The following is a 115343-nucleotide window of genomic DNA, read 5'->3' as shown; positions in this document are numbered from 1 at the left end:
CATAAAATGAAACGGTGTTTTGATATTGTGACTGGTATTGCAGACCGGGCTAGAAGACCAGCTGCACTTTTGACGCTTTGGATTTATCCAGGGCGTATTCCAGCGCTTCCACCAGACTTTCCTGCGGGAATTCTGCTGACAGCAATGGCATCGGATCGACGGTTCTATTCGCCAGCCATTCGACGGCGGTATTGAATTCTTCTGTGAAACGGAAACTGCCGACCCAGTTTATTTCTTTGGCAATCAGCGACATCAGCGGGAATTCATTCACTACCGGCCCCATGCCAACCTGCACCAGGGTGCCGCGTGCGCGGGTCACTTCCAGACAACGGCGGATGGAAGACGGATGGCCGGAGGCATCGAAGGAGACATCGAAAAAGCCTTTCTCTGCCTGATATTCGCTGAAATCACCTTGTGCAGCGTCCAGTGCTTTATTTGCGCCAACTGCCAGTGCCAGCGTACGGCAACGTTCGCTAGGGTCGGTCACTATGATTTGCGCCGCGCCTTTGGCTTTTGCTGCCAGCACGATTAAGCAGCCAATCGGACCTACGCCGGAAACAAACACGGTTTTACCATGAATATCGCCCGCCTGGTTTACGGCATGAATGGCGACGGCCAGCGGTTCTGCGAACACCATCAGGCGGTCACTGACCTGATTGTCGTAAGGAATGCACTGGTCGCTGTCGACGATTTTATACTGCGTGAACGCGCCGTTGATGTGCGGGAAATACATCGCGCTGCCGAAAAATTTCATGGTGGTGCACTGGTTTTCGTCACCGGACAGACAGTACTTGCAGGCTTTGCACGGCTTACTCGGGTTCAGCGCCACTTTCTGACCGGGCTGCAAACGCGGGTTATCCGATTTCTCCACCACACCGACCACTTCATGGCCAAGTACCATCGCCTCGCGCACTCTGAAATCACCGACAGCGCCGTGTTCGTAATAATGCAGATCCGAACCGCAGATGCCGCCGCGGGTGATTTTCACCAGCGTGCCCTGGCCGGTATAGCTGAGGGTCTGGTGGATCACCGAGACGTCTTTTTTCCCGGTCACGACGCAGGATTGTGTGGCAATAGTCATGGGATTCTCGCTCTTTAAAGGGCCTGATTGCACCCAGTAAAGAGGGTTTACCGGTCAGAAAATGTGATCGTCGTCACCTTGTGCCGTGTTACGAAAACCTGTTACCCATAACTTGAACGGACTCAACTTTTCCCGGCGGATTTATCACGATTTCGCGCCGGCATGCTGAGGATCAGATGAGTTATCACACCGCCCGCCAGACCCCAGAATGCCGAACCGACACCCAGCAGCGTGACACCGGAAGCCGTGATCAGAAACGTAATGATTGCCGCGTCGCGCTGACGCTCGTTTTCCAGCGCGCGGTACAGGCTGCCTGCAATGGTGCCGAGCAACGCCAGCCCGGCGATGGTGTGGATCAGCGCCTGTGGCAGGGCGGTAAAGACCATGCCGATGGAGCCGCCAAACACGCCCGCAATCAGATAGAAAACGCCAGCCGAGACGGCCGCCATATAGCGTTTTTTAGGATCGGGATGAATATCCTCGCCCATACAAATCGCGGCGGTAATGGCGGCGATACAGATGGTAAAACCGCCAAACGGCGCTAAAACTAACGCAGTCAGCGCCGTCCAGGAAATCAGGGGCGAAACAGGCAGATGATAGCCGTGCGCTTTCAGTGTGGCGATGCCCGGCGCATTCTGTGAGGCCATGGTCACCACAAAAAACGGAATGCCGATGCCGATAATTGAGGAAAGCGTGAAATGCGGCATCACAAACGCCGGTGCGGCGAAGGTCAGCGTCTGGCCGTGCAGCGCAATATCACCCTGTAATCCGGCGACGATCAGCCCGGCGGCCAGTGCGAGCACCACCGCATAGCGCGGCAGGGCGCGCTTTGCCAGCAGATACACCAGACACATGGTGCCTGCAAGGGCGAAATTGCTTTGCAGTGAGGTAAAGGCGTCCAGCCCGAAGCGCAGCAGAATGCCGCCGAGCATCGCCGCTGACAGCGCCTGCGGGATGTAATGCATCAGTCGGGCGAATAAGCCGGTCACGCCGCACAGCAGGATCAGCCCGGTGGCAAAGACAAATACGCCAATGGCTTCGTTAAGTGAGGTGCCGGGCAGGCTGGTGACCAGCAGCGCCGCGCCGGGTGTCGACCAGGCCGTCACCACCGGTGTGCGGTAATACAGTGATAGCCCGATGCTGGTGACCCCCATGCCCAGACCCAGCATACTCAGCCAGCCGCCAATTTGTCCCGCGCTGGCCCCTGCCGCTTCCGCTGCCTGAAAGATAATCGCTGCGGAGCTGGTATAACCGACTAAAACCGCAACAAATCCGGCGATTACCGCCGAAAATGTCAAATCCTGCGGACTGAAACGCGAGGCCATAGGTGAAATTCCTTCTGGTTACCGCTTGCTGGCGGTATGCTGTTGTGCGTTATAGCGTACATCGGATGCGCTCAAAATATCATTGTGCGTTATAGCGCACAACCATGATCGCTAAAAATGATTGCCAGAGGAGTCAGGATGCAGGAGCTCACCCGCCATATTGGCAGCCAGCTGAAAGCCGTTCGCAGCGAACGTGGCTGGAGCCTCAGCCAGACGGCAGAACACACCGGTGTCAGCAAGGCAATGCTGGGGCAAATTGAACGCGGCGAATCCAGCCCGACCGTTGCGACGCTATGGAAAATCGCCAGTGGCCTGAATGTTTCGTTCTCGGAGTTTCTTGAAACCCCGCCTGCGCAGTCGGCGGCATTGCACCGGCACGGTTTGCTGACCACGTTTAACAGCGACAGCTCAGGAATGCGCGTGGTGCCTTTGTTTCCGTTTGACACCACATTGCGTATGGACATGTTTGTTATCGATCTTGAACCGGGTGGATGCAGCGAATCCACGCCACACGAAGCCGGTGTGATTGAGCATGTCATTGTTATCGAAGGAGAACTGACACTGACGGTGGACGGTATGACGCGCCTGCTCAGTGCCGGTGAAGCTTTGCGTTTTGCCGCCGATTGCCCGCACGCTTACCGCAATGAAAGCGGTCATTCCGTACGTTTCCACGACCTGATACATTATCCGCAGTCACGTCCGTAACGTTTTCATTTCCTCAGGAGAATGTCCCGATGAGCCAGCCGCAAGATGTGGTGATCCGTCCGTTAACGCCCGCAGACCGTCAGGAGTGGGAAATGTTATGGCGCGATTACCTGGATTTTTATCAGTCGACGCTCGATCCGGCGCAGTTTGATCACACCTTCCGGCGGTTATCGCAGCCCGAGTATGCCAGTATGTTTGGCTATGTGGCGGAGTATGAGGGGAAACTGGTCGGTCTGGTGAACTGTATCAATCACGATCATGGCTGGCATATGCAGCAGGTGGTGTATTTGCAGGATTTATATGTCGATGACGGCGCGCGTAAACTGGGGATCGGGCAAAAACTGATTGAAGCGGTTTACGCCTACGCCGATGAAAACAATAAAGCTAACGTCTACTGGACGACCCAAACCTCGAATCATACTGCCCGCAAACTGTACGATCGTGTGGGGCGGCTGACTGATTTTATTAAATACCAGCGCTGACCGGCGCTGTCATTCTGCGCTTAACGCTTTTACCATCGTCAGATTGGTCGGCGCATAGCCCAGACTGCTGTATAACGCCTGCGCAGCACTGTTTTTATAAAACACATTCAGGCCGACAGATGTCAAACCCAGTCCGCGCACTTTTTCTTCCAGCTGTAAAAAGGCTGCGCGGGCATGGCCCTGACGGCGAAATTGCGGAAACACTGACACTTCATAAATAAAAGCGCTACGCTCGCCCTGACGCTCACTGACCGCAAACCAAATATACCCCGCAGTTTCCCCGTCGGCCTCTGTTCTTATTTCAAACAAATAATTATCCGGTGTGGCCAGGCCCTGCGGCAGCAAACGCGTTATTTCACCTTGTGATCGTGTCAGCGCATTTTCCTGCTGCCAGCGGCCTGAACTGACATTTTCTCTGGCGTAATCGCTGACCAGCCGATCAAAAAATTGCGGGTAAAAAGTATCACGCATAGCGGATAAAAAAGTCATCAGAATCACTCCTTCGGCGATTTTTTATACGGCGTAACGTAGCATTCGCTGATGGTGGTGGAATGACTTTCCATCTGCGTGATGATGTAGCCTTTATCCGTCAGCGCCACCGAGCTGTAGGGGGTTTCATTATTTTTATCTGCAATCACGTCTTCAAAAGACTGAATGATTTTGGCCTTCTCACTGGCGCGTGTCGGATCATCCATTCCGTCGACCCGGATCATCGCCTGTTTAAACTGGTTACTGAATCCTGTTTTCCCCGCCCGGCTTTCAATCACGGCCTTAATGTTCACCGTGACGTCATTACCGAGCAGAAATAACGTGTTGCTCTGGTAAACCAGCACATTCTTGCGCTTCGAGACGACAAAACCGTTCTCGATCACTTTCATTTTGCTGTTGTTGGCGTAAGTCACGTCATCGAGGCAAATGGTTTTATCCCCGACCTTGAACTGGCTGAACCGTGCTTTGATTTCTTTCGGCGTGGATGCCGCCTGCGAGCAGAGCGGCGCAAGCAGCAGAAGAGGTAAGAGCCATGACTTCATAGGAGTTTCCTGAACAGGTGCTGAATCAGCCGACATAACAGCAGTATAGGGAGACCGGCGCAGGATGCGAATGTTTATCTTTGGCGGACCTCATCCTTATTCATTGTTACAATGAATAAGGATGAGCCGGGTTGGAGGCGTAAAAATGCCGACTTTATATGTCGTTTTTGGATTTCAGAAGCAGAGAGGGAGGCTGTAGTGGGTTGTCGCCGATCTATTAGGCGGTTATGCGTTCATTCCAGGTATCTTTATAAATGATATTCCCGTTTACATACTTCCATGTAATGCTTTCATAGCGTAGTGGGATAGTTTCAAAATGTGTTCCAGTCTGGTTGCCTGGGTATAAATTTGGTGCAATGGATGTAACTTTTACATTTTCCAAAATGATATTGAAGTATTCGGCTTCAACGAACCACCAACAATGGGCGAACCATCTACTCCGGTTAGAAATAAATATGCTGGATTTGACATGAAATATCCTTATTTTTAATGTTTAGTTATCTTGCGGGTAATATTTATCGATTAGTTTACCAATAATCCATATGACAAATACCATAGCTGAAATGGCGAGCAATCTCTCCAGCCAGGTATCAAAATAAAATACAAAGAATAACGAAAACCAGACTGATGCACCACCAAGGATTGCGCCTATTTGACCTACTGCAGCGTTTGCAGCTTTCTTCATAAAACTGGGTTTCTTATCCACCTATCCACGGGCTCCAACTTTTGAATCTATAATTTTTAGGATCCTATCAAACGCGGGAGAGCCTTGTTGGTGTCGAACAGACAGGGCGTCAATAAAAGGTGACAGGGCAGGCTCGAACAGGAAATAAAGCAGATCATAATCTTTTAACCGCAAAGTAGCGTAGAGTTCAGGCACTTCCACGCTCAGCTTTTCTGATGCCCGAATGCAGCGTTCTTTCATTCCTCCGACTAATAATATGTTTCCAATGACCCCGCCTCTTACTTTCACAAAAAAGCTTGTTCCTTGAGCTATCGCGATAGCAACTTTCCCGGCAATAACTGTATTAGTTGCAGTTCTGCCGACAACTGAGAAAAAAGATCGGCTGTATGTTTTGTTTTTTTCGCTTTCTGAAACATATTTATTGAAATCGTTAAGTATAATCTGTATCGCGTCCGTAATCCGATCATGTTCCAGTATTCCACGTTTAATCGATTCTATTATTCTTATTGTTTCTGTTTCATGTGCGTGGTATGAATCTGTATCGAAAAAACCATACGCAAGATATCCCAGATCAACTGGCACGGAAAGTATTCCATGTACCAAACCAATAGCTGAATCAGGTGAAATAATTATGTCGGTAATGCGCTGTGCTATCTCTTCTGAATTATCCATAAGGCGCCCTTTGAAGTCCGTTTGTTTGGCGTTTTTTTAGAGGGTATATTGACTTAAGCCAAATGGCAATGGCTAAAAAACGTGCGAAAGTTTGGTGCGGAAAATATCTTCTTTAATCAGTTTCTGAAAATTAGCTGAATGTATAAGATGATGTACGCATTCTTTAGAATGAGGAAAATTGCCCGTATCCCAACAACTCCACTCGGGTTTATCATCTGAATGAGTTTTTAACGACACCTCCCTCTTTCTGCGCTATGTTTTTCTCCTTTGTTCTCTTTCTTTCAGGAGTTTGCTATGAGCCAGCCTTCGCTAATTTTGTATTCCGACGCCAATTTTTTCAGTCCTTACGTGATGTCGGCTTTTGTCGCGTTAACCGAAAAAGGCATTCCCTTTGAACTGGAAAAGGTGGATCTGGCTAATGCAGAAAACCTGAAAGAAAATTATTCGGCGATTTCCATCACCCGCCGCGTACCGACATTAACCAACGGCGCTTTTGTCTTATCCGAATCTTCTGCGATTGATGAATATGTCGAAGAGTTATTCCCGGCGCCGACGTTCCCGGCGATTTACCCGGCTGACCCTGAAAACCGCGCCAAGGCCCGTGAAGTACAGGCATGGCTGCGCAGTGATCTGATGCCCATTCGCGAAGAGCGCTCAACTGAAGTGGTGTTTGCCGGTGCGAAACGTCCGGCGCTCAGTACAAACGGACAGCAGGCGGCTGAAAAACTGTATGCCGCCGCCGCGTTTTTGTTGGGCGACAAAGAACATTTATTTGGCGAATGGTGTATTGCGGACGTGGATCTGGCGCTGATGATTAACCGTCTGCATCTGAACGGTGATCCGGTACCGGAAAAACTGGCCGCGTACGCAGATGCGCAATGGCAGCGGCCATCGGTTAAGGAATGGCTGGCGCTTTCAGCTTAACGTTTTTGTCAGAAAGAACCGCGTATGCGTTGAGGGCGCATCGTCCGGCGCACGGGAGTCAGGGATATAATCCTCCAGCGCCATTTGCATGCTATAGCCCATACGTTCATAGAAAGGCCGCGCCTGAAAACTGAACGTATCAACCAGCGAGTAACGGCAACCCCGTGCTTTGGCTTCTTCTTCTGCTTCTGTAATCAGCTGCGTGCCGACATCTTTGCCGCGCAGCGATTCATCGACCCATAGCATTTTTATGTACATCCAGTAACCGACGGTTTCCGCTACGATACCCGCCAGCTTCTTTCCATTTTCATCTTCCACAAAAATACCCAACTCGCGGAATGTCGGTTTCGGGATAAAGTTTCTGTTGAAATCCCGCAGTGCCGTTTTGATCTCCTCGAGATCGCTTTCGGTCGGGGCATGGCTGAGACGGGTCTTCATGACATTTTTCCTTTTATTGTTAACGTTTTGTCGTAGCGAGGCGAACTGCAAAAGCGATAAATACGGTGCCGGTAAGGCGATCCAGCGTTCTGACCACTGCCGGACGGCGCAACCAGCGCGACAGCGGGCGGGTGGCCGAAATCATCGTGACTGACCATAACGTCCCGATCACCGCATGCATGGCGGCGAGGCCGAAAATATATGGCCCGACAGGATAGCCGGTGGCGACGAACTGCGGCAGGAAGGAGACATAAAACACGCCGACTTTCGGGTTAAGCACATTGCCAAAAAGACCTTTAACGAACGGCGAGTTTCCGATACGCAAGGCTTTGTGGCGGCTTTCCGGCGCATCCATGTTCATTTCGCTGCGGGGTTTGAACAACATCTGCAGGCCCAGCCAAGCCAGATACGCGGCACCGATCCATTTCAAAACATTGAAGGCGATTTCAGAGGCAGCCAGCACGGCACCGAGACCGAGTGCCACCATTGCGCCCCAGACCAGACATCCTGTGCTGATGCCAAAAGCGGTAAACAGCGCCTTTTTACTGCCCTGACTGGCAGCAGTGCGCAACACCAGTGCGGTATCGAGACCGGGCGTAAGCGTTAAAATACCGGCGGCAAGCGCGTAAGAAAGCAGGGATTCGGTGAGGGTCATGGCTTTTCCTGATGAGCGAAAAACCCAGAATAGTGAAACGTGCGGCACAGATGCAATCACGAATTTAAATGAAATTCGGCATAAAAATACGGGCAAATAAAAAAGCCTGTGGAAGTCGGGCTTCCACAGGCTTTTCAGCGGGTTTTATGCAGGAGATTATTTATAGATTTCAGCGTCAGCGTGCAGTTTGTTGTTACCGGTCACGGAGATGATGCGGTAAGAAGAGGCACCGGCTTCCTGTGCTTGTTGAGAAAGTTTCGCTTCCAGGCCACTGATAGAGGTGGAGTTGGCGGCGGAAATTACACCGATTTTCTGCATGTCATTTGTTGGCTGATTAATCTGCTGAGCCGCGAAGCTGCCGAAAGAGATCAGGGAAAGGGTGGCAGCTACAGCAAAAATTTTGACGTTTTTCATGATGATTTATCCATTCAGGTTATGAGAGTGAAAGGTGGTTGCCTTTCGATGAATGTATAATAGGCGTGATCTTCAGGGATGAAAAACGGATTGATTTGAGTATCTCGTTCAAAAAATTTGGTCTACTTTTTACGCAATTTTACGTCCCCGTGCAGGCAACTGACGAAACCGCATTCGTGCTGACACTGTCTGAAAGTGCCTTAGATTTCTCTGCATTTCTTCCCTTCCTGCTGATTTTGGGCGGTTTTGTAGAATGGTGCTAGACTTTATCTGTAGTTCAAGAAGGAGGGCATGCGTGTAAAACACGCGTTCTGCTCGCAGGGCCTGAATCGTTCTGCTCTTGTTTGGCTAACTTGGCTGAACAATATTCACGGTAACGGAAATTTATTCGGAGGAGTCGAAAAATGGGAATTTTATCCTGGATTATCTTTGGTCTGATCGCAGGTATTCTGGCGAAGTGGATCATGCCAGGCAGAGATGGCGGCGGATTCATTCTGACTGTCGTTCTGGGTGTTGTCGGTGCTGTTGTAGGGGGTTATATCAGTACCTTCTTCGGCTTTGGTCGCGTGGACGGATTCAACTTCGGCAGCTTCGTTGTCGCGGTGATTGGTGCAATCGTTGTGCTGTTTATCTACCGTAAAGTCAGAAGTTAAAGATTTACTCTGATGCTGAAATGTTAAAAGCCGCGCAAGTCGCGGCTTTTTTGTGTCTGTTAATCCTGAAGCATAACCTGATAACTGGCTTCAGGCTCATGCAATCTCATGGAAAGAGTATCGGCAGGAGATCGGCTCTTATGCATGATTACCATAAATACGAGCCCGGCAGGAGTGGTTAAAAAGTACGCCACATGGTGCTGATGGAGAAACCGGAAGAGATCTACGGGTTTGCCGTTCCGATTGATTTACACAGGTTTCCGCTGGACTCTCAAAAGAACATCACCAAATTGAGTTTTGACTTCATTAGCGCTTAGTGACTTCCTTCGAATGATTCATTCGATTCATTCGAAATATTGTACGGCTGTTAATCCTAAACTGCCTAAGGTTTCATCAGTGAAGTTTCACTCCACCGGCGACGTCGGCAGCCGCACGATGTCCTGATTTTCATTGCCCATCCAGTAGACGCCTTCTTTCGCCCAGAACGGGCCTTCGATAAAGTCGAGAAGATCGGAATACTCTTCGTAAAACTGCTTACCGTCACGGTTATATACGCGCATGTAGCCGGAGTAATGACCGCCATCGCCCGGCATGGTCATACGCGGGATAAATTCAAAGGTTTTATACTCGCGCACCACGTACTGTTTATTCGGGCTCCACTGCTCCGAAACCAGCTTCCCCTGTTTCCACCACTGATGGCACCCGGCGATAACCGCCACCAGCACCGCCAGCATGATCCAGCGCTTACGCTGACGCATCAGGGCTTCCTGACTTTTGATTTTTGGCATTAACTTAACTCTGTAATTTTACGCGGACGTCCGCCTTTTTTGCCATTTTCCCGGCTGGCACTGGCTTTAACGGCGCTGCGCATGGCACCATTAATTGAGGCAACAATTTTCTGTAAATCGCTGGCATCAAAAAGAATTTTTGCAAGTAAACCTGGCAGATAGATATCCACATTACAGGCCGGAATACGCAGTGCTTTGCTGAAACCATCGACTTCTGCGGTGATCAGTTGTTCCTGCGTTGCGTGCTGAAGTTCCTCAATCAAATCAATGTTAATAAGATACCCGACGCCGTCGCCGTGCATGACCGTAAAGGCATGTTGTTCAGGACGATATTCCACCGAAACAGGGCGGGAAGGGCCATTAGCCGTTTGCTGCCCGCGTTTTAACGCCGCATCAAATCGTGTCATTGGTGCCATGGATCTTCTCCCATTAAGCCTTGAGCGTGACGATATTGGCTTCTAAGTAACGAAACAAAGCTTTGATCTCCGCGAACGTGGCGACACCATAAATTTCCATTGTGTCGTAGTTAAGTGAATGACGGTCGAAAGCCATCTTTATTGGTTGAACGGTGCGCCTTAAATGAACATGGCGCGGCAGGTGATCATGGCTGTAAACCATCATCAACCATGCTGAAAAGCGGAGAATTGTGGGCATGAGTTTATCCATAAACCTAGCAGTTAGGTTTATGGTGAACCAGGTAGCTGCAAATAGCGACTGTTTTCGTTAGACAGCAGTAATATCCGAGTTTTCACTTCCTGAACCGCTGCGCCTTAATCTCCGGATCCAGAAGGTAATCGAGGCACCACTGGCAGACTTTACCTACAACGTTGGAACGGGCGTCGAGCAGCAAATAATTTGATGCTGACACGCCGCTGATGAGGAGATTTTTGTTGAAAGAGTGTGATAAATGCTAGATGGTTTTGACCTGAGCGACGGTGAACTCTTTAATCTCCATAGTATGCGATGCGGATCTCCTTCATCACATTATTTACGACGTTGTTTGTCATCATAATTAATACGTCGAGACTGTTGTCCAACCCGTGAATCGATCCTTTGCCTGGAATAAAACCAGGGGCTGTACTTGTAGCCTGTGTGACAAGGTTCGTATCAGTCAGTGCATCAGAGGTAGCGCTTCTGCTATTGGCCATTTCTATAAAGGGCGTCGCATTACTATTTCCATCAAATGCGACCATTCTTCTCAGAGAAAGATCGACTCTTGATGCACCAGCCGAGTTTCCTGTGAGAGCGTTCGCTCCAAAAGTTAAATAGCACCGCACATCTGCAATAGCTTTCATGCTGTCTGGTATATTATAAAGAAAGGATATTTCTGTTCCTGCTTTTGTCGCAACTGTTTTATTTAAGTTTATAGTATTTGCATTGGATTTATCACTAAACATAATATCACCTGGTCTAAGGTATTTGTATTGATATTTCCAACCTTTAACTGTGTTATTTTGCAAATAAAAATAAGGAGGTTTGTCTGTATTAAACCTGAAATTGTTAATGTCATATTTAATAGTGTTTTCTGTTGCGTTGAGGTTGCCGAAATATAATTCGTATAGACAGTTTTTTGTCATTACGTTGTCAATGGTTGTGTTTTTTGAATAAATGCTGATTGCTTGATCACAATCAACTGCAATTATACCATTAATAAAGTTTGGTTTGGATTTATCATTAAATTCGGATAATGTGTAATATGTGGAAACCGCAGTGATAGCATTGCCAATATGGATGTTCTTAACGCTGCAATTCTTAGCGTTATTAAGTAGAATACCTTCAGATGACATTGTTCGACCTAAATCAGGTATGAATATGTCTGCAATTTCTATATTTTCAACTACATTTGTAGCAACCCCTGAACCATTAGCAGAACCAGGCGCCATTGGCTGAATTTGCTTAGCACATTTAATGGAGCAATCTGTAGAATTAGCTATGAATCCAATGGAGTAATAAGTTTTGTTTTGGTTAGGAGTAATGACATGTAAATTATAAGCATGGCATTCATAGTTCGAAGGCGTTTCTGGAGTGACGTCTGAACCAATTCCGATAAGCTGAGTCCATCCCTCCCCCCAGATATTATAAACAGAACAAAACTGACTATTTACCATATTTACACCATAGCCGCCATCAAGATTGGAACCGGTATATCGTGCAACAAGATATAAATCATGTACGGAACATTTCGACGATTGGACGAATTGTTGATTATCCCTTAAGAAGGCACCTAGGTTCGGGTTAACAAAAGATCTATCTGTAACGGATGCAAATGGGAATGTACCCGCGTTGTATGCAGTTATAGCTTTATCACGGTTGATTTCATTACTAGAACCAATAACGATACATCCGCGACCTTTTATCGCTAAGGTGGGGTTCTCCATGATGATGCGACAACTCGCTCCTGTACCAAAGAGCTCTGTATTACTGAATAAAAAAATAGGGTAAGTAAGCCGATATTCAACACCAGGGGTAGGTACAAATACTCTTCCTCCCCCCATCAGATGTGCTGCTGTAAGTGCACTTTGAAATGCTAAAGAATCGTCCGTAACACCATCGCCAACAGCTCCAAAAGCCATAACTGAAAGTGTCCCAACATTCGACTGATTAAGTGTGCTTAAAACACTTTCATCAAGCCCAAGATTAAATTCTACAGGATTTATTTCTGCTGTTAGAGCTGCGTCGATGTTCTTCGCGGTGTAACCCAGCATCTCTGTTTCATCATTGTTTTTAGGTATAAGGATTGCTTCAGTTATTGATCGAACAGCCGAGACTTGCTGTAGTGACACGTCTTTCTCCGAAACCCCATTTAGGAAATTTACTTCTGTAATGATGCCGGAAAAGTTGCAATACTCTTGCTGAGTTAGCCGTAGTTTCATTGAATTCACTCTCCTAAATGATGATCTTCAGACACCGATAGCGTCTTTACGTTTATTCAATTGATGCAATACATATCGAGCATCAGTCGAACCACACTCATTATGAGTAAAGGAATTCACTGGGCCTATTATTACCGGAGGTGCCAGAGACAGCACAATAAAGTCTCTCCTGGCTCAGAGAGGTGCTTGTCATCACAGCGGCGACTGTTATCTATAGTTTCGGCATAATTGCCATGATATCCAGAAATACAAAATTAAATCGCCACCAGCCCCCGAACTCCTTCCGCCTCCATTTCTGCCCCGCGACCGCGTTTCACAATGCTGCCGCGCGACATCACAAGATAGCTGTCGGCCAGAGCGGCAGCGAAATCATAGAATTGTTCAACCAGCAGGATCGCCATGTCACCCCGGGCTGCGAGCTGTTTGATCACTGCGCCGATTTCCTTGATCACCGATGGCTGAATGCCTTCTGTCGGTTCGTCGAGGATCAGCAGGCCCGGCTTACAGGCCAGCGCGCGGCCGATTGCCAGTTGCTGCTGCTGGCCGCCGGACAAATCCCCGCCACGGCGATGTTTCATTTCCAGCAGGATCGGGAACAGGTGATAGATTTCATCCGGCACCTGCTTTGCCGCACTGCCGGAGAAACGCGATAATCCCATCAGCAGATTTTCTTCCACCGTCAGGCGCGGAAAAATTTCGCGTCCCTGCGGGACGTAAGCGATCCCCGCCTGCACGCGCTGGTGCGGTTTGCGGTTATTGATCACCTGATCCTGCCAGCTGATGGTGCCGGACTTCGCCGGAATCAGTCCCATCAGGCACTTGAGCAGCGTAGTTTTCCCGACACCATTACGCCCGAGCAGGCAGGTGACCTCACCGATTTTTGCCTCGAAAGACAGGCCGCGCAAAATGTGGCTGCCGCCGTAAAACTGATTCAGTTCATTTACCTGCAACATAATGCGATTCCTCAGCGTCCTAAATACACGTCGATGACCTGCTCGTTGGCCTGCACTTCACGCAGCGAGCCTTCAGCCAGTACCTGGCCCTGATGCAGCACGGTGACGTGGTCAGCGATGGTTTCCACAAACCCCATATCGTGCTCGACTACCATCAGCGAATGTCTGCCCGCCAGTTGTTTGAACAACTCGGCGGTGTATTCGGTTTCGGCATCAGTCATGCCTGCCGCCGGCTCGTCGAGCAGCAACAGATGCGGCTCCTGTACCAGCAGCATGCCGATTTCCAGAAACTGTTTCTGGCCATGCGAAAGCAGGCCTGCTGGCCGGTGGCGTTCCGCTGCCAGGCGCAGCGTACCAAGCATTTCATCAATGCGGTCACGCTGTTCGCTGTTCATTTTGGCACGCAGACAGGCCCATACCGATTTATGGGTTTTCTGCGCGATTTCCAGATTTTCGAATACGGTCAGTGCTTCAAATACGGTCGGTTTCTGGAATTTCCGCCCGATGCCGGACTGCGCAATCTGCACCGGATCCAGCTTCGTCAGATCGGTACGCTGATCGTAAAAAACGCGGCCGCTTTGCGGTTTGGTTTTGCCGGTGATGACATCCATCAGCGTGGTTTTTCCCGCGCCGTTCGGGCCGATTACACAGCGTAATTCACCGACGCCGATGTTCAGCGACAAATTGGTCAGCGCCTTAAATCCGTCAAAACTGACGTTGATGTTTTCCAGTTGCAAAATCGGGTCAGTTTGTTCGCGATGCCGGTCCGCCAGCTGCGGCCGGGTAAACAGGTCTTCGGTCATGTTGAGCGGATCCATCAGGATTTCCTCTTGCGCAGCAGGCCAATCACACCTTGCGGCAGGAACAGCGTCACCAGAATAAACATGCCACCGAGCACAAATTGCCAGTATTCGGGAATGGCGACGGTGAACCAGCTTTTCGCGCCGTTGACGATGCCTGCGCCAATAATCGGGCCGATCAGCGTGCCGCGTCCGCCGAGGGCCACCCAGATAGCCGCTTCGATGGAGTTGGTCGGCGACATTTCACCCGGGTTGATAATTCCGACCTGCGGCACATACAGCGCACCCGCCAGGCCGCATAGCATGGCGGAAATTGTCCAGACGAACAGCTTGAAGCCTTTCGGATCGTAGCCGCAGAAAATCAACCGGTTTTCTGCGTCGCGCACCGCCGTCAGCACGCGGCCATATTTACTGCGCGCCAGCGCAAAGCCGAGCGCCAGACTGGCGACCAGCACCATAACCGTGGCTAAAAATAATCCCACGCGGGTACCGGTAGCGGTAACCGGAAAGCCGAGCAGGGTGGTGAAACCGGTGAAACCGTTATTGCCGCCGAAGCCGGTTTCATTGCGGAAAAACAGCAACATACCGGCGTAAGTCAGCGCCTGCGTCATGATCGAAAAATAGACACCTTTGATTTTTGAGCGGAAGGCGAAATAACCGAAAACAAACGCCAGCGCGCCGGGCACCAGTACGATCAGACACAACGCCCACGCAAAATGCTGGGTACCCGCCCAGAACCACGGCAGCTCCGTCCACGACAGAAACGACATAAAATCCGGCAGTCCGCTGCCTGCGGCCTGCCGCATTAAATACATGCCCATCGCATAACCGCCAAGGGCGAAAAATAACCCGTGGCCGAGCGACAGCAAACCGGCGTAACCCCAGACCAGATCGAGCGCGATCGCCACGATCGCGTAGCAGAGGATCTTGCCGATCAATGTCAGCGTATAGGTGGAGATCGCCAGCGGATTACTGGCGGGCAACAGCGCCAGAAACGGCATCACAATCAGACCGATAAGCACCAGCGTGCCCACCGAAATCGCAATCTTTGGCGCTTTTTGTACGCCGGTAATCGTCAGAGGCTGGCTCATCAGTCAATCACCCTGCCTTTGAAGGCGAAGAGTCCCTGAGGACGTTTCTGAATAAACAGGATAATCAGCGCGAGGATCAGGATTTTCCCCAATACCGCGCCGATCTCCGGCTCAAGAATTTTGTTCACGATGCCCAGCCCAAAAGCCGCCACCACGGTACCGGCCAGTTGTCCGACACCGCCAAGCACCACGACTAAGAAGGAGTCGATGATATAGCCCTGGCCGAGTTCCGGGCCGACATTGCTGAGCTGCGATAATGCCACGCCGCCTAAACCGGCAATGCCGGAACCAAGGCCGAACGCCAGCATATCGACGCGTCCGGTCGGTACGCCGCAGCAGGCTGCCATGGCGCGGTTTTGCGTCACGGCGCGTACGTTCATGCCCAGCCGGGTTTTATTGAGCAGCAACCAGGTCAGGCCGAGCACCAGCAATACGAAGATGATTACCGCGATGCGGTTGTACGGCAGCACCAGATTTGGCAGCAACTGAATGCCGCCGGAGAGCCAGCCGGGGTTCGCCACTTCGACGTTTTGCGCGCCAAACAGCATGCGCACGCCCTGGATGAGGATCAGGCTGATGCCCCAGGTTGCCAGCAAGGTTTCCAGAGGGCGTCCGTATAAATGGCGGATGACGGTGCGCTCCAGCGCCATGCCAATCCCGGCGGTAATGAAAAAGGCCACCGGCAGCGCGACCAGCGGATACAGCGCCAGCAGACCCGGCGCGTAGTGCTGAAACAGCGACTGCACCATATAGGTCGAATAGGAGCCGATCATTAACATTTCGCCGTGCGCCATGTTAATCACGCCCAGCAAACCGTAAGTGATCGCCAGACCGAGCGCAGCCAGCAGCAGAATCGAGCCGAGCGACAAACCGGTAAACGCCTGCCCGAGCAAATCGCCAATCATCAGGCGATGCTGCACCGCTTTCAGGCTGGCGAGCGCGGCGTTGCGCACCGTAGCGTCAGGCTCGGTTTTCGGATCCGTCAGGCTTTGCAGACGGCCTTGCGTGTCCGGATCGCCCGACGTGCCGAGCAGTTCAACGGCCTTCAGGCGCACCTGCGGACGGGTATCGGCCAGCTGTAAATTCGCCAGCGCGATGGAAAGGGCGTCGTGCACCGTGCTGTCCTTTTCCAGCTCAAGACGACGGGTCAGCAGCGACAACTGATCGGCCTGCGCTTCGCGTTGCAGAGATTTGGCGGCCTGCAACCGGACGGCGCTGTCTGTGCTCACCAGACGGTGTGCGGAAAGCGCATTGGCAATCAGGATACGCAGACGGTTATTCAGCCAGACTTTTTTGACTTCGCCCTGCGGCTTCACGTCACCTTCCAGCGGTGCCAGCTGATCACCCTTTTGCACAAACGCATGTTTCGCTTCGTCGGTGACGACGTTTTCCTGCTTCAGTGCTTCGAGCAGGGGCAGTCTTTCCGGCTGCGGATCGGCCGCCCATTGCTGTAATAACGTGGCCTGCTGGCTGCGGCTGGCGGCAGCAAAGTCATTCGCCGCCCCCGCCACGGCCAGAAGCGGAAGGCAACCAAGCAGGAAAATCAGTGGCCTGAAGTGAGATAAAAAATGCGTCATGATGTTTTCCTGTTGCCCGGAGTTCGTTGCTAAACCCTCTCCCCAGTCTCCCCCTTCGCAGGGGGAGGAGTGAAAAGCGCCGATCTGCTCCCTCCCCTGTGAAGGGGAGGGCTGGGATGGGGTATTAATGGCGACTCATGAATGATCAGTGAGTCGTTTTTACCGGAGTATCTGGCTTTTTATCGTTACCCGCGATGTACGGGCTCCACGGCTGGGCGCGGATAGGTTTGTCGGTCTGCCAGACCACGTTGAACTGACCGTTGGATTCGATTTCGCCGATCATTACCGGTTTGTGCAGGTGATGGTTGGTTTTATCCATGGTCAGCGTGAAGCCGGATGGTGCGGCGAAGGTCTGCCCGGCCATGGCGGCGCGGACTTTATCCACGTCCGTCGTACCGGCTTTTTCCACCGCCTGTGCCCACATATGGATACCGACATAAGTCGCTTCCATCGGGTCGTTGGTGACCGCATTATCGGCGTTTGGCAGTTTGTGGGCTTTAGCGTAGGCCTTCCATTCGGCCACGAATTTCTTGTTGGTCGGGTTATCGACGGACTCGAAGTAGTTCCACGCCGCGAGATCGCCCACCAGCGGTTTGGTGTCGATCCCACGCAGTTCTTCTTCACCCACAGAGAACGCCACTACCGGCACATCGGTCGCTTTCACACCCTGATTTGCCAGCTCTTTGTAGAACGGCACGTTGGAATCACCGTTGATAGTGGAAATCACGGCAGTTTTTCCGCCTGCGGAGAATTTCTTAATGTTGGAGACGATAGTCTGATAATCGCTGTAACCGAACGGCGTATAGACTTCTTCGATATCGCTGTCTTTCACGCCTTTGGAATGCAGGAAGGCGCGCAGAATTTTGTTAGTAGTTCGCGGATACACATAATCGGTGCCGAGCAGGAAGAAGCGTTTGGCCGCACCGCCGTCTTCACTCATCAGATATTCCACCGCCGGGATCGCCTGCTGGTTAGGCGCTGCACCGGTGTAGAACACGTTTGGCGACATTTCTTCGCCTTCGTATTGCACCGGATAGAACAGCAGGCCGTTCAGTTCTTCAAACACCGGCAGCACGGATTTACGCGACACCGAGGTCCAGCAGCCAAACACTACCGCGACTTTATCCTGCGTCAGCAACTGGCGGGCTTTTTCGGCGAACAATGGCCAGTTGGAAGCCGGATCGACGACCACCGGTTCCAGTTTTTTGCCCAGCACGCCGCCTTTGGCGTTGATGTCGTCAATGGTCATCAGCGCCACGTCTTTCAGCGGGGTTTCTGAAATCGCCATGGTGCCGGAAAGCGAGTGCATGATACCGACTTTGATGGTGTCGGCAGCCTGCGCGCTCCAGGCCAGGCCCATGCTGACTACGGTGGCGGAAAGAGCAAAGGCTTTAATAAAACGTCGACGTTGCATAGATGAATCCTCTGTAAAATGCTGTGATTTAAATACGTTAAGAGAACGCGGGTATGATGAAAGTCGAAACAACATTTAAAAAAGTCATGACGGGTTGCCCTCGTCACTCTCCGCCCGCGCCCGGTGCAACATATGCAAAGTAATTTTTCGCACCTCGGCTTTACTGACGGCAATGTGGTCGTGTAACTGGCGTTGTGCCTCCCCGGTTTTTTGTTGAATGATGGCGAGCAAAATGCCCGCATGCTCTTTATAGGTGGCGTTAACCCGCTCACCTTTGGTGAAATCCAGACGCCGGATGATGCGGATTTTCTCCGTCAGCTCGCGGTGGATACGCGCCATTTCGGCGTTACCGGCTGCAGCCACCAGCGTCATGTGAAACGCTTCGTCATAACGCGATACCACCTGGCCATCTGCCAGCTGAGGCTGATCAACCCAGAACGCTTTCAGTTCGGCCAGCTGCAAGGGCTGGGCGGCAGGCGGCAATGCGCACAGCCGTTTTACCGCTTCCAGTTCCAGCACGATGCGCAGGTCGTACAATTGCTCGAAAAAGTCGAAATCGAACGGGCGCACCTGCCAGCCGCTGCGGAAAAACACTTCGACGTAGCCTTCGTGCTCCAGCCAGAACAGCGCCTGACGTACCGGTGTGCGGCTGACGTCCATCCGGTCGGCAATGTCGTTTTCACTGAACCGGTCACCCGGCAGCAGGCGAAAACTGAAAATGTCGTCTTTCAGTTGCTGATAAATGCGTTCCGCCAGCCCTTCCGGACGGCTTTTACTGCGTGAAGATTTCGGGCCAGTCAGTTGCATAAAATATTCCCTTAGGTTTTTAAAACAGTGTTGAACGGCTTCAGACGGCGGTGTCCAGCCACAACAATGCATCACCTGGCCCGACCGGACGGCCTTGCTGGCAACTGATTTTCAGGACAGTGCCAGCGCAGGGGGCGTTCACTGACAGCTCCATTTTCATGGCCTCCACCACGATCAGCGGCTGGCCTTCTTCGACCTGCTGCCCCGGCTGCACCAGAATTTTCCAGACATTGCCGTTGAGGTCGGCGCTGACCAAATGCCCGTCCTGATCCGCATCGTCTTCCACTAACTGCACGGCGTTGGCAGCCGCTTCCACGGCGGCGCTTTCCGCTTCGTGCCAGTGCGCCACTTCGCGGGTAAAAGCTTCAGTTTGCCGGGTGCGAAAATCAGCAATATCGGCGGCGTTATCCGCAAGGAATTGCGTATATCGCGCAAAATCGAACTCCGTCTCTTCGATACGGATTTGTGCGCGCCCTTCACGGAAAGCTTCGCGCTGAACCTCCAGTTCGGCTTCAGTAACTTCGTAGAACCGCACCTGGTCGAAGAAGTGCAGCAGCCACGGCTCACCATTCCTGAACTGCTCATTTTTCAGGAACTTATTCCAGATCGGCAGCGTGCGGCCGACCAGCTGATAGCCGCCCGGCGAATCCATGCCATAAATGCACATGTACATGCCGCCGATGCCGACCGTGCCTTCGGCGGTGAAGGTCCGCGCCGGGTTGTATTTGGAACTGAGCAGGCGATGGCGCGGATCGACCGGCACCGCGCAGGGTGCGCCGAGATAGACATCACCCAGGCCGAGGATCAGATAGCTGGCGTCGAAAATGATGTTTTTCACCTCTTCACGGTTTGCCAGCCCGTTGGTGCGCTGGATGAAATCAACGTTATTGGGCAGCCACGGCGCATCGGCCCGCACGGTTTGCTGGTAGCGTTCGACCGCACCGAGCGTCGCTGAATCTTCAAACGCCATCGGCATATGCACGATGCGGGTCGGGATTTTCAGCTGGCTGACATCGGCCAGATTGTGTTCCAGCGTCAGTAAATGTTGCAGCAGCGCGGTCTGATGCAGCACACGGCTGTCATAACGGATTTGCAGCGAGCGCACGCCCGGCGACAGTTCTTCTATACCTTGCTGACCGGCGGCCCTGATGGCGTTCATCAGCAGATAAATGCGCATGCGCACCGCCAGATCCAGCACGTTATCGCCGTACTCAATCAGCACGTAGCTGTCACCTGCCTGACGGTATTCCACCGACGGGCGTTCCGCCGTCGCCGGTAAAGCCGCAAGAACCGTGGCGGAAGCGGTGTTGTCCGGCAGCAGGGATGGCACGGGCAGCGCTACCGCGTTGACCGGCATCAGTGAATCGAGCGTGGCTTGTTGTGCCTGTTCCAGCGCCTGCGCCTGCTCAAAACTGATCGGATGGAAACGGATTTTATCGCCCGGTTTTACCTGTCCGACTTTCCACAGTTCGGCTTTGGCGATGGTCACCGGGCAAACGAAACCGCCGAGGCTTGGCCCGTCGCGGGTCAGAATCACCGGAAAGTCGCCGGTAAAGTTGATCGCGCCAATGGCGTATTCACAGTCATGAACATTCGAGGGATGCAGACCGGCTTCGCCGCCGTCCTGTCGCGCCCATTGCGGTTTCGGACCGACCAGCCGCACACCGAGGCGGTTGGAGTTGTAATGCACCTGCCATTCGGCAGCAAAAAAGGCATCGATGGATTCTTTCGTGAAGAAATCCGGTGCGCCGTGTGGCCCGTAAAGCACCCCGATATTCCAGAGTTCACCGTAAGGCGGCACGATATTTTCCGCTGCTGCCTGCGGTAAACTGACCGGCGCAGGCGTAGTGCAGGCCGCGAGTGCCGGCTGCGAGACGGTCAGCATATCGGCGACGCGCAGCGTGCGGCCGGCGTGACCGCCAAACTGCCCGAGCGCAAAGGTTGAGCGGCTGCCGAGATACACCGGCACGTCGAAACCATTACGCACGGCAAGATAAGTGCGGCAACCCTGCGTGGCGCGGCCAAGCGTCAGCGTCTGACCGGCTTTCACCTCCACCGGCTGCCAGTAAGACACGGGTTCGCCGTCAAGCGTTGCCGGGCAACGTGCACCGGTCAGTGCGATAACGGTGTCGCAATGAAAACGCAGCACCGGCCCCTGCAACGTGAATTCCAGGCCAGCGGCATCCGGATGATTACCTACAATGCGGTTGGCGAGACGGAAGGCGAAATCATCCATCGGGCCGGAAGGCGGCACGCCGATATCCCAGTAACCGAGACGTCCCGGATAATCCTGCACGCTGCTGTAGGTGCCGGGGGCAATCACTTCGATGGCGTTTGGCGCGTAAGCAAAACTGTCGAGCATGCGTGTCCACATCTGACCTTCGCGGAATACCGGCGTGGCAACCACCTGTCGCAAATAATCGATATTGGTGGCGATACCGTGCAGGCGGGTGGCGGTCAGCGCGGCGGACATTTTCACCAGTGCATCCTGACGATCGGTGCCGTGAACAATCAGCTTGGCGATCATCGGGTCATAAAATGCTGACACTTCGCTGCCGGTAGAGACCCAGCCGTCGACACGCACATCGCCGGGGAAAAATACTTCAGTCAGCACGCCGGGACTTGGCTGGAAATTCTTCAGCGGATCTTCAGCGTAAATACGCACTTCCATGGACGCGCCCTGCGAGGCTTTTTCCATGGCAGACCAGTTCAGCGGGATACCGGCGGCAACATTCAGCATGCATTCGATCAAATCCAGACCGGTGACCATTTCGGTGACCGGATGTTCAACCTGTAAACGGGTATTCACTTCGAGAAAATAAAATTCGTCACGCGCGGCGTCATAGATAAATTCAACGGTACCGGCGCTGCGGTAACTGACCGATTCACCCAGCTGCACGGCGGCGAGATGTAACGCTTCGCGGCTGGCCTGCGGCAGATTCGGCGCAGGCGTTTCCTCCACGACTTTCTGATTGCGGCGCTGCAATGAACAGTCCCGTTCGCCGAGGGCCACCACGCGGCCTTTGCCGTCGCCAAAAATTTGCACTTCGACATGGCGGGCGCGATCGACAAAGCGTTCCAGAAACACACCGGCATCACGGAAAAACTGCTCGCCGAGACGTTTCACGCTGTCCCACGCGGCGCGTAATGCCTCTTCATCGTCGCAGCGCGTCAGGCCAATCCCCCCGCCGCCCGCGGTACTTTTCAGCATCACCGGATAGCCGATTTCAGCGGCAGCTTTCACCGCGTCATCAATGCTGTCGAGCAAACCGGTGCCCGGCGTCATCGGCACATTTGCGGCTCCGGCTAATTCGCGGGCGCGATGCTTGAGGCCAAACTCGCGGATTTGTCCGGCGGTCGGGCCGATAAAGGCAATCCCGGTGGCTTCGCAGGCATCGGCGAATTCTGCGCTTTCGGATAAAAAGCCGTATCCCGGATAAATTGCCTGCGCGCCGGTTTCTTTGGCGGCGGCCAGAATTTTGTCGATCATCAGGTAGCTATCACTGGCCTTTTCGCCGCCCAGCGCGATGGCGATATCCGCCTGTGTGACATGCGGTGCATTGCGGTCGGCATCGGAATAAACGGCCACGCTGGTAATGCCCAGACGTTTCAGCGTGCGGATCGCACGGCAGGCGATTTCGCCACGGTTAGCAATCAATACGATATTGAACATGTGCGTTCCTCAGCTTTTTACCGGTGATGAATTGAGGCTGTGGAGGTAACTTCTCCAGCCGCCAAACGCCGTGATATCCGTGGCTCCGCTGATCGCCCACGGTTCACAAATAAACCCTTTTACGATGCGGCCATCTGCCAGTTCGAGAGAGCCGATACCCAGCGGTGCCGGGATTTCAGCGACAAATTCACCAAAGCGCGCCAGCGGGATATCCCAGAGTTCGACGATGATGGTGCTGCCGCCTTCCGCCCGCACCAGCCCCGGTTTGGGCGGTGTGGTGTTGGCGAGGGCGTAGAGCTTGTAGGTAGCCGCGGTAGTGGTTTGTTCGACGCGCACCGCATGGCGGCTGGTGAGCTGGAAATTGAGTGGCATACCGGTCAGGTGAGCGCCGACTACGGCGACGCGCACGCAGGCAGCATTCACCGGCGTGGCAGTCATGAATTCTTCAGGTTTCATCGTAAGCCCGGTCGCACCGAGCGGCAGGCTCAGGCTGCGCTGCCACTGACGGCCAAAATTCGCCAGCGCATCATCGTGCCAGGCGGGAGCGATAAGGGTGATACCGGCGGGCAGGCCGTCCGCACGCAGACCGGCAGGTAGCGCCAGCGCTGACAAATCCGCCAGATTGGTGAAGTTGGTGTAAATGCCGAACTGCGAGTTGTAGAGCACCGGCTCCTGTACCAACTCTTCCTGTGTGCGGATGGTTGGCGATGTCGGCACGACCAGCGCGTCAAATCCTTCCAGCGCCAGATGAATTTTGCGCGCCAGTTCCGCCCGTAAATACTCGGCGCGCCAGGCGTCACAGGCGGTATAGTTCACGCCATTAGCCACTATCCCGCGCACGACCGGATCCATCGCTTCCGGACTTTCCTCAAATATTTCGCCAACCGCCACGGTACGTTCTGCCACCCACGCACCGTAATACAACTGTTCAGCCAGTTCGCGGAACGGCGTGAAATCAATGGGTTCCAGTGTCACCCCATGGTGGCGCAGGTGATCGAGGGCCTGGTTAAACGCCGCTTCTGCCTGTGTATCGCCAAAGAATTCCAGACGATCGGGCACGGCAATGCGCGGCTGTGCCGGTAAGGCCACCGGCGCGGTATGTGGATTTTTACGGGAATAGGCATCGGCGGCATCATATCCGCCAGCGGCGTGGGCAATGATTTGGGCATCGGCGACGGTCAGGGCGAAAATCGAGACGGTATCATTCAGGCGACAGGCCGGCACCACACCGGTATTCGACAGCCAGCCTTTGGTCGGTTTCAGCCCGACAATATTATTAAAGCCAGCCGGAACGCGTCCGGAGCCGGCGGTGTCGGTACCCAGCGAAAATGCCACCAGACCGCGGGCCAGCACCGACGCAGAACCGGAACTGGAACCACCACTGACGTACTCCGGATTGAATGTATTACGTACGGCGCCATACGGTGAGCGGGTGCCCACCAGACCGGTGGCAAACTGATCCAGATTGGTTTTACCGATCACCACCGCGCCTTTGGCTTTCAGGTTGGCGATAACGGTGGCATCCGCATCTGCGGTATAAGCAAACGCCGGACAGGCTGCCGTGGTCGGCCAGCCAGCGATATCCATATTGTCTTTGACGGCGAACGGCACGCCAAACAACGGCAGGGCGCTCAGGGAACCTTCAGCCTGTTCGCGCAGGGTTTCAAGACGGGTGATTTGTGCTTCAAGCTGCTCTGCCGTGGCGAGATAAATCCAGGCGGTGTCTGTTTCACTCAGGCTTGCCAAAACCAGGGAAAGCGTGGTGCGCAGGCTGTCCGGCGCGCTGCGATAATGTTGCTGCCATTCCCGTAAGGTAAAGCCGCGAAAGGGTGACGCAACGGTGTCTGAAACTGAGGCCATTTTCTGAATCCCATCTGGTATACAAGATTGAATTCATCTAAGCAAAGCCTGTGCCAAATCATTAGCTATTGATATTAATGGGTTTAGGGTTCGTTATATAACCGGGCTGTATATTTGTTGCACCATGGACGGAATGCAACTGAACAAAAATGGGGCGAAAATTTGCGCTTTGTGCAGCCACCGTTCCAGGTAATTGCATTATTATTTTCCCAATAATGCTCCTGAAGGACATATCTTTAAGAGGCTGTCTTTCTGCAAAACTTTTTTAGGAAACCCCTGCTTAATGCAACTTCGTCGTCTCTCTGAACGCCTGAAAAAACTGTTACTGGCACTGATTCTGGTGGTTATTACGCTTTTCGGGGTGCGTACTTATGACGCCTTACAGGGGCCGCCGCTTGAGCCATGGCATAAACTGGTGCCGGACGAGCTGAGCACCGAACAGCTTGATAAAAGCGACTGGCCTGCCTATTTACGTGCCGAGCAACAGGCTTTTGTTGAAGTGAAGCAGCAGGTGACGGATAAGCTGGACAGCGGGGACCGTATCCCGCTCAACCGCTATTATGACCGCAGCCCGATTTATCCGGAACGTTTTGCACAGGACTGGAACCGTTCTTATGAACTGATGCCCGACGGTAAGCCGGTCAGCGCTGTGGTGTTGTTACACGGCCTGACGGATTCCCCTTACAGCCTGAGGCATATTGCGCAGGATTATCGCCGCCGTGGATTTGTGGCTGTCGGTATCCGTCTGCCCGGCCACGGCACCGTGCCCGGCGGGCTGACGCGGGTGGACTGGGAGCAGTGGCTGGCGGCCACCCGGCTGGCGGTGCGTGAGGCGCGTCGCGCAGCTGGCACAGATGTGCCACTGCAACTGGTGGGTTTTTCAAACGGGGGAGCGCTGGCGATGAAATACACGCTGGATGCCCTTGATGACCCTGCACTGGCGAGGCCTACTCGCGTGGTGCTGATTTCCCCGATGATTGGTGTGACGAGTTTTGCGCGCTTTGCAGGCTATGCGGGCTGGCCGGCTATTTTCCCGGCCTTTGCCAAAACGGCCTGGCTGAACCTGATGCCGGAATTTAATCCTTTTAAATACAATTCCTTCCCTGTAAAAGCCGCCCGTCAGTCCTATCTGCTTACTCATGTTTTGCAGCAGCAGATCAGCAAGGATGCGCAAACTGGCAAGCTGGCGCAGTTACCGCCGTTGCTGGCGTTTCAGTCAGTTGTCGATTCCACCGTCAGTTCCCGTGCGGTGGTGACAGCGTTGTTTAATCAGCTTCCCGCCAACGGCAGCCAGCTGGTGCTGTTTGATATCAACCGCAGTGCTTATGTCGGCCCGCTGTTGCGTCCTTCCTCTGAAGCTGCAGCAGAGCGCCTGTTACCTGCGCCACCGCGCACGTATCAGACAACGGTTGTCACCAATGCCTCACCGGATGATGCCGCCGCTGTCGCAAAAACTACCGCGGCGGGGCAAGGTACTGCGACGGTCAGCCCGCTGGGGTTGAATTATCCTTCAGAGTTCTATTCGTTATCGCATGTCTCGCTGCCTTTCCCGACTGACGATTCGTTGTACGGGCGCAGTCCTCAAGGCCCGGCGCAATTTGGCATCAGGCTGGGAACACTGGCGGCCCGCGGGGAAAATGGCGCACTGGTGGTGAGTATGGATCAACTGATGCGGGTTTCATCTAACCCGTTTTATCCGTACATGTTGCAGCGTATTGAAGGTTTTTGATGCAGGCAAAGCAGATGAACAATAAAATATGCTTGCGATAATATCGTGCGCTATATATATTGGCGACATGAACATGAAAACAGATACCGACCCGACACAAAACCGCATGCTGCATCTGGATCAACAGATGTGTTTCGCGCTTTACTCTGCGAATCTGGCACTGCATAAGGTTTACCGTAAGTTGCTCGGGCAGCTCGGGCTCACTTATCCGCAGTATCTGGTGATGCTGGTGCTGTGGCAACGTGATGAAGTCACGGTGTCGGAAATTGGCGAAAAACTGTTTCTGGATTCAGCGACCTTAACGCCGCTGTTAAAGCGCCTCGAGGCGGCAGATCTGCTGGTGCGTCAGCGCGCCAAAGCCGACGAACGTCAGGTGATTATTTCTCTCACCGCTGCGGGTAAGATGTTGCGCGAAAAAGCGCAGGGTATCCCCGAAGCCATTCTGTGTGCGACAGAATGCGATGTCGGCGAAATCGTGGCGCTGAAACAGCAGCTCGAAGTATTACGGGCTAAGCTTCAGGATAAAGCGTAAGTCTGAGTGCCGTATGAAACAGACGATTCCGCAAGTGCTTCTTCGGAGTGTCGGATAGTATTAATAAAATAGCGCGCGATTAAATCGTTTAAAACTAATAAGTGTTTATCACCGATAAGGAACGAAATATGTCTATTGAAAAAGTTGTGTATCGTGCTCATGCATCCGCGACCGGTGGCCGTGATGGCCGTGCGACTTCCGATGACGGCGTTCTTGACGTCAAACTGGGTGTGCCAAAAGAGATGGGCGGCATGGGGGGCGGTACTAACCCTGAGCAACTTTTTGCTGCCGGTTATTCCGCCTGTTTCCTTGGTGCACTGAAAGCCGTGGCCGCGCAGGAAAAAATTAAGATCCCGGCTGACGCTAAAATTGAAGGTGCGGTAGGGATTGGAGCCATCCCTGGCGGCTATGGTATTGAAGTGCAGCTTGATATTACCCTGCCGGGCTTTGAGCGCAGCGAAGCCGAAGCGCTGGTGGCTAAAGCGCATCAGGTGTGCCCGTACTCCAACGCGACCCGTGGCAATATCGACGTCACGCTGAACGTTAAATAGTGTTCTGATCCACAACGCCTTCACCAGGGGAATGTTGTGATGTATCAAAACAAAAATCTCAGGAGGCTCCGGCCTCCTTTTTGCTTTTTCCGTGTGTATTCCCTGACAAACAGAAAACATTCAAAAAAAATTGATGTCGCCGTACAGGCATAACCCTTCTGAACGCCATATACACCTCATTCTCAGCATAATCTGTGAACCAGTCCGCTATAAACATGTCACAATGATTCCAAATCTTTCAAAATACGTTAGGAAAGTTACTTTTCATGAATAGAGTGAAGACTCTATCGCAGCAAAATATCTCTTTATTGTTAGCGATTTACATTGGCATTTTTTTGAATGTCTCTGTGTTCCAGCGCCGCTTTGCTGCATTGGTCAATCATTTCACATCAGCTGAACTGGTGCAGGCCGTCACTGAAGTCTGCGCCATCGTCTTATTCACCTTCTTTGTTCTGCGTCTCCTCTCACTGGGCGGGCGGCTGTTCTTCCGCGTTATCGCCAGCTTGCTGGTGCTGATTTCCGTTGCTGCCAGTTATTACATGGTGATGTTCAATGTGGTGATCGGTTACGGCATCGTGGTGTCGGTGATGACCACTGATATCGATCTGAGCAAAGAGATCATCGGTTATCACCTGTTTATCTGGATGGCGCTGGTCAGCGCAATCCCCCTGTTCCTCATCTGGAAAAACAATCTGCGCTTTACACTGATTGAGCAGATGAAAACGCCGGGACAGCGGGCGTTGCCTTTAACTGTGCTGCTGGCGGCGGCATTGCTGGTCTGGTTGCCGCTGCGTTCTCTGGATCACGCCCAGAGCGTCAATGAGAAGAAAACTAACGTGGATCTGCCGAGTTATGGCGGCGTGGTCGCGCACTCCTATCTGCCCTCTAACTGGCTGGCTGCACTGGGTTTGTACGCCTATACGCAGGTGGATGAAAGTCAGGATGCCAGCCATTATTTTGATCCTGCAAAAGAATTTACTTATGTGCCACCCGCCGGTATTGATGACACCTATGTGGTGTTTATCATCGGTGAAACCACCCGCTGGGATCACATGGGGATTTTAGGGTATGAGCGCGATACCACGCCGCGCCTGTCCAAAGAGAAGAATCTGGTCGCGTTTCGCGGGACATCCTGCGATACGGCCACTAAGTTGTCACTGCGCTGTATGTTCGTGCGTGAAGGCGGTACGGCGGATAACCCGCAGCGTACACTGAAAGAGCAGAACATATTTGCAGTGATGAAGTCGCTGGGCTTCACCTCTGAGCTGTTCGCGATGCAAAGCGAGCTGTGGTTCTATAATAATGCTGACACCAATAATTTCTCCTTCCGCGAAATCATCGCCTCGGAAAAGCGCAACGATGGCAAACCGGTGGATGACATGTTGCTGGTCAATGAGTTACAGCAATCACTGGCAACGCATCCTAAAGGCAAGCATCTGGTGATCCTGCATACCAAAGGCTCGCACTATCTGTATTCCCAGCGCTATCCGCGCAGTTACGCCCGGTACACGCCGGAGTGTAAGAGCAATACCTGCACCAAAGCGGAACTGATTAATGCCTTCGACAATAGCGTGTTGTATACCGATACCTTTATCGACAACGTGATTGATCAGTTGCGTGATAAGAAAGCGCTGGTGTTTTACGCCTCGGACCACGGTGAATCTATCGATGAGAATTCGCATCTGCACGGTACACCACGCGAGATGGCACCGCCGGAGCAGTTCCGCGTGCCGATGATGGTATGGGCTTCGGATAGTTTCCTTGAACAACCGGACCATAAACTGGCATTTGAGCAGTTACAGGCGCAGCAACGTGTGGGCGCAAAGAAACGCCATGTGGAGTTATTCGATTCAATTTTGGGCTGCCTGGGCTACACCTCGCCAGACGGTGGTATCAATCCGGCGAATAACTGGTGTGCCAAACCTCAGGCAGAACAGAAGTTGTAGGTCATTTTGGCGGCGTATCGGATAATTTCTGGCCAGTCAGTTCGGATGTTTCAAAAAGCCATTGACGCTCCCAGGGGGTCGCAGTAAGATGCGCCCCATTCGGCGAGTAGCGCAGCTTGGTAGCGCAACTGGTTTGGGACCAGTGGGTCGGAGGTTCGAATCCTCTCTCGCCGACCATATTTGAAAAACCTGCTTTTAAAGCAGGTTTTTTTTCGGCTGTAGTAAAGAGGATGAGAACCTCCGAAGGAGGTTTGAGCCGAGCGAAGCGAGACCACGTTGCTTAAGCAACGGCCCGCAGGGCAAGCATCGCAGATGCGCGTAATCCTCTCTCGCCGACCATATTTGAAAAACCTGCTTTTAAAGCAGGTTTTTTTTCGCCTGTAGTAAAGAGGATGAGTTTGAAAAACCTGCTTTTAAAGCAGGTTTTTTTCGCCTTTTTCCGCCTGCAATTTATGAGCCAGAATTTAAAAACCCTATAACATATTGGTTTCAATTCCTGTCCGCCCGCCACCGGCGTCATGCCGGAAAAACAACCAAAAGCAGTACGCAAAATCATCTGCACCATCATCGTGCAATTGCGCTATTTTGGGGTTTTTTAAGGGTGCTGGCTCAACGGCTTTCACTGACGGGTCGACGCCGTTTGCTGCACTTCTCAGCATTTTCCGCTGGTTTCCACCCCTATCTCAAAAATAACCGTTCATATATTCATCATTTAGCCAGAAATTTTTAGGGTTTTAAAATGGGTGAAACCCCCGTGAATATTCTTTTATAAAGGGGAATGTGTGGTTATTCCGTGCTCAGACTGAACATTCATCCTGATTTGGTTAACAAAATGTTTTTTTATGTTTGTTTGTTGTAACTCACAGTCTGTGTAAATGCCTGATGGTTATATTGACGTCAAGGAAAGGAGTTGCCAAATTGATAGCCCCAAGGAAGACCAGTGATTATTTCCGGTAAGATTTTGTAAAGTAATCTTTACACTTCGAAGGAAAAAAATGGCAGTTCACCATGCTCTGGTTGGACTATTGCAGCGCACGAGCAAACACAGTCACCCGCAAATAAAAACAAAGGGTGACGTGAGCTGTATACACAACACACACATCCACATCACCATTAATCGATGGAGCAGAAGCGATGACAATCTCTTTAGGTAAGTCGGGGCTACTGAAATTCAGTATGGGCCTGATTGCGCTGACCGTTGCGGCCAGTGTCCAGGCAAAAACATTAGTGTATTGCTCCGAAGGTTCACCTGAAGGCTTCAACCCTCAGCTGTTCACCTCAGGCACTACGTATGACGCAAGCTCCGTACCTATCTACAACCGTCTGGTTGAATTCAAGATCGGCACCACGGAAATCCAGCCGGGTCTGGCTGAGAAGTGGGACATCTCTGCTGATGGTAAAACTTACACCTTCCATCTGCGCAAAGGCGTGAAGTGGCAGGACAACAAGGAATTCAAACCGACCCGTGATTTCAATGCGGACGACGTGATTTATTCCTTCGAACGTCAGCTGGACAAAAATAACCCATACCACGGCGTTTCTGGCGGCAGCTATGAATACTTCGAAGGTATGGGCATGGGTGATCTGATCAACAAGATCGTCAAAGTGGATGACAATACCGTGCAGTTCGTACTGAACCGCCCTGAGTCTCCGTTCCTGGCCGATCTGGCGATGGACTTCGCTTCTATCCTGTCTGCGGAATACGCTGACAACATGCTGAAAGCGAAAACGCCTGAAAAAGTCGACCTGGATCCGATCGGTACCGGTCCGTTCCAGCTTGTGCAATATCAGAAAGATTCACGCATCCTCTACAAAGCCTTCCCGGGCTTCTGGGGCACCAAGCCGCAGATCGACCGTTTAGTCTTCTCCATCACGCCTGATGCTTCCGTGCGTTACGCGAAACTGCAGAAAAATGAATGCCAGGTGATGCCATACCCGAACCCGGCTGACATCGCGGCAATGAAGAAAGATAAATCCATCAACCTGATGCAACAACCGGGTCTGAACGTGGGTTATCTGTCCTTCAACGTTGAGAAGAAACCACTGGATGAAGTGAAAGTGCGTCAGGCACTGACCATGGCTGTGAACAAAAAAGCCATCATCGATGCGGTTTATCAGGGGGCTGGTCAGCCTGCTAAAAACCTGATCCCACCAACAATGTGGGGCTACAACAAAGATATCGTTGATTACCCCTATGATCCGGCTAAAGCCAAAGAATTGCTGAAAGAAGCAGGTCACCCAGATGGCTTCACTATCGATCTGTGGGCGATGCCTGTACAGCGTCCGTATAACCCGAACGCACGTCGTATGGCTGAAATGATCCAGGCTGACTGGGCGAAAATTGGCGTGAAAGCCAACATCGTGACCTACGAGTGGGGCGAATACCTCAAGCGTGCGAAAAACGGTGAGCATCAGTCTGTGATGATGGGCTGGACCGGCGACAATGGGGATCCGGATAACTTCTTCGCTACCCTGTTCAGCTGTACTGCTGCCAAAGACGGTTCCAACTATTCCCGCTGGTGCTACAAGCCGTTTGAAGATTTGATCCAGCCAGCCCGTGCTGAATCTGATCACGCCAAACGTGCTGCGCTGTACCAACAGGCTCAGGTTGTGATGCATGACCAGGCACCTGCGCTGATCATCGCTCACTCCACTGTGTATGAACCTGTTCGTAAAGAAGTTAAAGGGTATGTCGTAGATCCGCTCGGCAAACACCACTTCGAAAACGTCTCAATGGAGTGATCGCTTACTGAATAACCCGGGAGCTGCGTTGTGTGGTGCTCGCAATCTTCGCCTACCTGAAGGTATGTCTTGATTGCTGTGCTCCTCCGCCTTGCTCGCGGGCCATTCATTACAGCCTTGATTCTCAAGAAAGAAATGTGAGCCACAATAAGCCCGGCGAGCTACGGTTCGCCGGGCATTTTATACAGAGAGTACGGGATATGTTGCAGTTCATACTCCGACGTCTGGGGTTAGTTATCCCAACGTTTATCGGCATTACTTTGCTGACTTTTGCCTTCGTACATATGATACCAGGCGACCCGGTCACCATCATGGCAGGCGAGCGCGGTGTTTCCCCCGAGCGTCATGCCCAGCTGATGGCAGAAATGGGGCTTGATAAGCCTCTTTATCAACAATATTTCCACTACGTGAACGGGGTGCTGCATGGCGACCTGGGCACGTCCTTAAAAAGCCGCACCCCTGTCTGGCAGGAATTCGTACCGCGCTTTAAAGCGACACTGGAACTGGGCATTTGCGCGATGATTTTCGCGATCATTGTCGGTATTCCGGTGGGTGTGCTGGCGGCGGTAAAACGGGGATCGATATTCGACCACACGGCCGTGGGGATCTCGCTGACCGGCTATTCGATGCCGATATTCTGGTGGGGGATCATGCTGGTCATGCTGGTCTCGGTGCAGCTTAATCTGACGCCCGTCTCAGGTCGAATAAGCGACACCGTCTTCCTGGATGACAGCCTGCCGCTGACCGGTTTTATGCTGATCGATACGCTGTTCTGGGGCGAACCGGGTGATTTCGTTGATGCCGTGATGCACATGATTTTACCGGCCATTGTACTGGGTACCATTCCGCTGGCCGTGATTGTGCGTATGACCCGTTCTTCCATGCTGGAAGTGTTGGGTGAGGATTACATCCGTACCGCGCGCGCCAAAGGCGTCAGCCGCATGCGGGTGATTGTCGTCCACGCTCTGCGCAATGCGTTGTTGCCGGTGGTGACCATCATTGGTTTGCAGGTCGGTACGCTGCTGGGCGGCGCGATCCTGACCGAAACTATCTTCTCCTGGCCGGGACTCGGCCGGTGGCTGATCGACGCACTCCAGCGCCGCGACTATCCGGTCGTGCAGGGCGGGGTGTTGCTGGTCGCTACTCTGATCATTGTGGTTAACCTGCTGGTAGATGTGCTCTACGGCGTGGTCAACCCGCGTATTCGCCACAAGAAATAAGGGGCGCACAATGTCTCAAACCACTGAGCCGGTCGCTAATGAATTAGTGACGGCTGCGCCAGTGCCGATGCCGCCGATGCGCGAATTCTGGCATTACTTCAAGCGTAACAAAGGGGCCGTTGTTGGCCTGGTTTACATCATTATCATGCTGGTGATCGCGATTGGTGCAAACGTGATCGCTCCGCATCTGCCTGCTGAACAGTTCCGTGACGCGCTGCTGCGTCCGCCGGTCTGGATGGAAGGTGGCAGCTGGAAATTCCTGCTGGGCACTGACGACGTGGGCCGCGATATACTGTCGCGGCTGATGTACGGCGCGCGTTTATCGCTGCTGGTCGGGTGTCTGGTGGTGGTGCTTTCTCTGATCCTCGGCGTAGTGTTCGGTTTGTTTGCCGGCTACTACGGCGGTGTGGTTGACGCCATCATCATGCGTGTGGTCGATATCATGCTGGCCTTGCCAAGCCTGTTGCTGGCTCTGGTACTGGTGGCGATTTTCGGCCCGTCGATTATCAACGCCTCGCTGGCACTGACGTTCGTCGCTTTACCGCATTATGTCCGCTTAACCCGCGCGGCGGTGCTGGTGGAAGTCAACCGCGATTACGTCACCGCTTCGCGCGTGGCCGGTGCCGGTTCTGCGCGCCAGATGTTCGTCAATATTTTACCTAACTGCTTAGCGCCGCTGATCGTTCAGGCATCGCTCGGCTTCTCCAACGCCATCCTTGATATGGCAGCGTTGGGCTTCCTCGGTATGGGCGCACAGCCGCCAACGCCGGAGTGGGGCACCATGCTGTCGGACGTCTTACAGTTTGCTCAAAGTGCCTGGTGGGTTGTGACCTTCCCCGGCGTGATCATTCTGCTGACGGTGCTGGCATTTAACCTGATGGGTGATGGCCTGCGTGATGCCCTCGACCCTAAACTTAAGCAGTAAGGGGTTGGAGATGGAAACAACATTAACGAATGACATTCAGGTCGGTAAAACGTTGCTGACCGTAGATAAACTCTCCGTGCACTTTGGTGACGAAGGGACGCCGTTCCGCGCCGTAGACCGTATCAGTTACAGCGTAAAACAGGGCGAGGTGGTCGGGATTGTCGGCGAATCCGGCTCCGGTAAATCGGTCAGTTCACTGGCGCTGATGGGGCTGATCGACTTCCCCGGTAAAGTGATGGCGGAAAAACTGGAGTTCGGTGGTCGTGACCTGCAAGGCATGAGCGAAAAAGAGCGCCGTCAGATTGTCGGTGCCGAAGTTGCGATGATTTTCCAGGATCCGATGACCAGCCTCAATCCGTGTTACACGGTTGGTTTTCAGATTATGGAGGCCATTAAAGTACACCAGGGCGGCAATAAAAAGACCCGTCGTCAGCGCACCATTGATTTGCTGAATCTGGTGGGCATTCCGGATCCGGCTTCACGACTTGATGTCTATCCGCACCAGCTTTCCGGCGGCATGAGTCAGCGTGTGATGATCGCGATGGCGATTGCCTGTCGGCCGAAATTACTGATTGCCGATGAGCCGACCACTGCGCTCGATGTGACCATTCAGGCGCAAATCATCGAGTTGCTGCTCGACCTGCAACAACGCGAAAACATGGCGCTGATGCTGATCACCCATGATCTGGCGCTGGTGGCCGAAGCCGCGCAGCATATTATCGTGATGTATGCCGGGCAGGTGGTGGAGTCGGCAAAAGCCACGGAAATTTTCCGTGCGCCACGCCATCCGTATACGCAGGCGCTGCTACGATCCCTGCCGGAATTTGCGGCGGATAAAGCCCGTCTGCAATCCTTGCCGGGTGTGGTGCCGGGCAAGTATGACCGTCCGAACGGCTGTCTGCTGAATCCGCGTTGCCCGTATGCAACTGACCGTTGTCGTAAAGAAGAACCTGCGCTGCGTGACCTCGCAAACGGGCGTCAGTCGAAGTGCCATTATCCGCTGGATGATGCCGGGAGACCTACTTATGAGTCCTGATAACACCCAACCTCAGCCGCTGCTGTATGCGATTGACCTGAAAAAACATTACCCGGTGAAGAAAGGCATCTTCGGCCAGGAACGTACCGTGAAGGCGCTTGACGGCGTTTCTTTCACTCTCGAACGCGGTAAAACGCTGGCGGTAGTGGGAGAGTCCGGCTGCGGGAAATCCACGCTGGGCCGCCTGCTGACTATGATTGAAGTGCCGACCGGCGGTGAGCTGTATTACCGCGGGCAGGATTTACTGAAACCTGACGCCACGGCAGAAAAGCTGCGCCGTCAGAAGATCCAAATTGTGTTTCAGAATCCGTACGGATCGCTCAACCCGCGTAAGAAAGTCGGACAGATCCTCGAAGAACCCTTGCTGATCAACACCAAACTTAGCCGCGAAGAACGTCGCGAAAAAGCGCTGGCAATGATGGCGAAAGTGGGTTTGAAAACCGAGCATTACGACCGCTATCCGCATATGTTCTCCGGCGGTCAGCGTCAGCGTATTGCTATTGCCCGCGGTCTGATGCTGGATCCGGATGTGGTGATCGCCGATGAACCGGTTTCCGCGCTTGATGTTTCCGTGCGTGCGCAGGTGCTGAACCTGATGATGGACTTGCAGCAGGATTTAGGGCTGTCTTACGTTTTCATCTCGCATGATTTGTCCGTGGTGGAACATATCGCTGATGAAGTGATGGTGATGTATCTGGGCCGCTGCGTGGAGAAGGGGCCGAAAGACGCCATCTTCAGCAATCCGCGCCATCCGTACACCCAGGCCTTGCTGTCTGCGACGCCTCGCCTGAATCCTGATGATCGCCGTGAACGCATCAAACTGACCGGCGAACTGCCAAGTCCGCTGAATCCGCCAGCCGGTTGTGCGTTTAATGCCCGCTGCCGCCGTGCGTTTGGCACCTGCAAACAGTTCCAGCCACAGCTGAAACAGTACGGCGATCAGCTCGTCGCCTGCTTTGCCGTCGATCAGGATGAAACCGGCACAACGCAGACTGTTGCCGTAAATCAGTAGCCTTGCTGACATCTCACTGAAAAATACAAGCCCGCGAAATGGACTGCAGTCCAAAAGCGGGCTTTTTTGTGGGGGATTTTCACGATGAAAACTCTTATTAATGCAACTCAGATCAACAATAGATTAAAAAACGCGAATAATATTACCCTCCCTGATAGCACTAATTATCTGACTATTTGGAAAATAATATATATAGATAGATGATATTTATTTCGTGAATGATTTGTTCAGTTTAATGATTAATATACATTCAGCACGTCAATTAAAAGGAATTATGATGTCGCAAATCAGATTACCTGCTGTGATATATTCAACAGCCCCGGGTATAAAATCCTCAGATGATATGAAATAGGGTGATATGACAGAGCAGCGGCTCAGATCGTTCTACCATCTGACTGATGTTTCAACAAAAGTAAACCCTTATACCTTCACCAAAAAAGAAGAAATAAAGCTTTCTCCCTTTATGGATTACAACTTTCCCGACAGGCCATCCTCATCAGTTGTCGATCCTTTTCACTATGCGTCATCAAATTTTAAACATTATTATGAGGAAAGGAAAAAAATACTGACGAAGCAGCAATGTGCCGCCATTCTGTTTGATGAGATGCGGGCCCTCTCTAAGCCTTTTGCTTTATATGGTATTTACAGCGGGTTGATTGTGAAAATGATTAATCATATGCAAAATAACAACGGACTGCCTTTCAGAGACTCTCTTTTAAATATGGCACTGAAGGATCAGATTAGTCATGATTTTTCTGTAAATAGCACTTTAAAAACAATTAAAACTGTTCTGTCAGGAAATATAAATTGGAAGGAAAAAATTTTCTCAGATGTTGACAGAATGTTGTTAATTTCAGCAATAAATAGGAAAATAGTGCCCAAGTTTGATCGTATTAAAGACAGATTTAATGGAATGGGAATTACGATTCATGATACCTATGCCACTCAGATAACGTTGAAATCACTTTCAATCAATAGTAGTGGATTTACTGCTTGTATAAATTATAAGTCTCAGGATCATTTTGGTCTGGATAAGAGAGACATCATTAAATTTAAATTTTACACTCTCCGGTTTTTCAGAATATGGTTTATTTTGCAACATTATGAAAGATTAGCATTTAGACCGTTTGTGACTGAAATGGAAACGAACATCAATCTGTCCGGTGGAAGACTATGAGAATGAAGATAGCTAAGTTTGCTGTACTGGGTATTGCAATATCAGCTGTTTTTTTGTTTTTTAGAGAACCTGAAATTATTTTTGTACAAAGTAGGGAAGGGGTGACGGACATCGTGGTTAAAAAATTTCCATTAACACAAAGAGGGAAATTGTCATGGTGGAAAGATAACCAGAAATTTCTTAAAGATAAATACGGGATACCTGCGCGTGATAAAAATGGCGTTTACTATATCGCTATTTTAGATGTAAATGATGGTTTTAAAAAAGTCTCTGAGGCAGATTATACATCCTGGCATTCATTTTCCAGAGATGATCTCATTTGTTTCGATGAGATAAAATCAGAAAGCAGATGCATAGAAAAAAATGTTCTTATGGAAATAACGGCTGGGACAAATGGGAAAATAGGATATATTTTCGATGGTGAATATATTAATTAAAGGTCTACACATAATAAAAAAGGCCAGTCAGATTTCCCTGACTGGCCTTCATATTTCAAAGGGGGATTATTTACCCTTTATGACTCGCCCACCAGCTCAGCAATTGCAGGCAGGAAGAGTAGTAATCGTCTTTCGGGGCCAGGTTCGGGCTGATGGCGGCAGCGTTGGCCATGGTGAAATCGCGCACGGCTAATAATCCCGGCGACATGTTGTAGCCCGCTTTGGTGCCGGTCATCACGTCAATCCAGGCCGGTGTCGCGTCGCGTGGGGATTTCTGCCACCACAGAATGAACGGTGCCATCTGCGGGCTGCCCGGATGCGCCCAGCCGAGGTACAGCGGGATACGCACTGCGTCGTAACTGAAACGCGTTGGCCAGCGGCTGGCCGGTTTCAGGGTGCCATCGGCCTGCATATCGACCCAGTCTGTCGGCAAACGGAAATCGCCAAACGCCATTTTGCTGAGCATCGCCGTGCTGCTTTCATCCAGATCTTTCCATACCTTTAAATGACTGTGCGCATAAAACGCCTGCCAGGCCGGGAAGATGAAATAGGACGGATTGACGGTCACGTTGCTGGTCTGATTGAAGCCTTTTACGCCCGGCAGCATCACTTTGTAACCTGCATAATCAATCACATTGTATTTGATCAGCGCGGCTTGTAATTTTTCAGAGGCTTTGGTGTAACGGGCATCGCTCCACTTGTCGCCTGCCAGCAGTAACGCCCACGCCATCAGCGTATCGCCATCAGAGGCGTTGTTGATATCTGCCACATGCGGGGTGCTGTTCGGGTCATAACGCCATGAATAGAGGCCGATATCTTTACGGTAAAGGGTGGTGTTTGCCCATTGCCAGAGTTTGTCGAAGGCAGACTGATCGTCATTAAATACCGCCAGCAGCATACTGAAACCCTGACCTTCGGTGTGACTGACATTTTTATTGGCTGTATCAATGATTCGCCCATCTGGCATCAGAAAGCGACTTTTATAAGCAGACCAGCCGGCTTCCTGCGCCATTACAGCGGAACTGAAAAACGCGAAAATAAGGCTGAGCCACAGCACCAGGCCGTAGCGCCGAAATAACAACATAGAGATTCCTTACAAACCATTTTGATAACGGAAAACGAACGCACCTTCCGGTGTGATTTCCTGCCAGCGCAGCGGAACATAGGGTTGCCCGCCTTGTGATAACAACCACTCGGCATACAGTCCTTCAAACAGGGAGATGAGCGCGATGGACCACAACTCATCATCCTGCCCCTGCGGTGAGACCGGCCAGGCAATGTGCACCAGCGCCAGTTGTTGTTGTGTCGCTTCCAGCTTCACCACTCCCCAGTCGAAATGCCTGAGGAGTTGATTGATATTGTCTTCCAGCTCGCCAAGTGTCGCAGAACCCGGCAACGGATGCTGACGTGCCAGATTGTTGCCCATCAGGGTCAGAAAACGGCGCCCATCTTCGTCATCGGCGGACGCCAGAATACCTGAAAATAGCACCTGCACCAGGCTTTGCCAGCCGGGTGTGGTATGACGCTGTCGATAATATTCCTGCGCGACCTGTGAATAGCTATGTTCTTGCATGGTTTTATCTCACCGCGATTAATTTTGACCCATCAGATAACGGAAGTAGACCTGCGCTTTACTTTCGTTGTAATCACCGAAAGTATCGTAGCCAACCTGTCCGCCAATCTGCATGCTTTTGTTCAGGTGATAATTGCCGCCCACGCCGGCATTCCAGCCGATACCGTTTTGCGTTTTGCCGCTGTAGTAGGCTTCAGTGCCATAGCCTGCCGCCACCAGATCTTCCAGCTGTTTCTGTAGGTCCGGATTATTCGGGAAGTAGGCGCTCTTATCCTGAGAATAAGACTGATAACCCACCGCACCGGACAATTTAAGATCCCAGTCGTCATACTTCTGGGTGTATTCCACCGGGAAGGAGACACTGACATAGTTTTGCGGGCTGAAGTAACCGCCCTGACCGAAGCTGTAATAACTGAGGTTTTTGTCGAAATCCATGTAACCGACGTTGATGCCGGTTTTCAGTTCACGATCGTCATAACGGAACGGACGGACATACAGACCGGCATTGGCGTTCACCGATTTGTTGCTTTTCACGTTATTACCCAGATAGCTATAATAACCCGCTTCGGCGTAAAAACCGGCGTCGCCGTCATCGTATGACAGATTGACACTGCCGCCGTTTTTAGTGACCTGTCCCCATTCTTTGCCGCTGTAATTATCTTTAGTGCCGACGTAGGACAGAATACTGTCAGTGATGGCCCGACGTTCAGCGGTCACGCGCAGAGTGGTGAAGTCAGTCAGTTTCGGTGCCCATTGCACGCCACCGACCAGCGAGTTCAGATCCTGCCCGAGTGGCGTACTGCCGACATCGGCTTTATAGCTGTCACCGGTCAGTGCGGCGTTAACTTCCACGCCTGTCGCGCTTTGATTACCGGCAGCCGGTGCCGCATAAGTCGTGGGGTCAGTACCCGCAATGGTGTTGTACGCCACGCACTGATCAGAGGTGGCGTTAGCCGATGTACAATTTGTACTGGCGTTAGTCGCTGCGGCTGTCTGCAATTTGGCAAATGTACTGTAGTTAGCAATATCCAGACCGGCTGCGGCTGCGGCGGCAGCCACATCTTTCTGTGCCGACTGCGCCTGTGCCAGTGCGCCCTGACCAAACCGGGCGTTAGCGGTGCCGGACGGGCTGCCTGCGCTGAGGGAAACCGGCGTGACGCCGATACTCAGACGCGAGGTATCAAACGGCACGAAAGCAAAGGTCATCGGCGCTTTGGCTTCGGTCAGCTGGCTGAGGCCGCTTTCACCGTCACGGCCACGAATCGACATATCACCCTGTGCCCAGGTCGCGGTTTTGCCCTGCAAATCGTCAAGCATGTCGTCGATCTGTTTTTCAGTGGCATTACGCTGTGCCACCGCCGTCGGTGCGGTGGTTGCTACCGGAATATTCCCCGGTGTGGAGACTTGGTCCGATACCTGCCATGGCAACACGGTACCGTATGAGGATTGTGTCGCCGGACGCGAGGCCGAGGTACGCGTTGAGCGGTTGATGAACGGGTTGTCGCTGATCTGCAATCCCGCGACCTGTGCCGAACTGTCTGTGCCTTCCAGACCAATCATCTTCCCCTTCGCGGACCGCAATAACGCCAGCGCCTGCTGATGATCGCCCTGCGCTTCGGCGACGCGCGCTTCGAGTAACAAACGGTCCGGCGTACGCGGTCCGTGCAGGCCTTCCATCAGTGTTTTCGCACGCTGGTTATCGCCTTCACCCAGCGCAACGTTGATTGCACCGACACGCGCATCCTGCGTAGGTGTATCGTTACTCATCAGGTAGTTATAGACCTGACCGGCTTGTTTATTGAGTTTGCCTGACTGATACAGGCGCGCCATCGCCAGCATCAGGTCACGGTTTTGCGGATCCGCCTGCAACGCAACGACCAGCTTATCGTAGGCTGCCGCGTACTGACCCTGTTCGCGCAACTGGTCAGCCTGATTGATCACGAAACCGTCACGCAGGCTCGCCAGTGCGGTCGGTGAGGTGCCGGACTGGATTTGCGGATTTTGCAGGAAGGCTTGCGCCTCGTTGCTCAGGCCGGCCTGATTCAGCACGCTGATCTGATCGGCGTAATCCCCGGCATTGCCGTTGACGCCCTGACGCATATTCTGGCGGACCAGCTGCACTGCCAGCGGAAGCTGACCGGACGCCGCGAGATTTTTCGCCAGTGCACCGACATCCGCCGGTGCTCCGGGAGGATTCTGTGCCAGTGCGCGCAACGTATTGGATGCAGCGGCAGTATTACCCTGTTGCAGATAGTTTTCCGCATCCGCCATTTGCGCATTGAAATTGGCGCGTTGTGCCAGTTCACGCATACCCTGATTCTGGCTGCTACGTGGAATACGTGAGAGCAGGGCATTGGCGGTGGACCAGTTTTTGGTTTCTGAGGCGAATAAGGCTGCTGCGTACAGATCGGCAGAAGATGCACCCGGACGCGAAGAGGGCGCCATGAGCGACTGCGCCTGCGCGGTCTGCCCCTGCGATTGCAGGATGCGCGCCATATCCAGTTTCACCCAGACATTAGACGGCTGACGTTCAAGGGCCTGCTGAAGAATATTCAGTGCACGCTGCGGATCGTTGCTCGCCATGGCTTGTGCAGCCTGACGACGCATTGGCTCGATAACATCCGCCACGGTTGGCGGATTCATCTTGGTCTGAATGGCCGCTGGCAGCGTCTTCAGCACCTGATTAGCTTCGGCGGTTTTGTTCTGCTGACGCAGCACGTAATACAATCCGGCGCGGGCATCGGCGTTATCGCCCAGTGCACTGTATTGTTGCTCGGCCCCGGCCAGATCGCCTTTCCGGCGCAGAATATCAGCACGCAGCAGGCTGGCTGACTGACCTTTTTCGCCGCCGACCTGCGTCAGAGGCGTGACGGCAGCCAGTGCGGCATCGTAACTGCCGGAACCTGCGGCCTCTTTGGCTTTCGCTAACTGAGCGTAAAACGCGGAATCCTGGGCCTGGTTGCTCAGCTGGGCGCTGTTCGGGCCACCTTGTGCGGCGGCTTTGCTCAGATATTGTGATGCCTGCTCAAAATTACCGCTGCGCTGAGCGATATAACCCAAACCTGCCAGCGCATCGGCGTCGTTCGGGTTATCGGCCAGCACGCTTTCAAACTTAGCTTTCGCGCTGGTGACATCGCCACTGTTGAGTGCGGTGAAGCCCTGACCTTTTGCCGCGCCGCCAATGTTTTTCTGGAAGTATGCCATCACGCTGGTATCGTTCGGGTGACGCGCCTGATAGCCCTGATATAAATCACGGTCGTCTTCCTGCGGCGTCATCCACAGCAATGCCTGACGCAGTGAACGGTCCGCTTCGGTGCTGGAACCGGCCATGGTGCTCAGCAGTTTGATGCCGTCGCGGCGGGTTGATTCCTGATAAGTGAGCACCTTGCCCAGACCGAGACGCGCCTGCGTGTCGTCAGGACGCGAGGCAACGCGCTGTTGCAACCCGGCAATTGCCTGCGGCTGGAGCGACTTATCACCCGCCATGGTCAGATAATATTCAGTCACCAGACTGTCTGGCGGCTGGTTGCCGTTAAAAATGGTACGGTACGCCGAAAGTGCACCGCTGACATTGCCCTGCGCAGCCATCTGACGGGCAGAAGCTAACTGAGCCGGCGGAATTGACTGCATGGCTTTGGCGCTGTTGAGCGATGCCAGACGTGGATCATCGGGCGAGACGGCGGCCAGTTTTTCACGCCACTGATTGGCTGCGGTTTTATCCCCGCCCTGCATGGAATACAGCGACATCAGGTACAGCGCCTGCACGTTGTTTGGCTCAACCAGCAGCACTTTCTGTAAGGCATTTTTTGCCAGATCATCATGAGCACGCTCATGCCAGTAGGCGGCCTGATCGAACAACGCTTTCATAGCAGGATTGGCGGTATCCGCTGCCAAGGTGGCAGCACTAAAACTTGCTACTCCGGCGATCCCTACCAGATAAATAGCCCTGATCACCGCCAGGGACAGTTTATGTTTTTTCATTTTCCAGCTCCGGTAATCGCCAGAGAGTCGCCGCCCGATATCGGTGCGATCTTCATTGTTTTTGTTATAAAGCCGATGCTTTTCATTTCTGACCCAGTCGTTTGGCCGCGTGACGACGCAGGACGACGAACAGGCTCAGGCCAATCACCAGAGAAAGCAGGGTCGCAATCAATGACAGGATCACGATGTGGTTGCTGGCGTACCACAGCACCATCATGTACCACGGCATTTGCCCGGTCGGAAATTGCTGGCCGACTGAGAAGCTGCGGATGCCATTTTCATCGGTAATAATTGCCAGGTCACCCCGCACATTGGCGTTGATTTTGGGTGATTTCAAATCGTTATGGATTTTCAGCAACTGCTGATCGTCCGTACCGGTTGCCAGCACGACCACATGATCGGCAGACCAGCGCGAACGGTAGCTGACGAAGCCACGCCATGCGCCGGTTGAGGACAGATAACGGTCTGCATCGACCGGCTGGCGGTACCAGTCACCGGTCAGCCAGGCGACAACGCGCTGGATATCGGTCGGCGTTTTTACGCCCATCGCACCACCGTTGATGCTGAAAGGGGAATCCGCGAGTAACTGTTGAGTAAACGAGGTGTCGCCCAGCGTGGCGACGGCCAAAACATCGCGGTCAAACAGCGGATTATTTTGTTCATCACCTTTCAGACCAAAGGCCACCTGTACATGATTCACCGGCATGCCTGTGGCTTTACCGGCGCGGGAGGCCAGGTTGAGCAACGTATGGACTTCATCTGCCGTCGGCGCTGGCGGCAGCAACATCAGGGTATCGGAGAAGTCAGCCAGTTTGGAGTACGGATAAGATGCACCGACGAAATACGACAGGTTTGGTAACTGGGCAAAATGGTAGCTTCCGCTCAGATCGATGAAGGATTTTGGATCGATACGGCTCTTGATATTATCGCTGGTCAGGATGCCGCACGGCGCCTCTTTTTTCGGCTTGATATCAAAATAGAATTGCAGCTGGTTGTCACCATAAATCAGGTAGGGCGCGAGTTGCAGCGTATAACGTTCCTGACGGCTGTCACCGCCAAGGCGACGCCAGATGTTTTCCACCAGACCCACTTTGTTGACGGTCAGGCTGCGCAGGAAGTTGCTGTTAATGGAAACGTTGAGTCTTGAGTTATCTTCATCAATCCAGTTTTCCGTCGGGAAACGGTAATCAATGCGCACCGGAATATTGTGTCCGTCCCACATGAACAGATCCGGCGCTGCGCGGAAAGCTACCTGAATGCCGTCGTGATAAATGCCGTTAGAAATCAGCGAATCCGGATCTTTACCCGCCAGTTCGCCCAGCGTCACCGGGCGGGAAGTGTCAATCCAGCGCGGCGCGTCATACAGTTTGCTGGTTGGAATAGTTTGCTGGGCCACATCCAGATGATCGACGTTGTTCGGCATACCGCCGCTGATCAGGCGATACGCGGACTGACGCAGTTCGTTATCATCGTTGCCGAGCACCAGCAGCAGTTTGTAGACCGGATTGATCGGATTATCGATAATCTGAAGCGAGGCACCTTTGCTCGCCGGCAAGGTCAGCGAACCTATTTTATCGCCCGGCTTGCCAAACAAAATGCCGTTCTGATCCGGCAGGTCGTTAAGAATGACCGGAAAATCTATGCTGCGATAATCGGACAACATGCCGAGATAAGAAGAGACTATCGCCGCAGCGCTGACATCGCCAGGTTTCATAGACGCAGAGAAACCCAGGGTAATTTTGGATTCCTGCATCTGCAGACCATCAAAGAACGGACGCGGGAAGTTACCCAGATTCCGGCCAATATTCAGTTGCTGACCTTCCAGCCCGATGCTGGTGGTCGGCAAAATAGTGACCCAGTATTTATCTGACTGATCTTTCTCGCAGGTCATGGTGTTGCTGTCATGTACGCGGAAGCTCAGGTTGTTGTTGGATACCACCATTGCCGACGGAATATCGAGATCGTAAACGTCGCCGCCGTTGCTGCTCTGGTTCAGTGGCAGGTTACCCAGCGGCTGGCCGTTGAGCATCAGTTCGAGCGTGGTATCGCGGGCAATCAGTGCCGGAGAAATTTTCAGTGCCAGCGACAGGTGCGCGTTGGTCACCACTTCATCGGCGGGCAGGGTGAAAATGATACCGGACTGCAACTGACCCCCGCTGAGCGTCAGGCCGTTTGGCTGGCCCATTTCGGCAACGGTGATATTGCTGGTCACCGGCTGAACCAGTGGCATCACCGGCGCAGCGGCAGAGGCATCAGGTATCGCCGTGCTGTTATTCACCGGTGTGGTATCAGTCTGCGGCGTATCCACAGCAGGGGCTGGCGTGGCATCACTGGCGGGTGCCGTTTCACCCGGTACCGGCGTGACCGGCGGTAGCCATGACGGCGCGGCTGGCAGGCTGGTGGCCGGATCAACGGCCGGTGCCGGCGCGTCTTCCGCCTGCGACAATGGCAGGCTGCTGAACATCAGCAACAAACCGGCAGTGATTTTCCTGAACAGGGATACACTGCGCGCAGCAGATAAACGGCACTTAATCATCAGGTTATAAGGTCGGTTCATGCTGCTTCACTCTTGCTGGCGGCGTCAGCGGGTTTATTTTTAACACGGCGCTCCTTCCACGTGTTGTAGAACAACTCGAACACGCAACGGATGATGCTTAGCAGGGATTTAAACGGGTTATCCGGCGGGTATTCTTCACCAATCCAGGCGTCAGCACGGCATAAGACCACGCGCACCAGTTCACGACGTTTCGATAATGGCAGATTTTCAAATTGCAGACGTAACCGCGCTTTGTCTCCGCTGATTTGTGTCACCGGGAAACTTTCCGCACCGGAAGACAACTGAATTTCCACTTCTTCAATTTCTTCATCCAGATAGCGCACGTCCGGCGTCACCAGCTGCACGCCGCCCATCGACATATCGATAGTGGTTGTGCGCAGTGAAATACCATTGGCGTAATGAATAATCGCTGGGATCTCGACATCAATACGGATCGTTTTGCGTACCTGACGGGTTTCTTTCGCCACGGCAATCGCTGCCAGCAAAATCAGCACACTGAAACTGCCCCAGGCGATATTCAGCGCAATAACGCTGGGATCGATGGCAAAGTAATCATGAAATACGGCGCGTACGATGCCGTATCCAATCCCTGCAAGCATCATGAGCGCGACTATCAGGTGAGGTTTGACGATGTTGAAGTCGAAGAAACCGACATCCAGCAAACCGCCTTTATCCGTCACGTTAAACTTGCCGCGTTTTGGCGCGAACATCGTCACCAGCGTGGGCAGGATCAGGTGGAAGGCCATGACAGTTTCGTAAATTTCACCCCAGAAGGTGTAGCGGAAACGGCCGTTCATACGGGAGTTAATGTACAGCGACATCACCAGATGCGGCAGCGCGTAAGCAAAAATCAGGCTGGCAGATGAGGAAATGATGTTCAGATTAAACAGCAGGAATGCCAGCGGTGCAGTCAGGAACACCACGCGCGGCAAACCAAACTGGAAGTGCAGCATGGCGTTCAGGTAGCACAGGCGTTGCTGCCATTTCAGGCCGCGGCCGAGCAACGGATTATCCACGCGGAAAATCTGCGTCATGCCGCGCGCCCAGCGGGTACGCTGAATAACGTGCAGCCCCAGGCGTTCAGTTGCCAGACCGGCTGCCAGCGGGATATCCAGAAACGCGGTATTCCAGCCACGACGCTGCATTTTCAGCGCCGAGTGCGCATCTTCGGTCACCGTTTCAACCGCAAAACCCCCGACTTCTTCCAGGGCCACACGGCGGATAACCGCACAGGAACCGCAGAAGAATGTCGCATTCCAGTTGTCGTTACCTTGCTGAACCGGGCCATAGAACAGGGCACCTTCATTCGGCATAGTGCGGCCAGCGGACAGGTTACGTTCAAACGGATCAGGCGAATAGAAATAGTGTGGCGTCTGGATCAGTGCCAGACGCGGATCTTTCAGGAAGCTGCCGACCGTCGCCTGCAGGAAGGCGCGGGTAGCCACGTGGTCACAGTCGAATACGCAAATCAGCTCGCCTTTGGTGAGTTTCATCGCATGGTTCAGGTTGCCGGCTTTGGCGTGGGAGTTGTCATCACGCGTAATATAACCCACGCCTGCATCCGCAGAGAACACCGCAAATTCGTCACGTTTACCGTCATCCAGCACGTAAATTTTGATTTTGTCTTTCGGATAATCGATGCACTGCGCTGCCAGCACGGTATCACGTACTACATCGAGGCTTTCGTTATAAGACGGAATATACACGTCGACGGTTGGCCACAGCGTGGTGTCATCCGGCAAAGGTTCGATGGTGCGTTTTAATGGCCAGGTCGTTTGCAGATAGCCCAGCAATAAAATCAGCCAGACATACAGCTCGGCGAGGAATAAGCCGATCCCTAAAATAGCTTCTATTGTTGAATTGAAATGCAGCGTTTCTGTCGCACGCCAGTAAATATAACGCGTCGACATCATGATGGACATGATGACCATCACCACGCTAATCCTGCGGCTTTTACTGATGCCAAGCAAAAATAAAAGCCCGATGCTGATCAGGCCAAAAATGTACTGCTTCTGGCTGTCCATCGGGGTAATAATGATCACTGCTGCCACCGGCAGCAACAGAAGCACAAGGAAAGAAAACAGAAATTTATTCATCGCTTTTGGGGTCGCTGTTAACAGTGATAGTTAATAACTGCCAGATTTAGGTGCGGCGTGTAATTCACCATCACCGACTTTAATTCCTAAAATGGCGGCGACTTTTTTGCTGATCAGTTCAATATCAAATGCCGAAGCTGATACCGGACTGAAATCAATAATAGAGCGCTGCGAGGCATTGGCCTCCGGCACACACTCATCCCTGTGGATGGTGCCTAATAATCTTTCATTTAAACGCTGTTCGAAAAAGTGGGTGACGTCGCGGCTTAATGTCCGGCGGGTATCACTTTGGTTAACCACGTAATACTCACCCTTCTTATTATTCAAAGGTGTGCCAATGAGTTTGTTTTTTTCCATTAAGGGTAATAAAGATAATGACGCGGTATCGGCCAGCATCACCACAACATGTAAATCAGCAATCGCCTGAACCGCTTTTAATGCCGGACTCGGGCCCGGAGGAAAATCCGCAATAATAATTAGGCCAGGATAATTCAGGACCGTATTTAATCCGCGCTGTAAAAAAAGCGGATCGCTGGCAAGCTGATGTTCGAACTCCAGCCGCTGATCTTCCGTCACTTCGCCATACGGTAAAACAAACGTATTGGAGCCCGCTTTCAGGATAAACTGGCTCCAGTCGGATTCATTACCCGAACCGGCCACAAAACCGCGGGTATCGGCAATAGGCACCCCGAAATGAAGGCGAAGGGCGTTCTGTACATCAAAATCGATGACCAGCACTTTACTGCCACTGCGGGCAAGTGAATAGGCCAGGTTGGAGGCCACCGTGGTTTTTCCTACCCCACCTTTCGGTGAACAAACGCAAACTAACGGCATGAGGCAATCATCTCTAACAGGGGTTGAAGCGGTGTGTCGCGATGTAAATAAGCGCTGGCAGGCTGCGGAGCCCGTTGTTTAAACATTTGTTTAAAGCGCTGGTTAGCATCAGCAGACGCCGGGGATGCGGACACCGCGGGCACCGGACTGTGAACGGGCGTTGGATTGTGTACCGGCGGCTGGTGATAAACCGGCGCGACGGGTTGTGGTACTGACTGAGATGCCTGAAGCGGCACAGATTGAACCTGCGCCGGGGCAGGTTTCGACGGCGCTGCGGGCATCGCTTTACGCAATGAATCAAGTAAACCCGGCCCGCTGTCAGGAACGACAGACTGGGCATGCAATACCGGTGCCGTGTGAACAGGCTGAGGTTGCGCGGGTTGTATGGTCACCGGTGCTGGCTGAGACGGAACCGGTGGCAGCGTTTCGCGCAGGGCATCAAGCAGGCCAAAACCGGCTGGCGGATGAGGCACCTCCGAAGACAGGGGGGTGGCTTGCTGGTGTGTAACAGGTCGTGCGGCAGAAGAGTTCGGCTCCTGCTGCGTATGGACGGGGTGAACGTCAGAAAGCGAAAACTCATCCGCCGAAATGGATTGCGGTGTTGGCTGCGTGGTACGGCCATTATCAAGCGGACCGGCAGGTTCTTCACTGGCAGAGACTTGTTTAATCAACGTCCATTGATTCATTGAGCCAGTAATGGATTCACCCGTTGATTTTTCATTAAGCTCTTTATAATCAATATTTTCCAACTTCGCCTTATCCATAAAACGTTTAATGTCATCATATTTATTCATAAATCCCGCCCGATAGGATTATATATTTCGATGTTTTCTGGACGTCAAAACGACAATGATTGGCCGTTAGCACAGGGTGTAAAAAGATGAATATTTTTAAAGTTTTATAGGGGAATAGGACTGGTCTTAATATATCAGGTCTTTTACAGCATAGAGCAGTTTTTACAAAAAATCGGATTTACACCATAAAAAACAACGCCAACATAACTGCCTGTCGCAAAAGCTTTTTGATGAAATTTTTTCATAGGTTTGCATTAAAATAGTATAAAATTTGGTTTTTAATGTGATAAATAGCACATAAACTTCATCGGACGCGCAGTATCCAGGATGTTCTTACGTTTCGCATTATTCGATTAACCCGGGTAATGTATGTTTTCTCTGGTTAAATAACATAAACACTATTCAGTGTAGATGTGTAGCAGCAAACATGTTGTTTTTTATAGTCAAAGTTTCGTCTTTAACCTCGAAATAACCCGTTATAAGGTATACTGCGCACAAGTACCGTTTCAGCCCGGGGGGCGCGGAAAATCATGTCAGTGGTTGACGGAGAATAAAGTTGCGGGTCAGGCGTTCATTAACGATTAAACAGATGGCGGCTGTGTCGGGCATTGCGGCCATCACCATTTGTATTTTTATCGTCATCCAGCTGTTCCACTTTGTACAGCAGCGGAGGGATGATTACGCCCAGCAACTTGAAAATATTGCACATTCTGTCCGTGTTCCGCTTTCGCAAGCCGTGCTGGACGTTGATCTGGAAGAAACGCAGGACATTCTGAATACGCTGCAACCCGTGGGCATTCTGAGCCGCGCTGACGTTGTGATGCCAAACCAGATCGCCGCGCTGCATACGCATTTCCCCCCCGGCCGGCCGGTACCACAATGGGTGACCCGGGGTTTCAATCTGCCAGTGACGATCTCCGTTCCTCTCTATTCTGCGGCTGCCAGCCCTAAAGCTCCCAAGCCTCTGGCGTATCTGGTGCTTCAGGCTGATTCCTATCGCATGTATCAGTTTATCGTCAGCGCACTCTCGACCATGCTGACGACGTACCTGCTGCTGGCGCTGATCCTGACCATTTCGTTGAGCTGGGTTATCAACCGTTTGATTGTCAAACCGCTTCGCGCAATTGCCAGTGAGCTGGAAGCCCTGCCCGAAAGTGAAGTGCCATATCATCAGCTGACCTTGCCGCAACACCACGAAGACGATGAAATCGGCATGTTGGTGCGCAGCTACAACCGCAACCAACAGCAGCGGGAGAAGCCTCAAGACCAGGCCACTAATGCCTGGCTGCCTTCACAAAATATGCTCATCAATGAAGAACAGTTTATGCAGCACCTGCAACACCGCCTGCATTCTGCCGAGCCGGAAAAAGGGTTTCACTTGCTGTTAATCGGCATTGAAAGCTTGCGTGACGACGGCCATGTTGATTGCCCGCTGGTCTGTTCCATCATGGAAGCATTGCCTGAGAACAGCCTGCTGGCACGTCTGAGTTACAACGAATTTGCCTTGCTGGCGGGAGATACTCCCCGGCCCTTTATGGCGATGCGCCTGGCGCGGAAAATCATGGAACGCATCAATGCACCCCAGGAAAGTCATGCTGGCAATATGTCGCTGCACCCGACCGGCAGCATTGGCATCGTGCAATACACCGGCGAATTCCCGGTCAGTGCGCAGCAACTGATGGTGAACGGTCGTGCGGCCAGAGTCTCGGCCTATCAGCAGGGGAAAAACCAAATCCTGTTCTTCGAACCGGAACTGACCGCAAAAATTCAGAAACGCTTATTGCAGGAAAACGAAATCCTGCATGCGATGGAACAAAATGATTTCACGTTGTTTATACAGCCGCAGGTGAATATGGAAACCGGCGCGGTGGTCGGGGCGGAAGCCCTGCTGCGCCGTAAAATGGCTGACGGGAGTTACGGGCTGGAAAGTGATTTTATTGTGCTGGCCGAAGAAATTGGCGTTATGAGTTTGCTCGGGTACAAAATTCTTGAGCTGGGCTGCCAGATCCTGGCGGACTGGCAGCAACGGGGTATTCTCCTGCCACTGTCAGTGAATCTCTCCGGCGCTCAGGTACAGCAGCGTAACTTCCTGCCGGAGCTGCGCAGCCTGCTGAGCCGCTACAAAATTAACCCGGGACAGCTGGTGCTGGAAATCACGGAAACGGCCCGCATTGACGATCTTGACCGCGCGCTGGTGTTGCTCAGCGAACTTCGTGCCGTGGGTGTTTCCATAGAGCTTGATGATTTTGGTCTGGGTTATTCCGGGCTTGAATACCTCAGCAGGCTGCGTACGTTGCCTATTGATGTGATCAAAATTGATCGCAGCTTCGTCAGCGTTCTGCCGCAGGATGAGGTAATGGTGAATATAGTGGCCTCGATTGGCCGCGCCATGAATATTCAACTGGTCGCTGAAGGCGTAGAAACTGAGGAGCAGCGTCAGTGGCTACTTAAGGAAAATATCCGGCTCGGGCAAGGGTATTTATTTTCAGCGCCACTTTCCAAAACTGACTTTGAACGGAAATTCTGCCCGCCTTCCTGACCGGTACAACGGACAGGAAAATCTCTTTCTGTCCGGCATTTCTCCCGCCTGATGATTTTTTTACTTACATTAGTTCCTGCTGAATGCTTTCCGCTCCGGTTTTTCATGAACCGTGATTGCAGAGGGAAACGAAATATTTCCATCATGTTGTGCGTGTGTTATTTCCCTGCTGCCGCTCATTACCTTTGACCTTACAAAAACAGAAGGCGGCGCATTCACTTCAGGATGGGTATTCATGAAAAAATCACTCTTCAGAAGCCTGTATTTTCAGGTGCTTTTAGCCATTACCGTCGGTGTTCTTCTGGGGCATTTCTACCCTGAGCTGGGTGCTCAAATGAAACCACTTGGTGATGGTTTTGTTAAATTAATCAAGATGATCATCGCACCGGTGATCTTCTGTACCGTTGTCACGGGTATTGCGGGCATGGAAAGCATGAAAGCGGTCGGCCGTACCGGGGCGATTGCGCTGCTGTACTTTGAAATTGTCAGTACGCTTGCGCTGATCATCGGGCTGGTGATTGTTAATATCGTTCAGCCGGGTGCCGGAATGAACGTAGATCCTGCTGCGCTGGATGCTAAAGCCGTGGCGGTTTACGCCGAGCAGGCGCAAAGCCAGGGCATCATTCCGTTCCTTCTCGACGTGATCCCTTCCAGTGTGATTGGCGCGTTCGCCAGCGGGAACATTCTTCAGGTCCTGTTGTTTGCTGTCTTGTTTGGCTTTGCATTGCACCGTCTGGGTCACAAAGGGCAGTTGATTTTCAATGTGATCGAGAGTTTCTCGCAGGTTATTTTCGGCATCATCAATATGATCATGCGTCTCGCACCGATTGGTGCATTCGGGGCCATGGCGTTCACCATCGGTAAATACGGTGTCGGTTCGCTGGTGCAACTGGGGCAACTGATCCTGTGTTTCTACCTGACCTGTGTTCTGTTTGTGGTGGTGGTGCTCGGTCTTATCGCGCGCTTCAACGGTTTCAGCATCTTTAAGTTTGTGAATTACATTAAAGAAGAACTGTTGATCGTGCTGGGCACTTCATCTTCCGAATCCGCGCTGCCACGCATGCTGGATAAAATGGAGCGTCTGGGTTGTAAAAAATCAGTGGTCGGGCTGGTGATCCCAACCGGCTATTCCTTCAATCTGGACGGTACTTCGATTTATCTGACGATGGCCGCCGTATTCATCGCGCAGGCAACCAATACACATATGGATATCTGGCATCAGATCACCCTGATTGTGGTACTGCTGTTGTCTTCAAAAGGGGCGGCAGGTGTGACAGGCAGCGGATTCATCGTGCTCGCGGCCACGCTGTCTGCGGTGGGGCATTTACCGGTGGCGGGACTGGCACTGATTCTCGGCATTGACCGTTTCATGTCCGAAGCGCGTGCGCTGACCAACCTGGTCGGTAACGGCGTGGCCACCATCGTGGTGGCTAAATGGTGTGATCAGCTGGACGAAGGGCAGTTAAAAGCGACGTTAAACGGCCAGAAAGGTCTGACAGAAGCCGAGAAGTCCGCCTGAAATTTCTGAGAAATGATGGCTGTATGGCAGAAAATAGTGAGAAAGCTGTGTAAAAACGCATTTATTTAGCCCCAATCCTGCCTAATATCCACCGGTTACTTGATGTAACCGGTGGATTATCTTCATAATATGTCCCTCAAACGCCTCACAGGGCGTTATTTCCCATAATATTTTTGCGGGCTGCGTGACATTGCGAAAAATGCGCGGTCTAACGAAGGGCTGTATTTTCTGTCCTTAAACTTACGCATTCAATTCCTGTGGGCCAGTCGACTGACACCGGCAGGACAGTATATTGAAAATTGGATTGTCATTACGTAGGGGTTCACATGCAGGGCACCAAAATCCGTTTACTCATTGGTGGATTGTTGCTGGCAACAGCCGCAAGTCATGTGCAAGCTGAAGCATTACAACCAGATCCGGCCTGGCAGCAGGGGAAACTGGACAATGGATTTACCTGGCAGTTGCTGACTACACCGCAACGCCCGAGCGATCGCATTGAATTACGCCTGGTGGTTCGCACCGGCTCGCTGGCTGAATCAGCCCAGCAAACGGGCTACGCCCATTTCCTTCCCCGTCTTGCGCTGATGCACAGTGAAGGTTTCAGCACGGCTCAGCTCCAGTCTCTGTGGCAGCAAAGCATTAATCCGCAGCGGCCATTGCCGCCGGCTGTCAGTTCTTATGATTTCACGATGTACAATCTGAGCCTGCCAAATAACCGCCCTGATCTTCTTAAAGATGCGCTGAACTGGCTGGCAAATACGGCCGGTAAAATGACTGTCACACCGGCGCTGATCAGTGCAGCCCGGCAGCAATCGGAAGATCCGGTAGGTTCACTGCCACAAAATACGCAGGATGCCTGGTGGCGTGCACGTATGGCCGGCTCGACGCTGGTCGGCCACAATCCCCACCAGTTGCCCACTAAACCCGTCAATATCGATGCATTAATCAAATTTTATCATCAGTGGTATACACCGGATGCGATGACCTTATTTGTCGTCGGTAATGTCGACAGCCGTGGCCTGAGTGAACAAATTAACCGGACGTTTTCATCACTGAAAGGCAGTCGCCAGACTCCGCAGACGTTGCCGACGCTGTCTGAAGTCACGACCAAATCCATGACTGTCATGGATGAAAATCTGACTCAGGATCGTGTCTCATTAATGTGGGATAACGCCTGGCAGCCCATTCAGGATTCTCAGGCCATTGCCGCCTACTGGCGCAGTGATTTGGCCCGCGAAGCGCTGTTCTGGCATTTGCAGCAGCAGCTGAAAAGTGCGTTTGAAACCAAAAAAGACGTACCGGCAGCGGGGCTGGGTTTCGACTGCAATGTGCAATACCAGCGCGCCCAGTGTGCCATCCGCATCGACGCACCGCAGGCTAAGCTGGCGGAGCTGTTTAAACGTCTGGCAGAAGAACTTCTGGTTGTTCGCGATAAAGGCATTTCTCAGGCTGAATTTGACGCCCTGATAGCCCAGAAAAACGATCAACTGAGCAAACTGTTCGCGACTTACGCCCGTACCGATACCGATGTGCTGATGAGCCAGCGTTTGCGTTCCCAGCAAAACGGCGTAGTGGATATCGCCCCGGAACAGTATCAGCAGCTGCGTCAGCAGTTCCTTTCCACGCTAACCCTGCCGGTGCTGAACCAGGAACTGAAGCAACAGCTTTCCCGTGAGCCGGCGTTATTAGTGGCGCAGCCAAAAGGGGAACCGGAGATGAATGCAGCTGAACTGCGGGCTGTGTATGACAAAGTGATGGCCCCGGCGGAGACCTCTCCGGCGGCGGAGGCACCTGCTGCGGATGTGCCGGCGGCATCCGCTGCGACGAGTGCGCAATAAGGGAGAATCCGTTATTCATTCCCGGTTGGGATGGGTGAAAGTTTCGGTTTCTTAAGTGCAGTGATCACTTATCGTGCTGCGCCGAAACCGCCCAAAAGGGGCCATGACGGGCCCCTCTTGGATCTCCCACGTCTTTTTACTGCGCGCTATCGCAGGCACGACGAACATGTTCTGTTACTTAAGCGAGTGGCGCAAAATGTCATCGCTGCGCGATTCCCGAATTTCAGGTTTCGAGCCATAGGTCTCGAACCGTTCATTCGGTGCCATTTTTGAGCACGCCAATCCACTTTTCTAAAAGATAAACATCAGCTTGCTATTGAATTTAAGATCGTGCGGGCGATTCAGAAATCTTGCTGAACGGAGCGGCTTCGAGACCTATGGCTCGAAGACCGAGAGAAGGAACCGCAGAGCGGCAAGATTTCCAGCCTGTCACTGCGGTTGCTGAAACATAGCCAGCAAGCGGTAGCGCGGAGTAAAAAAGCGAGGAGAGATTAAAGAGAGGAAAAGCACTTTCCTCTCTTTATCGGTTTCGGCGCAGCGAGTTAAGTGAGCGCAGCACTTAAGAAACCGAAACTTTCACCGTCTTACGACCCAGCCTTCACTGCAAGTGAAAAACCGTTATGCCCGGTCTGGCATAAACTCCCTCGGGATGATCGCCCCGCGATGCTGAATTACTGTACTCGCAGTCTCATGCCCGCGCACTGCCGCTTCTGCCGCGCTGCCACCGGTGAGTCTGACCGCCAGATATCCGGCGCTAAAGGAATCGCCTGCTGCCGTCGTATCGATAACTTTCTCTTTCGGTAATTTCACCGCTGGCACATCATGCAGTTCGCCTTCAGCGCTGGAGACGATGCAACTGTCGGCACCGCGTTTGACAACCACTTCGCTGACGCCCAGCGCATGGGTGCGCGCAATCACCTCATCGTACGACTTCTGGCCCCACAACATATCTTCGTCATCAAGGGTCAGGAAGGCAATATCGGTGCAGGAAAGCATGGCGTTATACGCGGCCTGCGTTTGGTCTTTGCTGGCCCACAGGCGCGGACGGTAATTGTTATCGAAAATCACTTTACCGCCGCGTGAACGGCAGGCTTTCAGCAAAGTCATCAGACGGTCGCGGCTTTCATCGCTGAGGATCGCCAGGCTGATGCCGCTCAGATACAGATAATCGAATTCTGCCAGTTTCTGACAAATCTCTTCGGATTGCGGGCTGTCGAGCCAGTAGCGTGCAGCCGCATCATTGCGCCAGTAATAGAAGGTGCGTTCGCCGGTGCTGTCCGTTTCAATCACATACAAACCAGGTAACTTGTTTTCAAGGCGCTGGGTCAGGTCAGTGTGTACCCCTTCCTGCTGCCATGCCTGTAACATCTCATTGCTGAAACTGTCATTGCCGAGCGCCGTGACGTAATGCACTTTCAGCGCATCAGGGGACACCTGGCGGGAAATATAAACAGACGTGTTCAGCGTGTCGCCACCAAAACCGCGGTGTAGCGCATCGCCTTTCTGAGATAATTCGATCATGCATTCGCCGATAACGGCAATGTTTTTGCTGGTCATTGTACCTGGCCTATGTCTGAAGCATTAAAACGAAAGGAAAGAAAAGACGGTCATTATTACGCTCTAGTCTCTTCATAAGAATGCGGTCAGTCAAACAAATTAAAACAAGGTTTTATTTTTTGTAAGCGGCGGGCAAAAAAAGGCAGTAAAACGAAGGGAAAAGTGGAAGCGACAGTACTTCCACCTGAAGCCGTTACTTATTTTCCTGACGCAGTTCGGTCACCGGACGGCCACCCAGGCCCCAGTTATCGGTATCGACCTCGTCAATGATGACTGTGGTCGTCGCAGGATTTTTGCCCAGTGTATCCACCAGTAATTGCGTCACTCCGGCGATCAGCGCTTTCTTCTGTTCGGCCGTCGCACCCTCGCGGGTGATTTTGATATTAACGTAAGGCATTGTTTCTCCGGATTGTGAATGAGCGTTAATGAAATGTTTCAGCGCTCCCACTGTAGAACGTGCGTAAAAGAACTTCCAGTCAGGCTTTTGACGCATTCAGCACACAGATTGCAGGGGAGCGCAGAGTGATTAAAGTTTCTCCGCGCAGCGCCGATAGATAACCCTACTAAAGAAAGCCAGAAAATCAGGCTACTTTGCCTCCATGAAACACAGTGTGCTGCGAACACACGTTGTTGACATGAATTACATTGTAGTCACGCAACATAGGTTGCCGCATATCCCTGGTGATCTGACTCTTATTCATGACGGCAGAAAAATATGATAACTAAGATGATGTTAGGGCTGATTACGCCTTCTTTTACCGCGATAGAGCGCGTAAAAGCACAGTCTTACTGGCGTCAGTGTCAGAGAGTGTACCGTTTTCAGCCCATTTATCGCACGACCGGAAAGCTGTTAGGAATTGAATTACTGACTGGGGTATTTCACCCTGCGGACCCGCACAAATTTATTTCACCGGAAGAATATTTTGTCGCGATTGCGGTGGGTAAACGCCTGCAAATCGTGCAGGAACAACTTGATCTGTTGCAGCGCTGTCAGCATCTGTTCATCGAACACGAATTACTGGCGTCGATTAACGTCGATGGTCAGGTCCTGGAAATGCTGCAAACAGATTCGGCGCTGCGCACACAAATCAGCGCGATGCCGTATGTGCGTTTTGAACTGGTTGAAAGCGCCGAAAATGCGCTGAGTATTCCGCTGTCGCAAATCGAGCAATCTGACCGGTTATGGCTCGATGACTTCGGTCAGGGTATCGCTAACTTCTCCTCCTTCACCACATGGCATTACGAATACATCAAAATCGCCCGTGATCTGTTTATTTTGCTTGGGCAGAGTGAGGAGGGATCCCGGCTATTTTACACGCTGGTGACGCTGATGAACCGCTACAGCAAAGGCGTGATTATTGAAGGGGTTGAAACGGCTTCGGAATGGGCAATGGTCTGCAATTCTGATGCGCTGGCTGCACAAGGTTATTATCTGGCACGTCCCACCGTTTTCGATAATCTGAATAATCTGCCTATACATTTTAAAGGATAATGAATCACACCTGACCTGCTGAGGCGAACCCTCAAAGGTGCCGCTGAGTCGTTGTGGTGTGATACATCTCCATTTGCCTGATTTTAAAGCATTATTTCCGACCTTCCTGCCTGTTGTTCACCCCTTCGCGGATGCCGTTTCCGGCAAGCTGTTAAGAATTCTACTATGGTTAAACTCTGGGATTCGTTAACTGTCTGAAAGGAACAGGTTTATGACGCGCACAGGTAAAGTGATTTCCTGGGTTGCGGGTGTGATTATCATTGCGTTGATTGCTATCGTGATTTTCATTGCGACATTCGACTGGAACCGCCTCAAACCGACCATCAATCAAAAAGTCAGCACTGAACTGAACCGTACATTCGCGATCCGCGGCGATTTAGGCGTGGACTGGTCGCGTCAGAAAGACGAAGCGGGGTGGCGCGCGTGGGTGCCCTGGCCGCACATTCATGCTGAAGATATCGTGCTCGGTAATCCTTCCGACGTGCAGACCGGCGGAAAAGATGCACAGATGGTGAAACTCGCCCGCATTGATGCCAGCATTGCACCACTCGCCTTATTGCATAAAGAAGTGCTGATCCCACGAGTCTGGCTGAAACAGCCCGATGCTTCATTGCTGCGTCTGGATAATGGTAAAAATAACTGGACGTTCAATCTCGACAACAGTGATACCAAAGATCCGGCGCAGCCGCCGTCAGCCTGGTCATTTACGCTTAATGATATCGTGTTTGATCGCGGACAAATCGACTACAAGGATGCAAAACTGAAAGCCGATTTCCGGGCCGTGATTGACCCGCTGGGCAAACCGCTGCCGTTCACGGAAGTGGTCGGTGATAAGAAAGATGCACCGAAAACCAAAACCCCGCCTTACGTGTTTGGCTGGAAAGTTGACGGTAAATATAACGGCGAATCGCTTTCCGGTAGCGGTAAAATCGGTGGCATGCTGGCATTGAAAGACCCGGATGCGCTGTTCCCGCTGCAGGCAGATGTGCGTTCCGGTAATACACGGGTTGCCGTCGCGGGTACATTACAGGATCCGATGAATCTCGGTGGTCTGGATTTACGCCTGAAATTCTCCGGCCAGACGCTTTCTGATTTGTACGGCCTGACCGGTGTGCTGTTACCGCAGACACCGCCATATTCCACCGATGGTCATTTATCGGCGACATTGCAGGGGAAAAACGGTGCAATTTACCGTTATCAGAACTTTAACGGCGAGATTGGCGACAGTGATATTCACGGCTCACTGACTTATCAGGCCAGCAAGCCGCGGCCTAAACTGGCCGGTGATGTGGTTTCAAAACAACTGCGCTTTGCGGATCTGGCTCCGCTGATTGGTGCCGATTCCAATCAGGACAAAGCCAAACGCGGTGAAACTACCCGTCAGCCTGCCGATAAGGTGCTGCCGGTGGAGAAATTCAATACCAAAAGCTGGCGGGTCATGGACGCCGATGTGAAATTCAGCGCCAGGCGCATCGAGCATGGCAAATCTCTGCCACTGAGCGATTTGAGTACTCATCTGAAACTGACCGACGGCGAGATCCTGCTGGACCCGCTACGTTTCGGGATGGCAGGCGGCAATCTGAATTCCACCCTCCGCCTCGAAGGTGACAAATCACCGATGCAGGCGCGCGCCGATATCCATGCCCGTAAGCTGAAGCTGAAACAACTGCTGCCAAACGTACAGGCGATGGAACGCAGCCTGGGTGACCTGAACGGTGACGTCACGCTGACCGGCACCGGTAATTCAGTAGCGGCACTTCTCGGCACCAGCAACGGCGACATGAAAATCCTCATCAACGACGGCGTGATCAGCCGGGGTCTGATGGAACTGGCGGGACTGAATGTCGGTAATTACGTGGTGAGTAAACTGTTCGGCGACGATGAAGTCGCGATCAACTGCGCGGCTGCCAACGTCAATGTGAAGAACGGGCTGGTCACGCCACGGCTGTTTGTGTTTGATACCGAAAATGCGGTGATTAACATTACCGGCAATACCAATATGGCGACCGAACGGCTGGATCTGTCGGTTAACCCGGAAAGTAAGGGGGTGCGTATCCTGACCTTACGTTCGCCGCTGTATGTTCGCGGCACCTATAAAAATCCGGATGCCGGTGTGAAACCCGGGCCGCTGATCGCCCGTGGTGCTGCAGCGGTGGCGCTCGGTGCTGTCGTTGCGCCCGCCGCAGCTCTGCTGGCGCTGATTTCTCCAAGCGACAATGAAGAAAACCATTGCGGTCCGATTTTGCAGCAGATGAAACAGAAGTAATCGTGTTGGATTAACGCCTCCCCCTGCGAAAGGGGAGGCCGGGAGGAGGTTTTAAGGCTGAGGCAGCGGATCCAGTACTGCACATTTGTGGTCCTGGATTTCTTCGGCGGAGGCATTATTGAGTTTGAGTAAGTCACGCTCACTGGCCAGCAGCAGGAAATCGCCGCCCGGCAAACTGACCATCGCCATACCGAAGTGACCCATTTTTTTCTGTGCGTCCGGTACGCCCTCCGCCAGAAGACGGAATGCACCTTTCTCATTCAGTTCGGCCTGCGTGACTTTACGCGCCAGATAGGTGTGGCCAAGCAGCTTATCGGGCAATTCCTGCCAGTTATATCCCATCTGCCCGCCATCTTTACTCAGCGTGGTTTTCACCTGCGGTAAAAGACATGAAATATGGATGTGCAGCTGGTTCTGCGAACGTCCGTATTGCGAGTTAATCGCCAGCGAAACATTGCTGTCATCAATCGGTTTACCGTATTTATCCGCCATAAAATGCCGCGCATTCCATGCCTGACTGAAAAAGTTCGGCGTTGACGGTTCGAGCAGTGCGGGGCTTTCCATACCGGTGATGCGCGCACTGGGCATCAGCAAATATTGCAGCGGACCGTTCAGATCTTTGAGCACCACAAACCCTTGTTGTTCATCCACCTGTGCGCAGGGAGCGGGCTTTCCGCTGCCGCGCTGATTAGGCACGCATTTCGTACTGATGATGTTCCACAGGGCGTTCGGATTGGAGGAGTGAGGCCAGAAATACCAGAAGGCCGCGGCAATAACGATTAGCAGGATCAGGACGGGCAGGATAAATCGACGCAAGCGCATAAGAAACCTTCGCAGAAGGCACCGTGCCGGGCGCAAACCGGGCACGGTGTCCGGGTCAGTTACAATGACTGATGGGCGGTCTCTTTGGACAACAGCAGTGCGATCAGCGTCAGCGTTGCCATTGAAGCCAGATAAACGCCCACATAGAACAATCCGTAATGGGTTGCCAGCCAGGTGGCGATGTACGGCGCAACGGACGCGCCCAGTATCGAAGACACATTATAGGAGAAGGATGCGCCGGTATAGCGAACTTCTGTCGGGAACAGTTCCGGCAGCAGCGCGCCCATCGGACCGAAAGTCAGCCCCATCACCATGAAACCACACAGCAGGAATACCATCACCAGCGCCTGAGAGCCCGCACCCAGAATGGTCGGGAAGCACAGAGCGAAGACAATCATCAGCAGCGTAATACAAATCATGGTTTTGCGACGGCCAAACTTATCTGCCAGCTGACCGGCAACCGGCACCATGACACCGAAACCGACCACGCCGATCATCAGCATCAGCAGGAATTCATTACGCGCAATACCCAGACCCACCGGCTTGGCCGCTGTGCCGTAACCCAGTGAGTACACGGTCATGATGTAAAACAGCGTGTAAGTGGCGACCATGATGAAGGTGCCGAGAATCGTCGCTTTTTTGTATCGGGTAAACAGTGTACCGATCGGCACCTTGACCTGTTTCCCGGCTTTGGCGATTTTGGCGAACACCGGCGTTTCGTGCAGGGAAACACGCACATACAGACCGACGATAACCAGCACTGCCGAAAGCAGGAACGGCACACGCCAGCCCCAGGAAATAAACTGTTCGTCAGTCAGCAGCCAGGACAGCAGCAGGAACATGCCGTTTGCGAAGAAGAAACCAATCGGCGCGCCAAGCTGCGGGAAAGAACCGTACAGCGCACGTTTCTTCGCCGGTGCATTTTCAGTCGCGAGCAGCGCCGCGCCGCCCCATTCACCGCCCAGCCCCAGACCCTGGCCAAAACGCGCCAGCGCCAGCAGCATGGGTGCAAATACGCCAATTGTGGCGTAAGTCGGCAGAAGGCCGATCACCACGGTGGAAACGCCCATTGTCAGCAAAGAAGCCACCAGCGTGACTTTACGCCCGACGCGATCGCCGAAGTGGCCGAACAGCGCAGAGCCGATTGGCCGGGCGATAAAGGCGATGGCGAAGGTGGCAAGAGACTGTAGCGTGGCGGCCGTCGGGTCACCCTGCGGGAAGAAAATATGCGGAAAAACAATCACCGCAGCGGTGGCATAGATATAAAAGTCGAAGAATTCAATGGCCGTACCGATAAGCGATGCCACGATGACTTTGCTGCGGGAGTTCTGACTCACCAATTGCGCGTCAGCTTCTAATTCTGGAGTGATAGTGGCTTGCATAAGTGTTTCTTATTTGTAATGAGTGGGAGGGATCTAATGTAAAAAAATGTATATCGAAAAGGCATCTTATGCAGAGCGTGGCGGTATTTCAACGCAGCGGAAGCAGGGAAATAAAGCGTTTAAAGCGCGATCGGGGGATTATTTTATCCGGGCAGGATTTCGCCAGTCATAAGTTTGATGAATGGATAAAAGTCAGAGTAACTGACTGCAAAACCGCGAAATAAAAGTGCGGCCCTCAGTCAGTTATTCTGGTTTTCAGGGCAGTGCACAGGATTGTTTGGTGTTATTCACTGCTTTTCTGCTTTGTTATCAGCATTAACTCCGGTTATATGCATTTCGTCTGGCATGATGAGGTTGTCTGGCGTGTATTCACTGTCGTTTCCGGTCGATTTTGGGTTTGCGTCTGCGGCTTTTGGATTACGATCCGCTACCGGCGCGTCATCCTTGTATTTCGCCGTCGCTATCCACGCGGCGACGAATAACGTCAGCCGGGCGAAGAAATAAAAGAAAGCCATCAGGCCGATTACGGAACCAAAGGCTGCACCGGAAGGCGAGGTTGCCAGCTTTGGCAGCGTCATGGTCATCACAAATTTAATCACCTCAAAACCTATCGCCGCCAGCAATGTTCCGCGCAGCAGGGCTTTTTTACGGGGTTTATGGCGCGGAAGCATCCAGAAAATCCACAAAAAAAGCAGATAGTTGGCAGCAACGGAAATCACCAGCGTGATGCTGGTCATGACAGGACGAAGCCAGTCGATACCCCCCAGCCCCAGCGCATCGACAATGGTTTTTTGCGCCGCCCCGGCGATTGAGGTCAGCGACAGCGTGATAATCAGCGCCAGCACCAGTCCGGTCAGTGAAATAAAATCGCGCAGATAGCGGCGGTAAATTTTCTCCTGATCCTGCGGGTTACGTTCCCAGACATCGCGCGACTGGGCACGGATCGCCTCGCGCAGATTACCCATCCAGCTTACGCCGGAGTAAAGCGCAATCAGTAAACCGGATAATCCTACGGCGGTACGCTGCTGGATGGCGGTATTCACTGTGCTTTTCAGCGTATTTGCCAGATTCGGGTCGCTGATGCTGTTGACGATTTTGTTGATCAGTTCTGCCAGTAAATCAGGATTGGAGGCCAGCACAAACCCGACTGCGGCGAAGGACACCATCAGTATCGGGATCAGTGACAGAAAGGAGAAATAGGTGATGGCCGCGCCAAACTGGCTGCCAAGGCGATCATTAAAGCGTTCCGTGGCACGCACTAGATGCGCCACCCATCCCCAGGACTGAATGCGTTCCACCAGCCGCGAGAAACGGCCAATGTTTTTATCCACCGCCTGATTACCGGTTTTGATGTTGATCAGCGGGGTCGGTTTTGCCTGCGTTTCGGTTTTTTGCGTGGAAACTTTTTGTTTGGAAAGATTGGGCATTGATCCATGTTGTCCTTAAAAGTGCATCCGCCTTTAAGTATAGACGCCTGAGCGGCTCAGGGGGCGGGGCGGTGGTTTAACCGCTCAGGCGATGAACGTTTGGGTGATGTCGGTCAGCCAGTCCATAAACACTTTGACGCGGCGTGACAAATTCAGGCGGTGCGGATAAACCAGCGTCACTGGCATCGGCGGCGCGCGAAATTGCGGCAAAATGCTCACCAGCTGCCCTCCTGCCAGTGCGTCTCGCACGCTAATCAGCGGCACCTGAATGATACCCAAACCGTTAATACAGGCGCTGGCGTAGGTTTCGGTGCTGTTAACCGTGACGGCACCGCCGCTTTTGACCGTTCTTACCTGTTTGCCGTCGAGATATTCAAAGACCGACGTATGGCTGCCGAGGATTTGTTCATAATGCACCATGGCGTGCTGCGCCAGCTGGTCAGGATGATCCGGCGTACCATAGCGGCGCAGATAACCCGGGCTGGCGCAGTTAATCATGCTGAGATGTCCGAGCGGACGCGCAATCAGCCCGGAATCCTTCAGGGTGCCGGAGCGGATCACACAGTCGAACCCTTCACGCACCACATCCACGCGGTGATCGGTGCAGCTCAGTTCAATTTCCAGTGCCGGATAGCGGTTAAGAAACTCCGCCAGACGCGGTAACACCAGATGCGTCGCCATTCCGGTGGTCATATCGACCCGCAACCGTCCGCTGACACTGGCCGGATTCGACTGAAACATCGATTCCAGTTCATCCATGCTGGCCAGCAACTCTTTGCAGCGCTGATAAAACACCTGGCCGTCCTGCGTCAGTTGCACACGGCGCGTTGAACGGTGTAGCAAACGTGCAGACATCCGCGTTTCCAGTTGCTGCACCAGCCGCGACACGCTGCCCTTTGGCAATCCCAGACTTTCTGCCGCGCGGGTAAAATTACTCAGCTCAGCGACACGCACGAAAACCTGCATTGATTGAATTTTATCCACATCTTGTCCGATTGTTGTTGAAAATGAGACAGTGAAATTCATTATGAACCATTTATCACTCTCCGGTAATCCAATAGGCTGTATTTCATCCGATGCAACAGAAGCAAAATTGAATGAGGCCTGTTATGAACCGTAAAATCGCTATAGTGACCGGCGCAAGCCGTGGTTTAGGTAAGAATGCCGTTGAAAAACTGACAAAAAAGGGCATTGACGTGATTCTGACTTACCACCATCAGGCCGGTGCTGCCCGGGAAGTGGTGGCATCTGTCGAAGCGCAGGGGGGAAAAGCTGTGGCGTTGCAGCTCAATACCGGCGAGTCCGGCAGTTTTGATGCGTTCGCTGCGGAAATCAAAACCCAATTGCAACAGGTCTGGCAACGCGACACTTTTGATTTTCTGGTCAACAATGCCGGTGTCGGTTTACATGAGGCGTTTGCCGATACCACGGAAGCACAATTTGATCTGATGATGAATGTCCATCTTAAAGGGCCGTTCTTCCTGACCCAAAAGCTGTTACCGCTGATGGCCGACGGTGGGCGCATTCTGAATATTTCCAGCGGACTGGCGCGTTTTGCCCTGCCAGGTTCATCGGCCTACGCCATGATGAAAGGCGCCATCGAAGTGCTGACCCGCTATCAGGCAAAAGAACTCGGCGCGCGGGGCATCACTGCTAATGTGCTGGCGCCTGGCGCAATTGAAACGGATTTCAGTAATGGTATGGTGCGGGACAATCCGGATGTGAACAAACTGGTTGCCAGCAACACTGCGCTGGGCCGGGCCGGATTGCCGGACGATATTGGTGATATGGTGGCGCTGATGCTCAGTGATGAAGCTGGCTGGATGACCGCCCAGCGCGTCGAGGCTTCAGGCGGTATGTTTATCTAAACGTTAATCGTGCTGGAAACGCTTTGCTTTCATATGTTGCTGTTTTTCCAGCTCGAAAATCGCCCGTTGCAGGTCGCGTTCCTGTGCGGGCGATAAATGCGGAAACCTGAAACTCAGTCGTTGCGATGTCACGGTTTCGCCTTTGTTGCTCACTGTCTTACGCACCATCGCGCCGAGATACTGCAAATCCAATGTGAAGGTTCCCAGTTCCGCTAACTGAATCAGCGAATCTTTCAACATTGACCCTTCGGTGATTTCCGGTGGCGTTGCTCCTTCAATTTCCAGCCCCAGCCCGCCGAGTGAAATATCACGCACGCGATAAGCAAACTCAGAAGTATCAGGCAGTGTTCCGCTGCACCGGTAATCCGGTATCCGCGGCACACTCACGCGGAAATATTCACGACGCTGAATAAAATACAACACCGGGGGAATATCGCAGGTAAATGTCGGTAAACCTTCGTAGCTGACCTGGCGGGCTTTGCTGCAGGAAAACTCAACCTTGGCCCCGGCCGGTTCCGCCACAAACGTCAGTGTGTCGGCCTCAGCGGCCAGATTGTTCTCGTAATCTGAGCTGCCCAGATCGAACAGGAACTGATGATTGTCAGCATCAACATCCAGAATCTTACTGATAAATTGCCCGCGTGAATGGCTGACCATGACCAGGGTCTGGTTCTTCTTTAAGTCACGCAGAACGGACAAGATTGCCAGCGTGTTACGCTTCGCAAACGACTCTTTCGACACTTCGCTCACCTGACACACCTCATAAGAAATAAATGCAAAATTATGGCGCAGCCGTTGCCATACAGGGCACCTGCTACGGATTATCGGCGGCTCAGAACAAAACTTTATCCGCTAATAACGGATATTTTTATGGATCAAAAAGTGAAATTACAGCGCCGGGCAGGCCATTTTCCCCCCTGACTTTATAGAGGCTATCTTTTCACGTGCTGACGTGTATTTTTTCCTTAGCTTTTTTATCACTCAATACATAACAGGGGAAAATTATTTTTCCCGCCTAACCGAATAGAAACCGGTGCTCAGGTGTTTACTTTATATCGAACACTTACGGGCACGGTTTTTATGCAAACTCCATCTTCTGTTCTTCGCAACCGTTACGACGGGCTGACGATTTTGCTGCACTGGCTGACGGCACTGGCCGTGATTTTTCTGTTTGCCAGCGCACATATCTGGGAAGTCCTCGATCACGGGACACCGCTGCGTAAAGGGCTGCAATCCGTGCATATTTCGGTGGGGATTCTGCTGGCGGCCATTATCACCGGGCGTCTGCTGTGGCGGTTATTCACAGTCAGCACCGGACGCAGTAAACAGCAACCCGTCGCCATGCCCGCGCTGATGAAAGCCGCCGCACATCTGACCCATCTGGCGCTCTATTTATTGCTGATCACGCAGATCATTCTGGGCTTTTTATTTCGCTGGTCGCAGGCTGAACCCTTCTATTTCTTCGGTTTATTCCCGATCCCGGACGTATTTAATTTTGACAGCATAATGACCCGAACCTTTGGCTCATTACATAACAATGTGGCCTGGGCACTGATTATTATTGCGGGCGTGCATGCGCTGGCGGCACTTTTCCATCATTACGTTCTTCGCGACGGCATTCTGCGCCGCATGTTACCGGGCAGCCAGGGCCGCCCGTAAGTCATCAGTTCATTCTCTACAGGACATCATTATGAAGACAAAAACGGTAATGCAGGCGTTGTCAGTTGTGTGTCTGGCGGGCAATCTGCTGTTTTTCAGCGCGGCAGCGAATGCAATGGGGGATGATTCCGACGCTAAAAAAACGCCGGATTGCCCGAAGGGGCAAATCTACGACAGCAAAACCAAAAGCTGCATGGTGGATAAAGGCAGCATGATCTCCGATCAGGATAAAACCCAGTACGCCTATCATCTGGCGAAAACCGGCCGTTATCAGGAAGCGCTGACGGTGCTGGATACGCTCAAAGATCAGAACACCAAAGAGGCCTGGAACTATCGTGGTTACGCCACGCGTAAACTCGGGCGTACCGACGAAGGCATCAGCTACTATCATAAGTCGATTGCCCTTGACGCGCATTACGCCAAAGTCCGGGAATATCTCGGCGAGGCTTATATGATTAAAGGGCGTCCTGATCTCGCCAAAGCCCAGCTGGCGACCATCAAAGGCTTGTGCGGAACCGGCTGCGAAGAATATCGCGATCTGAGCGCAGCCATCGACGGCCATCCGGAATCCTGATCACGGAGAAACGATAAATCTCACCGGCAGACTTACGTTCTGAACTGAGCCAGTGCCTGTCACGTCTGTGGCGCTACGCGATGGTGTTGTCGCGCAAGCACGATGTGGCAGACGATCTGGTGCAATCCACCTGCGTGCGGGCGCTGGAACGCTGCGCGCAGGTTAAGGACAGCACCGGCACGGACCGCTGGCTCTTTTCTATACTGCACTCCATATGGGTGAATGAACTCAGGGCGCAGCACGTCCGTCAGGGACAGGGTTTTGCCGATGTCAGCGAAACGGAAACCCCCGCTGATACGCTGTCTTTCGAAGAGCGTCACTGGCACACGCAGGTGATGCAGCGGGTGAACCGCCTGCCTGAAGCCCAGCGCAATGCGGTATTTCTGGTGTATGTCGAAGGTTTCACCTATCAGGAGGCGGCGATGACGCTGTCTGTGCCCGCCGGTACTATCATGAGCCGTCTGGCGACCGCGCGGCTGACGCTGGCAAAAGACGCAGACCTCGCCACTCAACCGCAGCAGGGAGAGAAAAAATGACCCGTGAAATCGCGCCTGCGCCTTATGCTGATGAAGTTCTGGTTGCCTATCTCGATAACCAGCTCAGTGAATCTCAGCGCGCGAAGTTTGACGCACAGCTGAGCCAGGATGACGTGCTGACGCGGCGGCTGGCACAGATGTCACGCAGCAATTTACCGTTCCACGACGCGTTTGGCGCGATGTTGCAGGAAGCGCCGGTCGGGAAATTGCAGGCCGCACTCGATGCGATCCCTGACGCACGGGGTACCGGTTCGCCTGGATTAAGCCGCCGCGCATTGCTTGCGGCGTCGTTAAGTTTTCTGGCTGTCGGGCTGCTGGCCGGACGCTATTCCACACTTTTTACTTCTGAGGATAACTGGCGGGCGCGCGTGGCGGATTATATGTCACTGTATACCGCGCAGACGCTGGCCGATGTTTATGATTCTGCCGGGCAACAAAAAATACAGCTCGCGCGGGTGCAAAACACCTTAGGGATCCCGCTGAGCCCTGCGGCGCTGGCGGTGCAGGGCGCGGATCTTAAAGATGCCCGTATGCTGCATTATGACGATGATGATATTGCGCAAATTACCTATCTTGACGCGCGTTACGGCCCGATGGCGTTGTGTATTACGCGCAGCAAAAGCGTTGAAAATACGTCATTGCAGCGTGAAATACGCCGGGGTATGAACGTGGTTTACTGGCGTACTGCCGGTTACAACTTCATGCTGATCGGCCACAGCCCGGCAACGACGCTGGCCGCGCATGCCGCAGCTTTACAGGCGAATCTGGTGTGAGTAATTTCGTCACGTCACTAACTTATGTAATTATTTAAAGTATTAAACTATTTTTAATGCACGTAACGACAATGTTAAATTGTTTACGAAATCTCAATAATATGAGTATTCGGCAACATTTATGTGGTTGATTTGTCGTTTTTAGCCGCGGTTTTCGTTACTCCCCATTATTGTCCTTTCATCATTTGTGGAAATAATCGTTTATTTCCCACCGCAACGGGTTGTTGATTTCGTTTATCCAGGGGAAATCTGGATAGCTTTCACCTGCAAAATTAAAACTAAACATTCAGAGAAACAGACGTCATGAGAAAGATACTCGCCATGATCCTCTGCCTTAACGTGGTTGCTTTCAGCCAGTCAGCGTTCGCAGAAGATGAAAAGCCCGTTGATGTGTTACTGATCGGCGGCGGCATTATGAGCGCGACGCTGGGGACATACCTTCAGGAATTAGAACCAGACTGGTCAGTCGACATGGTGGAGCGCCTGGACGGCGTGGCGCTGGAAAGCTCGAATGGCTGGAACAATGCCGGTACCGGTCACTCTGCACTGGCAGAAATGAACTACACGCCGGAAAAAGCTGACGGCAGCATCGATATCTCCAAAGCGGTTGAAATTAACGAATCCTTCCAGATTTCCCGTCAGTTCTGGACCTATCAGGTTGAGAACGGCGTGTTACACAACCCGCGTTCTTTCATCAACAGCACGCCGCACATGAGTTTTGTCTGGGGCGACGACAACATCAACTTCCTGCGTAAACGTTTTGCCGCGCTGCAACAAAGCACGCTGTTCCGTGGCATGGAATATTCAGAAGACCCGGCGCAAATCAAGCAGTGGATCCCGCTGGTAATGGAAGGACGTGACCCGGCACAGAAAGTGGCGGCGACCCGTATCCCGATCGGCACTGACGTGAACTTCGGTGAAATCACCCGTCAGCTGGTGGCCTCATTACAGAAGAAACCTAACTTCTCCCTGAGCCTCGGCCATGAAGTCCGCGACATTAAACGTAACCCGGATAACACCTGGAACGTAACCGTTGCCGATCTGAAAAACGGTGATAAAGAAAGTGTCATCAAAGCGAAGTTTGTCTTTATCGGTGCAGGCGGCGCATCCCTGACACTGCTGCAAAAATCCGGTATTCCTGAAGCGGATAACTACGGCGGTTTCCCGGTAGGCGGCGAGTTCCTGGTGACCGAAAACCCGGACGTGGTGAAACGCCACCTGGCAAAAGTGTACGGTAAAGCGTCAGTCGGCTCCCCGCCGATGTCCGTTCCGCATCTTGATACCCGTATTCTGGACGGCAAACAGGTTCTGTTGTTCGGGCCTTTCGCCACCTTCTCCAGCAAGTTCCTGAAAAACGGTTCCCTGTGGGATCTGTTCGGCAGCGTGAACTTCTCCAATATCATGCCGATGACCCATGTGGGCATCGACAACTTTGATCTGGTGAAATATCTGGTCAGTCAGGTGATGCTCTCCGACGATGACCGTTTCGATGCATTGCGTGAATATTTCCCGGATGCGAAGAAAGAAGACTGGCGTCTGTGGGAAGCCGGTCAGCGCGTGCAGATCATCAAAAAAGATGAGAAAGAAGGCGGCGTTCTGCGTCTTGGCACCGAAGTGGTCAGCTCGAAAGACGGCAGCATTACCGCGCTGCTGGGCGCTTCGCCGGGCGCATCTACTGCAGCACCGATCATGTTGCACCTGATGGAAAAAGTGTTTAAAGACAAAGTTGCCACCCCGGAATGGCAGGCTAAGCTGAAGCAAATCATCCCGTCTTATGGCACCGAACTGAACGGCAACGTGGCGGCGACCGAGAAAGAACTGGGCGACACCAGCCGCGTTCTGATGCTCGACAATCCGCAACCGAAAGCTGCAGAGCCGGCACCGGCTGCGGATGCTTCTGCACCGAAGAAAGAACAAAAAGTGGTGGCTGACGTCGCGCTTTAAGCCGTATCGTCACTCCACCCTTCAAAGGCGCGGGCAACCGCGCCTTTTTAACATTTCGCTTTCACCACAAAACCCGATTTAGCACGAATAGCGCGTTCTTTGACCGTCTGAAAGCCCCCCGGAATGACCTTGCCAATCCCCTTCAAATCCAGCTGTGATGCGGCCTGAAGCGCTATCCGACATCCCGTTTGCCTGTTTTTTTGAAACGTTAAATCCTTTTTTAATTTTTGTAGTGATAATGTTATATTCTTAGTCATGATTTGAAAAAATGAAGTTTCAGTAACGATCCCGCGTGTTTTTTTGCTAATTTCTTGTTCGATAGTCACAACAACGATTCATAACAAAACTGAACATTTAGAGAAACAGACGTCATGAGAAAGATACTTGGTATGCTTCTCAACCGTGACTCACTGGGTGCCAGCGAGCCTGCGGCCGCAGAAGACGAAAAATCCGTTGATGTATTGCTGGTCGGCGGCGGAATTATGAGTGCAACCCTGGGGACTTATCTCCAGGAACTCGAGCCGGACTGGTCAGTCCATATGATCGAACGCATGGATAGTGTGGCGCAGGAAAGCTCCAACGGCTGGAATAATGCGGGGACCGGCCACGCCGCGCTCGCAGAAATGAACTACACCCCGCTGATGCCGGACGGTACTGTCGATATCACCAAGGCCGTGGCGATCAACGAAGCCTTCCAGGTTTCCCGTCAGTTTATGGCGTATCAGGTTAAGAAAGGTGTGCTGAATAATCCGCGCTCGTTCATCAACAGCGTGCCGCATATGAGCTTTGTCTGGGGCGATGACAACATCGATTTTCTGCGCAAACGTTTTGCTGCGCTGCAGGAAAGCACGCTGTTCCGCGGGATGGAATATTCAGAAGACCCGGAACAAATCAGACAATGGATCCCGGCCGTGATGGAAGGCCGTGATCCGGCGCAAAAAGTGGCAGCAACCCGCACCACGGCAGGCACCGACGTAAACTTCGGTGAGGTGACCCGTCAGCTGGTCGAGGCGTTGCAGAAACAATCCAACTTCACGCTGGCAAACTGTCAGGAAGTGCGTGATATCCAGCGCAATCCGGACAAAACCTGGCGCGTCACCATTACCGATCTCAAACACAGCCACAAACACCATGTGGTGAATGCGAAATTCGTGTTCATCGGCGCGGGCGGGGCGTCTCTGACGCTGCTGCAAAAATCCGGTATTCCGGAAGCGCGTGAATACGGCGGCTTCCCGGTCGGCGGGGAATTCCTGGTGACAGAGAATCAGGATGTGGTGAAACGTCATCTGGCGAAGGTGTACGGCAAAGCGGCCGTGGGCGCACCGCCGATGTCTGTTCCGCATCTCGATACCCGTATTATCGATGGCAAACAGGTTCTGCTGTTCGGGCCATTCGCTACCTTTTCCAGTAAATTCCTGAAAAATGGTTCCCTTTGGGACCTGTTTGGCAGCGTCAACAGCTCGAACCTGTTACCGATGACGCATGTCGGCATGGGTAACTTTGATCTGGTGAAATATCTGGTCGGGCAGGTGATGCTCAGCGATGAAGACCGTCATGCCGCGCTGAAAGAATTTTTCCCCGAAGCCGAACAGAAAGACTGGAAACGCTGGGTCGCCGGACAACGTGTGCAGGTCATCAAAAAAGATGGCAGGCACGGCGGCGTGTTGCGTCTGGGCACCGAAGTGGTGAGCGCGAAAGATGGCAGTATCGCCGCGTTGCTGGGCGCATCACCGGGCGCGTCAACCGCCGCACCGATCATGATGAAATTGCTGGAAACCGTCTTTAAGGAGCGCGCAGCCAGTGCAGAATGGCAGGCCAAATTCCGGGAAATTATCCCGTCTTATGGCACCAAACTGAACGGCAATGTGGAAGCGACCGAAAAAGAACTGCTGGAAACCAGCCGTATTCTGCAACTGGAAACGCCGTCGATGAGCACGACACCGGTGGCCGAGGTGGTTCAGTTGCGTCCGCTCGATGTTCAGGCAAAACAAGAGCCAAAACAGCCTGCGGATATTGCTTTGTAAGTTCTGCGCTGTAAGTTCTGATTTCTGAAAATACAAACCGCTCAGGTGAGCGGTTTTTTTTCTGGTGTTAACTCAGGCTTTACGTCCTAATCCCCAGCACACCAGCCCCGCCACCAGCAGTGAAGGTATAGTCGCGCCGATATCCGGCAGCAGGTTTGCCATCAGATGATAAACCGCAATGCCAATAAACCAGGCCGCGACAGAACGGATATTCAGATTCTCGTGGCTCTGCCTGCGCAGAACAAAATGATGCGTCAGCACCACGCCGAACAGCGGCGCAAATACCGAGCCAATCAGCAGCAGGAAATTCTCGTATTGCGTCAGCGGCACTGACCAGGCGATCAGCGTACACAGCAGGCCGATACCCAGCGTCAGTTTACCGACGCTGACGGGTACTGAAGTACCGGCAGAAACCGCTGCCGAGTGAATATCCGCAAAGGCGTTCTCGTGTTCATCCACCAGAATCAGCAGCAGCGGAATACCCAGCGCAACGCCTGAGAGTGCCAGCAGCAGCGCATTGGCATCTGCCGATGTGCTGACAAACGCCAGCGTATACGCGACGCCAAGAGCCATCATCCACACGCTGCCGAGGAAATACCCGCAGGCAGTGCCCCAGAAATTTTGCCGCGCAGATTTGCCGAAGCGGGTGTAATCCGACACCAGCGGCAGCCACGAAAACGCCATCGATACCACGATATCGCAGGCCAGCGCGAAGGGCATCGAACCGTCTCCGGCTTTATGCCATAGCGATGATAAATCCGCATGCAGGAACAGATAACCGGTCAGCCACGCACAACTGGCCAACAGCAGCCAGATCCCCCAGCGGCGCAGCACCAGACGGATAAACGCCAGCGGCCCGCTGGCCGCCAGCAGCGTGGCAACGGCGCCGAAGATAAACGTCCACAGCGTCGGATTCGTCCAAAAACTGCCGTCGCCCCATGCCCGTTTCGCCAGCAGGCTGGCGGCATCGCGCATCACCACAATTTCGAATGCGCCCCAGCCGATCAGCTGGATCAGATTAAACAGCACCGGCAGCGCCACACCGCGCTTGCCCAGACTTAGCTTCAGCGATGCCATTGATGACATACCTGTCTGCCCGCCGATCACCCCGGCCAGCGCCAGCAGGGCAACGCCGACGGCGGACCCCAGCACAACAGCTGCCAGCGAGCCCGCCAGCCCGAGGCCCGGCGCCAGAATAGCGCCGGCCTGTAACACCATCAGACCCATACCGAGCGAGAACCACAGTGAGAATAAATCAGGCCAGCCCAGCACCCGTGATTTCTCAGGGACAGCCGCCTGAGGAGAATAAATGCCATTATTTTTCATGAGGTTAATTTAGTGGCTAAAGCGAATGTCTGTTATAGCATATTACGGTGAAATTCTGATGAAGGGCGGGGGAGAGGCGCATCAGTTTCAACGATCAGCCGATTTTAAAACGAGCGGATTGAACGGGAACAACCGGATCAACTCGAAAAGCGTTTACAGAAGAAAAAAGATTAACGGGCGTAACGCGGTCTACAATATTTATTTCGAATACTCTCACTTTGAAAAGACCACAATCATCCCCAATTTCTCCAGCAGATGACTCTGCTGCCAGTCATCGATTTTAACCCCATCCAGATCGACCTTACGGATGTTCAGCTCGCCCAGATCGGAGTTCGTCAGGTCGCAATGGGTGATGTTGACATTGTTCCAGTCGAATTCGGTGAATTCGCCACCGGAAAGGTCGGAGCCACTGAAGTTTGCGCCCTGCACATTTGCGCCCGTCCAGCGGTTTTCCCACAGTTCGCATTTCTCCAGGATGACTTTGCTGAAGTTGGCGTAGCTGAAGTTATTTTTGGTCATGAACGCGCTGCAAAACCAGGTACGTGAAGTGATCATATTCATAAAACTCGCGCCGCTGAAATCTGCGCCGGTAGCTTTGCATTCGCGGATTTCACAGCCTAAAGCCTGAACGTTTTTGAAATCAGCCATCGTCAGATCACAGCGTTTGAAGCTGGCATCCTGCAATTTGGCATGCTGGAAAGAGCAGCCTTTTTGCTCTTCATCATCGTAAAACAGACAATCGACAAACGCTGTTTCCGACAGATCGGTGCTGTCAAAACGGCAGCGATAAAAACGGCAGTTCTCCAGCGTTTCGCCGGTAAATTGCTTCATGCTAAAACGCTGGTCAGTAAATAGTTGATTGGTGAACATTATCAATCCCTATAGTTCTTATTTCGTTTATGAATAATTTATCAGAAATACTCAGTTCCGTATAATAATTTTTCCGGCTGTGCTCAGGTTTACTATAGAATTTTCGGCGTGGTTAATGATTATGTAAGTGGTTAATTATATCTTTTTATTTTAAAGTGTTTATTATTTTCTGTTTAACATGGAGTGTTAATATATGCTTACGCCGGATAATAAAATTCTCACTCAGAATGCCGCAGGCAAAAAGCTCTTACATAATATACGCAACCGATGGTCTTCTCAGACGAGTGAGAGCATGATGCGCAATGGCATTTTATGGAAGTCAGGTAACAAAACACTCGATGGCTATTCCTTGCATAATTACCACGAATTACGTATTGCTCTGGGGAAACTGACCGTTCAGGAGCAGATTTTTTTCAATGTACTTACACAGTCCTCTTTCTATGCCGTCCACTGTACAAATTCCCCCCATGTGGTTAATAAGGCGGGTGATCTGATTTTATATTCCAGGAAGGAACTAACGGGCAAGGGGATCAGGTTTAATACCCGCAACACTCAGCCTATCGATATTTCCATGTTGGGAAATGATGGCTATGTGTTTTTTTCTTTAGAAGTTGGATTACCCTTACTGAAATCTTCAAGTCGCTTTGGCAGTATTTTTTATAAAATAGCCTATTCTCATCCTGTTTTTCGGAATTCGTCGCTGGTTTTAACTGACCAGGTGGCTCTGGTGAAGCCGAGGTGTCATATTCCGGCTCTGAGCAGGGAAGCGGTCAGATTATTAGAAGCCCGTGAGTTTAACCGCCTTTCGATAATTTTTAACGGGAAAATGTTCTCTGTTTTGGGGCTGGCTTATTCTATTATTCTCACTAACAGAACTTTGCCGCCAGCTGACCAGGAAATTATCCTTTCTGCCAGAAGTGATGCCCAGCTTTCTAACGTCGTTAACAGTTTTTACCGGCCGGAAATTCGCGTTCCGAAAATGGTGGGTATCCAATCTGAGCAATACACGATAAACAATGAGTATTACAAGCCACAAGTCAGGAGCTTAAGTTCAAGCGGGATTGATGAAGACTCTGATCTCGATTATTTAAGTTCCGGATCCGACGACTCAGGGGCTGAAGACTGATCGTCTGCTGCCGGCTGAGGCGGGGGGAATAAAGTACATTCTTATTGGGCAACATAAGGTTATCTGTAAATTTCTCCCCCTTAATTTTGCCCAATCCCCTGCCTGTTACTATGCTCAAAGACTTAAAGGAACTCAGGTAAAGGAAAATCCCCTATGCGTCTTTCTCCTCTTTTTCTGGCTATTACTCTGGCATACGGCCAATACGCGTCCGCTGAACAATCCCCATCTGCACCGGCATCAACGCAGGAGCACGTCATGAAAAACACCATCAGTGCCGATAATCCGTTTCTGAAGCCCAGCCCGCTGGAATATCAGGCGCCACAATTTAATCTCTATAAAGACAGCGATTACGAACCGGCGATCCTCGAAGGTATCCGGCAGAAACTCGCTGAAGTCGATAAAATCGCCAGTGATACTGCCCCACCAACCTTTGAAAATACCTACGTAGCGCTGGAAAAATCCGGCGTTATGCTCGGGCGCGTGCTGAATGTTTTTGGTGCGATGACCGGTGCGAACACCAACGACACGCTGCAAAAAATTGATGAAGAGACTTCGCCAAAACTGGCGGCAATGGATGACAGCATCCATCTTAACAGCAAGCTTTTTGCCCGGTTGAAAGCTGTCTATGACCAGCGCAGCAGTCTGAAAATTTCTCCTGAATCACAGCGCCTGATTGAGGTGACCTTTAAGGATTTCGAACTGGCAGGCGCTAATCTTTCTGATGCGGATAAAGATAAACTTAAGGCGCTGAACCAGCAGGCCGCGACACTCAGCACGCAGTTCACCAACAAATTGCTGGCCGCGACCAAAGCAGGCGGGCTGACGGTCAAAGACAAAGCGCAGCTGGCCGGGCTGAGCGATGCCGAATTATCGGCTGCCGCGCAGGCCGCCAAAGACCGCAAGCTGGATAACGCCTGGCTTCTGGTGCTGCAAAATACCACCCAGCAGCCGTTATTGCAGTCGCTGGATAATCGTGAAACGCGTAAAGCGTTGTATGAAGCCTCCGTCAATCGTGCTGAAAAAGGCGATGCGAATGACACCCGTGAACTGATTGCGAAGCTGGCAAAAGTGCGTGCGGAGCAGGCCCGGGTGCTGGGCTTCCCGAGCTATGCGGCGTGGAAGCTGGAAGACCAGATGGCGAAAACGCCTCAGGCTGCACTGGATTTTATGCATAAGATTGTGCCGGCAGCGACCGCCCGTGCGCAGCGTGAGGCCGCCGATATCCAGGCTGAAATCGATAAACAGAACGGCGGCTTCAAAATGGCTGCCTGGGACTGGCAGCATTACGCACAGCAGGTTCGTAAGGAAAAATATGATCTGGACGACGCGCAGATCAAACCGTATTTCGAGCTGAATAATGTACTGGAAAACGGTGTGTTTTATGCCGCTAACCTGCTGTATGGCATTAGCTTTAAAGAACGCAAAGACCTGCCAGTATATAACCCTGACGTGCGGGTTTTTGAGGTATTCGATAAGGATGGCAAATCGATGGCGTTGTTCTACGCCGATTACTATCAGCGCGATAATAAAGGTGGCGGCGCGTGGATGAGTAATTACGTCGATCAGTCGAAACTGCTGGGTAACAAGCCCGTGATATATAACGTGGCGAATTTCCAGAAACCGGCTGCGGGACAACCGGCATTGCTGTCATGGGATGACGTGATCACGATGTTCCACGAGTTTGGCCACACGCTGCATGGCCTGTTTGCCGATCAGGAATATCCGGGCCTTTCCGGCACGGCGACGCCGCGTGATTTTGTCGAATTCCCGTCGCAGTTTAACGAGCACTGGGCGAGTGATCCGAAAGTATTTACTCACTTCGCCAAACATTATCAGACCGGTCAGGTGATGCCGCAGGCCTTGCAGGACAAAATCGAGAAAGCCAGCAAGTTCAACAAAGGTTATGACATGACCGAGCTTCTGGCGGCCGCGCTGCTGGATATGCACTGGCACAGCCTGAGCGCGGACGCACCGCAGCAGGATGTTGATAAGTTTGAAGCGGATTCGCTGGCGAAAGACAAGGTGAATCTGGCGTATGTGCCACCGCGCTACCGTTCCAGCTATTTCCAGCATATCTGGGGTAACGGTTATGCGGCGGGATATTACGCCTATCTGTGGACCGAAATGCTGGCCGATGATGCCTTTGCGGGTATCACCGAACAGGGGGGACTGACGCGGGAGAATGGTCAGAAATTCCGTGATCAGATCCTCTCACGCGGCAACAGCGAAGACCTGGAAAAACTCTACGAAACCTGGCGTGGCAAAGCGCCGTCGATTGAACCGATGCTGAAAAATCGCGGGCTGGAGGAGTAAACATGGCCATGCCCGGTATCAGGCCGGGCATGGTTTATCTTGTCATAAATATTTAAATCAACGCCCGAAAAACGTCGCTTCCTCTGCTGAAATTCCCCTATGCTTTTCCTCACGTATCCCGCCTGTGAGTGAAATCATGCTTTTCGATTTGCCTGACGATAATGTGCTTTATGCTGCGCTGATTGCCCGTGATCCGGCCTATGACGGCTTTGCTTTTGTCGGCGTTAAAAGCACCGGTATTTTCTGCCGTCTGACTTGTCCGGCACGAAAGCCTAAACGTGAGAACTCGGTATTTTACCCGTCGATGGTCAGCGCGATGGAAGCAGGATTTCGTCCCTGTAAACGCTGCAGGCCGCTCATGCAGGGCGGAGAAAAAGACCCGCTGGTGCTGAAATTGCTTGCTGCACTCGAGAAAGAACCGGAAAGAAAGTGGAGTGAAGGGGATGTTCAGGCAATGAACGTTGATCCTTCCACTGTCCGCCGGGCCTTTAAACGACAGTTTGGCATCACTTTTCTGGAAATGGCGCGCTTGCGCAGGATCGGCAAAGGTGTCGATGCGCTGGCCGGCGGTGAGCCGGTCATTGACGCCCAGCTGGATGCCAGTTTTGAATCCGGGAGCGGATTCCGTGCGGCGATAAGCCGGCAAATCGGGCTGAATCCCAGCCAGGCCAGAAAGCATCAGTTTCTGAAAGCTGACTGGCTGGATACGCCGATCGACTCCATGCTGGCGATTGCCAGCGGGGATGCGCTGTATCTGCTGGAGTTTATTGATCGTCCGGCATTGCCCAATGAAATCGAGCGGCTGAAACAGCTGACGTCATCTGAAATCATTTTTGGCCGTAATCCGCTAATTGATCAGGTTGAAGACGAACTGAAGGCGTATTTCGCAGGCGAAAAATACACATTCGTCACGCCGCTGGCGGAGTTCGGTTCGTTGTTTACCCGCAAAGTCTGGGATGCGCTCAAAGCCATTCCGGCAGGTGAGTTACGCAGTTATTCCGCGCTGGCTGCCGATATCGGGCAGGCAACGGCTTGCCGCGCAGTCGCCCGGGCTAACGGCGCTAACCAAATTTCAATTCTGATCCCTTGTCATCGCGTGATGGGTGCCGACGGTTCGCTGACCGGTTATGGCGGCGGACTATGGCGAAAGCGGTGGCTGATTGAACACGAAAGAAGAATGGCGCTGAGCCGCTAAATGAGGAGCAGAGTATGAGTCAGCAACGTCAGGCATTGGCATTTTCACAGCTTCACCGCAAAAACAATCCGGTCATTTTATACAACATCTGGGATGCGGGAAGTGCGCTGGCTGTGGAACAGGCGGGGGCAAAAGCCATCGCGACCGGAAGCTGGTCGTGTGCGGCAGCGCAGGGCTATCAGGATGGCGAAGCCATGCCTTTCGCCCGTTTGTTGCAGACGGTGCAACGTATTGCCTGCGTTGTCAGTTTGCCGCTGACGGTGGATTTCGAAACGGGTTATGGTGCTGACCGTCGCGATAATCTGAGCGCACTTTTGCAGGCCGGTGTGGTGGGCATTGGTTTGAGCGACCTGACACTGATTGCCGAACTCTGTGAGGTATCAGCGCTGCCGGTGAATATTATGACCAGCAACCTGACCCCGCCGCTGGCTGATCTCACGGCGGCGGGTGTCAGCCGGATAAGCTATGGCCCGCACCCTTATATCGGGCTGATGGAGAACCTCAAACAGCAGGCGCGCGCATTGTATTAGCCGCCAGCCTGTGCCCCATCCAGAAGAATATCAGCCCGCCAGCGGAGGCGGCGATCAGCGCGATAAACATCACCGGCGGGGCGGCGTAACTGAGCAGCAAACCGCACATGACCGGATTTATCGCGCCACCCAGATTGCTCAGGTTCTGCATGCCGTAATAGCTGCCTTTCATGTTTTCCGGCGCGATAAAGTCGATAAACATGTATTCCACCGGGATAACAATCAGTTCGCCAAAACTGAAAATCGCCATTGCGACCACCCAGAACAACACCGATTGTCCGGCAGTCATAAAGCCGGTCAGACCGATGATGAAGAACAGAGTACCGAGAAGCAGCCATTTCAGCAGACTGTTTTGTTTCATCCTGCTGCTTAATACGTACTGGAAGACGATAACAATCACGGCGTTGGTGATCATCACCGCGCCGATAATTTTATAGGCGAAGGCCGCACTGGTCACCAGAATCAGATACTGCGAGAGGTAACCGGCGAATTGCCCGAACACCACCGAACCCAGTGTGCTGCCCAGTGTGAAGTAAATCAGGCGACGGTCATGAGCCAGAATGCTCAGTGTCTGGCGAAGGTTGGGTTTCGGCAGGGGTTGCTGTTCCTGTTCTGCTTGTGGCGGTTTATGGGGAATATTACGTAGCCCCCACGTCAGGGACAACACAGTACCCAGTGCCAGCATGCCGGAAATCACAAACGGCAGCATCGGGCTGAAACCCGCCAGCCAGACACCCAGCGATGAGCCCACAGCCCAGCCGACGTTCACCAGCGTATAGTTCATTGAGAAGGCCTTCACCCGCTTTTCCACCGGTAGCCAGCTGGCGATACAGGCTTTGAGCGTAATGCTGAGCAGGGCGTAAGAGGCATTCAGCAATGCCAGAACCAGCAGTACGCCGGTCACATCCGGCAGAAACGGCAACAGCAAAAAACTCAGCCCGAACAGGCTGACTGAGGCGGTAATCAGCGTCCGGTGATTGAACTTATCCACCAGATAGCCACCGTAAAGACTGCTGAGAATACCGATCGCCAGACTGGCACCGAGAATAATTCCGACGCTTTTGGGCAGCAGATGATAGTGCTCGGTCAGATAAATAGTAATAAACGGCAGCGTGACACCACGCCCGATAGTGAGTACTAACGAACTGGCGAGCAAAGCAAGAATTAACGGTGGCATTCCCTTCATGTTGAACGGTATTCCCTGATTAACAGCAACATTTTATTTACATCATAAAACAGTCTGCACAGTTTTTTTCATTACAAAAAAGAGGGAATTAAGAGAGTTGCGCGGCTTGACCCGCGCTTATCGTGATCCGGCTTACGGCTTCTGCGGTGCAACGCCGTGGAACAGCAAAAGGGTGACGTGTTTACGCAACATGTCGGGGGAAATGGGCGATACGCCTCCCTGTCTCATTTTCATTGAGGCCATTGGGAACAGCGTCAGGCCGAACAGGGAAATGAACAACAATGCCGGATTAAGATCCGGGTTTAGCCGTCCTTCTGCCTGCCAGCGGATAATGCACTCCTGTACGATTTTCCGGTTTTTATCGCCGTTACGTTCTTCCATGCGTTTTTTCAGCATACCGCTTTCGCTGATGACTTCGCGTACCCACAGCGGTGCTACCCACGGGTATTTTTCTGCCGCATCAATCATGCATTGCGCCATGTTGGTGATCGCCATCAGCGGGTCATCGGCATGCGTTTCGAAAATGTCCGTAAATCCGGCACGCACCGGCTGAAAACGTTCGTCGATCATCACGTCCAGCAACTGTTCACGGGTCTTGAAATAATAATGCAGCATGGCGGTAGTGACGCCAGCTTCTTTGGCGATCATGCTCAGCGGTGTTTCGGCGATGCCGTATTGGGCAAACAGTTTCAGGGCGGCGTCCAGCAGCAGTTCACGCTTGTCTGCGCCTTTTTTGCCACTGCGGGGACGACCCGGACGACGCGCGGCTGCCGTGGGATCTTTTTTTGCAGATCCTGGCGTTTCTGAGATTTTTCTGTCTGCCATAAGAAAGATGATCCATTGACCAGATGAGTTTGATGCTTCAATATTAATTATATCGTTAATTAATTACAAGTCAGGATCTCATTCATGACGACAATAAATTCGGCACCAGGCGAGGTAGTGCAACAGAAGCCTTCGATAAAGCTGCTGTTCTCTGCGCTGATGCTGGTGATGTTGCTGGCCGCACTTGACCAGACGATAGTCTCCACCGCGCTGCCGACCATCGTCAGTGAACTCGGCGGGATGGAACAGCTCTCGTGGGTGGTGACCGCGTATCTGCTGGCCTCCACGATTGTGGTGCCGCTGTACGGTAAGTTTGGTGATCTGCTCGGCCGCAAAGTTGTGCTGCAAACGGCGATTATCGTGTTTTTGCTCGGTTCCGTATTGTGCGGACTGGCGCAGAACATGACTCAGCTGATCCTGATGCGTGCTTTACAGGGGCTGGGCGGCGGCGGGCTGATGGTGGTCAGTATGGCTGCGGTCGGTGATGTGATTCCGCCTGCAGAGCGCGGTAAATATCAGGGGTTATTCGGCGGCGTATTTGGCCTTGCGACAGTTATCGGGCCGCTGATTGGCGGTTTTCTGGTTGAGCATATTTCATGGCGCTGGATTTTCTATATCAATCTGCCGCTGGGGATCTTCGCCCTGCTGGTGATTGGTGTGGCCCTGAAATCGCAGACCGCGCGTATCCGCCATGAAATTGATTTTCTCGGTGCGGGTTATCTCGCGGCGGCGCTGACCTGCATTATTTTGTTCACCAGCGAAGGGGGCACGGTGTATCAGTGGTCAGATCCGCAGCTGTGGTGCATTCTGGCGTTCGGTATTGTGACCCTCGGTGGCTTCATTTATGAAGAGACGCTGGCGGCAGAGCCGATTATTCCGTTGGGCCTGTTCCGTGACCGTACGTTCCTGCTGAGTTGTGCAATAAGCTTTATTATCGGTATGTCTCTGATGGGGTCGATGACCTTTCTGCCGCTGTATTTGCAGGTGGTGAAAGGCTCGTCGCCGTCACAAGCCGGGATGCAACTGTTGCCGCTGATGGCCGCGCTGCTGGTCAGCTCGGTTATCAGCGGACGTCTGATTAGCCGCATCGGGCGCTACCGCATCTTCCCGATTATCGGGACGTTGCTGAGTTTTGCTGGCATGGTGTTGCTGGGCTTTCTGAAAGTCAGCACACCGGTGCATATGTTGTATCTCTATATCGGTGTGCTCGGCCTCGGGCTGGGCATGGTGATGCAGGTGCTGGTGCTGGCGGTGCAAAATGCGGTGTCGATGAAGCAGATGGGGGTGGCAACATCCGGGGTGACGCTGTTCCGTTCTATCGGTGGTTCCATCGGCGTGGCAATGTTTGGTGCGATTTTTACCCATGTGCTGCGTGATCAGCTGGGGGCATTGATCCCCGAAGGCACGGTGCTTCCGCGCTCGCTGGGTGCGCAGGCGGTGCAGGAATTACCGGCCGCCATCCGTGCTGATTATTTGCAGGCCTTTGGCTCGGCGCTGCACTCGGTGTATCTGATTGCCGCGTGCGTGATGGTGCTGGCGTTTGTCCTGTCGCTGTTACAAAAAGATGCTGTGCTGAAGAAATAACCGGCCATACTCCCCGTGATTTGCACTAAGCTTTGCCCTTTACGGCGTTGAAATGGCATGGAAACCAGCAACGCCGACAGGGATATCATAAAGGGGATCCGCTATGCTGTTTCGCCGTTTCGAGCGAATGATCGACATCTTCCGTGAGGCACCGGCCGTTGAGCCGCCGGATCAGGTACTGCCTTTCTATGTTTATTATCTGCGCCAGGTCTGGCCGAGTTTCGCTATTTTACTGGTGGTGGGGCTGATCGGTGCGCTGATTGAAGTCTCGCTGTTCAGCTATCTCAGCCAGATTATCGACCTGACCAAGGACACCCCGCCGGGCAGTTTTTTCACCGACCATAGGGGCGAGCTTCTCTGGATGGCGGCGGTCGCGATGATCCTGCGGCCGGTATTTATCGGGCTGCATGATTTGCTGGTTCACCAGACCATCAGTCCGGGCATGACCAGCATGATCCGCTGGCAGAACCACAAGTATGTCCTCAAACAGAGCCTGAACTTTTTCCAGAGCGATTTCGCCGGACGCATTGCCCAGCGCATTATGCAGACCGGTAACTCGCTGCGCGATTCGGCGGTGCAGGCGGTGGACGCCATCTGGCATGTGGTCATTTATGCCGCCAGTGCGTTATTCCTGTTTGCCGAGGCGGACTGGCGGCTGATGATCCCGCTGATTATCTGGATTTTTGGCTACGGTATCTGTCTGCGTTATTTCGTGCCGCGCGTGAAACAACGCTCGGTGCAATCATCGGAAGCGCGTTCAAAGCTGATGGGTTGTATCGTCGACGGTTACACCAATATCACAACGCTGAAACTGTTCGCCCATACGGATCTTGAACAGAAATACGCGCGCGAAGCGATCACTGAACAGACCGAGAAAACCCAGCTGGCAGGGCGCCTGGTCACGGGGATGGATGTGTCGATCACCACGCTGAACGGGTTGCTGATTGTCAGCACCACCGGTCTGGCTCTGTGGTTGTGGACGCAGTCGCTGATAAGCGTCGGGGCTATCGCGCTGGCGACGGGTCTGGTTATTCGTATCGTGAATATGTCCGGTTGGATCATGTGGGTGGTGAACGGTATTTTTGAAAATATCGGCATGGTACAGGATGGGCTGCACACCATTGCGCGGCCGCTGACGGTAACGGATATTCCGCAGGCGAAAGCGCTGAAAGTGGATCAGGGTGCGATCCATTTCGATCATATTGAATTTAACTATGGAAAAGAGAATGACGGCAAAGGTGGCCGGGTGATCCCGAATCTGGATCTGGCGATTCGCCCCGGCGAGAAGATCGGTCTGATCGGACCGTCCGGCGCGGGGAAATCCACACTGGTCAATCTGCTGTTGCGTCTTTATGACATCGACGGTGGCCGTATTTTGATTGATCAGCAGAATATTGCGGAGGTCACTCAGGAAAGCCTGCGCGCCCAAATCGGTATGATCACGCAGGACACCTCACTGTTGCACCGTTCAATCCGCGATAATCTGCTTTATGGCAGACCGGGCGCGACGGAAGAAGAGTTGCAGCGGGCAATCCGTCAGGCGCGTGCCGATGAATTTATCCCGCAGCTTTATGATTCACTGGGCAGAACCGGGCTGGATGCGCATGTCGGCGAACGCGGCGTTAAACTTTCCGGCGGGCAGCGTCAGCGTATTGCGATTGCCCGTGTATTACTGAAAAACGCCCCGATCCTGATCATGGATGAAGCCACGTCGGCGCTGGATTCCGAAGTGGAAGCGGCAATCCAGGAAAGTCTGGAGACGCTGATGGGCGGCAAAACGGTGATTGCGATTGCACACCGCTTATCGACCATCGCCAAAATGGATCGTCTGGTGGTGCTGGAAAAAGGACAGATTGTCGAGACGGGTAATCACGCCGAGCTGCTGGCGCACGGTGGTCTTTATGCGCGCTTATGGCAACACCAGACCGGCGGTTTTGTCGGTATGGATTAAGGCCCCACTTAACAGACGTCGTGCCGGTAGGGCAGCACTTCACGGGCTTCATCGGCCCAGCGCTGCACGGCGGCACGTTCTTCCACCAGAAAATCCTCCACGGCATCGCGCAAACCCGGATGCCGTAAATAGTGCCAGGAGTCGGTGATCACCGGTTCAAAACCGCGCAGCAGCTTGTGTTCCCCTTGTGCCCCCGCGTCGAAACGCGCCAGTCCGCTGGCAATCGCATATTCCATTCCCTGATAAAAACAGGTCTCGAAATGGAGCCGGTCAAATTCCGCTACACATCCCCAGTAGCGGCCATAAAACGTATCGCCGCTGATTAAGCTGAAGGCCATCGCCACGTCGCGGCCGTTTTGCTGAGCAAACACCACGCGGATAGCCTGCGGCATTCTTTCCGCCAACAGGCTGAAAAAAGTGCGGGTCAGATACGGCGACTGGCCGCGAACTGCATAGGTATTGCTGTAACAGGCATAGACGAAATCCCATTGCGCTTCTGTGACCTGCGCACCTTCCCGCCAGACAAAATCGATTCCTTGTGACGCCACCTGTTCCCGCTCTTTGCGAAACTGTTTGCGCTTGCGCGACGTCAGCGCGTCGAGGTAATCCTGAAAATCCCGGTAGCCACGGTTTTGCCAGTGATACTGCAGGCCCTGACGGTGCTGCCAGACCGCCTGATCGCCCATCAGCCGGTTGGCGCGTTCGTCAGTAAAATTAATATGCGCACCGGTCAGGCCATTCTCTTCCAGATAATCAGGCAATGTCTGTAACAGATTGATCACCGCCGATTCCTCACCCAGCAACCTTGCGCCGGTCACCGGGCTGAAGGGTACGGCGCCCAGCCATTTCGGGTAATAAGCGATGCCTGAACGCTGGCAGGCATCTGCCCAGCCCTGATCAAACACATATTCGCCATAAGAATGGTGCTTGCGGTAGCCGGGAATGGCGGCGCAGATTTCGCCGTTTTCCTGCCAGAGAAGGTGCTGCGGACGCCAGCCGGAATGTGGCCCCAGGCTGCCGCTGTCTTCCAGCGCGGATAAAAATGCATGGCTCAGGAAAGGCTGCTGCGCAGGCACCAGCGCATCCCACTGTGCGGCAGGACAATCGGCCAGACGGTTTAACGTAATAACAGACATCAATTATTCTCGCTGTGGCGTAAAAGAGAAATCGGTTAACTGTCGTTCAGGCAGGGGGATATTACGGCAGAGGTGAAGACAACACTATAATAAGACTTAAGTCGATGATTTATCATCCGGAACATTATTTACAAATGTTCCGGATGTTTTAATTAACTGGCTCTGACTTCAGGGTTATCAGACAGCGAAATAAAAGCGCCGCTTTTCGCATCGAAAGCTTCGATAGAACCCGATTCAATATCATAAACCCAGCCGTGCAGGGTAATTTCCCCTTTCGCCAGCGCGACGGCAACGCAAGGGTGTGTGCGCAGGTTACTGAGCTGGGCAACGACGTTCTGGTGCACCATACCGTTGACGCGGGCCTCAGGGTTTTCGTGTTCGACGGATTCATTGATGGCTTTCGCGGCATCGGAATAACGCAGCCAGTGGGCGACTGCCGGCATGTGATCCAGACAGGTGCAGTTCGCAATGGCGCTCATTGCGCCGCAGTTGGAGTGCCCGCAGATCACGATATCTTTCACGCCCAGCGCCATGACGGCATATTCTACCGTGGCGGAAACGCCGCCCGGTTCCGGCCCGAATGGCGGCACAATATTACCGGCATTACGGATAACAAACAGTTCGCCCGGTTCACGCTGCGTGACCAATTCCGGCACTAGCCGGCTGTCAGAACAGGAGATAAACAAGGTTTTAGGATTTTGGTTTAACGCGAGTTTTTTGAATAAGTTAGAGCGTTGCGGAAACGCTTCTTTCTGGAATCTGAGGAAACCTTCAATGACGTCTTTCATAGGGGAATTCCATGTATTTCAATGCCAGTGAGTCTGCCACGAAAAAAAAGCCAGATCAATCAGACGAAATATCAACACTATTTACAGGGAAATAAGCGGGTGCAAAATAATATCATTTACCGGGGATAAAATTTCACATTCTGTTTTTTTAATGCCATACCTTTATCTCAATGCTATTCGTCCCCATATTTCTTCTACCCCCTCAGTGAAGGAGTCTGTATGACAATCGAATACGCTATTTTCGGTGGCGGCTGTTTCTGGTGTACGGAAGCGGTGTTCAAAGACGTCATCGGCGTGGAGTCGGTGGAAAGTGTGTACACCGGCGGGCGTCGTCCGAATCCGAATTATGAACAGGTTTGCACCGGCACGACCGGCCATGCGGAAGCCATCCGTGTAGGGTTTGACCCGGAAAAACTGACCTACGGCGATTTACTGGATATCCATTTTGCGACGCACGATCCGACCCAGCTTAACCGCCAGGGGAATGATGTCGGTACGCAATACCGTTCAGCGATTTTCCCGGCTAACGACCAGCAAAAAGCAGAGGCGGAAGCGGCAATACTGCGTGCGCAACATGATCACAGTGATCCGATTGTCACCAGCATTGAACCGCTCGGTGAAGTCTACGTGGCCGAGGGTTATCACCAGAATTACTGGGATGGCGCAGGACAGCAGAACCGTTACTGCATGGCGGTGATCCCGCCGAAACTGCAAAAATTGCGCAAGAGCTTTGCGCAGCGGACGAAATCTTTGCAAAAGTAATCACGTTTCTGGCCGTTTGATCGGCTCAGCCAGCACATTCTCTGTGCTGGCTGACGGCGTTTAATCTCGCCTATTATTCTTCCGGTAATACGCCCCCTTTTGCCCAATGTGATTTTGGTATTTCAGTGATTATCACATCCACACTTTCAGGCTTACAGTTAAGCGTTTCTACCGCCAGGCGGGTCACTTCACGGGCAAAATCGCGTTTTTGTTCAGCAGTGCGGCCCGGCAACATTTCCAAACGGATCATCGGCATAGTAAATCCTTCGTTATTAGGCCCTCACGACGGGGGCAAAATCTATTCTACGGAAGGATTGAGAAGAATAAAGACGTGAAAAACAAAAGCCGGAACCTCTGTTCTGGCTTTTGGCTCCCTCAGAATCCGTAGCGGATTGCATCCTTACTTTGCTGCATCAGCGCATCGATTTTCTCAGAATATTGCTCCAACCCTTTGCCGTCACCGGCTTCAGAGCACTGACGTCGCCGGGCATTGTAGGCTTTCATCAGCTGAGCCTGGGCAAACCCGGGTTTGCCATAACAGGCCATGCTTTGCTCCCAGCAGGCAATGGCCGCGTCCAGATCCTGCTGTTCCTGATACTGTTTTCCCAGTTCATTAAGTGCTTTCGCCGACGCCTGCGGCGGCATCTGTTGCGCTAAAATTTGTCCGATGCGTGTGTCCAAACTTTTATCCATAAGAAGGCTCTCCGGTTCGCTTAGTGGAAGAAGTTAAGAATGTGGCCGAATACCAGCCCGACGCTGATGACGTCTGAGTCACTGAACGTCACGTTCGAGAAGCCGAACTTACCCAGCAGCGGCAGCAGCAACGCAGGCAGCAGGGTGATAAACAGGCCGTGGAAGATGCCGCCGATAATTGCGCCGCGCCGCCCGCCGACAGCATTGCCGAAGATGCCCGCTGTGCCACCCGCGAAGAAGTTGGTCAGCATGCCCGGTAAAATCATCGCCAGCCCGAGGCTCGGAAACAGGAACATGCCGATGACGGAGCCAATGGTGGTGGAAATGAAGCCGATAATGACGGCGTTCGGTGCATATGGAAACAGCACCGGGCAATCGAGTGCCGGAATGGCGTTCGGGACAATGCGCAGGGCGATGCCGCGAAATGCCGGTACGATTTCCGCCAGCAACAGGCGGACACCCGACAGCAGAACATAAACGCCGACCACAAACTGAATGGATTGCAGGAACGAATAGACCAGATAGTTGACGTTATTGGCGTAAGGCGCGACGACTTCCGGCCCTGCGGCAATCGCCGGGATCAGGTAAATCGGGATCATCACCACCATCATCGACAGATAGGTGTCCTGCAGAAAAGAGAAAGATTGCGGCAGCTCGAAATCTTCGGTGCTTTTACTGACATCGCCGGTGATTTTCGCCACACCCGCCTGCACGATATAACCGATGGTGCAAAAATGGCCGAGTGCAATGTCATCGGAACCGGTGATTTTACGCACGATCGGCTGAGCCAGCACCGGCATCCCGACGGCCATAATGCCCGCAATAATGCCACCGGTCAGGATCAGTTCCGTACCGCGCAAACCGCCCATATACCCGATAACGGAACATACCGTGGCCATCCACAGGGAGGCCTGTCCGGTGAGAAAGATATATTTGAAACGGGTCAGGCGGGCAATCAGGATATTGACGATAAACGCCAGAACCATAATTAATGCGGTTTCACGCCCGAGGGTTTGCTGTGCGATACCGGCAATAGAACCGACGTCGGTAACAATCCCGCGCATATGAAACCCTTTCTGGAATATTTCACCCAGAAAGGTCAGGGCATTAACAATAATACTGGCACCGGAAAGCAGAACCAAAAAACCCAGAAGCGTTTTTAATGTGCCGGTAATAACTTGCCCGGTGCTTTTCTTTAATGCTATCAGACCAATCATGGCGATCAGTGATATTAATATTGATGCCTGGCCTAATACATCATTGACAATAAAGTGAAGGAAAGACATAAGCGTCCCCTGTAGAGTTCACGGTAATTGTTCTGTTGATTTAATTTATACGTATTGTGAATTAAGACGGCATGTTATTACGTGGCCAGATGCCCCATCTCCTGAAGAATAGGCGTCAGCTTGGTCTTTATTTCATTTTTATCCACCAGTCGTTTCAGATAAATAATATTGGCATTAATGGTGTAATGCTGAAATTGCGATCTGAAATTCTCGCCGGTCATAATAATGTCAGCTCTTGAAGACGTGGCGCTGGAAATATCACAATGTGATAAATCGGCTTCCACACCCAGATCCTTCAGTGCCGCTTCGATACTCATTTCACAGGCAAAACTGCTGCCCAGACCCGCACCGCATACCGCCAGGATTGATAGCTTTTTCATCATTTTTCCTTACGTTCTTTGTAGGTGTACATAAAGGGTTATGTTTATCTTTTTTCACTTCACGTCTAAAACTGCCGGATAATCTCTAATGCTTCCTGCTTGTTTTTACTGCGTTTTAATCGTTCCGCTGCCTCGTCATCGCAGAACAAATGGGAAAGGCTGGCAATCATTTCGATGTGCGAATGGCTGTCCACCGCGGCCAGCGCGAAGATAACATAAACCGGATCATTACCTTCACTGCCAAACTCAACGCCTTCTGAAACAATGACCAGAGACAGTGCCGTCCGGTTAACCCCTTCTTCCGGCCGGGCGTGCGGCATCGCAATACCTTCGCCCAAAACATAATAAGGTCCGATTTCGCGGTGCATATCATATATAGCCTGAAGATAACGACTTTCCGCTGCGCCCGAATCAATTAACGGTTGTACGGCAATTGCTACTGCACTTTTCCAGTCATCTGTTTTGCTAATGATTTGCGTGTTGTTTTCATTAATCCAGTCGCTTAACATAATACCTCTTCATATGAATAGGGTCTTTTCTCAGTATGATATTTAATTAAAATAAAAACTGTGATCTGTCCAATCCTATTAGCCATCAATGAACGATAATAATTTCAAACAACCTGAAAGAATGAATGATAGTAGAGGGTTAACAATATCCCGATATCAGAATTAACTTACTTTTTCAGTAAATAAATATTTCCTTTGTTCAGGTATTTATTGGAGTTGTGTGTGGAATACATTAATTATCCACGTATGAATATCAACAATGTTCACAGGCTTATTTTGTCCGATAACATTCTGGTCCACAGAATACACTGGCCCTGAGGTTATTGGTCGTGCATTTCCGGCGAGAATTTTTAATTCGGGAATATATTCTGCCCCGACATGTCCCGGTAAACGTTCGCCCAGTCGTGAGGAAAATCGTTCGGCCGCACGTTCAGCATCAATCTGGCACCAGATTTCCACAACCTGTGATGCGCCCGCCCGTTGCAGATAATCCTGCAATACCTCTTTGGGCTGAAAACCAAACCACGCATCGACAATAAAAGTGCTGCCCTGAGGCGCGCCGCCGATGATGTCCCAGATAACCTGATAACTTGCCAGCCCGAGCACGCGGTTAAAAGGACGGTCAACATTCTCTAATCGCTGAAGAAATGGGTTTTTAATGCCATCAAGCGACAGTTGCAGCCAGCCGCTGTATGCAGAAAGCTCAACGGCGAGCCGGCTTTTACCTGACGCCGGGATCCCGTTCACCAGGATGACGCGTTTGCCGGTAAAGCCATTTCGTGAGGCGCTTCTGTTTTCAGACATGTTCCACCTGTTGTGTCTGGTTGTGTGCCGGTGCATGGAAATGCTGCTCAATGACGGCCTGAAGTTCGTTCAGACGCGGTACAGCCAGCGATTCCAGACGGGATTTTGTCGCGTTGCGGTCCAGTGAGATGCAGTCTTTCCACAATGATCGGCCTGCGATAACGCCTGATGCGCCTTCGCTCATGGCATCCGCCACTTGTTTGAGGAAGGTGGAATGGTCAACGCCCGCAGAAAGCACGGCCCACGGCACGTCGCCCGCGAGTTTCGTGATGTCAGCACAGGCTTGTTTTGAGCCAGGATAGGGCAGTTTCAACACCTTAGCCCCGCATTCCAGACAAATCTTCGTGCCGCCATAAATCAGAGACGGGACTTTTTCTTTATATTCTTCCCCGGTTTCGTTGTCGAGTTTATAGGTCAGGAACTCCACCACCAGCAGCAGGTCTTCGCGGGCGAAATCTTCAATGCACTGGCGCAGAATATCAATGTTATGACGGTTTGCCGCTTCCTGATCGGAACGCAGATACACCATGATTTTACCGCCGGTCGCGCCGAGTTCACGTACACGACGCGCATCGACATTCTCCACCAGCCGTGACAGACGATAACCTTCCGGCGAATTATCCCAGCCTGATGCATCCAGGCCAATCAGCAGCGCGGTGTCGCGGGCAATGATGCCGTTGTCCACCAGTTGCGGCACGGCACAGACCGGATCGACCAGTACGCAGGAGGCTTTGCTGGCAAGATATTGCGTGATGTCGGCTTTAATCAGCCCGAGTTCGTGCTCTGAAATGGCAGATTGTTGTTGCGGATCGCTGGCGAGCAGGCTGCGCATGGCGCCGCGCTGGTCACAGGCGATCACCATCATTGCGCCATTTTTACCGCAAATCTGCTGATAGCTGCGTAATTCTGAGGTGGACATTTTTGACATGGAACTCTCCTTTGCGTGAAATTTATTACAGATGAAAAAATCTCGATTACACTGGACGTTCTGTGTTTACCCCCTGGATAAACGGGGTGGAAAATCGCGTAACATGCCGTATTACAAGGGTTGAAGCCCGATCCGGCACATTGCGTTTTTACAGGTGTTGCGCAATAATCCCTCAATCGACGATTTGAGTGTAATTCATTACTGAAAGGAATTTCAAGCTGAAAGAGCCAATTTTGCAAGATATTGCAGCAACGCGTGCCATGATGCATCTGGTAGCGAAGCTGCATTACGAGTCTGATATGTCTCAGGTGGAGATTGCACGCAAGCTGGATGTGTCGACGGCAACCATCTCCCGGTTGCTGAATAAAGCCCGCGCGGCGGGGATTGTACGCATCGAAGTGGTGGGATTATCGTCACCGGAAGACATGACGGCAGATCTGATAAAACGTCTCGGGCTCAAACAGGCGTATGTTGTGGATGCGCCGCCGGGCAATGTGCTCGGCGCACTGGCGACGCCGCTGGCTTCTCTTTTACAGAACGCCGGTTTAGGGGCGGGATCGGTGCTCGGTATTGGCTGGGGAAGGGCGGTGCGCGAAGTCACGCTGGCCGGTATGCCTCGTCTGCCGGGGATCATGACCGTGGCGCTCAACGGCGGTATGCAACAATCTGCGCCGCATTTTCAGATAACCGAGTTCGTGCGCCGCGCGGCGGAACAGATGGAAGGCACGCCGTATTTCCTGCATGCCCCTTATCTTTCTTCTGCGGAATTGCGTGATGCGTTTCTCTCGGACCCGAGTGTGCAGGAAATCATTTCACTGTGGGACAGGCTCGATGCGGCGATTGTCGGTGTGGGCCTGACGCATACGCCGAAGCCGAGCGAATCCACCACCGCGACACCCGGCGAGCAGGCGCTGAGCGATGCCGCAGGCGATGTGCTGCGCCATTACTTCACGGGAACGGGCGAGTTATTGCACTGGGAAGGCGAGGAGCGAATGATTGCGGCCTCGGTTGAACAGTTGCGCAAAACGCCGCTGACTATCGGCGTGGCGGCAACGCCGGAAAAAGCGGCAGGGATTATCGGTGCCGTGCGTTCAGGCATGATTAATTCATTAGTGACGGACGTGAATACCGCACAGGCGATTCTGGATAGACTGCCGGTAGTCTGACGGCTGCTTTGTTAAAAGAAGTGCTTAAAACAGGCTCAAAAGAAAAAGGCATTCCTTTGCGGGAATGCCTTTTCGTTTCTGCGGATGACGTTGTTTACCGCTGAGCAGTACCGGTCAGGAATGCCAGTAAATCGTCGTTCAGCTGATCCTGATGCGTCACAGCAAAACCATGCGGTGCGCCTTCATAGATTTTGAGCTCTGCGTTTTTAATCATTTCTGCTGCCAGTTTGCCTGTGGCTTCGAACGGTACTATCTGATCCGCGCTGCCGTGAATAACCAGTGTCGGTACGGTAATTTTCGCCATGTCCGGACGGAAATCCGTTTCAGAGAAGGCCGTAACACAATCAACAGTTCCTTTCAGCGACGCCATCAGTGCAATGTTGAGCGTCTGCGTCATCACGCCATCAGAAACGGTCATCCCCTGATTGGTGCCGTAGAACGGTGTCGCAAAATCGCTGATGAACTGTGCACGGTCTTTCAGTAAACCGGCTTTGATACCATCAAATACGGATTTATCCACACCCTGCGGATGATCATCCGTTTTAATAAACAGCGGTGTGACCGCACCCAGCAGGACCAGGCGGGTGACGCGTTCTGAACCGTAACGGCTGATGTAACGGGTGACGTCGCCGCCGCCCATGGAGAAGCCGACCAGCGTCACGTCCTGCAAATCGAGATGTTCAATCAGATCATTGATATCAGAGGCGAAAGTGTCGTAGTTGTAACCTTCCCATGGTTGTTCTGAACGGCCAAAACCACGGCGATCAAAAGCGATAACCCGGTAGCCGCGATCGGCCAGGAAATTCATCTGGCTGTCCCACATATCAGCATCCAGCGGCCAGCCGTGACTGAATAATACCGGCTTACCTTTACCCCAGTCTTTAAAATAAATTTGAGTGCCGTCTTGTGTATTGAATGTGCTCATTTATAGATTTCCTCAGCGATTATTTTGCAGGTTTTATACGGGTCGTGTGTTGTGTTGAAAACAACATTATGCGTGGCAGGGAAATATTGATAACAGGATATTTTTGATAAGTTGTTAAAGGATTTTGTTGTTCCTATCGCGCTGAAATTAATGGGTATTATCGGGCATATAGAGAGGGTAATACCTGTCAAAAAAATCTGAACAAGTTGCCAAATTCTTTCCGCTATCCGCTTTTAATGTCCTGACCTATTGTTAATTCCAGCAGCACAACAGCACGACGTTAAATACAAACACTCAATCTAACAATGCACTCTGAGAGGAAATGAAAATGTCTAAATTCGATCTGCTGGACCCACAGAACTCCACCCTGATTTTCATCGACCATCAGCCACAAATGTCCTTCGGCGTTGCGAATATCGATCGCCAGCAGCTTAAAAATAATACGGTCGCTCTCGCTAAAGCGGGCAAAGTTTTTAACGTGCCGGTGATTTACACCTCGGTCGAGACGGAAAGCTTCAGCGGTTATATCTGGCCGGAATTACTGGCGGTGCATCCGGATGTGAAACCGATTGAGCGTACCTCAATGAATTCCTGGGAAGACGCAGCATTCGTGAAAGCCGTTGAAGCCACAGGCCGCAAAAAACTGATCATCTCCGCCCTGTGGACCGAAGTGTGTCTGACATTCCCGGCACTGATGGCGCTGAAAGAAGGGTATGAAGTGTACGTGGTGACCGACACCTCCGGCGGCACCAGCGTGGACGCTCATGAACGTTCCATTGACCGTATGGTGCAGGCTGGTGCAGTGCCGGTGACCTGGCAGCAAGTTCTGCTCGAATACCAGCGCGACTGGTCACGTAAAGAGACATACGACGCTGTTATGGATCTGGTGCGTGAACACAGCGGTGCTTACGGTATGGGTGTCGATTACGCCTACACCATGGTGCACAAAGCCCCGCAGCGTAAAGCGTAACCTTCTTCATTTATCCATTAAGCCGGAACCGTGCTCAGGCGGGTTCCGGCAGGAGAGACATCATGCGTCATGCCCCTGTTTCCCGCCTGTCGGCACCTGTTATCCCTTTCGCGGTCATCCGCTGGTTGGCCCTGCTGGCCTTATGTGCCGCGTATTTGCAGGGCGGCATCGTCAAACTGTTCGATTTTCCCGGCGCGATTGCCGAGATGCAACATTTCGGTTTGTCACCGGCCGCGCCTATGGCCGCTGCGGTGATTGTGCTGGAACTGGCGGCTTCGGCACTGATTCTTACCGGACGCTTTCGCCGGGCGGGTGCGCTGGCGCTGGCGCTGTTCACTTTTAGCGCCAATTTTATGGCAAATGCCTTCTGGCAGGTGTCGGGACAGGAACGCGCCATGATGATGAACGGTTTCTTCGAGCATATCGGGCTGGCCGGCGCTTTTATCTATGTTGCCTGGGATGACCTTAAGGGGCGGGTATGAGCCAGAATGCTGTTGCGACCGGCGGCGCTTTTTCACCGCTGAAACAAGGATTATTTGCCACGATTTGGGTGGCAACCATTCTCGGTAATACCGGCAGTTTTATGCGTGATGTGGCCAGCTCGTGGTTAGTCACCGGGCTGTCATCAAACCCTGCGGCGGTCGCGCTGATGCAAACCGCAGCAACCTTGCCGATTTTTTTGCTGGCGATCCCCGCAGGTGTGCTGTCCGATATTCTTGACCGTCGCCGCCTGCTGATTTTTGTTCAGTTGTTGCTGGCAGGCGTCAGCGGAACCTTGCTTCTGTTGTCACACAATAATTTGCTGACCGTGGAATACCTGGTAGCACTGACCTTTATCGGCGGTATCGGTGCCGCGCTGATGGGGCCTGCCTGGCAGGCGATTGTGCCGGAACTGGTGCCCCGTTCAGATTTGAGAAATGCCGTCGCGCTGAATTCACTGGGGATTAACATTGCCCGGGCGGTGGGTCCCGCTGGCGGAGGTTTGCTGCTGGCCAGCCTCGGTGCCGGTGCGGCTTACGGCGCAGATGTCATGAGCTATGTTTTTGTCATCGGCGCATTGCTGTGGTGGAAGCGTCCGGTTAAAGCGAAAAATGAGTTATCGGAGCACTTCCTGGGTGCGTTCCGTGCAGGGCTGCGATATGTCAAAGCCAGCCGGGAACTTCACCGCGTGCTGCTGCGTGCCGCGATTTACTTCGCTTTCGCCAGCGCCATCTGGGCGATGTTGCCGCTGATTGCCCGCAATATGTTGCACGGTACTGCCGGATTCTACGGCGTTCTGCTTGGCGCAGTGGGCGTCGGCGCGATTTTCGGTGCGCTGCTGTTGCCCCGTTTACGCCGGAAACTGAGCGCTGACGGACTGGTGCTGCTTTCCGCCTTACTGTCCGCCGCCGTCATGTTGCTGCTGGCAACATCACCGGAAAAATGGCTGGCCGTGGTGCTGATGGTGGTATTAGGGATTGGCTGGATTATCGCGCTGACCTCCATGAACGGTGTGGCGCAGGCGGTACTGCCTGACTGGGTGCGTGGCCGCGGGCTGGCGGTGTACCTGATGGTGTTTAACGGTGCGATGGCAGCGGGCAGTTTGTTCTGGGGTTTAATTGCCCGGGAAACCGGTCTGGTCGGGGCGCTGTTACTCGCCGGCAGCGGATTAGTTATCGCCGCGCTGGTATGCTGGCGGCTGAAATTGCCCGCTGGCGAGGCGGATTTACAACCTGCCGGGCACTGGGATAATCCGGTCGTGGAAGGGGATGTGCAGGGCGATCGCGGTCCGGTGATGATCCAGATTGAATATATGATTGCACAGGAAGATCGTCCGGCGTTTCTGGCTGAAATCCGCAAACTTTCGCTGGCACGCCGCCGTGACGGGGCTTATGCGTGGGGGATCACCGAGCACAGCGATGATCCGTCACGTCTGGTGGAATGGTTCCTGGTGGAATCCTGGCAAGAGCATCTGCGTCAGCATCAGCGTGTGTCGCATGCCGATGCCGATTTGCAAAGCGAAGTGACACGTTATCACCGTGGAGAAAATAAACCTCAGGTACATCATTATCTTTCGGTACGTTAGTCGCAGTACAAAGCCGCATGATGCGGCTTTTTTTATTCCAGGCTATACACCGCTGCGATACCGTCGAAATTCTGTAAGTTTTCGCGCCACCACATGGCGGCATTGCCGGTGGCATTTTCGTTCCAGGCCATAAAAGCCTGATCGCGACGGGTTTCGGTATCGAGACGACGCTCCACCAGCGCACCGCTTTCGAGATGCGGCGCGGCGAGGTAACGCGGCAAATAGCCACAACCCAGCCCGGCAATTTGTGCGTGAACTTTGGCGTTAAAATCATGAACGCTCAGCATTTTCTGTTCATCAAGCACGCGTAAATCAGCCCCTGTACCGTGGCGGGACGTGTCGTGAACCACCACCGCGCGATACTGACGGATTTGCTCACGCACCAGCGGTTCCGGCAGTGAGGCGAGCGGGTGATGCTTTGCTACTGCAAACACATATTCCAGCCAGCCGATCGGGCGGTATTCAATGCCGCTGCGCGTCACCGGCTCCTGCACGGCACCGAATACGATGTCGGCTTCGCCGTAACTCAGCGCTTCCCAGCAACCCGCCAGTACGTCGTGGCGGAACAATAACTGGGTGTGCTGATGTTCTGCGTAAAAACGGTCGATCAGCGGCGCAAGCAGCGCGAACGGGACGGAAGCATCGACGCTGATGGTCAGTTTGCTTTCCCAGCCGCTTTCGACGTACTGCGCCTGTTGTTCCAGCTCACTGACGGCCCGCAACAGTACGCGGCCTTTTTCCAACATCAGACGGCCAGTGGGTGTGAATGTCGCGCGGTGGCCTGAGCGGTCCAGGAGCTTGATATTCAGATCACTTTCCATTTTCTGCACGGTATAACTCAGTGCAGAAGCGGTTTTAAACAGTCTGGCAGCCGCAGCGGCAAAAGTGCCGTGTCTGTCCAGCGCATCCAGGATCAGCAGCGCTTCAAGGCTTAATCGCATTATTTTCCCCACCCCAAAAATTGTTTAACAACAACCCAAAATATTTCCGTTATGAATGACTGTATTGATTTCGTATCGTTCATGAATATAACGCAACATTCAGTTAACCAGAACAACGGTTAATGAGAAGGAATATCTGATGACTTATCCGCACCAACCTGACCACATTACTCTGGTGATAACCCATAGCGTACGGCGGGATAAGCTGACGGAATATGAATCCTGGCTGGAGAAACTGATGGCCGATGCGGCAAGTTTTACCGGTTACCAAAGTGTAAAAATCTTGCGGCCGGTTCATGGGGAAACTATCTACACCGTGCTGGTCCGTTTCGATAACATTGATAATCTTTACCAGTGGATACAATCCGGACAGCGGGAAAGCCGTGAAAAAACCTTAGCTAACCTGCTGAATGGTCAGGAATATATAGAGCTGCGTACCCAGGCGTAAATTCTGACGTTCAATATTTACACAAGATTTTTCCCACAAAGGTTGAAGGCTGTATAAATCACCAGTATTATCCGTCTGTTTTTTATACGGCATTTTTTGTTTTTAGAAGAGTTTCAAAAAAGGTGTCAGAGAAAAGTTATCAGAGAAAAACAGGTCAGCTATTTTGTGGAATCCCGAGAAAGAGCTTTTTACCGAGCTCTATCAGTACCCTGAGCATCTTCGTCATACCTTAGAAAATTTGCCCAACCGCAGCGGCGTGTATATTTTTTACGGTGATGATAATGCCTTTCCGCTGTATATCGGTAAAAGCGTGAATATCCGCAGCCGGGTCATGTCGCACTTCCGCAATCCTGGCGAAGCCAAACTCCTGCATATGACCCGTGATATTGAATTTATTGAAACGATCGGGGAAGTCGGCGCCTTATTGCTGGAATCTGATCTGATCAAAACCCGGCGACCTTTGTTTAATAAGCGTCTGCGTACTGCCCGTAAGCTGTGTTCCATCCGGCTTCAGGGGCTGACGGCCAGCATCGTTTTCAGCGATAATGTGGATTTTTCGCACAGCGAAGACCTGTTTGGGTTGTTTAAAACCAGGATGTCGGCAGTCGAAAAGATCCGTGAGATCGCCGATCAGGAAAAGCTATGTTACGGCGCGCTGGGGCTGGAAAAGCTGTCAAAAAATCGCGCATGTTTCCGTTTTTCGCTGGGCAAGTGTGCCGGTGTCTGTTGTGGCAAAGAATCACAGGAGGATCATCAGGCGCGCCTGCGGGAAGCACTCAGCGCCCTGAAAATTCGTAGCTGGCCGTATCCGGGACGGATTGCGATCGCCGAAGAAGCCAACGGACTGACCGATTATCACGTCATTAATCACTGGTTTTATCTGGGGACAGTGAAAACGCTGGAAGCCGCCAAAGCCTTTGATACTGCTGTGCCGCATTTTGACCGCGACAGTTATAAAATCCTCTGCAAACCTTTATTCGAGGCAGACAGCCCGAAAGTGATTTTGCTGGACTGAAATCACTACGGTGATAACCGGCTGTGTTCTTTGCTTCCTGCAGTGTAAATAGCGCTATAAAAAAAGGCCGGGGATCATAAGATCCTCAGCCTTTTGTTTGCCGGAGATAACACTTTTCCGGCAAGAGCGTGACGCTATCAGCGCATGGTCACAAACTCTTCGGCACCGGTCGGGTGGATAGCGACGGTATTGTCGAAGTCTTTCTTGGTTGCGCCCATTTTCAGTGCGACCGCAAAGCCCTGCAACATTTCATCCATGCCATAACCGATGCCGTGGATGCCAACGATTTTCTCTTCCTTACCGACGCACACCAGTTTCATGCGGCACGGCTGACGGTGTTGCGTGACGGCGGTATACATGGCGGTGAAGGCTGATTTGTAGACTTTTACGTTGTCTTCGCCGAACTGCTCTTTCGCCTGCGGTTCGGTCAGCCCGACCGTGCCGATTGGCGGGTGGCTGAACACCACGGTGGCGATGTTGCTGTAATCCAGATGTTCGTCCGGCTTGTTGTTGAACAGGCGTTCTGACAGGCGACGACCCGCGGCAACAGCCACCGGGGTCAGTTCAACCGCACCGGTGTTATCGCCCACGGCGTAAATGCCGTTTACGCTGGTATTCTGAAACTTATCGACGACGATGTAACCTTTATCGTTGGTTTTCACGCCAGTCGCTTTCAGGTTGAAATTGTCAGTTTCCGGTTCGCGGCCAATCGCCCAGACCAGGCTGTCGACAACAAATTCCTGGCCATTTTCCAGCTTCAGCGTCAGGCTGCCGTCGGCATTTTTCACCACTTCTTTCGGAATGGATTCTTTATGCAGTGCCGGACCTTCGGTTTCCATCACTTCTACCAGCGTCTCGACGATCAGCGGATCGAAAGTCCGCAGCGGTGCATGTTTACGCACGAACAGATGCGTTTCGGCACCCAGTGCGTTCATCACACCGGCGATCTCCACCGCGATATACCCTGCACCGACAACCGCAACGCGTTTTGGCATTTCGGTCAGATCGAAGAAACCGTCTGAATCGATGCCGTATTCTGCACCCGGAATATCCGGATGGCTCGGACGTCCGCCGGTGGCGATCAGAATGTGATCTGCGGTGATCTGCTCACCGTTCACTTCAACGGTATGATCGTCAACGAAACGGGCAAAACCTTTGATCACATCCACGTTATTTTTGCCCAGTACGTTGTCGTACGAGGTGTGGATACGGTCGATGTAAGCGGTACGGTTGGCGACCAGCGTTTTCCAGTTGAAGCTGTTAACGGTGGTATCAAAACCGTAATCCGGGCCGTAGTTGCGGATCGCTTCTGCGATTTGCGCGGCATGCCACATGACTTTTTTCGGAACACAACCCACGTTGACGCACGTGCCGCCAAGCTCTTTAGCTTCGATCAGCGCACATTTTTTCCCATACATGGCTGCACGGTTGATTGATGCGATACCGCCGCTGCCGCCGCCAATTGCCAGATAGTCATAATGTTTGGTCATCGTTTTATCCGTAAGTTGTGAAAAATGGAGACACTGATACAGCGTCATTAATCTCAAAATTTGGCTAAGAGTTTAACGTGTTGTGGAAAAGATTGGATCAATGATTGTGATAGGTTTGATAGCCAGAACCTTTGAAAAAAGGCTCCGGCAATTTATGCAGGCTTTTACTCAGGCACAACCCAGTTAACTGTGGTGTGACCGGTACCGGAAGGCACCAGCACTTTGAGCAACCACGGCAGCACGTTGTTCATCTGCTGCTCGAGTTTCCACGGTGGGTTAATCACGATCATGCCGGAAGCGGTCATGCCGCGCTGATCGCTGTCCGGGCGCACGCCCAGCTCGATTTGCAGAATACGGCGGATGCCGGTCGCTTCGAGATCACGCAGCATTTTCTTGATTTGCTGACGCATCACCACCGGATACCACAGCGCGTAAGTGCCGGTGGCAAAACGCTTGTAGCCTTCCTGAATGCCTTTTACCACGTCCTGATAATCGGTTTTCATTTCATACGGCGGGTCCATCAGGATTAGCCCACGGCGTGAAGGCGGTGGCAACTGGGCTTTCAGTTGCTGATAACCGTCAGCGCGGGCAACGCGGGTGCGGTCATCTTTCTGAAACTCACTGCGCAACAGCGGGAAATCGCTCGGGTGCAGTTCAGTCAGATGCAGCTTGTCATCTTCGCGCAACAGCTGACGGGCAATCAGCGGCGAACCCGGGTAATAACGCAGGTTTTCATTGCGGTTGAAGTGATTGACGACCGACATATATGCCGCCAGTTCTTCAGGAATATCGTCCCGCTGCCAGATGCGCGCGATGCCTTCCAGATATTCGCCGGTGCGTTCGGCGTGCTCGCCGCTCAGCTGATAGCGCCCGGCACCCGCGTGGGTGTCGAGATAAAGGAAGGGTTTTTCTTTTTCTTTCAGAGATTCAATGATCAGGCTCTGAACGGTGTGTTTCAGTACGTCGGCATGGTTGCCTGCGTGAAAACTGTGGCGGTAACTCAACATGTGCGGCTTCTCCTGCGGCTTCGCGGCATTATCCATTAAAGACTATCCCGCCGCCACCCATTGATTTCACCGTAACTTGACCGCATGTTAGAAGTTACGTCATCTTTAAGACGACCCGAATTCACTGCGTGGTGCGCCACAGGCGCATCAGCCCCAAACGCTATTACGAAGGACTGGCCCTATGACTGAACAGCAAAATGCGTCGAATCCGCTCTTAACACCGTTCTCCCTGCCACCTTTCTCTGCGATCAAGCCCGAACATATTGTCCCTGCGATGAAATCCGCTATCGAAGAAAGCCGTCAGACGATTGAACGCGTTGTTGCGCAGGGCGCACCTTATACCTGGGAAAACCTGTGTCAGCCGCTGGCCGAAAGTGACGATCGCCTGAGCCGCATCTGGTCGCCGGTCGGGCATCTCAACGCCGTAAAAAACAGCCAGGAATTGCGTGAAGCTTACGAGCAATGTCTGCCAATTCTGTCGGAATTCAGCACCTGGACCGGGCAGCATGCCGGTTTGTATCAGGCGTATCGCGATTTAAAAGACAGCGAACATTTCAGCACACTGTCCGTGGCTCAGAAAAAAGCCATCGATAACGCGCTGCGTGATTTTGAGTTGTCCGGCATTGGCTTGCCGATGGACAAACAAAAGCGTTATGGCGAAATTTCCGCGCGCCTGTCTGAACTGGGTTCGACCTACAGTAACAATGTGCTCGATGCCACCATGGGCTGGAGCAAACTCATCACTGATGAGAATGACCTGAAAGGTCTGCCGGAAAGCGCACTGGCCGCTGCAAAAGCGTTGGCAGAATCTAAAGAACAGGAAGGCTGGCTGTTAACACTGGATATCCCGAGCTATCTGCCGGTGATCACCTACGGCGAAAACCGTGAATTGCGTGAAGAGATGTACCGTGCGTTTGCCACCCGTGCCTCCGATCAGGGGCCGAATGCCGGTAAGTGGGACAACAGTGAGGTCATGGCCGAAGAGCTGGCGCTGCGTCACGAACTGGCCCAGTTGTTAGGTTTTGATTCGTTTGCGGATATGTCGCTTGCCACCAAAATGGCGGAAAGCCCGAAACAGGTGATCGATTTCCTGAGCGGTCTGGCAAAACGTGCGCGTCCGCAGGGCGAGCAGGAACTGGCGCAGTTGCGTGCTTTCGCCAAAGAACATTTCGGCGTGGATGAGATGGAAGCCTGGGATTTGCCGTTCTATGGCGAAAAACAGAAACAGCACCTGTTCTCCATTAACGACGAGCAGTTACGGCCTTACTTCCCTGAACAGCGTGCGCTGGAAGGGTTGTTCGAAGTGGTGAAACGTATTTACGGTATCACCGCCAAAGAGCGCAAAGATGTGGAAACCTGGCACAAAGATGTGCGTTTCTTCGATCTGTTCGATGAAACTGGCGACCTGCGCGGCAGCTTCTATCTCGATCTTTATGCCCGTGAACACAAGCGCGGTGGCGCATGGATGAACGACTGCGTGGGCAGTATGCGCAAAGCGGACGGCGAACTGCAAAAACCGGTTGCATACCTGACCTGTAACTTTAACGGTCCGGTGGGCAACAAACCGGCACTGTTTACGCACAACGAAGTCACCACGCTGTTCCATGAATTCGGTCACGGACTGCATCATATGCTGACCCGCATCGACACGCCGGGGGTTGCCGGTATTGCCGGTGTACCGTGGGATGCTGTCGAACTGCCAAGCCAGTTTATGGAAAACTGGTGCTGGGAGCCGGACGCTCTGGCGTTTATCTCCGGTCATTTTGAAACCGGCGAACCCCTGCCGAAAGAGATGCTGGATAAGATGCTGGCGGCGAAAAACTATCAGGCGGCGCTGTTTATCCTGCGTCAGCTGGAGTTCGGTCTGTTCGATTTCCGTATGCATGCAGAGTACGACCCGGCCAAAGGTGCGCAAATCCTGCAAACGCTGGCAGAAATCAAAAAACAGGTGGCCGTGGTACCGTCACCGTCGTGGGGACGTTTCCCGCACGCTTTCAGCCACATCTTTGCGGGCGGTTATGCGGCGGGTTATTACAGCTATCTGTGGGCGGAAGTGTTGTCTGCCGATGCCTATTCCCGCTTTGAAGAAGAAGGTATTTTCAACCGCGAAACCGGCCAGTCATTCCTGGATAACATTCTGTCGCGTGGCGGTTCCGAAGAGCCGATGGAGCTGTTCAAACGCTTCCGCGGGCGTGAGCCGCAGCTGGATGCTATGCTGCGCCACTACGGAATCAAAGGATAACCTCTGCCTGTGAGTGTGTGTTTACTGTGTGAAGAAGGCGCCGATGAAGGCGCCTTATCTGTTCTGGCGCAGCGCTGGGATCTGACGTCTGACCCGGATGCCGTAATGGCGCTGGTGCTGACGTCTGAACGTCTGGAATTACGCAAACGTGACGAGCCAAAACTCGGCGCGATTTATGTCGATTTTGTCGGCGGCACGATGGCGCATCGTCGCAAATTCGGCGGCGGACGCGGTGAGGCAGTAGCCAAAGCCGTCGGCATTAAAGGCAGCTATCTGCCGGATGTCGTTGACGCCACCGCAGGGCTGGGCCGTGATGCGTTTGTACTGGCGTCCCTGGGGTGTAAGGTGCGGATGCTGGAGCGCAATCCGGTAGTGGCGGCACTGCTCGATGACGGGCTGGCGCGCGGCTATCGCGATGCAGAAATCGGCCCGTGGCTGCGCGAGCGTATGACGTTGCTGCATGCCTCAAGCCTGACAGCGCTGGCTGCACTATCGCCAAAACCGGAAGTGGTGTATCTCGACCCGATGTATCCGCATAAACAGAAAAGTGCGCTGGTGAAGAAAGAGATGCGGGTATTTCAGGGATTAGTCGGCCCGGATGAAGATGCGGATGGCCTGCTGGAACCGGCACGCCGTTTAGCGACTAAACGTATTGTGGTCAAACGCCCGGACTACGCACCGCCGATGGCTGATATTGCCGCCCAGGCCGCTGTCGTGACCAAAAGTCACCGGTTTGATATCTATACGCCGTTGTAACCAAAGGCATCGCATGATTAATAAGAAACCAGAAAGCACTGCACATACGTTCTGGTTTCTTATTTTCATGCCTGATTACGCAAATCTTCGATAAATTCGGTAACGGGTACAGTTTTTTCACGATCCCGTTGCGCTTCGTCGATCTTATTTAGCTGGTCAATCAGGATCTTTTTCATTTCTGCTTCCGCAAAACGCGTCAGTAAATCCCTTACCATCGGCTGGTATCCAATCTGGTGATGTGCCGCGATGGTTTTCAGGTTATTCAGCAGCGATTTTTGCAACCTTATTGAGATGGCCTGAAGCTCCATCATGTCATCAAATTCAGCGGCCAGAGAAGGGTTAACTGCCTCTGCATGCTCCTCCGATGCTCCGAGCTCGCGATTATCCCACATTTCTGCATTATCCTGAGCGTCATGGCGGGTCGTCATAATATCTTCCTCTAAATTGGGAGTGTTGCTGCCAGCTTTTCGCGGGTATCCTTCAGATAATGACCCTCGCGGTTAGCAAAGCATTCGAAGACCTCTTTCTCCACAACATTATGTTTTACGAACAATTTCTCTTTCACTGCCGGTGAAAACTGGATTTTCATAATACATCCTGTATGAAAACATCTTCCGTATATACCCATACTGTTTGAATATTGTTCATAATTAACAGAGGGATGTGATTTATATATTGTTAATCACCTATTCTGTATATACAGATTAATCCTTTGTTCAGGAATCGACCCGTATTCTCCAGGCAAAAAGACAAAAAAAGCCCGCAGGTGAAAACCAGCGGGCTTGTTTACAATATTAACAGCAACGCCTCTTACGCTTCTTCTTCCTCATCGCGCAATGGCACGATCAGCATGTCGATATGAACGGTGTTAATCAACTGGCGTGCTGAGGACATCAGCTTGCTCCAGAAATCCTGATGATGGCCGCACAGCACTAAGTCCACGCCATATTTGTTGATGGCATCTACCAGCACCTGCGCCAGATCACCGCTGCCGCTGAGGGTCTCCGAAATCGGATAGCCGGCATTTTGCGACAGTTCGTTCAACGCGTGATGGGTTTCTTCGGAAATACGTTTCTGCATGTCGCCCAGGTTAACGTCGATAAGACCCGTATACAGGTCTGAATAGTTCACATCAACGTGGATCAGGGACACTTTGGCGTTATACGGGCGCGCCATGGAAACGGCTTTCTCGACCAGAACTTTGCTCTCCGGCGACAGGTCCACAGCAATAAGTATGTGTTTGTAAGCCATAAGAAAACTCCTTCCATAAGTCGGTTAATAGCAATATCAGCATCATGCGGATGTCATGACGTCAGTATAGCGCCAAAATGGTTAAATAAATCAAGCATACAGATCCCATTTCCTTATCTGAGAATCCATAGATATAAATAATATGAACAGTTTCGGATTCGTTTCCTACACTCAATAATGCAGGCGTCTCCTGCTTTGGCAATCTTCTGTGGTACGAAAAGAGGGCGGGCGAAGGTAGCCCGGGGGTGTGAAATTGCGGAAAGGCAGGGCGAAACGCCGGGTGTGTGCCAGCATGACGGGCGCATTGCGCGGTGTCAGTTCGCCTTGAGGGGGAATCATGATCAGTCCCGTTGCGCTGTTTTGGGCTTTATGTTTTGTATGTGTAGTGAATATGCTGCGCTATTACTCTTCTTTGCGCGCATTGCTGGTGGTTCTGCGGGGGTGCGATCCGCTGTTGTATCAGTACGTCGATGGCGGAGGGTTTTTTACGGCTCACGGTCAGCCTGGCAAGCAAATAAGGTTGGTACGCTATATTTATGCTCAGCGCTACGTTGAACATCACGATCCTGAGTTTATTCGCCGTTGTGAGCGGGTTCGCGGTCAGTTTATCCTGACTACGGCACTGGTCGGTTTAATATTAATCAGTATGTTAGCCATGCTTATCTGGTATTAGCATACCCTTCGTACTTGAAGCTGCAGCGGCGTTAGCGGCTCTCGTTCACCCGAATCACTGACCTGTGTCAGCTCATCGGGATTCTCTCGTTTGCTGCCTTGCTGCAACTCCAATTACTTTGGTTATGAATTAGGGAGGATGTGTGAAAAAGGAAACAAAAAAGGCGACCTGCTGAGCAAGGTCGCCTTTTTACTGCCTGTCAGACAAGCATCAGATCAGCTTCAGGGCAATCCAGTACAGGACACCGGAAAGCACAATCGACACCGGCAGGGTTAATATCCACGCCATCGCGATGTTTTTCACGGTTTTCGACTGCACACCGCCGCCATCGACAATCATGGTGCCCGCGACGGCAGACGACAACACATGCGTGGTGGAAACTGGCATGCCGGTGTAGCTGGCTACGCCGATGGACACTGCCGCAGTAAGCTGTGCTGACAGCCCCTGTGCGTAAGTCATGCCTTTCTTACCAATCTTCTCACCGATGGTGGTCGCAACACGTTTCCAGCCAATCATGGTACCCAGTGCCAGCGCCAGCGCTACCGCGATAATGATCCAGATAGGTGCATATTCGACGGTTTGCAGAATGTCGGTTTTCAGCTCGCCGAGGAAGCGTTTATCTGCGGCGGAAGTTTCCGGCAGCTTCGCCACTTTATCCGCAGTATCAGAAACACACATCAGCAGGCGACGCATATGGCTGCGTTCGTCCGGTGACAGGTCGCTATAAGATTGCAGATTAGTCAGCAGGCTTTGCGCACGACCAATGGCGTCAAGTGCGTGGCTGCTGTCGCAGTGGAACACTTTGGGCTCGTCAGTCGGTGCGATATTAACATCAGGTGCAGGCACTATCGGTGTCAGTGCTACCACATGCGGTACAGCATCAGCATGTTGCTGATAATACTGTCCGAGGTGGGTCACGGCGTCGCGGGTACGGGTAATGTCGTAACCGGTTGCACTCATGTTCAGCACAAAACCCGCCGGAGCCACACCAATCAGAACCAGCATAATCAGGCCAATACCTTTCTGACCATCATTAGCGCCATGAGAGAAACTCACGCCGATAGCCGACAGGATCAGGCCGATACGTGTCCAGAATGGCGGCTTTTTCTTGCCATCTTTCTTTTCCCGTTCAGCAGGGGTCAGGTGGATACGTGCATGTTTCTTGTTGCCACTCCAGTAACGGCGCAGCAGGAAAATCATGGTACCTGCCATAATCATCCCGACCAGCGGGGAGACGATCAGTGAGGCAAAAATACCGATCATTTTGGGGATGTTTAACGCATCGACCACAGAGGTGTGAGTCATTAATGCATTGGTCAGCCCTACGCCAATGATGGCGCCGATCAGGGTATGAGAACTGGACGCCGGCAGGCCGAAATACCAGGTGCCAAGGTTCCAGATGATCGCCGCCAGTAACATTGAAAACACCATGGCAAGGCCATGAGCAGAACCCACGTTGAGCAGCAAATCAGTTGGCAGTAAATGAACGATGGCATAAGCCACACTCAAACCACCGAGCAGGACGCCAAAGAAGTTAAATACCCCTGCCATCACGACCGCTAATTGCGAACGCATTGCCCGGGTATAGATGACGGTTGCCACTGCGTTGGCCGTATCATGGAAGCCGTTAATGGCTTCATAGAACAGAACAAACAGTAACGCGAGAATCAATAACGAACCGGTATGAATATCCAATCCGGCAAATAGATGCAGCATAATTGTTACGCCAGTTAGTGGTCATGAACGCCGCGCATTATCTGCGAGAACAGGGGGAGGGGAAAAGGAAAATATGACATTTTTTTGACTAAAAACAGTCCAATATCTACCCTGGATTTGGTTAAGTTTTTATTTATCAAAAAGTTATTCCTCCTTTGGTGATTGAAACATTTACTTACGACGTTCAGGAAACGGTCTGTTGGCTGGTTTAACAGGCGCCTGTCCCTTACAATCCGCGGCTCAACGCCCCGGTAAACAGGGCGAACCTTATGTAAAACGTAGTTGAATTTCCGTAAAAGAGAGGCCGAAAGTGGAACAGGTTGATGTGGTAGTCATTGGTGCAGGTGCGGCAGGCATGTTCTGCGCGGCGCAGGCCGGACAAGGTGGCTGCCGGGTTCTGCTGCTGGATAACGGCAAAAAAACCGGACGCAAAATTTTGATGTCAGGCGGCGGACGCTGCAATTTCACCAACCTTTATGCTGAACCCGCTGCCTATCTTTCCGAAAATCCGCATTTTTGTAAATCCGCGCTGGCGCGTTATACCCAGTGGGATTTCATCGATATGGTCAACCGTTACGGCATCGCCTGGCACGAGAAAACCCTCGGGCAGTTGTTCTGCGACGACTCGGCACAGCAAATCGTCAGCATGCTCGATAAAGAATGCGAGCAGGGCAACGTCGATGTACGCCTGCGCAGCGAGATTTCCGATGTGCAGAAAACCGAAAATGGCTTTGTCATCAAGGTGAATGGCTCAACTGTAAGCACTCACTCACTTGTTATTGCCAGCGGCGGGCTTTCCATGCCGGGGCTGGGCGCGACACCCTTCGGTTACCGTCTGGCGGAACAGTTTGGCCTGAAAGTGCTGCCGACCCGCGCCGGTCTGGTGCCGTTTACCCTGCACAAACCGCTGCTCGATCATTTGCAGACGCTTTCCGGCGTGTCAGTGCCTGCGGTTCTGACTGCGCAAGACGGCACGGTTTTCCGTGAAAGCATTCTTTTCACCCATCGTGGCATGTCCGGTCCGGCAGTTTTACAGCTTTCGAGCTACTGGCAGCCGGGTGAGTTTGTGAGCGTTAACTTACTTCCTGATGTGGATCTGGCGGCGTTTCTGAATACGCAGCGTCAGGAACACCCGAACCAGAGCCTGAAAAATACGCTGGCGATGCAACTGCCGAAACGTCTGGTGGAGTGCCTGCAAACGCTGGATCAGTTGCCGGACGTCACGCTGAAACAGCTGAATGTGCCGCAGCAGGTGGAACTGGTTGAACAACTGCAAAACTGGCAGGTTCAGCCCAACGGCACCGAAGGTTACCGCACGGCAGAAGTGACGCTTGGCGGCGTCGATACCAAAGAGTTGTCGTCCAAAACCATGGCCGCCGCTAAGGTGCCGGGCTTGTATTTTATCGGTGAAGTAGTGGATGTCACCGGCTGGCTGGGTGGATATAACTTCCAGTGGGCGTGGAGTTCGGCGTGGGCCTGTGCGCAGGATCTGGTGGTGTTTTGCAATAATAAAAATGGTGATCTGAATAAATAGTTGGTGATCTCACCTGCATTTGAGACATTAAAGTTCGTGATCCAGAGCACCTCGACAAAAAATCTAATTTTGATGTCAAACAGGAAAATCTCCCCCCTCAAAAGCAGAAAAACACGACATAGGGTAGTGGTCGCCACTGACCGACAGATCCTATGTCGTGTTTAGCGAGCGGTTCACGCCGGTGAGCAAGGCCGCTGGGTTGCATAAGCAGGCTAGCGGCTTGCCGCGTTTATCTGTCCAGATGTTTTAATGCCACCTGTGGGCGGTATTGTTTTTATTACGGGATAATCACAGCGGGTTTGTGAGGTTGGGCAGTCTACGCGTAAAACCCAATGATACGAACCACAAGAAACCCCGCCACCCTTTCTGAGGTAGCGGGGTCAGCTAAAACGTACTTTTAGGATACGGTCACTTTGAACTCATAGTCTCCTGTCGTGAACGGCAGCCTGACTGGCGTTTTGGAGTCCCCCGGTAACACCTTCTCAGGACAAAAAACCTTTCAAATTTTCCAGCATATTGGTCATCATGCCGAAGGCCATATTTACGCTGTGAATGCTGTAATACAGCGTAATATCATTGCGCATCAGGTAGGTTTCAAAACGCTTATCTGCCAGCACCGCCTGAACTTCCAGACTGCGATCGCGGAAATGTCGGCAGTTATTAATGTACAAATCCAGTGAACGGTATTCTCCCGTAGCAAGCTGATTCACCAGCACCGCCATCTGTTCGAAGCTCTCGATCAGCGCCCTGTGTTTTTCCAGATGGCCGGCATGCTCCTGAAGATTTTCCATAATGACGTTCTCCCGGTAACGAGACGACGGCAAAAGCCTGATCAGAAGCTTTGCCAGTCGGACTCATTTGTGGAGTGCGCACCCGGTTTTTCCGTGCGTGGAAGGGCGGCTAGTGCCCGCGCCGGTTTTGCCCGGGACTGATGCTGAGCCGTGGCGTCGCTGAGACGGAATTCGCCGACCAGTCTCGCCAGGCCGTCAGCCTGATCCTGCAACGAGCGCGAGGCTGAAGAGGCTTCCTCTACCAGCGCGGCGTTCTGCTGAGTCACGTCATCCATCTGATTGACCGCCTGATGTACCTGAGAAATCCCCTGACTCTGCTCTGTTGCCGCAGCGGCAATCTCGTTGACCAAATCAGTCACCTGACGGATGGCATTACCCATGGAGTTCATGTTCTCGCCGACATCGCCCGCCTGATGGGCACCGGCTTCGATCAGGCTGTAGGAAAGGTCGATCAGTTCTTTTATCTCACGCGCGGCGGTGGTCGAACGTTGTGAAAGATTTCTGACCTCTCCTGCAACAACAGCAAAGCCTTTACCGTGCTCACCGGCACGTGCCGCTTCCACGGCGGCATTTAACGCCAGAATATTGGTCTGGAAGGCGATGCCCTCGATAAGCGTGATGATCTCAGTGACTTTGCGTGAACTGCTGCGGATATCACCCATCGTACCCAGCATCGTCTCAAGTGATGATGCACTTTTCTCCGACAGTGCATTCATGTTACCCGCCAGCTGGCTGGCCTGACGCGTGTTGTCAGCCGTCTGGCGAACCGTCTCGCTCAGCTCGGTCATGCTGGCGGCCGTTTGTTCCAGAGAAGCTGCTTGCTGCTCGGTGCGCGAGGAGAGATCTTCGTTACCGGCCGCGATTTGTGCCGAGGCGCTGCTGACGGACTGGGAAGCCGCGCTCACAGACAGCAGCGCTCCGGATACGCGTTGCATCAGACTATTGAACGCGCGGGCCATATTGCCCACTTCATCATGACGGCTGTCATCGGCGCTTACGGTCAGATCCAGCCGCTCGCTGGCGACGGCCATAATCCCGCCGATGTCCAGCAGGCTTTTTCGTACCCGACGGATGGTGGCCAGTGCGAAGGATCCCAACAGCAGAATAATGATCGTCACGCTGCCGCCCATTCCCCACAATGTGGTGTTGAAAATGCTGTGGTTGATGGCCCGCAGCCCCTCACCGATGTTGATATTTAAGGTAAGCTGTTTGCGATAATCGGCGATGAGCTGACGGATAGCCCCGCCGATACTGTCGTCGCCCTCAATCATTGCCAGAGTGACATCGTCCTGATGCGCTCGTGAAGAGGTCAGAAAGGCGGGAAGTTTCTCTTCCACTTTACGAATATTGTCAAAAGCCACGTGTGTCAGCCTTTCATCTTCAGCATCTGAGATGTTGTGCTGCAGATAATAATCCGTCAGCGTTTTTAGCCCGGCAATCTGCTGCTGAATGCGGGTTTCTACTTCAGGCATTTTACCGTTATCGGTCTGGCTCTGATGTTTATAGAGGGTGAGAGAAAGCTTATTGCTTTGATCAATAAGATTATTGAGATCCTTAATTGAAGGGATCGTATTGACCTGAACATATTCAAACCGGTCCTGGAAACCCGAAATCAACATGATTGCGACGACGCCCATTGAGATAAGGGCCGCAGAAAGCAGCGAGAACGTCAGTAAAAGACGTTTTGTGATGTTCATATTTTCCCCTGATTTTAAAAGTCCCGCCTTCAGGAAAAAGACAGGATGTGAATCACGGTTATCGGCAAAAATTGCGTTAACGTTAATTAAACCGATCTAATTCAATAATTTACGTTAATAAAATGTTCATAAATAATGTTGCGAATGATTTTTTATGCATCTAAAGAGATTTTTCATTCTCATTGGATCGGTTTTTGAATC

Annotated in this window: 103 protein-coding genes, 1 tRNA gene, 1 other RNA gene and 1 pseudogene; 46 read left to right on the top strand and 60 right to left on the bottom strand. The window is 52.5% G+C overall.

The annotated features are described in order from the left end of the window. Positions 1–49: 49 nt before the first annotated feature. Positions 50–1081: an L-idonate 5-dehydrogenase gene (gene idnD, locus J1781_RS21505; protein WP_217234165.1), complete on the bottom strand. Its 1032-nt coding sequence runs from the start codon at positions 1079–1081 to the stop codon at positions 50–52. A gap of 122 nt (positions 1082–1203) precedes the next feature. Further along, positions 1204–2406, bottom strand: coding sequence for a benzoate/H(+) symporter BenE family transporter (locus J1781_RS21500; RefSeq protein ID WP_129953993.1), 1203 nt, complete (start codon positions 2404–2406; stop codon positions 1204–1206). 138 nt (positions 2407–2544) lie between these two features. On the opposite strand from J1781_RS21500, the gene J1781_RS21495 reads away from it, so the two are divergent. Continuing rightward, on the top strand, positions 2545–3111 hold the full coding sequence (locus tag J1781_RS21495; RefSeq protein ID WP_129953991.1) for a helix-turn-helix domain-containing protein: 567 nt from the start codon (positions 2545–2547) through the stop codon (positions 3109–3111). Positions 3112–3140: 29 nt separating this feature from the next. Beyond that, a complete protein-coding gene (locus J1781_RS21490; RefSeq protein ID WP_129991524.1) occupies positions 3141–3593 on the top strand; it encodes a GNAT family N-acetyltransferase in 453 nt (150 codons plus the stop codon). 9 nt (positions 3594–3602) lie between these two features. Here J1781_RS21490 and J1781_RS21485 read toward each other — a convergent pair whose 3' ends face one another. The 5 genes and pseudogenes from J1781_RS21485 to J1781_RS21465 all read right to left on the bottom strand — a co-directional run bounded on the left by J1781_RS21485 (position 3603) and on the right by J1781_RS21465 (position 5981). Beyond that, complete coding sequence (locus J1781_RS21485; protein ID WP_129991523.1) at positions 3603–4082, bottom strand: GNAT family N-acetyltransferase; 480 nt, start codon at positions 4080–4082, stop codon at positions 3603–3605. A gap of 5 nt (positions 4083–4087) precedes the next feature. Then, positions 4088–4624, bottom strand: coding sequence for a hypothetical protein (locus J1781_RS21480; protein WP_129953986.1), 537 nt, complete (start codon positions 4622–4624; stop codon positions 4088–4090). A 217-nt stretch (positions 4625–4841) separates the two neighbouring features. After that, positions 4842–5033 (bottom strand): annotated as a pseudogene (locus tag J1781_RS21475) (type VI secretion system tube protein Hcp); the annotation flags it as partial. An 84-nt stretch (positions 5034–5117) separates the two neighbouring features. Next, on the bottom strand, positions 5118–5309 hold the full coding sequence (locus J1781_RS21470) for a hypothetical protein (RefSeq protein ID WP_037040778.1): 192 nt from the start codon (positions 5307–5309) through the stop codon (positions 5118–5120). 21 nt (positions 5310–5330) lie between these two features. After that, complete coding sequence (locus tag J1781_RS21465) at positions 5331–5981, bottom strand: Ssp6 family T6SS pore-forming effector (protein WP_217234164.1); 651 nt, start codon at positions 5979–5981, stop codon at positions 5331–5333. 294 nt (positions 5982–6275) lie between these two features. Here J1781_RS21465 and yfcF point away from each other — a divergent pair, with 294 nt between their 5' ends. Next, entirely contained in the window at positions 6276–6905 is a 630-nt protein-coding gene (gene yfcF / locus J1781_RS21460; RefSeq protein WP_129953984.1) for a glutathione transferase, read from the top strand. Here the strand turns inward: yfcF and J1781_RS21455 are convergent. The 3 genes from J1781_RS21455 to bhsA all read right to left on the bottom strand — a co-directional run bounded on the left by J1781_RS21455 (position 6897) and on the right by bhsA (position 8412). Then, positions 6897–7343 (bottom strand): GNAT family N-acetyltransferase, encoded by a 447-nt coding sequence (locus tag J1781_RS21455; RefSeq protein WP_129953982.1) that lies wholly within the window; start codon positions 7341–7343, stop codon positions 6897–6899. The two genes, yfcF and J1781_RS21455, sit on opposite strands and share 9 nt — an antisense overlap. Before the next feature lie 19 nt (positions 7344–7362). After that, entirely contained in the window at positions 7363–7998 is a 636-nt protein-coding gene (locus J1781_RS21450; RefSeq protein WP_129953980.1) for a LysE family translocator, read from the bottom strand. Between the two features lie 156 nt (positions 7999–8154). Further along, positions 8155–8412 carry a multiple stress resistance protein BhsA gene (gene bhsA, locus J1781_RS21445; protein WP_129991521.1) on the bottom strand — a complete coding sequence of 86 codons (258 nt, stop codon included), beginning with the start codon at positions 8410–8412 and terminating at the stop codon, positions 8155–8157. Positions 8413–8816: 404 nt separating this feature from the next. Here bhsA and J1781_RS21440 point away from each other — a divergent pair, with 404 nt between their 5' ends. Beyond that, entirely contained in the window at positions 8817–9065 is a 249-nt protein-coding gene (locus J1781_RS21440; protein ID WP_129953977.1) for a GlsB/YeaQ/YmgE family stress response membrane protein, read from the top strand. Positions 9066–9469: 404 nt separating this feature from the next. Here J1781_RS21440 and J1781_RS21435 read toward each other — a convergent pair whose 3' ends face one another. From J1781_RS21435 to atzF, 12 genes are all read right to left on the bottom strand, one after another. Then, positions 9470–9853: a hypothetical protein gene (locus J1781_RS21435; RefSeq protein ID WP_217157369.1), complete on the bottom strand. Its 384-nt coding sequence runs from the start codon at positions 9851–9853 to the stop codon at positions 9470–9472. Continuing rightward, positions 9853–10269 (bottom strand): DUF2442 domain-containing protein, encoded by a 417-nt coding sequence (locus J1781_RS21430; protein WP_217157371.1) that lies wholly within the window; start codon positions 10267–10269, stop codon positions 9853–9855. The genes J1781_RS21435 and J1781_RS21430 overlap by 1 nt, the downstream gene beginning before the upstream one ends. Positions 10270–10282: 13 nt before the next feature. Continuing rightward, entirely contained in the window at positions 10283–10507 is a 225-nt protein-coding gene (locus tag J1781_RS21425) for a hypothetical protein (protein WP_217218698.1), read from the bottom strand. 290 nt (positions 10508–10797) lie between these two features. After that, positions 10798–12726, bottom strand: coding sequence for a glycosyl hydrolase family 28-related protein (locus tag J1781_RS21420; RefSeq protein ID WP_217234163.1), 1929 nt, complete (start codon positions 12724–12726; stop codon positions 10798–10800). Between the two features lie 254 nt (positions 12727–12980). Continuing rightward, entirely contained in the window at positions 12981–13679 is a 699-nt protein-coding gene (gene urtE / locus J1781_RS21415; RefSeq protein ID WP_129953974.1) for an urea ABC transporter ATP-binding subunit UrtE, read from the bottom strand. Positions 13680–13690: 11 nt separating this feature from the next. Next, positions 13691–14497 carry an urea ABC transporter ATP-binding protein UrtD gene (gene urtD, locus J1781_RS21410; protein ID WP_205951600.1) on the bottom strand — a complete coding sequence of 269 codons (807 nt, stop codon included), beginning with the start codon at positions 14495–14497 and terminating at the stop codon, positions 13691–13693. After that, positions 14497–15570 carry an urea ABC transporter permease subunit UrtC gene (gene urtC / locus J1781_RS21405; protein ID WP_129953972.1) on the bottom strand — a complete coding sequence of 358 codons (1074 nt, stop codon included), beginning with the start codon at positions 15568–15570 and terminating at the stop codon, positions 14497–14499. Before urtC ends, urtD begins: the two co-directional genes overlap by 1 nt. Continuing rightward, positions 15570–17147 (bottom strand): urea ABC transporter permease subunit UrtB, encoded by a 1578-nt coding sequence (gene urtB, locus J1781_RS21400; RefSeq protein ID WP_217234162.1) that lies wholly within the window; start codon positions 17145–17147, stop codon positions 15570–15572. The genes urtC and urtB overlap by 1 nt, the downstream gene beginning before the upstream one ends. Before the next feature lie 145 nt (positions 17148–17292). Beyond that, the gene (gene urtA / locus J1781_RS21395) at positions 17293–18561 is read right to left on the bottom strand and encodes an urea ABC transporter substrate-binding protein (RefSeq protein ID WP_129953968.1); all 1269 of its coding nucleotides are present in this window, start codon (positions 18559–18561) and stop codon (positions 17293–17295) included. Between the two features lie 84 nt (positions 18562–18645). Next, positions 18646–19368 (bottom strand): GntR family transcriptional regulator, encoded by a 723-nt coding sequence (locus J1781_RS21390; RefSeq protein WP_217234161.1) that lies wholly within the window; start codon positions 19366–19368, stop codon positions 18646–18648. Positions 19369–19408: 40 nt separating this feature from the next. Then, positions 19409–23041 (bottom strand): urea carboxylase, encoded by a 3633-nt coding sequence (gene uca, locus J1781_RS21385; protein ID WP_217234160.1) that lies wholly within the window; start codon positions 23039–23041, stop codon positions 19409–19411. A gap of 9 nt (positions 23042–23050) precedes the next feature. Next, positions 23051–24901 (bottom strand): allophanate hydrolase, encoded by a 1851-nt coding sequence (gene atzF, locus J1781_RS21380; protein WP_217234159.1) that lies wholly within the window; start codon positions 24899–24901, stop codon positions 23051–23053. Between the two features lie 283 nt (positions 24902–25184). On the opposite strand from atzF, the gene J1781_RS21375 reads away from it, so the two are divergent. The 13 genes from J1781_RS21375 (at position 25185) to J1781_RS21315 (ending at position 38208) form a co-directional block, all read left to right on the top strand. Further along, positions 25185–26630, top strand: coding sequence for an alpha/beta hydrolase (locus tag J1781_RS21375; protein ID WP_217234158.1), 1446 nt, complete (start codon positions 25185–25187; stop codon positions 26628–26630). A gap of 73 nt (positions 26631–26703) precedes the next feature. Beyond that, the gene (locus J1781_RS21370) at positions 26704–27162 is read left to right on the top strand and encodes a MarR family winged helix-turn-helix transcriptional regulator (RefSeq protein WP_129953959.1); all 459 of its coding nucleotides are present in this window, start codon (positions 26704–26706) and stop codon (positions 27160–27162) included. A gap of 128 nt (positions 27163–27290) precedes the next feature. Continuing rightward, complete coding sequence (locus J1781_RS21365; RefSeq protein ID WP_013573432.1) at positions 27291–27713, top strand: organic hydroperoxide resistance protein; 423 nt, start codon at positions 27291–27293, stop codon at positions 27711–27713. A 266-nt stretch (positions 27714–27979) separates the two neighbouring features. Continuing rightward, positions 27980–29659 carry a kdo(2)-lipid A phosphoethanolamine 7''-transferase gene (gene eptB, locus J1781_RS21360; protein WP_129991513.1) on the top strand — a complete coding sequence of 560 codons (1680 nt, stop codon included), beginning with the start codon at positions 27980–27982 and terminating at the stop codon, positions 29657–29659. 100 nt (positions 29660–29759) lie between these two features. After that, positions 29760–29836 (top strand) — tRNA-Pro (locus J1781_RS21355). Positions 29837–29868: 32 nt separating this feature from the next. After that, positions 29869–29998, top strand: a non-coding RNA gene (locus J1781_RS21350) — RtT sRNA. 795 nt (positions 29999–30793) lie between these two features. Further along, a complete protein-coding gene (gene dppA / locus J1781_RS21345) occupies positions 30794–32401 on the top strand; it encodes a dipeptide ABC transporter periplasmic-binding protein DppA (RefSeq protein WP_129953955.1) in 1608 nt (535 codons plus the stop codon). Between the two features lie 200 nt (positions 32402–32601). Beyond that, positions 32602–33621, top strand: coding sequence for a dipeptide ABC transporter permease DppB (gene dppB / locus J1781_RS21340; RefSeq protein ID WP_129953953.1), 1020 nt, complete (start codon positions 32602–32604; stop codon positions 33619–33621). A gap of 10 nt (positions 33622–33631) precedes the next feature. Then, positions 33632–34546: a dipeptide ABC transporter permease DppC gene (gene dppC, locus J1781_RS21335; RefSeq protein ID WP_129953952.1), complete on the top strand. Its 915-nt coding sequence runs from the start codon at positions 33632–33634 to the stop codon at positions 34544–34546. Positions 34547–34556: 10 nt separating this feature from the next. Then, complete coding sequence (gene dppD / locus J1781_RS21330; RefSeq protein WP_217138503.1) at positions 34557–35582, top strand: dipeptide ABC transporter ATP-binding protein; 1026 nt, start codon at positions 34557–34559, stop codon at positions 35580–35582. Then, positions 35572–36594, top strand: a complete 1023-nt coding sequence (dppF, locus tag J1781_RS21325; protein WP_129953948.1) for a dipeptide ABC transporter ATP-binding subunit DppF — start codon at positions 35572–35574, stop codon at positions 36592–36594. Before dppD ends, dppF begins: the two co-directional genes overlap by 11 nt. Before the next feature lie 358 nt (positions 36595–36952). Next, positions 36953–37771, top strand: coding sequence for a DUF3289 family protein (locus J1781_RS21320; RefSeq protein ID WP_238483596.1), 819 nt, complete (start codon positions 36953–36955; stop codon positions 37769–37771). 2 nt (positions 37772–37773) lie between these two features. Continuing rightward, positions 37774–38208, top strand: coding sequence for a DUF943 family protein (locus J1781_RS21315; protein WP_217234157.1), 435 nt, complete (start codon positions 37774–37776; stop codon positions 38206–38208). 70 nt (positions 38209–38278) lie between these two features. On the opposite strand, the gene J1781_RS21310 is transcribed toward J1781_RS21315, so the two are convergent. The 7 genes from J1781_RS21310 to J1781_RS21280 all read right to left on the bottom strand — a co-directional run bounded on the left by J1781_RS21310 (position 38279) and on the right by J1781_RS21280 (position 50043). Then, on the bottom strand, positions 38279–39292 hold the full coding sequence (locus tag J1781_RS21310) for a family 8 glycosyl hydrolase (RefSeq protein WP_217234156.1): 1014 nt from the start codon (positions 39290–39292) through the stop codon (positions 38279–38281). A 9-nt stretch (positions 39293–39301) separates the two neighbouring features. Further along, positions 39302–39781 carry a cellulose biosynthesis protein BcsD gene (gene bcsD / locus J1781_RS21305; RefSeq protein ID WP_129953944.1) on the bottom strand — a complete coding sequence of 160 codons (480 nt, stop codon included), beginning with the start codon at positions 39779–39781 and terminating at the stop codon, positions 39302–39304. An 18-nt stretch (positions 39782–39799) separates the two neighbouring features. Next, the gene (locus J1781_RS21300) at positions 39800–43762 is read right to left on the bottom strand and encodes a cellulose biosynthesis protein BcsC (RefSeq protein ID WP_217234155.1); all 3963 of its coding nucleotides are present in this window, start codon (positions 43760–43762) and stop codon (positions 39800–39802) included. A gap of 82 nt (positions 43763–43844) precedes the next feature. Next, positions 43845–46319 (bottom strand): cellulose biosynthesis cyclic di-GMP-binding regulatory protein BcsB, encoded by a 2475-nt coding sequence (gene bcsB / locus J1781_RS21295; protein ID WP_217219272.1) that lies wholly within the window; start codon positions 46317–46319, stop codon positions 43845–43847. Continuing rightward, positions 46316–48415, bottom strand: coding sequence for a UDP-forming cellulose synthase catalytic subunit (gene bcsA / locus J1781_RS21290; protein ID WP_129953939.1), 2100 nt, complete (start codon positions 48413–48415; stop codon positions 46316–46318). The genes bcsB and bcsA overlap by 4 nt, the downstream gene beginning before the upstream one ends. Before the next feature lie 30 nt (positions 48416–48445). Next, positions 48446–49249, bottom strand: a complete 804-nt coding sequence (bcsQ, locus tag J1781_RS21285) for a cellulose biosynthesis protein BcsQ (protein ID WP_129953937.1) — start codon at positions 49247–49249, stop codon at positions 48446–48448. Beyond that, on the bottom strand, positions 49240–50043 hold the full coding sequence (locus J1781_RS21280; RefSeq protein WP_217234154.1) for a cellulose biosynthesis protein BcsO: 804 nt from the start codon (positions 50041–50043) through the stop codon (positions 49240–49242). The genes bcsQ and J1781_RS21280 overlap by 10 nt, the downstream gene beginning before the upstream one ends. 556 nt (positions 50044–50599) lie before the next feature. On the opposite strand from J1781_RS21280, the gene hmsP reads away from it, so the two are divergent. The 3 genes from hmsP (at position 50600) to J1781_RS21265 (ending at position 55939) form a co-directional block, all read left to right on the top strand. After that, positions 50600–52582, top strand: a complete 1983-nt coding sequence (gene hmsP, locus J1781_RS21275; protein WP_217234153.1) for a biofilm formation regulator HmsP — start codon at positions 50600–50602, stop codon at positions 52580–52582. A 235-nt stretch (positions 52583–52817) separates the two neighbouring features. Continuing rightward, positions 52818–54101, top strand: a complete 1284-nt coding sequence (locus tag J1781_RS21270) for a dicarboxylate/amino acid:cation symporter (protein ID WP_129953932.1) — start codon at positions 52818–52820, stop codon at positions 54099–54101. 326 nt (positions 54102–54427) lie between these two features. After that, entirely contained in the window at positions 54428–55939 is a 1512-nt protein-coding gene (locus J1781_RS21265) for a M16 family metallopeptidase (RefSeq protein WP_217220185.1), read from the top strand. A 618-nt stretch (positions 55940–56557) separates the two neighbouring features. Here the strand turns inward: J1781_RS21265 and kdgK are convergent. Both kdgK and J1781_RS21255 read right to left on the bottom strand, forming a co-directional pair. After that, a complete protein-coding gene (gene kdgK, locus J1781_RS21260) occupies positions 56558–57496 on the bottom strand; it encodes a 2-dehydro-3-deoxygluconokinase (protein ID WP_217234152.1) in 939 nt (312 codons plus the stop codon). Between the two features lie 193 nt (positions 57497–57689). After that, positions 57690–57893 carry a 2-hydroxymuconate tautomerase family protein gene (locus J1781_RS21255; protein ID WP_129953927.1) on the bottom strand — a complete coding sequence of 68 codons (204 nt, stop codon included), beginning with the start codon at positions 57891–57893 and terminating at the stop codon, positions 57690–57692. A 318-nt stretch (positions 57894–58211) separates the two neighbouring features. Between J1781_RS21255 and pdeH the strand changes: the two genes are divergently transcribed. Both pdeH and J1781_RS21245 read left to right on the top strand, forming a co-directional pair. Beyond that, entirely contained in the window at positions 58212–58988 is a 777-nt protein-coding gene (pdeH, locus tag J1781_RS21250) for a cyclic-guanylate-specific phosphodiesterase (RefSeq protein WP_129953925.1), read from the top strand. A 211-nt stretch (positions 58989–59199) separates the two neighbouring features. Then, positions 59200–61254 (top strand): AsmA family protein, encoded by a 2055-nt coding sequence (locus J1781_RS21245; protein ID WP_217234151.1) that lies wholly within the window; start codon positions 59200–59202, stop codon positions 61252–61254. 51 nt (positions 61255–61305) lie between these two features. Here the strand turns inward: J1781_RS21245 and J1781_RS21240 are convergent, their stop codons facing one another. The 4 genes from J1781_RS21240 to J1781_RS21225 form a co-directional block, all read right to left on the bottom strand. Continuing rightward, positions 61306–62076, bottom strand: coding sequence for a CDP-diacylglycerol diphosphatase (locus J1781_RS21240; protein ID WP_129991505.1), 771 nt, complete (start codon positions 62074–62076; stop codon positions 61306–61308). A 59-nt stretch (positions 62077–62135) separates the two neighbouring features. Beyond that, positions 62136–63458, bottom strand: a complete 1323-nt coding sequence (locus tag J1781_RS21235) for an MFS transporter (RefSeq protein WP_129953919.1) — start codon at positions 63456–63458, stop codon at positions 62136–62138. Between the two features lie 287 nt (positions 63459–63745). After that, a complete protein-coding gene (gene yhjD / locus J1781_RS21230; protein WP_217220190.1) occupies positions 63746–64885 on the bottom strand; it encodes an inner membrane protein YhjD in 1140 nt (379 codons plus the stop codon). An 84-nt stretch (positions 64886–64969) separates the two neighbouring features. Further along, positions 64970–65869, bottom strand: a complete 900-nt coding sequence (locus J1781_RS21225) for a LysR family transcriptional regulator (protein ID WP_205952661.1) — start codon at positions 65867–65869, stop codon at positions 64970–64972. A gap of 125 nt (positions 65870–65994) precedes the next feature. Here J1781_RS21225 and J1781_RS21220 point away from each other — a divergent pair, with 125 nt between their 5' ends. After that, positions 65995–66753 (top strand): SDR family NAD(P)-dependent oxidoreductase, encoded by a 759-nt coding sequence (locus tag J1781_RS21220; protein ID WP_129953913.1) that lies wholly within the window; start codon positions 65995–65997, stop codon positions 66751–66753. Positions 66754–66756: 3 nt separating this feature from the next. Here J1781_RS21220 and J1781_RS21215 read toward each other — a convergent pair whose 3' ends face one another. Beyond that, a complete protein-coding gene (locus tag J1781_RS21215; RefSeq protein ID WP_217220194.1) occupies positions 66757–67503 on the bottom strand; it encodes a flagellar brake protein in 747 nt (248 codons plus the stop codon). 330 nt (positions 67504–67833) lie between these two features. On the opposite strand from J1781_RS21215, the gene J1781_RS21210 reads away from it, so the two are divergent. The 5 genes from J1781_RS21210 (at position 67834) to J1781_RS21190 (ending at position 72239) form a co-directional block, all read left to right on the top strand. Continuing rightward, positions 67834–68412, top strand: a complete 579-nt coding sequence (locus J1781_RS21210; RefSeq protein WP_129953910.1) for a cytochrome b — start codon at positions 67834–67836, stop codon at positions 68410–68412. A 31-nt stretch (positions 68413–68443) separates the two neighbouring features. Next, positions 68444–68986, top strand: a complete 543-nt coding sequence (locus J1781_RS21205; RefSeq protein ID WP_129953908.1) for a tetratricopeptide repeat protein — start codon at positions 68444–68446, stop codon at positions 68984–68986. Between the two features lie 80 nt (positions 68987–69066). Beyond that, positions 69067–69522: a sigma-70 family RNA polymerase sigma factor gene (locus J1781_RS21200; protein ID WP_235173521.1), complete on the top strand. Its 456-nt coding sequence runs from the start codon at positions 69067–69069 to the stop codon at positions 69520–69522. Next, complete coding sequence (locus J1781_RS21195) at positions 69519–70295, top strand: anti-sigma factor family protein (RefSeq protein WP_129953905.1); 777 nt, start codon at positions 69519–69521, stop codon at positions 70293–70295. Before J1781_RS21200 ends, J1781_RS21195 begins: the two co-directional genes overlap by 4 nt. Before the next feature lie 303 nt (positions 70296–70598). Then, positions 70599–72239, top strand: coding sequence for a malate:quinone oxidoreductase (locus J1781_RS21190; protein WP_129953903.1), 1641 nt, complete (start codon positions 70599–70601; stop codon positions 72237–72239). Between the two features lie 47 nt (positions 72240–72286). On the opposite strand, the gene J1781_RS21185 is transcribed toward J1781_RS21190, so the two are convergent. Further along, the gene (locus J1781_RS21185; RefSeq protein ID WP_217234150.1) at positions 72287–72565 is read right to left on the bottom strand and encodes a hypothetical protein; all 279 of its coding nucleotides are present in this window, start codon (positions 72563–72565) and stop codon (positions 72287–72289) included. Between the two features lie 45 nt (positions 72566–72610). Here J1781_RS21185 and mqo point away from each other — a divergent pair, with 45 nt between their 5' ends. Then, positions 72611–74263, top strand: a complete 1653-nt coding sequence (gene mqo / locus J1781_RS21180) for a malate dehydrogenase (quinone) (RefSeq protein ID WP_217220198.1) — start codon at positions 72611–72613, stop codon at positions 74261–74263. A 72-nt stretch (positions 74264–74335) separates the two neighbouring features. Here the strand turns inward: mqo and cytX are convergent, their stop codons facing one another. After that, entirely contained in the window at positions 74336–75589 is a 1254-nt protein-coding gene (cytX, locus tag J1781_RS21175) for a putative hydroxymethylpyrimidine transporter CytX (protein ID WP_217234149.1), read from the bottom strand. A gap of 213 nt (positions 75590–75802) precedes the next feature. After that, on the bottom strand, positions 75803–76459 hold the full coding sequence (locus J1781_RS21170) for a Qnr family pentapeptide repeat protein (protein ID WP_129953898.1): 657 nt from the start codon (positions 76457–76459) through the stop codon (positions 75803–75805). Positions 76460–76652: 193 nt separating this feature from the next. Here J1781_RS21170 and J1781_RS21165 point away from each other — a divergent pair, with 193 nt between their 5' ends. The 4 genes from J1781_RS21165 (at position 76653) to J1781_RS21150 (ending at position 81623) form a co-directional block, all read left to right on the top strand. Further along, on the top strand, positions 76653–77585 hold the full coding sequence (locus J1781_RS21165; protein ID WP_217234148.1) for a hypothetical protein: 933 nt from the start codon (positions 76653–76655) through the stop codon (positions 77583–77585). A gap of 255 nt (positions 77586–77840) precedes the next feature. Then, complete coding sequence (dcp, locus tag J1781_RS21160; protein WP_377425147.1) at positions 77841–79898, top strand: peptidyl-dipeptidase Dcp; 2058 nt, start codon at positions 77841–77843, stop codon at positions 79896–79898. 124 nt (positions 79899–80022) lie between these two features. Next, positions 80023–81093 (top strand): bifunctional transcriptional activator/DNA repair enzyme AdaA, encoded by a 1071-nt coding sequence (locus J1781_RS21155; RefSeq protein WP_331252989.1) that lies wholly within the window; start codon positions 80023–80025, stop codon positions 81091–81093. A gap of 14 nt (positions 81094–81107) precedes the next feature. Then, on the top strand, positions 81108–81623 hold the full coding sequence (locus tag J1781_RS21150) for an isocitrate lyase/phosphoenolpyruvate mutase family protein (RefSeq protein ID WP_217219492.1): 516 nt from the start codon (positions 81108–81110) through the stop codon (positions 81621–81623). Here the strand turns inward: J1781_RS21150 and J1781_RS21145 are convergent. Continuing rightward, positions 81595–82809 carry an MFS transporter gene (locus J1781_RS21145; RefSeq protein ID WP_217234147.1) on the bottom strand — a complete coding sequence of 405 codons (1215 nt, stop codon included), beginning with the start codon at positions 82807–82809 and terminating at the stop codon, positions 81595–81597. The two genes, J1781_RS21150 and J1781_RS21145, sit on opposite strands and share 29 nt — an antisense overlap. Before the next feature lie 132 nt (positions 82810–82941). After that, positions 82942–83634, bottom strand: coding sequence for a TetR/AcrR family transcriptional regulator (locus tag J1781_RS21140; RefSeq protein WP_129953888.1), 693 nt, complete (start codon positions 83632–83634; stop codon positions 82942–82944). Between the two features lie 84 nt (positions 83635–83718). Here J1781_RS21140 and J1781_RS21135 point away from each other — a divergent pair, with 84 nt between their 5' ends. Beyond that, positions 83719–85218 (top strand): MDR family MFS transporter, encoded by a 1500-nt coding sequence (locus J1781_RS21135; RefSeq protein ID WP_217219494.1) that lies wholly within the window; start codon positions 83719–83721, stop codon positions 85216–85218. Between the two features lie 103 nt (positions 85219–85321). Beyond that, positions 85322–87169 carry an ABC transporter ATP-binding protein gene (locus J1781_RS21130; RefSeq protein WP_129953885.1) on the top strand — a complete coding sequence of 616 codons (1848 nt, stop codon included), beginning with the start codon at positions 85322–85324 and terminating at the stop codon, positions 87167–87169. A gap of 8 nt (positions 87170–87177) precedes the next feature. Here J1781_RS21130 and J1781_RS21125 read toward each other — a convergent pair whose 3' ends face one another. Together J1781_RS21125 and J1781_RS21120 are read right to left on the bottom strand one after the other, a co-directional pair. After that, positions 87178–88305 carry a GNAT family N-acetyltransferase gene (locus J1781_RS21125; protein WP_129991494.1) on the bottom strand — a complete coding sequence of 376 codons (1128 nt, stop codon included), beginning with the start codon at positions 88303–88305 and terminating at the stop codon, positions 87178–87180. 152 nt (positions 88306–88457) lie between these two features. Then, entirely contained in the window at positions 88458–89093 is a 636-nt protein-coding gene (locus J1781_RS21120; RefSeq protein ID WP_129953883.1) for a carbonic anhydrase, read from the bottom strand. A 219-nt stretch (positions 89094–89312) separates the two neighbouring features. On the opposite strand from J1781_RS21120, the gene msrA reads away from it, so the two are divergent. Next, on the top strand, positions 89313–89855 hold the full coding sequence (gene msrA / locus J1781_RS21115; protein WP_129953882.1) for a peptide-methionine (S)-S-oxide reductase MsrA: 543 nt from the start codon (positions 89313–89315) through the stop codon (positions 89853–89855). 73 nt (positions 89856–89928) lie between these two features. On the opposite strand, the gene J1781_RS21110 is transcribed toward msrA, so the two are convergent. The 7 genes from J1781_RS21110 to J1781_RS21080 all read right to left on the bottom strand — a co-directional run bounded on the left by J1781_RS21110 (position 89929) and on the right by J1781_RS21080 (position 94455). After that, positions 89929–90111 carry a 4-oxalocrotonate tautomerase gene (locus J1781_RS21110; protein ID WP_129953881.1) on the bottom strand — a complete coding sequence of 61 codons (183 nt, stop codon included), beginning with the start codon at positions 90109–90111 and terminating at the stop codon, positions 89929–89931. A gap of 119 nt (positions 90112–90230) precedes the next feature. Continuing rightward, positions 90231–90548, bottom strand: coding sequence for a hypothetical protein (locus tag J1781_RS21105; RefSeq protein ID WP_205951598.1), 318 nt, complete (start codon positions 90546–90548; stop codon positions 90231–90233). Positions 90549–90568: 20 nt separating this feature from the next. Next, positions 90569–91834 carry a PTS sugar transporter subunit IIC gene (locus tag J1781_RS21100; RefSeq protein ID WP_129953880.1) on the bottom strand — a complete coding sequence of 422 codons (1266 nt, stop codon included), beginning with the start codon at positions 91832–91834 and terminating at the stop codon, positions 90569–90571. Between the two features lie 77 nt (positions 91835–91911). Then, on the bottom strand, positions 91912–92214 hold the full coding sequence (locus J1781_RS21095; RefSeq protein WP_047606432.1) for a PTS sugar transporter subunit IIB: 303 nt from the start codon (positions 92212–92214) through the stop codon (positions 91912–91914). Between the two features lie 65 nt (positions 92215–92279). Then, entirely contained in the window at positions 92280–92723 is a 444-nt protein-coding gene (locus tag J1781_RS21090) for a PTS sugar transporter subunit IIA (RefSeq protein WP_217234146.1), read from the bottom strand. Between the two features lie 207 nt (positions 92724–92930). After that, positions 92931–93527, bottom strand: coding sequence for a P-loop nucleotide/nucleoside kinase family protein (locus J1781_RS21085; RefSeq protein WP_217234145.1), 597 nt, complete (start codon positions 93525–93527; stop codon positions 92931–92933). Continuing rightward, positions 93520–94455, bottom strand: a complete 936-nt coding sequence (locus J1781_RS21080; RefSeq protein WP_129991491.1) for a tagatose-bisphosphate aldolase — start codon at positions 94453–94455, stop codon at positions 93520–93522. Before J1781_RS21080 ends, J1781_RS21085 begins: the two co-directional genes overlap by 8 nt. 233 nt (positions 94456–94688) lie before the next feature. Between J1781_RS21080 and J1781_RS21075 the strand changes: the two genes are divergently transcribed. Next, positions 94689–95621 (top strand): sugar-binding transcriptional regulator, encoded by a 933-nt coding sequence (locus J1781_RS21075; RefSeq protein ID WP_217234144.1) that lies wholly within the window; start codon positions 94689–94691, stop codon positions 95619–95621. Positions 95622–95715: 94 nt separating this feature from the next. On the opposite strand, the gene J1781_RS21070 is transcribed toward J1781_RS21075, so the two are convergent. After that, complete coding sequence (locus J1781_RS21070; protein WP_129991490.1) at positions 95716–96546, bottom strand: alpha/beta fold hydrolase; 831 nt, start codon at positions 96544–96546, stop codon at positions 95716–95718. A 328-nt stretch (positions 96547–96874) separates the two neighbouring features. On the opposite strand from J1781_RS21070, the gene J1781_RS21065 reads away from it, so the two are divergent. The 3 genes from J1781_RS21065 (at position 96875) to J1781_RS21055 (ending at position 99581) form a co-directional block, all read left to right on the top strand. Continuing rightward, entirely contained in the window at positions 96875–97516 is a 642-nt protein-coding gene (locus J1781_RS21065; protein ID WP_129953873.1) for a hydrolase, read from the top strand. 62 nt (positions 97517–97578) lie between these two features. Further along, a complete protein-coding gene (locus J1781_RS21060; RefSeq protein WP_129953872.1) occupies positions 97579–97998 on the top strand; it encodes a DoxX family protein in 420 nt (139 codons plus the stop codon). After that, positions 97995–99581, top strand: a complete 1587-nt coding sequence (locus tag J1781_RS21055; RefSeq protein WP_217219239.1) for an MFS transporter — start codon at positions 97995–97997, stop codon at positions 99579–99581. Before J1781_RS21060 ends, J1781_RS21055 begins: the two co-directional genes overlap by 4 nt. Positions 99582–99613: 32 nt before the next feature. Here the strand turns inward: J1781_RS21055 and J1781_RS21050 are convergent, their stop codons facing one another. Then, positions 99614–100522 (bottom strand): LysR family transcriptional regulator, encoded by a 909-nt coding sequence (locus J1781_RS21050; protein ID WP_217219238.1) that lies wholly within the window; start codon positions 100520–100522, stop codon positions 99614–99616. A 139-nt stretch (positions 100523–100661) separates the two neighbouring features. Here J1781_RS21050 and J1781_RS21045 point away from each other — a divergent pair, with 139 nt between their 5' ends. Beyond that, a complete protein-coding gene (locus J1781_RS21045; RefSeq protein ID WP_217219237.1) occupies positions 100662–100970 on the top strand; it encodes an antibiotic biosynthesis monooxygenase in 309 nt (102 codons plus the stop codon). A gap of 163 nt (positions 100971–101133) precedes the next feature. Further along, positions 101134–101985: an excinuclease Cho gene (gene cho / locus J1781_RS21040; RefSeq protein WP_217219236.1), complete on the top strand. Its 852-nt coding sequence runs from the start codon at positions 101134–101136 to the stop codon at positions 101983–101985. Between the two features lie 137 nt (positions 101986–102122). On the opposite strand, the gene gorA is transcribed toward cho, so the two are convergent. Together gorA and J1781_RS21030 are read right to left on the bottom strand one after the other, a co-directional pair. Continuing rightward, positions 102123–103475, bottom strand: coding sequence for a glutathione-disulfide reductase (gene gorA / locus J1781_RS21035; RefSeq protein ID WP_129953867.1), 1353 nt, complete (start codon positions 103473–103475; stop codon positions 102123–102125). A 164-nt stretch (positions 103476–103639) separates the two neighbouring features. Then, positions 103640–104482, bottom strand: coding sequence for a 23S rRNA (adenine(2030)-N(6))-methyltransferase RlmJ (locus J1781_RS21030; RefSeq protein WP_013573521.1), 843 nt, complete (start codon positions 104480–104482; stop codon positions 103640–103642). A gap of 181 nt (positions 104483–104663) precedes the next feature. Here J1781_RS21030 and prlC point away from each other — a divergent pair, with 181 nt between their 5' ends. Both prlC and rsmJ read left to right on the top strand, forming a co-directional pair. Next, positions 104664–106724 carry an oligopeptidase A gene (prlC, locus tag J1781_RS21025; RefSeq protein ID WP_129953866.1) on the top strand — a complete coding sequence of 687 codons (2061 nt, stop codon included), beginning with the start codon at positions 104664–104666 and terminating at the stop codon, positions 106722–106724. Between the two features lie 9 nt (positions 106725–106733). Beyond that, positions 106734–107480: a 16S rRNA (guanine(1516)-N(2))-methyltransferase RsmJ gene (gene rsmJ / locus J1781_RS21020; RefSeq protein WP_217234143.1), complete on the top strand. Its 747-nt coding sequence runs from the start codon at positions 106734–106736 to the stop codon at positions 107478–107480. Positions 107481–107545: 65 nt separating this feature from the next. Here rsmJ and J1781_RS21015 read toward each other — a convergent pair whose 3' ends face one another. The 3 genes from J1781_RS21015 to uspA all read right to left on the bottom strand — a co-directional run bounded on the left by J1781_RS21015 (position 107546) and on the right by uspA (position 108731). Continuing rightward, a complete protein-coding gene (locus J1781_RS21015; RefSeq protein WP_217219234.1) occupies positions 107546–107908 on the bottom strand; it encodes a hypothetical protein in 363 nt (120 codons plus the stop codon). An 11-nt stretch (positions 107909–107919) separates the two neighbouring features. Continuing rightward, a complete protein-coding gene (locus tag J1781_RS21010; RefSeq protein ID WP_217219233.1) occupies positions 107920–108069 on the bottom strand; it encodes a hypothetical protein in 150 nt (49 codons plus the stop codon). A gap of 221 nt (positions 108070–108290) precedes the next feature. Further along, a complete protein-coding gene (gene uspA / locus J1781_RS21005; RefSeq protein ID WP_014333460.1) occupies positions 108291–108731 on the bottom strand; it encodes a universal stress protein UspA in 441 nt (146 codons plus the stop codon). Between the two features lie 337 nt (positions 108732–109068). Between uspA and uspB the strand changes: the two genes are divergently transcribed. Then, positions 109069–109404: a universal stress protein UspB gene (gene uspB, locus J1781_RS21000; protein ID WP_129953863.1), complete on the top strand. Its 336-nt coding sequence runs from the start codon at positions 109069–109071 to the stop codon at positions 109402–109404. A 210-nt stretch (positions 109405–109614) separates the two neighbouring features. On the opposite strand, the gene pitA is transcribed toward uspB, so the two are convergent. Next, the gene (pitA, locus tag J1781_RS20995) at positions 109615–111120 is read right to left on the bottom strand and encodes an inorganic phosphate transporter PitA (RefSeq protein WP_129953862.1); all 1506 of its coding nucleotides are present in this window, start codon (positions 111118–111120) and stop codon (positions 109615–109617) included. 310 nt (positions 111121–111430) lie between these two features. Here pitA and J1781_RS20990 point away from each other — a divergent pair, with 310 nt between their 5' ends. After that, the gene (locus J1781_RS20990; RefSeq protein ID WP_217234142.1) at positions 111431–112654 is read left to right on the top strand and encodes a BaiN/RdsA family NAD(P)/FAD-dependent oxidoreductase; all 1224 of its coding nucleotides are present in this window, start codon (positions 111431–111433) and stop codon (positions 112652–112654) included. Positions 112655–113136: 482 nt separating this feature from the next. On the opposite strand, the gene J1781_RS20985 is transcribed toward J1781_RS20990, so the two are convergent. Together J1781_RS20985 and J1781_RS20980 are read right to left on the bottom strand one after the other, a co-directional pair. After that, positions 113137–113445, bottom strand: a complete 309-nt coding sequence (locus J1781_RS20985) for a hypothetical protein (protein WP_129953860.1) — start codon at positions 113443–113445, stop codon at positions 113137–113139. A gap of 41 nt (positions 113446–113486) precedes the next feature. Continuing rightward, complete coding sequence (locus J1781_RS20980) at positions 113487–115142, bottom strand: methyl-accepting chemotaxis protein (RefSeq protein ID WP_217219145.1); 1656 nt, start codon at positions 115140–115142, stop codon at positions 113487–113489. Positions 115143–115343: the final 201 nt, after the last annotated feature.

Source organism: Rahnella perminowiae (assembly GCF_019049695.1).
In the GTDB taxonomy this organism is placed as follows: Bacteria; Pseudomonadota; Gammaproteobacteria; order Enterobacterales; family Enterobacteriaceae; genus Rahnella; species Rahnella perminowiae.
Note: the sequence above shows the minus strand (reverse complement) of the source record. Positions and strands in the feature narration are given on the sequence as shown.

Coding starts and splice junctions, on each gene's coding strand:
- J1781_RS21150 (WP_217219492.1), top strand. CDS start 81,108: ATGAGTCAGCAACGTCAGGCATTGGCATTTTCACAGCTTCACCGCAAA.
- prlC (WP_129953866.1), top strand. CDS start 104,664: ATGACTGAACAGCAAAATGCGTCGAATCCGCTCTTAACACCGTTCTCC.
- J1781_RS21165 (WP_217234148.1), top strand. CDS start 76,653: ATGCTTACGCCGGATAATAAAATTCTCACTCAGAATGCCGCAGGCAAA.
- J1781_RS21365 (WP_013573432.1), top strand. CDS start 27,291: ATGTCTATTGAAAAAGTTGTGTATCGTGCTCATGCATCCGCGACCGGT.
- J1781_RS21050 (WP_217219238.1), bottom strand. CDS start 100,522: ATGCGATTAAGCCTTGAAGCGCTGCTGATCCTGGATGCGCTGGACAGA.
- J1781_RS21010 (WP_217219233.1), bottom strand. CDS start 108,069: ATGAAAATCCAGTTTTCACCGGCAGTGAAAGAGAAATTGTTCGTAAAA.
- yfcF (WP_129953984.1), top strand. CDS start 6,276: ATGAGCCAGCCTTCGCTAATTTTGTATTCCGACGCCAATTTTTTCAGT.
- yhjD (WP_217220190.1), bottom strand. CDS start 64,885: ATGCCCAATCTTTCCAAACAAAAAGTTTCCACGCAAAAAACCGAAACG.
- mqo (WP_217220198.1), top strand. CDS start 72,611: ATGAGAAAGATACTTGGTATGCTTCTCAACCGTGACTCACTGGGTGCC.
- J1781_RS21195 (WP_129953905.1), top strand. CDS start 69,519: ATGACCCGTGAAATCGCGCCTGCGCCTTATGCTGATGAAGTTCTGGTT.
- J1781_RS21210 (WP_129953910.1), top strand. CDS start 67,834: ATGCAAACTCCATCTTCTGTTCTTCGCAACCGTTACGACGGGCTGACG.
- urtE (WP_129953974.1), bottom strand. CDS start 13,679: ATGTTGCAGGTAAATGAACTGAATCAGTTTTACGGCGGCAGCCACATT.
- pitA (WP_129953862.1), bottom strand. CDS start 111,120: ATGCTGCATCTATTTGCCGGATTGGATATTCATACCGGTTCGTTATTG.
- bcsQ (WP_129953937.1), bottom strand. CDS start 49,249: ATGCCGTTAGTTTGCGTTTGTTCACCGAAAGGTGGGGTAGGAAAAACC.
- J1781_RS21110 (WP_129953881.1), bottom strand. CDS start 90,111: ATGCCGATGATCCGTTTGGAAATGTTGCCGGGCCGCACTGCTGAACAA.
- J1781_RS21370 (WP_129953959.1), top strand. CDS start 26,704: ATGAAAACAGATACCGACCCGACACAAAACCGCATGCTGCATCTGGAT.
- pdeH (WP_129953925.1), top strand. CDS start 58,212: ATGATAACTAAGATGATGTTAGGGCTGATTACGCCTTCTTTTACCGCG.
- J1781_RS21045 (WP_217219237.1), top strand. CDS start 100,662: ATGACTTATCCGCACCAACCTGACCACATTACTCTGGTGATAACCCAT.
- J1781_RS21255 (WP_129953927.1), bottom strand. CDS start 57,893: ATGCCTTACGTTAATATCAAAATCACCCGCGAGGGTGCGACGGCCGAA.
- J1781_RS21125 (WP_129991494.1), bottom strand. CDS start 88,305: ATGTCTGTTATTACGTTAAACCGTCTGGCCGATTGTCCTGCCGCACAG.
- msrA (WP_129953882.1), top strand. CDS start 89,313: ATGACAATCGAATACGCTATTTTCGGTGGCGGCTGTTTCTGGTGTACG.
- J1781_RS21420 (WP_217234163.1), bottom strand. CDS start 12,726: ATGAAACTACGGCTAACTCAGCAAGAGTATTGCAACTTTTCCGGCATC.
- J1781_RS21430 (WP_217157371.1), bottom strand. CDS start 10,269: ATGGCACCAATGACACGATTTGATGCGGCGTTAAAACGCGGGCAGCAA.
- J1781_RS21200 (WP_235173521.1), top strand. CDS start 69,067: ATGGTGTTGTCGCGCAAGCACGATGTGGCAGACGATCTGGTGCAATCC.
- eptB (WP_129991513.1), top strand. CDS start 27,980: ATGAATAGAGTGAAGACTCTATCGCAGCAAAATATCTCTTTATTGTTA.
- atzF (WP_217234159.1), bottom strand. CDS start 24,901: ATGGCCTCAGTTTCAGACACCGTTGCGTCACCCTTTCGCGGCTTTACC.
- J1781_RS21060 (WP_129953872.1), top strand. CDS start 97,579: ATGCGTCATGCCCCTGTTTCCCGCCTGTCGGCACCTGTTATCCCTTTC.
- J1781_RS21205 (WP_129953908.1), top strand. CDS start 68,444: ATGAAGACAAAAACGGTAATGCAGGCGTTGTCAGTTGTGTGTCTGGCG.
- J1781_RS21265 (WP_217220185.1), top strand. CDS start 54,428: ATGCAGGGCACCAAAATCCGTTTACTCATTGGTGGATTGTTGCTGGCA.
- J1781_RS21455 (WP_129953982.1), bottom strand. CDS start 7,343: ATGAAGACCCGTCTCAGCCATGCCCCGACCGAAAGCGATCTCGAGGAG.
- bcsB (WP_217219272.1), bottom strand. CDS start 46,319: ATGAACCGACCTTATAACCTGATGATTAAGTGCCGTTTATCTGCTGCG.
- dppB (WP_129953953.1), top strand. CDS start 32,602: ATGTTGCAGTTCATACTCCGACGTCTGGGGTTAGTTATCCCAACGTTT.
- uspB (WP_129953863.1), top strand. CDS start 109,069: ATGATCAGTCCCGTTGCGCTGTTTTGGGCTTTATGTTTTGTATGTGTA.
- bcsA (WP_129953939.1), bottom strand. CDS start 48,415: ATGAATAAATTTCTGTTTTCTTTCCTTGTGCTTCTGTTGCTGCCGGTG.
- urtB (WP_217234162.1), bottom strand. CDS start 17,147: ATGACGCATTTTTTATCTCACTTCAGGCCACTGATTTTCCTGCTTGGT.
- J1781_RS21390 (WP_217234161.1), bottom strand. CDS start 19,368: ATGCAACTGACTGGCCCGAAATCTTCACGCAGTAAAAGCCGTCCGGAA.
- J1781_RS21440 (WP_129953977.1), top strand. CDS start 8,817: ATGGGAATTTTATCCTGGATTATCTTTGGTCTGATCGCAGGTATTCTG.
- dppF (WP_129953948.1), top strand. CDS start 35,572: ATGAGTCCTGATAACACCCAACCTCAGCCGCTGCTGTATGCGATTGAC.
- J1781_RS21245 (WP_217234151.1), top strand. CDS start 59,200: ATGACGCGCACAGGTAAAGTGATTTCCTGGGTTGCGGGTGTGATTATC.
- J1781_RS21145 (WP_217234147.1), bottom strand. CDS start 82,809: ATGAAGGGAATGCCACCGTTAATTCTTGCTTTGCTCGCCAGTTCGTTA.
- J1781_RS21085 (WP_217234145.1), bottom strand. CDS start 93,527: ATGTCTGAAAACAGAAGCGCCTCACGAAATGGCTTTACCGGCAAACGC.
- J1781_RS21235 (WP_129953919.1), bottom strand. CDS start 63,458: ATGCAAGCCACTATCACTCCAGAATTAGAAGCTGACGCGCAATTGGTG.
- J1781_RS21425 (WP_217218698.1), bottom strand. CDS start 10,507: ATGCCCACAATTCTCCGCTTTTCAGCATGGTTGATGATGGTTTACAGC.
- bhsA (WP_129991521.1), bottom strand. CDS start 8,412: ATGAAAAACGTCAAAATTTTTGCTGTAGCTGCCACCCTTTCCCTGATC.
- J1781_RS21490 (WP_129991524.1), top strand. CDS start 3,141: ATGAGCCAGCCGCAAGATGTGGTGATCCGTCCGTTAACGCCCGCAGAC.
- dppD (WP_217138503.1), top strand. CDS start 34,557: ATGGAAACAACATTAACGAATGACATTCAGGTCGGTAAAACGTTGCTG.
- J1781_RS20985 (WP_129953860.1), bottom strand. CDS start 113,445: ATGGAAAATCTTCAGGAGCATGCCGGCCATCTGGAAAAACACAGGGCG.
- J1781_RS21095 (WP_047606432.1), bottom strand. CDS start 92,214: ATGAAAAAGCTATCAATCCTGGCGGTATGCGGTGCGGGTCTGGGCAGC.
- J1781_RS21120 (WP_129953883.1), bottom strand. CDS start 89,093: ATGAAAGACGTCATTGAAGGTTTCCTCAGATTCCAGAAAGAAGCGTTT.
- J1781_RS21090 (WP_217234146.1), bottom strand. CDS start 92,723: ATGTTAAGCGACTGGATTAATGAAAACAACACGCAAATCATTAGCAAA.
- kdgK (WP_217234152.1), bottom strand. CDS start 57,496: ATGACCAGCAAAAACATTGCCGTTATCGGCGAATGCATGATCGAATTA.
- J1781_RS21500 (WP_129953993.1), bottom strand. CDS start 2,406: ATGGCCTCGCGTTTCAGTCCGCAGGATTTGACATTTTCGGCGGTAATC.
- J1781_RS21135 (WP_217219494.1), top strand. CDS start 83,719: ATGACGACAATAAATTCGGCACCAGGCGAGGTAGTGCAACAGAAGCCT.
- J1781_RS21240 (WP_129991505.1), bottom strand. CDS start 62,076: ATGCGCTTGCGTCGATTTATCCTGCCCGTCCTGATCCTGCTAATCGTT.
- J1781_RS21315 (WP_217234157.1), top strand. CDS start 37,774: ATGAAGATAGCTAAGTTTGCTGTACTGGGTATTGCAATATCAGCTGTT.
- J1781_RS21105 (WP_205951598.1), bottom strand. CDS start 90,548: ATGGATAAAAGTTTGGACACACGCATCGGACAAATTTTAGCGCAACAG.
- J1781_RS21080 (WP_129991491.1), bottom strand. CDS start 94,455: ATGTCAAAAATGTCCACCTCAGAATTACGCAGCTATCAGCAGATTTGC.
- J1781_RS21130 (WP_129953885.1), top strand. CDS start 85,322: ATGCTGTTTCGCCGTTTCGAGCGAATGATCGACATCTTCCGTGAGGCA.
- J1781_RS21220 (WP_129953913.1), top strand. CDS start 65,995: ATGAACCGTAAAATCGCTATAGTGACCGGCGCAAGCCGTGGTTTAGGT.
- J1781_RS21465 (WP_217234164.1), bottom strand. CDS start 5,981: ATGGATAATTCAGAAGAGATAGCACAGCGCATTACCGACATAATTATT.
- dcp (WP_377425147.1), top strand. CDS start 77,841: ATGAAAAACACCATCAGTGCCGATAATCCGTTTCTGAAGCCCAGCCCG.
- J1781_RS21100 (WP_129953880.1), bottom strand. CDS start 91,834: ATGTCTTTCCTTCACTTTATTGTCAATGATGTATTAGGCCAGGCATCA.
- J1781_RS21065 (WP_129953873.1), top strand. CDS start 96,875: ATGTCTAAATTCGATCTGCTGGACCCACAGAACTCCACCCTGATTTTC.
- J1781_RS21480 (WP_129953986.1), bottom strand. CDS start 4,624: ATGAAGTCATGGCTCTTACCTCTTCTGCTGCTTGCGCCGCTCTGCTCG.
- J1781_RS21375 (WP_217234158.1), top strand. CDS start 25,185: ATGCAACTTCGTCGTCTCTCTGAACGCCTGAAAAAACTGTTACTGGCA.
- J1781_RS20980 (WP_217219145.1), bottom strand. CDS start 115,142: ATGAACATCACAAAACGTCTTTTACTGACGTTCTCGCTGCTTTCTGCG.
- J1781_RS21435 (WP_217157369.1), bottom strand. CDS start 9,853: ATGCCAAAAATCAAAAGTCAGGAAGCCCTGATGCGTCAGCGTAAGCGC.
- bcsD (WP_129953944.1), bottom strand. CDS start 39,781: ATGCAAGAACATAGCTATTCACAGGTCGCGCAGGAATATTATCGACAG.
- J1781_RS21170 (WP_129953898.1), bottom strand. CDS start 76,459: ATGTTCACCAATCAACTATTTACTGACCAGCGTTTTAGCATGAAGCAA.
- J1781_RS21450 (WP_129953980.1), bottom strand. CDS start 7,998: ATGACCCTCACCGAATCCCTGCTTTCTTACGCGCTTGCCGCCGGTATT.
- J1781_RS21015 (WP_217219234.1), bottom strand. CDS start 107,908: ATGACGACCCGCCATGACGCTCAGGATAATGCAGAAATGTGGGATAAT.
- J1781_RS21280 (WP_217234154.1), bottom strand. CDS start 50,043: ATGAATAAATATGATGACATTAAACGTTTTATGGATAAGGCGAAGTTG.
- J1781_RS21140 (WP_129953888.1), bottom strand. CDS start 83,634: ATGGCAGACAGAAAAATCTCAGAAACGCCAGGATCTGCAAAAAAAGAT.
- dppA (WP_129953955.1), top strand. CDS start 30,794: ATGACAATCTCTTTAGGTAAGTCGGGGCTACTGAAATTCAGTATGGGC.
- gorA (WP_129953867.1), bottom strand. CDS start 103,475: ATGACCAAACATTATGACTATCTGGCAATTGGCGGCGGCAGCGGCGGT.
- uspA (WP_014333460.1), bottom strand. CDS start 108,731: ATGGCTTACAAACACATACTTATTGCTGTGGACCTGTCGCCGGAGAGC.
- urtD (WP_205951600.1), bottom strand. CDS start 14,497: ATGGATCCGCTCAACATGACCGAAGACCTGTTTACCCGGCCGCAGCTG.
- cytX (WP_217234149.1), bottom strand. CDS start 75,589: ATGAAAAATAATGGCATTTATTCTCCTCAGGCGGCTGTCCCTGAGAAA.
- dppC (WP_129953952.1), top strand. CDS start 33,632: ATGTCTCAAACCACTGAGCCGGTCGCTAATGAATTAGTGACGGCTGCG.
- urtA (WP_129953968.1), bottom strand. CDS start 18,561: ATGCAACGTCGACGTTTTATTAAAGCCTTTGCTCTTTCCGCCACCGTA.
- urtC (WP_129953972.1), bottom strand. CDS start 15,570: ATGAGCCAGCCTCTGACGATTACCGGCGTACAAAAAGCGCCAAAGATT.
- J1781_RS21495 (WP_129953991.1), top strand. CDS start 2,545: ATGCAGGAGCTCACCCGCCATATTGGCAGCCAGCTGAAAGCCGTTCGC.
- J1781_RS21270 (WP_129953932.1), top strand. CDS start 52,818: ATGAAAAAATCACTCTTCAGAAGCCTGTATTTTCAGGTGCTTTTAGCC.
- J1781_RS21485 (WP_129991523.1), bottom strand. CDS start 4,082: ATGACTTTTTTATCCGCTATGCGTGATACTTTTTACCCGCAATTTTTT.
- J1781_RS21190 (WP_129953903.1), top strand. CDS start 70,599: ATGAGAAAGATACTCGCCATGATCCTCTGCCTTAACGTGGTTGCTTTC.
- uca (WP_217234160.1), bottom strand. CDS start 23,041: ATGTTCAATATCGTATTGATTGCTAACCGTGGCGAAATCGCCTGCCGT.
- J1781_RS21300 (WP_217234155.1), bottom strand. CDS start 43,762: ATGAAAAAACATAAACTGTCCCTGGCGGTGATCAGGGCTATTTATCTG.
- J1781_RS21055 (WP_217219239.1), top strand. CDS start 97,995: ATGAGCCAGAATGCTGTTGCGACCGGCGGCGCTTTTTCACCGCTGAAA.
- J1781_RS21470 (WP_037040778.1), bottom strand. CDS start 5,309: ATGAAGAAAGCTGCAAACGCTGCAGTAGGTCAAATAGGCGCAATCCTT.
- J1781_RS21320 (WP_238483596.1), top strand. CDS start 36,953: ATGACAGAGCAGCGGCTCAGATCGTTCTACCATCTGACTGATGTTTCA.
- J1781_RS21030 (WP_013573521.1), bottom strand. CDS start 104,482: ATGTTGAGTTACCGCCACAGTTTTCACGCAGGCAACCATGCCGACGTA.
- J1781_RS21310 (WP_217234156.1), bottom strand. CDS start 39,292: ATGTTGTTATTTCGGCGCTACGGCCTGGTGCTGTGGCTCAGCCTTATT.
- J1781_RS21070 (WP_129991490.1), bottom strand. CDS start 96,546: ATGAGCACATTCAATACACAAGACGGCACTCAAATTTATTTTAAAGAC.
- idnD (WP_217234165.1), bottom strand. CDS start 1,081: ATGACTATTGCCACACAATCCTGCGTCGTGACCGGGAAAAAAGACGTC.